The sequence below is a fragment of the Pseudomonas zhanjiangensis genome, from assembly GCF_041027545.1.
In the GTDB taxonomy this organism is placed as follows: domain Bacteria; phylum Pseudomonadota; class Gammaproteobacteria; order Pseudomonadales; family Pseudomonadaceae; genus Aquipseudomonas; species Aquipseudomonas zhanjiangensis.
On record NZ_JBFTEG010000010.1, the window covers coordinates 1 to 111785 of the forward strand.

Below are 111785 nucleotides of genomic sequence, written 5' to 3' on the forward strand. Positions count from 1 at the left end.
CAGCGCGCAGCCCTCCTGCTGCCATGGCTGCACCACTACAACTGGCACCGCCCACATGCCAGCCTCGGTTACAGCCCGCCCATTAGCCGCGCGCCACTTCCACTGAACAACGTACTGGGTTTACACAACTAGCCGGCCCTAGAGTTCGAGGGGAAACGGCCTTTGCAGGGCGCGCCCGTAACCGTCGACGAACTCTGCCGGCATGCGCCTGGGCTTACCCGTGGACAGCTCGATACAGACGAAGGTGGTCCTGGCCCGCAACAGGGTCGTGCCATCGGCGGGACGGATCAGCTGGAAGCGCCGATCCATCTTCAAGCGCTGGTCGGACTCGACGATCCAGGTGGCCATCTGCAGCTCCTGGTCCTCGTAGGCGCTGGCCAGGTAGTCGATCTCGTGACGCACCACCGCCATGGCCCGACCGAGCCGGCGGTATTCGGCCAGGTCCAGGCCCAGAAACTGCGAGTGGCGCCAGGCGCAGCGCTCCAGCCAGCTGACATAGACCGCATTGTTGGCGTGCCCCAGGCCGTCGATGTCATCGGCGCCGACGCGGATATCGATAACGAAAGGGTTGGCCAGGTCCCAGTTCATGGCCGACGCCTCGCATCCCGGCTGCGCCCATACATCGACACTGCCGGCGCGACCAGCAGCCATGGCGCATGGCCGCAGCCACCGCCTCCATTCATCTTCGGCCTCATCGCCTCACTCCTCATTTCCCAAATCCTGTGGCTACGCCCTGGCGCACCGGCACAGCGATCGCCGTCAGGCCCGATCGACACCCTTATGGCACCGCATCATCCTGGCGGCACCGTGCTATCACCCCTGCGTCAGACCGGGTAATAATGCGCCAATGTTGTTTCGCCGTGAAACCTACCAGACACGAGAGCTTGGCGCTTGATGGCAGTCATACGCATGTGGTCGCTGCTGTTGCTGGCGCTGTTCCCGGCCCTGGGCTCGACACATCCGCTGATCCTGCGCGCGACCCAGACGCCCATCCTGCCCGGCCCCCATATGCAGGTGTGGGAGGACGCCGAGGGCTCCGCGCGGATCAACGAGGTACGCGCCCTGCCGGAATCGGCCTGGCAACCGGTTGGGCGCCGTGATGCCAGCTTCGGCTACAGCGGCAGCGCCTACTGGCTGCGTTTAACCCTGCAAAACCCCGAAGCCTGGGCCATCGACTGGGTGCTGCTGGTCGGCAATCCGCTGCTGGACTACCTGGACGCCTACGGCCTGGACCGCGAACGCGTCTACCAGGCCGGCGACCAGCGGCCTTTCGCGGCACGCTGGGTCGATCATCGCCAGCTCGTGCTGCCGCTACACCTGGCCGCCGGTGAACGCCGCGAACTGCTGCTGCGCATGCAGACCGCCGGCTCGGCCAATCTCAGTGCCAGCCTGATGACCGCCGCAGATTTCGAGCATCGAGAACAGCGCATGCTGCTCCTGCAGGGACTGTTCTTCGGCGCACTGGCGGCGCTGTGCCTGTATAACCTGTCGATCCATCTCATCACCCGCGACCGCAACTATCTCTGGTACAGCCTGTTCGTCGCCAGCTTCGCCGGCTATCAGTTCATCCAGCTCGGCTTCGCCCTGCAATGGCTGTGGCCGCAGGCGCTCGCCTGGCATCAATTGAGCTTTCCGCTCAGCTCGGCGGTCGCCACCCTGTTCGGCATCCTGTTCACCTACGGCGTGCTCGATCTCAGACGCTGTCCGCCCTTCTATACCTGGATCACCCGCCTGCTGCTCGGCTGCACCCTGCTGGTCATGATCCTGGCCCTGATCGGGCCCTACCGCACGGCCCTGATCGGCAGCTTCGGCCTGGTCGTCGTCGGCGCCATTCTCGCCTGCCTGTTTACCCTGTTGCGCTGGCGGGCCGGCTTTCAAGCCGCGCGACTGTTCGCCGCCGGCTGGTTCGTGCTGATCGCCGCCAGCCTGTTCAGCATCCTCACCGGCACCGGGCTGCTGCCCTACTCGAGACTGACCCTGCACGCCCAGCAGATCGGCGCGTTGATCGAGCTGGCGGTGTTCTCCATCGCCCTGGCGGCCCGCATCCGCCAGGTGCAGCGCGAGCACCAACAGGCACAGATCCACCTGTTCGCCAAGGAGCGCCAGTTGCGCCTCGAGCAAGCCAAGGGCCTGGACCTGCAAAAACAGATCAACGAAGGCCTGGAAACACGGGTCAAGGACCGTACCGCGGCGCTCGAACAAGCCCTTGGCGATCTGTCCGAGGCCAACCGCCAACTGTCCGAACTGAATCGTCACGACGGCCTCACCGGGCTACTCAATCGGCAGTCGCTGAACGAAGAGCTGCAGCGCTGCCTGGCCCGTGCAGTCCGTGGTCAGCGCCCGCTGGCCCTGCTGATGATGGATCTGGACCATTTCAAACAGGTCAACGACCGCCATGGCCACCTGGCCGGCGACGCCTGCCTACGCCATGCCGCCCAGCGCATGCAACAAAGCCTGCGCGGCGGCGACCTGCTCGCCCGCTTCGGCGGCGAGGAATTCGTCGCCATCCTCTGCGACACCGACCTGGCTGGCGCCAATGAGCTGGCGGAGCGATTGCGCGACGACCTGGCCCAGCATCCCTGCCCGCATCAGCCCCAGAGCATCGCGCTGAGCCTGAGCATCGGCATCTGCTGCAGCCAAGCAGGCGCCGAGCTCGATGCCGAGGAGCTGCTGCAGAGGGCCGACCTGGCGCTCTACCGGGCCAAGGCGAGCGGTCGCAACCGCGTCGAATGCTACGAGGCCAGCGCCCTGGATGGGGCCTGAGCCGGCAACTCGGCGAGCAACTCCAGCACCGCTTGATGCAGCCGCGGATCGGCCAGAACCCGATGATGCCCGCCGGCCTCCAGGCGCAGCAAGCGGCTGTCGAACCAGGCCTCGTGCATCGCCTCGGCCTCGCTGTAGGGCACCTGCGGATCGTCGGCCGCGTGCACGATCAGGCCAGGCAAGTCCAACCGATAGCGCGCCACGTCCAGGCGCCCTGCCGGCATGCCGGCCTTCTCCTCGATCAGACGCACGAAATGCGCGCGGGCCTGCGCCGGCAAACCCATATGCCGCGCGAAGCCACGCAATACGGTGAGGATGCGACTCGGCGCGGCGATACTGACCAGCGCCTCGGCACGCAGGCCCAACTGGGTCGCCAACAGGGCACTGGCACCGCCCATGGAATGACCGATCACCGCCTTGAGTGGCGGTAATTCGCTAGCCGCCTCGAGCAGGGCGTGGGCAAACTGCACCACGTTCGCCTCCCGTCCGGGTGAGCGGCCGTGGGCCGGGCCATCGAGTGCGACCACCGCGTAGCCGGCGCCCACCAGGGCCTTGATCAGCACGGCGAACTGGGTCGGCCGACCTTCCCAGCCGTGCATCAGCAGCACCACCGGACCGCTGCCCCAGCGCAGCGCCGAAAGACCGAAGCGCAGGGTCACCCGCTCGGCCTGAGCCAGCAGCGGCAGCTCCCAGTCACGCGGCGCCGCTACCCGCGGCGTCATAAATTCAGCGCGCAGCCTGCTCGCCACCGCCTGCGGAGCCACCCAACCAACGGTGGCGTTGAATCCACGCACCCAGTTCATGCCGTTCATGGTCTCTCTCCTCAAACAATTGCCGCCTTGGCGGCACGCAGTACGCGGTCGGACAAATCCCCGGGGCCGAGCGCCCGCGCCAGCGCCAGCCCCCCCACCATCAAGGCGATATCGGCGAGCACCCCGGAGACCTCCTCCGGACTGGCCGCCAACTGCGCCACCATCAACTCCACATGCTCGGCCAGGGCCGCACGAAACCCCTCGGGCAGCCGCGCCAGCTCGCTCAGCGAGCTGGGCAATGGGCAGGCCTGCTCGGTGGCATCGCGGTGCTTGCGCGACAGGTAGAACGCCGCCATCAGCGCCCTGCGCTCGGCAGCGGGCAGATCGCTGTCCATCTGCTTGATCAACTCCCGGCGCTGGCCAAGCAGTTGCCTGAAGGCCTCCAGCATCAGCGCATCCTTGCTATCGAAGTGCGCATAGAAGCCGCCCACGGTCAGCCCCGCCGCTCCCATCACCTCACCGACGCTCGGCTCGGCCGGGCCGCGCTGGACCAGCGCAGCGCTCGCCGCCGCCAGAATGCGTTCACGGGTCTGTGCTTTCTTGTCGCTCATGCCAACCTCCAAATATTACAATTGAAATATTATGCTCGTAATAAATTTAAGCAAGCGCTCTTTGCGACCGCTGGTCGGCTGACGAATCGAAAGAGAAAAAGGACAGGCAGAAAAACAAAAGGGTCACTCCGCTAGGAATGACCCTCAAAAATCCCGCAAGGCGGGCAAAGAAACTGGCGTCCCCTAGGGGACTCGAACCCCTGTTACCGCCGTGAAAGGGCGGTGTCCTAGGCCACTAGACGAAGGGGACGAAACCTTCGAAGAACGAGGCCAGCACTAGGCTGGCCTGTCGTGGAATTGGTGGAGCTAGACGGGATCGAACCGTCGACCTCTTGCATGCCATGCAAGCGCTCTCCCAGCTGAGCTATAGCCCCGAAACCTTGCGGTCTGGCTGCAGCGCCTAAGCGCTGCGGCTGGAAATAGTGGCGTCCCCTAGGGGACTCGAACCCCTGTTACCGCCGTGAAAGGGCGGTGTCCTAGGCCACTAGACGAAGGGGACGCAAAACCCTTTTCGTGAATCGACCGAAGTCGATTCTGGCACTCCCGAAGGAGTCGAGATTGGTGGAGCTAGACGGGATCGAACCGTCGACCTCTTGCATGCCATGCAAGCGCTCTCCCAGCTGAGCTATAGCCCCATCTCGAGGACGGGGCGCATGTTAAGGGCGCCCCTGGGTACTGTCAACATAATTTTCATCCGGAACTGCTTTTTTTATGCTGACAGAACAAACACTTACCCTTCCCCGTCGACAACGGCCCGATCAGCCGATGGCGGCCAGGAGTTTTTCCCACTCCTTGTTTTCCTTCTTCGACACGCCACCGAGCAACTCGATGGCCTGGCGCAGACGGAAACGGGTCAGGTCCGGGCCGATGATTTCCATGGCATCGAGCACCGACACCGAACTGGCCTGGCCGGTGATGGCGGCGAACATCAGCGGCATGGCGTCACGCAGCTTCAGCTCCAGGTGCTCGACTACCGTCTGGATACAGCCGGTGATCCTGTCCTTCTCCCACTGGCGCAGCGCCTCCAGCTTCCACAGGATCAGCTGCATGACCTGGCGCACCTGATCGGGGGACAGCTTCTTGTGCTCGAACAGCTTGGCGTCCGGGTTCAGGCCACCGGCGAAGAAGAAGCCGGCCAGGGGCGCGATCTGGCTGAAGGTCTCCACCCGCCCCTGCACATGGGGAGCGATCTTCATCAGGTAGTCGGGGTTGAACGCCCACTTCTGCACGGCGGCGGCGAAATCCTCGACGGAAAGCTCGCGCAGCCACTGGCCATTGAGCCAGGACAGCTTCTCCAGGTCGAAGATCGGCCCGCCCAGCGACACACGCTGGATGTCGAAGTGCTCGATCATCTCGTCGAGACTGAATTTCTCACGCTCGTCGGGCATCGACCAGCCCATCCGACCGAGGTAGTTGAGCATCGCCTGAGGCAGGAAGCCCATGCGCTCGTAGAAGGTGATCGAAGTCGGGTTCTTGCGCTTGGACAGCTTGCTCTTGTCCGGATTGCGCAGCAGCGGCATGTAGCACAGCTGCGGCTTGTCCCAGCCGAAGTACTCGTAGAGCAGGATCAGCTTGGGCGCCGAGGGCAACCACTCCTCACCCCGCAGCACATGGGTGATCCCCATCAGGTGGTCATCCACCACGTTGGCCAGGAAGTAGGTCGGCAGGCCATCGGTCTTCATCAGCACCTGCATGTCCATGCGATCCCAGGGGATCTCGACCTCGCCACGGAGCATGTCCGGAACCACGCAGACGCCTTCGCTCGGCACCTTCATGCGCACCACGTTGGGCTCGCCCGCCGCCAGGCGTTGCTGCACTTCGGCGGCCGACAGGTGCATGCAATGACCGTCGTAACGCGGGGTCTGCTTGGCCTCCATCTGCTCGGCGCGCAGCCTGTCCAGCCGCTCGGCGCTGCAGAAACAGTGGAAGGCATGGCCCTTTTCCACCAGCTCGGCGCTGTACTTCTGGTAGATGTGCCCGCGCTCGCTCTGCCGGTACGGACCATGAGGACCGCCCACATCCGGACCTTCGCTCCACTCGATACCAAGCCAGCGCAGGGCGTCGTAGATCTGCTGCTCGGATTCGCGGGTCGAGCGCAACTGATCGGTATCTTCGATGCGCAGAATGAATTCGCCACCGTGCTGACGAGCGAAGCACAGATTGAACAGGGCGATATAGGCGGTGCCTACGTGGGGATCGCCGGTGGGCGATGGCGCAATGCGGGTGCGGACGGTGGTCATGAAGAGTCTCGAGGAGTTGAAGCGGGAATCGATTGTGGCGCCGATGGTAACAGGCCAGCCGCCGCCGGCTCCAGCCGCAGGCCGCGCTCGATCGGCAGGCAGGCCATCAGGAAGTCGAGGAAGGTTTTCACCTTCATCGCCTGAAACCGCCTGGAAGGGTAAACCGCATAGAGCTCGTTGACCGACAGGCGCGCGGCTGCCAGCAGCTGCACCAGTCGACCGCTTCGCAATGCCTCCTGGCAGATCATGCTGGGCAACGCGGCAATGCCGGCCCCGGCCAGCACAGCTTCGCGAGCGAAGGTGATGTTGTTGCTCGACAGCACACAACGACAGGCAATGCTTTCATCCAGCAGCGGCCAGTGGCGCGGCGAGTCGTGCGGCAGCAGCACGGCGCGGTGATCGGCCAGCTCGGCCACCGCACCTGGCGTACCCTGGGCGGCCAGATATTCCGGACTGGCGCAGAGTAAGCGCTCCGTTTCGAATAGTTTGCGCGCGACCAGGGTGGAGTCCTGCGGCTGGCCGACCAGGATGACGATGTCCACCCCTTCCTCCACCGGGTCAACCCGCCGCGAGGTGAGTTCCACTTCGGCGCTGATCTGCGGGTACTGGCGCATGAACTCCCCCAACACCCGGCCGAGGAACAACTGACCGAACTCGATCGGCGCGCTGATGCGCAGCAAGCCCGACGGCGCCTGCTGCAACTGCATCACCGCCTGCTCGGCTTCGGCGAAATCGAGCATGATCTGCCGGCAGCGTTCGTAGTACGCCTGGCCGACCTCGGTCAGGCGCAGCTTGCGCGTGGTACGGTTGAGCAGGCGCACCCCCAACCGCTCCTCCAGCAGCGCGATACGCCGGCTCACCGTGGATTTCTGCATCCCCAGCCCCTGGGCCGCCAGGGTGAAACTGTGGCATTCGACCACGCGGGTGAAGATCAGTGCATCATCCAGCCCCATTATTGTTCCCCATAAGCAACAAAGTTTCCGAAGTTTACCGGCTACTGCCTTGAAAGGAACACTGCTAGATTCGCGAAGACTATTTGTCCGAGCTTCGAGCGCCCGCCATGCCCGCCCAACTGCAACGCCGCCTGCTGGTCTTCCTGATTGTTCTCGGCCTGATCGCCGCCGCCCTCACCGGCCACTGGCTGCTGGTCGGACGCTACTTGGAAAGTACCGACAATGCCTACGTGCAGGGCGAAATCACCCGCGTCTCCAGCCAACTCGGTGCGCGCGTCGAGCAGGTGCTGGTGCAGGACAACCAGCATGTCGAGCAAGGCGAACTGCTAGTGGTACTGGAAAACGCCGATTTCCAACTGGCGCGGCAGCGCGCCCAGGCGGTGCTGGCCACCCGCGAGGCGGAGCTGGCCCAGGCCCGCAGTAGATTGCAGCAGCAGGCCAGCCTGATCGCCGCCAGCCAGGCCGACGTCGCGGCCAGCCAGGCCACCCTGGGCCGCACCCAGATCGACCTGAACCGCGCCCAGACCCTGCGCAAACCCGGCTACGTCTCCGAGGAGCGGGTCACCACCCTGGCGGCCGACAGCCGCGTGGCGCGCTCGCAGGTGAGCAAGGCCCAGGCAGACCTGCAGGCCCAGCGCCAGCAGATCGGTACGCTGGAGGCGGAAATCAAGCGCCTCGACGCCCAGATCCTCAGCGCCCGCGCCGACCTGGCCCAGACCGAACTGGAACTTGCGCGCACCCGCATTCACGCACCAATCAGCGGCTTTATCGGCCAGCGCGCCGCCCGCGCCGGCCAGTTCGTCCAAGCGGGCACTTACCTGCTGTCGCTGGTGCCGGATCAGGACATCTGGGTACAAGCCAACTTCAAGGAAACCCAGATCGGCCACATGCAACCCGGGCAGCGCGCCGAGCTGACCTTCGACAGCTTTCCGGATACGCCGATCGAGGCGCGGGTCGACAGCCTGTTCGCCGCCTCGGGCGCGCAGTTCAGCCTGCTGCCGCCGGACAACGCCACCGGCAACTTCACCAAGGTGGTACAACGCATTCCGGTCAAGCTGACCTTCGCCACCGACAACCCGCTCAAGGGCCTGATCCGCCCCGGCATGTCGGCCGAGGTCAAGGTCGAGATCAAGGCCGACCAGCACTATGGCGGCTGATGCACTGATCCGCCCGACCGCTGAACCCAGCCGACGCGACTGGATTGCGGTGATGAGCGCCCTGCTCGGGGCCTTCATGGCGGTACTGGACATCCAGATCACCAATGCCTCGCTGAAGGACATTCAGGGCGCGCTGTCGGCCACCCTCGAAGAGGGCTCGTGGATATCCACCGCCTACCTGGTCGCCGAGATCATCATGATCCCGATGACCGCCTGGCTGGTCCAGCTGCTCTCGGCGCGGCGCCTGGCGGTGTGGGTCTCGGTCGGTTTTCTCGCCTCCTCGCTGCTCTGTTCGATGGCCTGGAGCCTGGAGAGCATGATCGCCTTCCGTGCCCTGCAGGGCTTCACCGGCGGCGCCCTGATTCCCCTGGCGTTCACTCTGATCCTGATCAAGCTGCCGGAGCATCACCGCGCCAAGGGCATGGCGCTGTTCGCCATCACTGCCACCTTCGCCCCCTCGATCGGGCCAACGCTGGGCGGCTGGCTGACCGAGAGCTTCGGCTGGGAATACATCTTCTACATCAACGTGCCGCCCGGCCTGCTGATGATCGCCGGACTGCTCTACGGCCTGGAGAAGAAGCCCCCACACTGGGAACTGCTCAAGAGCAGCGACTATGCCGGCATCCTTACCCTGGGCCTGGGCCTGGGCTGCCTGCAGGTGTTTCTCGAGGAGGGCCATCGCAAGGACTGGCTGGAATCCAGCCTGATCAGCGGGCTCGGCAGCATCGCCGCCATCAGCCTGGTGCTGTTCGTCATCCTCCAGCTGTCGCGACCCAATCCGCTGATCAACCTGGGCGTGCTGCGCGAACGCAACTTCGGCCTGTCGAGCATTTCCAGCGTCGGCCTGGGCATGGGCCTGTACGGCTCGATCTATGTGCTGCCGCTGTACCTGGCGCAGATCCAGGGCTACAACGCCCTGCAGATCGGCGAGGTGATCATGTGGATGGGCATTCCGCAGCTGTTTCTGATCCCGCTGGTGCCGCTGCTGATGAAGGTGATTTCGCCTCGATTGCTGTGCGCCCTGGGGTTCGGCCTGTTCGGCCTGGCCAGCTTCGCCTCCGGGGTACTCAACCCGGACTTCGCAGGCCCGCAGTTCAACCATATCCAGCTGATCCGCGCCCTCGGCCAGCCACTGGTGATGGTGACTATTTCCCTGATCGCCACCGCCTACGTGCAGCCGCAGGATGCCGGCTCGGCCTCCAGCCTGTTCAACATCCTGCGCAACCTCGGCGGCGCCATCGGCATCGCCCTGCTGGCCACCCTGCTCGACAGCCGCGCCGCCGTCTACTTCGACTACCTGCGCGAGTCGCTGGTCCCCAGCAACCCGCAAGTCGCCGAGCGCCTGGCGCTGTTGACCGACACGCTCGGCAGCCAGCAGGCGGCACTGGCCAAGCTCAGCGCCATCACCCACCAACAGGCGATGATCATGGCCTACAACGATGCCTTCCACTGGATCGGCATCGCCCTCGGCATCAGCATGCTCGCCGTGCTGCTGACCCGCAAGCTGCCGGCCGGCGCCGGCGCTGGCGCGGCGCACTGAGTCCCATCACACCTGCAACAGGCGCTCGCGCAGCTTGTGGATCTCGTCGCGCAACTGCGCCGCGGCCTCGAACTCCAGGTCACGGGCAAGCGCGTACATCTTCTCTTCCAGCTGGCGAATGCGTTTAGTGATCTCGCTCGGCGAACGCAACTCGTTCTCGTAACGGGCGCTTTCCTCGGCGGCCTGGGCCATGCCCTTGCGTTTCTTGCTGCGCGAGCCGGGCACGGTGGCCCCTTCGAGTATGTCCTGGACGTCCTTCTTCACGCCCTTGGGCACGATACCGTGGGCTTCGTTGAAGGCGATCTGCTTGTTGCGCCGCCGCTCGGTCTCGCCGATCGCCCGCTCCATCGAGCCGGTCATGCGGTCGGCATAGAGGATCGCCCGGCCGTTGAGGTTGCGCGCGGCGCGGCCGATGGTCTGGATCAGCGAGCGCTCGCTGCGCAGGAAGCCTTCCTTGTCGGCATCGAGAATCGCCACCAGCGACACCTCCGGCATGTCCAGGCCTTCGCGCAGCAGGTTGATGCCGACCAGCACGTCGAAGGCGCCGATGCGCAGGTCGCGGATGATCTCCACCCGTTCCACGGTATCGATGTCCGAGTGCAGGTAGCGCACCTTGACCCCGTGGTCGGCCAGGTAATCGGTCAGGTCCTCGGCCATGCGCTTGGTCAGGGTGGTGACCAGCACACGCTCCTCCAATGCCACGCACTTGTGGATCTCCGACAGCAGGTCATCGACCTGGGTCAGCGCCGGGCGCACCTCGACCTGCGGGTCGACCAGTCCGGTGGGCCGCACCACCTGCTCGATCACCCGCCCGGCATGATCGGCTTCATAGGGCCCCGGGGTGGCCGAGACGAAGATGGTCTGCGGGCTGGCCGCCTCCCACTCCTCGAAGCGCATCGGCCGGTTGTCCAGTGCCGAGGGCAGGCGGAAGCCATATTCGACCAGGGTTTCCTTGCGCGAACGGTCGCCCTTGTACATGGCGCCGACCTGCGGTACCGACACATGGGACTCGTCGATCACCAGCAGGGCCTGGTCCGGCAGGTAGTCGTAGAGGGTCGGCGGCGGCTCACCCGGGCCGCGTCCGGACAGGTAGCGCGAGTAGTTCTCGATGCCGTTGCAGTAGCCCAGCTCGAGAATCATCTCCAGGTCGAAGCGGGTGCGCTGCTCGAGGCGCTGGGCCTCGACCAGCTTGCCCGCGCCACGCAGGTAGTCCAGGCGCTCCTTGAGCTCGACCTTGATCTGCTCCACCGCCTCCAGCAGGGTCTCGCGTGGGGTGACGTAGTGGCTCTTGGGATAGAAGGTGAAGCGTGGCAGCCTCTTGATCACCTCACCGGTCAGCGGATCGAAGGCGGCGATGCTTTCCACCTCGTCGTCGAACAGCTCGATGCGGATGGCTTCCAGATCGGATTCGGCCGGGAAGATGTCGATCACATCGCCGCGCACACGGAAGGTGGCGCGGGCGAAGTCCATGTCGTTGCGGGTGTACTGCAGGTCGGCCAGGCGGCGCAGCAGCGCGCGCTGGTCCAGCTTGTCGCCGCGGTCGACGTGCAACACCATCTTCAGGTAGCTCTCGGGGCTGCCCAGGCCGTAGATGCAGGAGACCGTGGTGACGATGATCGCGTCGGGACGCTCCAGCAACGCCTTGGTCGCCGACAGGCGCATCTGCTCGATATGGTCGTTGATCGAGGCGTCCTTCTCGATGAAGGTGTCGGACGAGGGCACATAGGCCTCGGGCTGGTAGTAGTCGTAGTAGGAGACGAAATACTCCACCGCGTTGTTCGGGAAGAAGCTCTTGAACTCACCGTACAATTGCGCCGCCAGGGTCTTGTTTGGCGCCAGCACCAAGGTCGGGCGCTGCACCTGGGCAATCACGTTGGCAATGCTGAAGGTCTTGCCCGAGCCAGTCACCCCGAGCAGGGTCTGGTGCGACAACCCCGCCTCCAGGCCCTCGACCATCTGCCGAATCGCCTCCGGCTGATCGCCTGCCGGCTGGAATCGGGTGACCAGTTGAAACTCGGACATGACTAACCTCGACAATCGGTTGTGACGCCGCCCGATAGCGTACGTCATACCCTTTGAAAAGCGCGTGCACGCTGTCGCGGCATGCGACCCGGCTGGTTATACTAACGGCCCAAGTACGCAACCCCTAGCGCCAGTCGTAGCGGGGTGTTGCAGACACCCACCCCCTGTCTCCGAGCTGCCGCATCCATGAGTCTGTTCTCTGCCGTCGAAATGGCTCCGCGTGATCCCATTTTGGGTCTCAACGAAGCATTCAACGCCGATACCCGCCCCACCAAGGTCAATCTGGGCGTTGGTGTGTACACCAACGAAGACGGGCGCATCCCGCTGCTGCGCGCAGTCGCGGAGGCCGAGAACGCGCTGACGGCAAGGCACGCGCCACGCGGATACCTGCCCATCGAGGGTATCGCCGCCTACGATCAGGCCGTACAGACCCTATTGTTCGGCGCCGACTCGCAGTTGGTCAACGAAGGCCGGGTAATTACCGCCCAGGCCCTGGGCGGTACCGGCGCGCTGAAGATCGGTGCGGACTTCCTCAAGCGCCTGCTGCCGGACGCCACCGTGGCCATCAGCGACCCGAGCTGGGAAAACCACCGCGCGCTGTTCGAAGCCGCCGGCTTCCCGGTGCGCAACTACCGCTACTACGATGCCTTCAGCAACGGTGTCAATCGTGGTGGCCTGCTCGAAGACCTGAAGAACCTGCCATCGCGCTCCATCGTCGTGCTGCACGCCTGCTGCCACAATCCGACCGGCGTCGACCTGACCATGGACGACTGGCAAGCGATCCTCGAGATTCTCCGTGAGCGTGAGCACGTGCCCTTCCTCGACATCGCCTACCAGGGTTTCGGCGACGGTATCGAGGAGGACGCCGCCGCTGTGCGCCTGTTCGCCCAATCCGACCTGACCTTCTTCGTCTCCAGCTCCTTCTCCAAATCGTTCTCCCTGTATGGCGAACGGGTCGGCGCTCTGTCCATCGTCACAGGCTCGCGGGAAGAAACCGGCCGCGTGCTGTCTCAGGTCAAGCGCGTCATTCGCACCAACTACTCCAACCCGCCAACCCACGGCGCCAGCGTCGTCGCCACCGTGCTCAACAGCCCGGAATTGCGCGCCATGTGGGAAGCCGAGCTGGGCGAGATGCGCGAGCGCATTCGCGGCATGCGCCTGGCGATGGTCGAGCAACTGGCCGCCCTCGGCGCCAAGCGCGATTTCAGCTTCGTCGCCCAGCAGCGCGGCATGTTCTCCTACTCGGGCCTGACCACCGAACAGGTTGAACGCCTGAAGAGCGAATTCGGCATCTACGCCGTGGGCACCGGACGCATCTGCGTCGCGGCCCTGAACCAGCGCAACCTGCCGGTCGTCACCCAGGCCATCGCCCAGGTGCTCTGAGGCGACAAGGGGAAGCTTGAGGCTCTTGACTTCCCCTTTTTAATCAGTAGGATACGCATCGTTGTTCCGCGATAGCTCAGTCGGTAGAGCAAATGACTGTTAATCATTGGGTCCCTGGTTCGAGTCCAGGTCGCGGAGCCAATTTCGAAAGCCTCGGTTAAGCCGGGGCTTTTTTCTGCCTGCCGGACTCTCACCAGGGACTGCGTCCCAGGTTATTCGCCAAGGCTCACCCCTTCGGGGCCGCGCTAAAGCGCGTTCAGCTGCGCTGTCGAGTCCAGGTCGCGGAGCCAATTTCGAAAGCCTCGGTTAAGCCGGGGCTTTTTTCTGCCTGCCGGACTCTCACCAGGGACTGCGTCCCAGGTTATTCGCCAGGGCACATCCCTTCAGGTCCGCGCTGAAGCGCGTTCAGCTTGTCTTCGAGCTCAGACACTCCACCGCCTGTTGAGGGTGCGCCCCAGAACGAAAAAGGCCGGTCATCGACCGGCCTCCATCCGCACCCTGGGTCAGTCGACGCGCAGCTTGTCGCGATTCTTCGACAGAATGGCCTGGCCGATCCCCTTGACCTCCAGCAGTTCGTCGACCGAGACGAAGGGTCCGTTGGCCTCCCGATAGGCGACTATGGCCCTGGCCTTCGACTCGCCGATACCACTGAGCTCTCGCTGCAGCGTGGCGGCATCTGCGCTGTTCAGGTCGATCTTGCCGAGCTCGGCCACCTGCACCGCCTCGGCCTTGGGCGGGGCGGTTTTCGAGGTGTCGGCGGCGGAAGTGGCGAGGGAGGTGGCCGCCAGGGCGGCGAACAGCAGGGACGCGAAGTAGTGCTTTGACATGGGTAGAACTCCTTGTAAGAAATGCTCGCGGCGCGGGACGTCCATGCACCGCTCAGCTGACGTTAGCCACCTTCGATCGCTTGTCAAATCGGCGCCCCCAAATGAAACCACTACCCATTGATGCGTCAGCACGGACGACTGGATATTCAACGTATCTATCGAGACGATGAGCAGGAAACATTTCTTCAATCATGGGCAGGACTCTAGGCTGACTCGCAACCAGGACGCATTTTCAGCCGAGGCATAGCATGCTCAAGACCCTGACCTTTACCCTGATGCACTTCTGTATCGCCTTCGGCGTGACCTATGGGCTGACCGGCAGTGTCTCCGCCAGCGGGCTGGTGGCCGCCATCGAACCCCTGTGCAACTCGGTCGGTTTCCATGTTCATGAGAAGCTGTGGCGACGGATCGAGACCCGCGCCCCTGCAGAGGCCGAGCGCCCCAGCCACGCCTGGCTGCACCACCAGGCCTGAGTCCGGGCTCATTCGCCTGAGCAGGTTGCCCGAGCGGGCGGGGCAAGGCATGCTCGCCTGCATCAATGGCCCAAGGAACGACCATGCCCAGCACCCAGATCCGCTTCGCCCGACCCGACGACGTCGAGGTGATCCTGTCCCTGATCCGTGAACTCGCCGAATACGAGAAACTTGCCGACCAGGTGGTGGCCGAGCCGGCGCAACTGGCCGAACACCTGTTCGGCTCGCGCCCCTTCGCCGAAGTGTTGATCGCCGAAATGAATGGCGAGGCGGCGGGCTTCGCCCTGTTCTTTCACAGCTATTCGACCTTCCTCGGCAAGCCGGGCATCTATCTGGAAGACCTCTATGTGCGTACCAGTGCGCGCGGCGCCGGTCTCGGCAAGGCCCTGCTCGGCCGCCTGGCCAGCCTGGCACTGGAGCGCGGCTGCGGCCGCCTGGAGTGGTCGGTGCTGGACTGGAACCAGCCGGCCATCGGCTTTTACCAGCGCCTGGGGGCCCGGCCGCTGGATGACTGGACTGTCTATCGCCTGACCGGGCCGGCACTGCGCGATCTGGCGCAACAAGGCCATTGATGGCACTTGGCGAGCCGTGCATGGTCATATCCCGAGCATTCACGCGCCTCTAGGGAGACCCGGCCATGTCACCCCTGCAACGCCTCGCCACCCTGCTCGGCGGCCTGCTGATCGGCACGCCGCTGTGGGCGGACCAGATCGACGCCGAGCACTATGGCTATCCACTGGCGAACCCCTTCGAGGCGACCATCGTCACCACGCCGCCGGAGCTGCGCCCGGCGCTGCCGGCTGACGCGGACATCGACCAGGCGGACTACCAACTCAACCTGCGCCCGGAACGCGAGTTCGAGGTTCCCGGCAACTTCTGGCCGGTGACCAAGCTGCGCTATCGCCTGGCCCGCCAGGACGGTCGCGCCCCGCTGATGTTCATCATCGCCGGCACCGGCGGGCACTACGCCGGCAGCACCATGGAGTACCTGAAGAAGCTGTACTACGGCGCCGGCTATCACGTGGTCCAGCTGTCCTCGCCGAGCAGCTACGACTTCATGACCGCCGCCTCGCGCTTCGCCACTCCCGGCTACACCCCCGACGACGCCGACGACCTGTACCGGGTCATGCAGGCGGTGCGAGCGCAGCATCCAGAACTGGCCATCAACGCATTCAACCTGACCGGCTTCAGCCTCGGCGCACTGCAGGCTGCCTTCGTCAGCCATCTCGACGAAACCCGGCGCAGCTTCAACTTCAAGCGGGTGTTGCTGCTCAATCCGCCGGTCAACCTCTACACCTCGATCAGCAACCTCGATCGCCTGGTGCAAACCCGGGTCAAGGGCATCGACAACAGCACCACCTTCTACGAGCTGATGCTCGGCAAACTGACCCGCTACTTCCAGGCCAAGGGCCATATCGACCTCGACGAGGCGGTGCTCTATGACTTCCAGCAATCCAAGGAGCAACTCTCCGACGAGCAGATGGCCATGCTGATCGGCACGGTGTTCCGCTTCGCCTCCGCCGATATCGTCTTCACCTCCGACCTGATCAACCGCCGCGGCCTCATCACCCCGGTGGGCGTGCCAATCGACGAGGGCACCAGCCTCACGCCCTTCTTCAAGCTCGCCCTGCAGTGCGACTTCGACTGCTACATCACCGAACACCTGATCCCGATGTGGCGGGCGCGCTACGACGGCAGCAGCCTGACCGAATTGGTCCGACAGGTCAGCCTCTATGCCCTCGAGGACTACCTCGCGCAGAGCGACAAGATTGCCGTGATGCACAACGCCGACGACCTGATCCTCGGCGCCGGCGACCTGGGCTTCCTGCGCCGCACCCTGGGCGATCGGCTGACGGTCTACCCGCGGGGGGGCCACGGCGGCAACCTCAACTACCGCGTCAACAGCGACGCCATTCTGGAGTTCTTTCGTGGCTAAGCCGTCAACCAGCGCCTTGCTCCTGGCCATCCTGCTGGCATACGGCCAGGCGGCGACGGCCGACCATGTGCCGGATGACGACGGCTTCAAGCATCCCCTGCAGCACCTGCAGTTCAACCCGGGCCTGGATCAGCAGGAGTTCGAGCGGGCAACGCTGAGCGCACTGAACGTCTATGACCCGCTGGAGTCGTGGAATCGACGGGTCTACCACTTCAACTACCGCTTCGACGAGTGGGTCTTTCTGCCCGTGGTGAACGGCTACCGCTATGTCACCCCCAGCCTGGTCCAGCGTGGGGTCAGCAACTTCTTCAGCAATCTGGGCGATGTGCCCAACCTGCTCAACAGCCTGCTGCAGTTCAAGGGCAAGCGCTCGATGCAGATAGGCGCGCGCCTGCTGTTCAATACCACCCTGGGCGTGGCCGGCCTCTGGGATCCGGCCAGCCGCATGGGCCTGGCGAAACAGCGCGAGGACTTCGGCCAGACCCTGGGCACCTACGGGCTACCCGCCGGCCCCTACCTGATGCTGCCGCTACTGGGCCCCTCCAACCTGCGCGACACCGGTGGCCTGCTGGTGGACTTCACCGCAGAGAACCGGGTCAACCTGCTCAACGTCGCCGCTGCCAGCGCCGAACACCCGGAAATCACCGGGCTGAAGCTGATCGATCAGCGCGCCAGCAACGAGTTCCGCTACGGCCAGCTCAACTCGCCCTTCGAATACGAGAAGCTGCGCTTTGCCTATGAAGAGGCGCGCAAGCTGCAAATCGCCGAGTGATCGAGCCGCCCGTGTGAGCGCCGGGGCAGCGACCTTACCCCAGCCGACAAATCCAAATATTCGATACGTAAGAGGTGAATTTCGCAACCATCGATCTGATTATCAGGAATAGGATGGACAGATTCCAACCCGAGGAGGTGTCCGATGAAGCAGCTGCGCAACGTCCTATCCATTCAGCCGGGGCAACCGGCGTCCGACGGCGCCGGCGTGCGCCTGAACCGGGTGATCGGTGGCGCCGGGATCGAGCGCTTCGACCCCTTCCTGATGCTCGACGAGTTCGCCTCGGACGACCCCGACGACTACATCGCCGGCTTTCCTGCGCACCCGCACCGGGGTTTCGAGACCATCACCTACATGCTCGCCGGAAGCATGCGCCACGAGGATCACCTGGGCAACGTCGGCCTGCTGCGCAGCGGCGGCGTGCAGTGGATGACCGCCGCCCGCGGCATCATCCACAGCGAGATGCCGGAACAGGAGCAGGGCACCCTGCGCGGCTTCCAGCTGTGGCTCAACCTGCCCGCCAGGGACAAGCTCGGCGAGCCCGGATATCGCGATATCCCTGCCAGCGAGATCCCACGCCTGACCACTGCAGGCGGTGTCGAGGCGGTGGTGATCGCCGGCCACTTCGACGATGGCCGGGTACGCCAGGCCGGCGCCGTTCAGCGACCGCAGACCGAGCCACAGCTGTTCGACCTGCACCTGCCCGCCGGCGGCGAAGTCGCGCCACGCCTGCCCGAGGGCCATCGCGTCCTGCTGTATGTCTACGAGGGGAGCCTGGAGCTCCCCGGCGAACCTGTGCAGCAGGCTCGGGCCGGGCACCTGGTGCGCCTGTCCGACCAGGGCGAACTGCAGCTGCGCAGCAGCGCCGGGGCCAGATTGCTGCTGATCGCCGGCAAGCCACTGGGCGAGCCTATCGTGCAATACGGGCCTTTCGTGATGAACAGCCGCGAGGAGATCGAGCAGGCGCTGCGCGACTTTCGCGACGGCGTGCTGGCCTGAGGTCAGGCGCGGCAGTCCACCTGCATCAAGATGGCTTGCGGCCTAGCGGCGCGGCGCCTCAGTGCGGGTAATGCCGGTACAGCCCTGGCGGCACGCCGCTGCTGTCGGTCGGCTGCCAGGGCCCCTGGACGCTGGTGGCCCAGCTCCAGCCGTTGTTCCAGCGGTAATAGGTGCGTTCGCGGTAGTACAGATCGCGCGCGCCAGTGAGCACGTAGACGCCCAGGCGGGCATCCCATTGGCTCTGCACGCCGGGCGGCGGAGCATAGCGCGGATGAGCCTGACTCAGCGGCCCCTGGCCGACCGGCTGCGGCCCCTGCAGGGCACAGCCGGCAAGGCCCAGCAGGCCGACGAGCAGGACCGTCGCCGGCAGCCGACTCATTGTGCCTGGCCGTCGGCGCTGTCGATGGTCAGCTGCTGGGGCTCGCGGGTGGCGCTGGCCAGTGGTTCGCTGCGGCCGATCCACTCGCCGGCGGTCGCCGTGCCGCTGCGCGAGACTCGCGCCACCAGTTGCACTCGCTCGAAACCGGACAGTTTCAGCTGCGGCATCATCGCGTCGCTGTCCGACAGACTGACTTCGGCTGGCAGATCGGCCACGGTCAGGCGCTTGACCGCCAGCGGCATCGGCGGCCCGGACAGCGCCCGCGCGAAGACGAACACGCTGTCGCCCGGCTGCACCTTGTCCTTGAGCGCCGCGGCAAGATCGACCCGAACGGTCAGCTGTCCAGCCGCCGCCGGTGCCGTCGGCTCACCGAGGCGCTCACGGGCGCGGGCTATACCGCTCTCGATGGCCTGGCGCGAGGGGTCCTGTTCGGGCAACACCGCGACCAGCCGCTGCCAGAAACCGATGGCATCCTGAAAACGCTGCTCCTCGTAGGCGGCGATACCGAGCAGGCCCAGGCTGGTGACTTCCGCCGGCTCGGCTTGCAAGGCCTCGTCGGTGAGCGCCTGGAGTTGCTCGCTCCACTGCTTGTCACCGGCGAAGTACAGGGCCTGCGCCCACTGGCCTAGCAGCTCCGGCTGACGCCCGGCGATACCCACGGCTCGCTCGAAGGCCTTGGCCGCCTCGCCCGCGCGGTCCTGGGCCATATAGGTGCGGCCGAGGAAGTACCAGCCTTCGGCCGACTCGGGGTCGCTCTGCACCCGTGCCTCCAGGCGGGCGGTCATCTCCTCGATGCTGCGCGGCTGCTCGGCGAAGGTGCGCGCCTGCTCGACTTGGTCGATCGCGCCCCAGTGCAGGTACAGGCCATAACCCAGCAAGGGCATCAGCAAGGCCGCGGCGATGGGCACGCGGCGCCCAAGCACAGTGCCCCGGGCCTTGCTCGCCTGTTCCGTGTCGGCCAGCAGCTCGCGCGCCGCCTCGTCGCAGCCGGCCCGCCACTGGGCATCGCTGAGGGTGCCGGCCTGGCGCTGGCCCTCGAGCTCCTGCAGGCGCTCCTGATAGAGCGAGACATTCAGCGCGGTACGATCTTCCTCGGCCTGGGCCTTGCGCCCCCGCAACAGCGGGACCAGGAGAAAACCCACGGCGGCCAGCAGCAACAGGCCGGCGGACAACCAGAAATCGATCATTGCTCTTTCTTATCCATGGAGGCTTGATTTAGCAGGTCGGCGAGCCGTTGCCGTTCATCGGCCGACAGGCCGTCCCGCGCCTTCGAGCCCTTGCTCCGGCGGCGCAACACAATCACCCCGAGCAACACGAAGCCACCGATCAGCAGCGCCGCCGGTCCGTACCAGAGCAGCAGGGTGCGGCCACTGACGGGCGGCTTGTAGAGGACGAAGTCGCCGTAGCGGTCGACCAGGAACTCGACGATCTGCTCGTTGCTCTGGCCTTCCTCGAGCATGCGATAGATCTCCGCGCGCAGGTCCATGGCGATGGGCGCGTTGGAGTCGGCGATATTCTGGTTCTGGCACTTGGGACAGCGCAGTTCTTCGGTCAGCTGGCGATAGCGCTGACGCTCCGCCTCGCTGCCGAACTCGTAGGTATCGATGGCGGCCTGGGCCGTGCCCAGCAGCGCCAGGCCGAGCGCGGCGGCACCGAGTAGACGCCTCATGGTTTGGCCTCATCCAGTAATTGCTGATACAGCGGCGCCAGCTTGGCGCGCCAGACCTGCTCGTCGATGGTGCCGACGAACTTGTGGCGGATGATGCCCTCGGCATCGATGAAGAAGGTCTCCGGGGCGCCATAGACGCCCAGGTCCAGCCCCAGGCTGCCCTTGGCATCCTCGATATTGAGCTGGTAGGGGTTGTGCAGCTCGCGCAGCCATTTCTGCGCCGGCGCGCGCTCGTCCTTGTAGTTGACGCCGTAGATGGTCACCCCGGCCTGCTTCAGCTTGTTCAGCACCGGGTGCTCGGCGCGGCAAGACGGACACCAGGTCGCCCAGACGTTGACCAGGGCCGGCTTGCCCTTGATATCGGCCTGGGTCAGGGTGCGCGCCGGATCGTCCAGCGAAGCCAGGGCGAACGCCGGAAACGGCTTGCCGATCAGGGCCGACGGCAGCTCGCTCGGGTCGAGGTACAGGCCGCGGTAGAGAAACACCGCCACGCCGAGGAAGATCACCAACGGCAACACCAGCAGTACCCGCCTCATGCTTGCGCCTCCTGCATGCCCAGGGCTTCGCGCACCCGGGTCTTGACCTTGATCCGGTAGCGCTTGTCGGCCGCCGCCAGCAGGCCACCCAGACTCATCAGCAAGGCGCCCAGCCAGATCCAGCGGACGAAGGGCTTGATATGCACCCGTACCGCCCAGGCGCCATCTTCCAAGGGCTCGCCCAGGGCGACGAACAGGTCACGGGTGAAGCCCGCATCGATGCCCGCCTCGGTCATGACCGACTGCTGCACGCTGTACAGGCGCTTCTCCGGGTGCAGCACGGCGATCTGCCGACCGCTCTCGATCACCCGGACAGTTCCCCGATCGGCACTGAAATTGGGCCCCTCGCGGTGCGCGGCACCCTCGAAGATGAACTGGTAGCCGCCCATCTCCACCGAATCGCCCGGTGCCATGCGCATATCGCGCTCGAAGCTGCCCAGACTGGTGAGGATCACCCCGAGGGCGCACACCGCCAGGCCGAGGTGGGCCAGTTGCATGCCCCAGTAGCTGCGCCCCAGTTCCGCCAGCCCTCTGCGCAACCCCTTGTGACGGGTCTTGTCGAGGATGTCGCGAATCCCGGCCAGCACCACCCAGGCCGCCAGCAGGCAGACGCCCAGCACCGCCCAGTTGAAGTCACCGACCAGCAGGGCCGCCAGCACGGCCAGGGCCACACTGCCGAGCAATACCGGAGTCAGCATGCCGAGCAGCCAGCGCAGCGGCGTGTCCTTCCAGCGCACCAGCACGCCGACCGCGAGCATCGCCAGCAGCAGGCCCATCAGCGGCACGAACAGCGCATTGAAATACGGCGGCCCCACCGACAACTTGGCCCCGGTCAGCGCATCCAGCACCAGCGGATAGAGGGTGCCGAGCAGGATCATCGAGGCGGCGACCACCAGGATGATGTTGTTGGTCAGCAGCAGGGTCTCGCGCGACCACAGCGCAAAGCCCACCTGGCTCTTGACCACCGGGGCGCGAATGGCGAACAGGGTCAGGGAGCCGCCCACCACCACCAGCAGGAATGCCAGGACGAACACGCCGCGCGCCGGATCGGTGGCGAAGGCATGCACCGAGGTGAGCACACCGGAGCGCACCAGGAAGGTGCCGAGCAGGCTCAGGGAGAAGGCGGCGATGGCCAGCAGCACGGTCCAGCTCTTGAAGACCCCGCGCTTCTCGGTCACCGCCAGCGAGTGGATCAGCGCGGTGCCCACCAGCCAGGGCATGAACGAGGCGTTCTCCACCGGGTCCCAGAACCACCAGCCACCCCAGCCGAGCTCGTAATAGGCCCACCAGGAGCCGAGGGCGATGCCGGTGCCGAGGAAGGCCCAGGCGATCAGGGTCCAGGGCCGCGACCAGCGGGCCCAGGCCGCATCCAGCTTGCCGCCGAGCAAGGCGGCGATGGCGAAGGCGAAGGCCACCGAGAAGCCGACATAGCCCATGTAGAGCATCGGCGGGTGGATGATCAGGCCGAAGTCCTGCAGCAGCGGATTGAGGTCGCGACCGTCCATCGGGCTGTTGGGCAACAGGCGTGCGAAGGGGTTGGAGGTGATGATCAGGAACAACAGGAAGCCGACACTGATCAGGCCCATCACCCCCAGCACGCGGGCCAGCATTTCCTCCGGCAACTGCCGCGAGCCGATCGAAACGGCGAAGGTCCAGCCGCCGAGAATCAACGCCCAGAGCAGCAGCGAGCCTTCATGGGCGCCCCATACGGCGCTGAACTTGTAGTACCAGGGCAGCGCGCTGTTGGAGTTGCTGGCCACGTAGGCGACGGAAAAGTCGTCGACCATGAAGGCGTAGGTCAGACAGACGAAGGCGAACAGCAGGAAGGCGAACTGGCCCCAGGCCGCCGGCACCGCCAGGCTCATCCACTGGCGGTCGCCACGCCAGGCGCCGATCAGTGGCAAGCTGGCCTGCACCAGGGTCAGGCACAGGGCCAGAATCAGCGCCAGGTGGCCGAGTTCGGGAATCATTGTGCGCCTCCCGTCTTGCCGTTCTCGTAGTGCTTGTTCATGCCGCTCTGTTCCAGGGCCTGCATGACCTCCGGCGGCATGTAGTTTTCGTCGTGCTTGGCCAGGACCTCATCGGCGATCAGCATGCCGTGGCCATCGAGCTTGCCCATGGCGACAATCCCCTGGCCCTCGCGAAACAGGTCCGGGAGGATGCCGCTGTAGCGAATGGTCACGCTCTTCACGCCATCGGTGACCACGAAGTCGGTTTGCAGTGAGTCGCCGGAGCGTTGCACCGAACCCTCCTCGACCAGGCCACCGGCACGAATCCGGGTGTCCTGAGGCGCCTCGCCATTGGCGATCTGGGTCGGCGTGTAGAACAGGTTGATGTTCTGCTGCAACGCGCTCAGGGCCAGGGCCAGGGCGATGCCGACGCCGGCGAGGATGGCCAGGATGATGAACAGGCGCTTCTTGCGGATAGGGTTCACTTCGATTCCTCTCGGCGCAAACGGCGCGCCTCGTCTTGCAGATAGCGGCGGCGTGCCAGGATCGGCAGCAGCGCGTTCAGCGCCAGGACCACCAGACTGATGGCGTAGGACGACCAGACATAGGCGCCGTGGTTGCCCATGGCGAGAAACTCGCCGAACGAATTGAAACTCATAGGCCCTTCTCCACCTGCGCCCTGATCTCGGTCTGCGCCCAACTGCTGCGCCCCTCGCGCTTGAGCACTTCCAGGCGCATGCGCAGGAGCAGGACGGTGCCGAAGAAGCAATAGAAACCGAGCACCATGATCAGCAGCGGCATCCACATCTCCAGCGGCATGGCCGGTCGTTCGACCACGCTGAAGCTGGCCGGCTGGTGCAGCGTGTTCCACCACTCCACCGAATACTTGATGATCGGGATGTTGACCACCCCGACGATGGCCAGCACCGCGCAGGCCTTGGCGGCGCTGTCACGGTTGCTGATGGCCTGGCCCAGGGCGATCACGCCGAAATACAGAAACAGCAGGATCAGCATCGAGGTCAGGCGCGCATCCCATACCCAGAAAGCCCCCCAGGTCGGCTTGCCCCAGATGGCCCCGGTGATCAGGGCGATGGCCGTCATCCAGGCACCGATAGGCGCGGCCTGCTGCACCGCGACATCGGCCAGTTTCATCTTCCAGACCAGGCCGACGATGCCCGCCACGGCCAGCATCACGTAGATCGACTGGGCGAGAAAGGCCGCCGGCACATGGATATAGATGATCCGGAAGCTATTGCCCTGCTGGTAGTCGGGCGGCGCGAACGCCAACCCCCAGACCAGCCCCACCGCCAGCAACAGGGCAGCGGCGATAGCCAGCCAAGGCAACCAACGGCCACTGATCTGGTAAAACCACTTGGGCGAACCCAGCTTGTGAAACCACGTCCAGTTCATCAGGTCACTCATCAATTTTCGAGAAGGCGGCGCGGCGCGATCCCTCGCCCGAGCTTGCCCAGTCACACCGCTCCAGATTACTCGCCAACGCTAATGGTAAGACCGGCGGCGATGGCAAAAGGTGTCAAGGTCACCGCCAAAGCGGCAAGGCTGGCCAGCCACAACAGGTGACCGAGGGCCGGCAGCCCCTGCAACGACGCCTGCAGCGCCCCGCTGCCAAGAATCAGCACCGGGATATACAGCGGCAGAATCAACAGCGCCAACAGCAGCCCGCCGCGCTTGAGCCCGACGGTCAGCGCCGCGCCGACCGCGCCCAGCAGGCTGAGCACCGGCGTGCCGAGCAACAGCGAAGTCAGCAATACCGGCAGGCAGCGGCCAGGCAAGCCCAGCATCAGCGCCAGCAGCGGCGCCAGCAAGACCAGCGCCAAGCCTGAAAACAGCCAGTGTGCCAGCACCTTGGCCAATACCAGAAGAGGCAGGGGGTGCGGCGAAAGGACCCACTGCTCCAGCGAGCCGTCCTCGAAATCGCTGCGGAACAGCCCATCCAGCGACAACAACACGGCCAGCAGCGCCGCGACCCAGATCAGCCCGGGAGAAAGGCTCTGCAGCAACTGGGTCTGCGGTCCGACTGCCAGCGGGAACAGGGCGATGACGATGGCGAAGAACACCAGCGGATTGGCCAGTTCGGCCGGGCGTCGAAACAACAGGCGCGATTCGCGGGCGACCAGCAGGCTGAAGACACTGCTCATGCGGCACGCTGTCCCAGGTCCAGTTCCCGGTAGCCGGCGGGTTTGATCGTCATGGCATGGTGGGTCGTGAAGAGCACCATGCCGCCGCGCCGGCAATGTTCGGCCAGGTGGTTTTCCAGCTGGGCCACGGCCTGTTTATCCAGTGCGGTGAAGGGCTCGTCGAGAATCCACAACGGCGGCGACTCGAGGTACAGCCGGGCCAGCCCCACCCGGCGCTGCTGGCCGGCCGACAGGGTGTGGCAGGGCACATCCTCGAAGCCGCGCAGGCCCACGGCTTCCAGCGCCTGCCAGATGGCCGCACGGCCAACTGGGCGATGCAGGGCGCACAGCCAGGTGAGGTTTTCCTCGGCGGTGAGCAGCCCCTTGATCCCGGCCGCATGGCCGATCCACAACAGGTTGCGGGCCAGTTCGCTGCGCTGGCGATGCAGGGCCTGGCCATTCAGGCGAATCTCGCCGGCGGTAGGCTGCATCAGCCCGGCGAGCAGGCGCAGCAGGCTGGTCTTGCCACTGCCGTTGGGGCCGGAGACCTGCAGCATGTCCCCCGCCGCCAGGCGCAGGTCCAGACGCTCGAACAACAGGCGCCAGTCCCGCTCACAGGCGAGCGCCACGGCTTCGAGAAAGGGGCTGGTCACGGCATGGATTCCTGGCAAGCTGTTCAAGTCGGTAGAGTACCGGCCGCTATACTGACGCATGGCCGACCCGCACGGGGCGGCATTATACATGCCGGCCCCGGCGCCTCGCAGTGCGCATTTTCAACAGGTTGTTACCCGCCCATGAGCGAAATCAGCAGCTCACGCCCTCTCCCAGCGACGCCGCCCAGCGCTCGCGCTGGCGTACAGGTCAATGATCTGGCGCTGAAGCTGCTGCAGCCGCTCCAGGGGCTGCTGGCCAGCGGTGAGACCGCCGCGGCCGAGGTGGTGTCACTCAAGCAGGAGGCGCAAAGCTTCCAGGTCATGCTCAAGCTGACCCTGGACAATGGCCGCCAGGCCACCCTGCAGGCCAGCAGCCTCAAGCCACTGGCCCAGGGCGCCAGCGTCGCCGTCACCGCCCTGTCGGAAACCCGCCTGGCGGTGGCCTTGCAAGCCGGAGGCGAGAAGCTGATGAGCAGCCTGGACCTGGACCAACTGCCAATCGGCAGCCTGCTGCAAGGCAAGGTCGTGAGCCGCGAGCAGCTGGCAACCGCCAAGGCGCAACAGACACTCTACCGGGTGGTGGTCAACCTGCTGAACACGCCGCTGGCGGGCAGCAAGCTGGCGCTCGAAACCCCCATGCCGCTGCCCGTCGGCAGCCTGCTCAGCGCCCAGGTGCAAGGCAGCCAGGCGCTGAACTTCCTACCCCTCAGCGGTCGCCTGGACCAACTGGCGCTGAGTCAGCAACTGGCCAACCAGCAGAATCGCCAGGGCTCGCTGGAAGGACTGTTCAAGGCCCTGCAGGGCCTGCAGGGGCAAGGCGAGCTGAGCGAAAGTCTGCGCGGCAGCATCGACAAGCTGTTCGCCGGCCTGCCCGACGCCGGGCAACTGAGCAGCGCCAAAGGACTGAGCCAGGCCCTGGAGAACAGCGGGTTGTTTCTCGAGAGCAAGCTGCTTGGCGGCCAAGCCGGTTCGCTGCCGACGGACCTCAAGGCCAACCTGCTGCGCCTGGTCAGCCAGCTGCTGCCCGGACTGCCGAGTGCCACGCCCCTGGCCTCGGCCAATGCCAGCGCGGCCCTGGGTCAGGCGATACCGGCGTTCGCCCGCGGCCTGCTGGGCTCGCTCGGGCAAGCCGATGCGCGCCAGCGCGCGCTGAGCTTTCCGCTGCCGTCCAGACTATTGCAGAACCAGGAGGGCGAAGCCGATCTCGAGGTCCTGCTGAAGCTGGCCGCCGCCGCCGTGGCGCGCCTGCAGACCCACCAGCTGTCCAGCCTGGCCCAGAGCCAGTTGGGGCCGGACGGCAGCCTGCTGACGACCTGGCAACTGGAGGTGCCGATGCGCAATCAGCAGGAACTGGTGCCCCTGCAGCTGAAGATACAGCGCGAAGAACCGCACAAGGCCGGCAAGCATGAACAGAAGGACATGCTCTGGCGGGTCGAACTGGCCTTCGACCTGGAGCCCCTCGGCCCGCTGCAGGTGCAGGCGCAACTGGCGCACGGCAGCCTGTCCGGTCAGCTGTGGGCCGAGCAGGCTCAGACCGCGAAGCTGATCGACGCCGAGCTGGGCACCTTGCGCGAGCGCCTCACCGCTGTCGGCCTGCAGGTTGGTGAATTGGCCTGCAGCCAGGGCGTGCCCCCGCAGGGCCCGAAAACCTCCCTGGAACAGCGCTGGATCGACGAAACCGCATGAACAAAGCAGCCCCCCGCCAGGCCATCGCCCTGACCTACGACGGTCACAACGCCCCCACGCTCAGCGCCAAGGGCGATGACGAGTTGGCCGAGGCGATCCTCGCGATCGCCCGCGACTACGAGGTGCCCATCTACGAAAATGCCGAACTGGTGCGCCTGCTGGCGCGCTTGGAGCTGGGCGATGCGATTCCCGAGCAACTGTACCGCTGCATCGCCGAGATCATCGCCTTCGCCTGGCACTTGAAGGGCAAATGCCCGCCCGGCTTCGGCCAGAACGACGCCCCCCCGGCGCAGCTGCTGCTCAGTGGTCCGCCTCGGTGATCAACGACACCGCGCCGGCCTGCCCCTTGCCCAGGGGAAAGTCGAAGAGCTGCCAGGCAAAGTAGCCACCGCGAAAATAGAACACCCTCATGTATCCCCAGCTGACCGCCAGCTCTGCCGCCAGCGCACTCTGCGGGCAAACCTCGCTGTCGCAGTAGATGACCAGCGGCATCTGCCGCGGCCAATGCGGCAGCGCCAGCGCACCGAACTGCTCGTCCAGATCCAGGTGTAAGGCCCCGCGCACATGGCCCCAGCCCCACTCCCTGGAGGGCCTGATGTCGACGAACACCGCACCGCGGTCATACAGGTACTTGGCCTGCAGCACATTGATCGTCATGGCGCCTTCTACCACCAGCGGAGCCTCTTGGGCCTGAACGGGCAACCACAGCCCCGAACAGAGCAGCAGAACAAGCAAAGCACGCATAACCAAATACCTGCGTCAGAACGCTTGTATTCAGTTTAGGTAGCCAAGAGGGGCCTGTTAGGAACGAATTAACCGCGGCAGGCTGGAGCTAAGAACCCCGCGCTATGGGGCTATCCACTCAGGATCGCTTCGATTTGGAGCCATGCAGCTTGCTGATCAGCTCGGCCTCGGCCTTGCTCAGGCCGCAGGACTGGGTCAGGTCATCGACGCTGGCCCCCAACCCCACCAGGCGCGCCGCCTGGGTAAAGGACAGGCTGCTGGGGTCGCGCTGCTCGATCTGGCTCAGCTTGTCCGGGAGCGGCGCGACGACGCGACGCAACTCCTGCAGCTCTTCGCCCATGCGCACGCTACCGGCCAGGTAGGTATCCAGGCGCCTGCCCAGCTCCTTGATCCGCTGGTCGCGCGCCGCGTCGCGCTCGGCCTGCAGCAGCTGCGCCTGGCGCTGCTGCATGGCCAGCCACACGCAGGTGCCGACCAGCCCCAGGCAGATCAGCGCGAGCAGGACCAGCGCGACCTCGAGCATGGCTTAGATGCTCTCCAGCTCGGACCACTCTTCTTCGCTCATCATCTTGTCCAACTCGACCAGAATCAGCAGCTCGCCATTCTTGTTGCACACGCCCTGGATAAACTTGGCCGACTCGTCGTTGCCGACGTTTGGCGCGGTCTCCACCTCGGACTGACGCAGATAGACGACCTCGGCCACGCTGTCGACCATGATCCCGACCACCTGCTTGTCGGCCTCGATGATCACGATGCGGGTGTTGTCCGTGACCGGCGCCGAATCCAGGCCGAAGCGCTGACGGGTATCGATGACCGTGACCACGTTGCCACGCAGGTTGATGATGCCCAGCACGTAGCTCGGCGCCCCCGGCACCGGCGCAATCTCGGAGTGACGCAACACTTCCTGCACCTGCATCACATTGATGCCATAGGTTTCGTTATCCAGGCGAAAGGTCACCCATTGCAGGATTGGGTCTTCAGCACCCTGTGCAGAACTCTTCTTCATGTCCTAGCCTCGTCTTGAGCCGCTCGCGGCGGCAGGCGCGGTTGACCCGCGGTCGTTACTGTAATCGTGCTGCGGGGCCACGCACAGCCCCGCCCCCATGTATTCAGCGCAGCTGACCATTGACCATGCGTTTGGCCGCGCCACTGGCAATCAGCTCGGCCAGCGCCGCCACATCGACCAGCGCGCACATGTGCTCGATCACCGTACCGGCCAACCAAGGCCGCTGGGCACGCTGGCTTCGCCACTTGATTTCGTCCGGCTGCAGGCGAATCGAACGGCTGACCTGATGCACCGCCAGCCCCCACTCATAGCCCTGCACGGAGATCACATACTGCAGGCCCTCGCGAAAGTCGTCGCGATAGCGATCGGGCATGACCCAGCGCGCGGTATCCAGAACTTTGAGGTTGCCGGCCTGGCTCGGCAGTATGCCGAGAAACCAGTCCGGCTGGCCAAACAAAGGGGTCAACTCCTGCCCGGCCAGCGGGTAGATCGAGCCCAGGCAAACCAGCGGCACCGCCAGGGTCAGGCCGGCGACATCGAACAGCAGGCACTCGAAGGATTCCTGGGCCCACTCCGGCCGGCCATCCAGCTGCAAAGCGGGCCGGGATTCGGCGGCGACCGGTTCGACCAGCGCAACCGTCTCGACGAGCGGCTCCTCGGCTACCGGCGCGACCACCACGGCCGGCCGCGGCGACTCGACGCTCGGTACCGCCAGCGGCACAACCTGGACGGCAGGCAGCAGCCGCCCCGAGTCGCGGGCCTGCTCTTCACGCACCGCGGCCTCGAACTCATCCGCGCTGACCGTCTCGGCCAGTTCGACGGCAGCCTCCTGCAGCAGACCGTCCAGATAAGACTGCAGGGCCAACTGGGGACGACTGGCGATGGCGGCGGGACGACTCATAGACACAACCCAAAAAAAGAATCTGTATAGCCTATCGGCCGCAGCGGCGACAGACTTGAGCAGCTAGACGCAAACAGATGGCTCACCTCAGGCCACCTGAGCCGCCGGCTGCAGTGAAATCAGGTGCTTGAGCAGGGCCCGGTAGGCGATCACCCCACGGCTGCCGGCATCGAACTGCGAGGGTGTCACGCCCGCCCGACTGGCATCGCGCAGGCGCGTATCGATTGGGATATAAGCCGGCCAGAGTTGCTCTGGATAAGCATTGCGCAACAGCCGCAGGGTGCTCAGCGAAGCCTGGGTGCGCCGATCGAACAGCGTCGGCACTATGGTGTAGGGCAACGCCTGCTTGCGTGAGCGATTGATCATCGCCAGGGTACTGACCATGCGCTCCAGGCCCTTGACCGCGAGAAACTCGGTCTGCACCGGGATCACCAGCTGCTGGCTGGCCGCCAGGGCATTGACCATGAGCACGCCCAGCAACGGCGGGCTGTCGATCAGGGCATAGTCGAAGTCTTGCCACAACTGCGCCAGGCTCTTGGCGATCACCAGGCCCAAGCCGCTCTGCCCCGGGGACTGCCGCTCAAGCGTCGCCAGCGCGGTACTCGAGGGCAGCAGGCTGATGCGCTCGTGACTGGTCGGCAGCAACAACTGCCCGGGCAGCCCCTGGGGTACCCCGCCCTGATGCAGAAACAAGTCGAACGAACTGTGCTCCAGCGCATCCGGGTCATGGCCGAAATAGCTGGTCATCGATCCGTGGGGATCGAGGTCGACCACTACCACTCGCTTGCCGGCATCGGCCAGCAGGCCGGCCAGGGAGATGGTGGTGGTGGTCTTGCCGACTCCACCTTTTTGATTGGCTACTGCCCAGACTCTCATGTTCTTCATCCTCCCGGCACGACACAGGTCCTACCGAGAACAGGCGCCGCCCTAGAGGGCCGGCGACGGGAGATTGACGGCACCCGCTTGCGGGGCCTGTGCAGCAGGCGCCGCTGCAGGTTGCGTGCCAGCGCGCCGCAGGGCGCTGTCGGGCGTGGCTTTGGCGCTGCCGACGCCGCTGACACTGCGGCGCACATCGAGGTTACGCGAGACCACCAGCACCACTCTTCGGTTGCGCGCCCGCCCCTCGGCGGTGGCGTTGTCCGCCACCGGCTGGAACTCACCATAGCCCACCGAGGCCATGCGTCCGGGATTGACGCCGTCCATGGCCAGCATACGCACGATGCTCGCCGCCCGCGCGGTGGACAGCTCCCAGTTGGTCGGAAACTGCGCCGTCTGAATGGGCTGGTTGTCGGTAAAGCCCTCTACATGGACCGGGTTGTCATAGGGCGCCAGGATCTTGGCGATTTTCTCGATCAGGTCGAAGGCGGCATTGTTTGGCAGGGCGTCGCCACTGGAAAACAGCAGGCTGGAACTGAGCTCGATTTCGATCCACAGCTCATTGCCGCGGACCTTGAGCTGATCCGCCTCGATCAGGTCGCCGAACGCCTCACGCACGGTATTGGCGATGCTCTGCAAGGAGTCGGCACTCGTCTGCAGACTCTGCTCATCGACCATCGAACGGTCCGGCTCGCTGGTCCGCGGCCGCTCTTCGCCGACGGGAATCGGCTTGATCGAGCGATCCGGCTGATTGAACACGCCGGTCAGGGTATCCGAGAGAATCTTGTACTTGCCCTCGTTGATCGAGGAAATCGAGTACATTACCACGAAAAAAGCGAACAGCAAGGTGATGAAATCCGCATAGGAAACCAGCCAGCGCTCATGGTTCTCATGCTCTTCATGGTTACGCCGCCGTGCCATTGCTCACCGCCCCTGGTCAGTCCATGAAGCCTTGCAGCTTCATTTCGATGGATCGCGGGTTCTCGCCCTCGGCGATGGACAGGATGCCCTCGAGGAGCATCTCGCGGTAGCGCGACTGGCGCACCGCAATCGCCTTGAGCTTGTTGCCCATCGGCAGCAACAGCAGGTTGGCAAAGCCCACACCGTAGATGGTGGCGACGAAGGCCACGGCGATGCCGCTGCCGAGCTTGCTCGGGTCGGCGAGGTTGCCCATCACATGGATCAAGCCCATCACCGCACCGATGATGCCGATGGTCGGCGCATAGCCGCCCATGCTCTCGAATACCTTGGCGGCCTGAATGTCACGGCCTTCCTGGGTGTAGAGGTCGACCTCGAGAATGCTGCGAATGGCCTCGGGCTCGGCACCGTCGACCAGTAGCTGCAGCCCCTTGCGCGCGAAGGGATCGGTCTCCGCATCCGCCACCGCCTCCAGGCCGAGCAGGCCCTCCTTGCGTGCGGTCAGGCTCCAGCCGACCACATGGTTGATACCACCCACCAGGTCGACGCGCGGCGGCAGCAGAATCCAGCGCAGGATCACCAGGGCACGCTTGAACACAGTGACCGGAGCCTGCAGGAAGGCGGCCCCCAGGGTACCGCCCACCACGATCAGCGCGGCCGGCCCATTGAGCAGGGCCGAGATATGCCCGCCCTCCAGGTAGTTGCCACCCAGAATGGCGACGAATGCCAGGATGACCCCGATTAGGCTCAGTACATCCATGCAGACCCACTCCCTGCAGGACGCATTACACGCAGGCCTCGGCCAGGTGCCGACCTATCTCGTCGAGGCTGTACACCGCGTCCACCAGATTGGCCTTGACCACGGCCATGGGCATGCCGTAGATCACGCAACTGGCCTCATCCTGGGCCCACACCTGGCTACCCCCCTCCTTGAGCAGGCGAGCGCCTTCGCGTCCATCGGCGCCCATGCCGGTCAGCACCACAGCCAGCACCTTGTCGCGATAGGACTTGGCCGCCGAACCGAAGGTGATGTCGACACAGGGCTTGTAATTGAGGCGCTCATCGCCCGGCAGGATGCGGATCGCACCACGGCCGTCGACCATCATCTGCTTGCCGCCCGGCGCCAGCAGCGCCAGCCCCGGGCGTAGCAGGTCGCCGTCCTCGGCCTCCTTGACGCTGATCCGGCACAACTTGTCCAGACGCTCGGCGAAGGCCTTGGTAAAGGCGGCAGGCATATGCTGGATCAACACGATAGGCGCGGGAAAGTTGGCGGGCAGCTGGGTCAGCACGCGCTGCAGCGCCACCGGGCCGCCGGTCGAGGTGCCGATGGCCACCAGCCGGTAGGCTTTGCGCTTGACCGCGGCGCCACCAGCCGGCGCAGAACTCGGCGCCGGCGCGGACACGCTGGCACTCGGGCGAGCGAGGCTAGGGACCGCCGCCGGCTTTCCCGGCGGGCTGGCGCTCGCCACAGGTGCGGCGGCCGCCAGCGAGCCCAGACCGCGCCTGTTGCTGCGGGCGATGCTGTGCACCTTCTCGCACAACAGCTGCTTGACCTTCTCCGGATTGCGCGAGATGTCCTCGAAATTCTTCGGCAGGAAGTCGACTGCCCCCGCGTCGAGGGCATCGAGAGTCACGCGCGCGCCCTCGTGGGTCAGCGACGAGAACATCAACACCGGGGTCGGGCAACGCTGCATGATGTTACGCACGGCCGTGATGCCATCCATCATCGGCATCTCGTAGTCCATGGTGATCACATCCGGCTTCAGCGCCAGCGCCTGATCGATTGCCTCGCGCCCATTGGTCGCGGTGCCGACCACCTGGATATTCGAGTCGGCAGACAGAATTTCCGACACGCGCCGGCGGAAAAAGCCGGAGTCGTCCACGACCAACACCTTAACAACCATACACACTCCCAAACGGCCCGGCCGCAGCCGGCACCGCAAACAATCAGATGCGCCGCGCGTAGCGCTTGAGCATGCTCGGCACATCGAGAATCAGGGCGATACGCCCATCGCCGGTGATGGTGGCGCCAGACATTCCCGGCGTGCCCTGCAGCATCTTGCCCAGCGGCTTGATAACCACCTCTTCCTGGCCGACCAACTGATCGACGACGAAGCCGATGCGCTGGTTGCCCACAGTCAGAATCACCACATGCCCCTCGCCCTGCTCTTCATGAACGGCGCTGCTGATCAGCCAGCGCTTGAGATAGAACAGCGGCAGGGCCTTGTCGCGCACTATCACCACCTCCTGCCCGTCGACCACGTTGGTGCGCGACAGGTCGAGGTGGAAGATCTCGTTGACGTTGACCAGCGGGAAGGCGAACGCCTGGTTGGCCAGCATCACCATCAGGGTCGGCATGATCGCCAGGGTCAGCGGCACCTTGATCACGATCTTCGAGCCCTGGCCCTTAACCGAAAACACGTTGACCGTGCCATTGAGCTGGGAAATCTTGGTCTTCACCACATCCATGCCAACTCCGCGGCCGGACACGTCGGAGATCTCGGTCTTGGTCGAGAAGCCGGGCGCGAAGATCAGGTTGTAGCACTCGAACTCGTTCAGGCGGTCGGCCGCGTCCTTGTCCAGCAGGCCCTTCTCCACCGCCTTGGCGCGCAATACATCGGCGTCCATGCCCTTGCCGTCGTCGGAGATCGACAGCAGGATGTGGTCGCCCTCCTGCTCGGCCGACAGCACCACCTTGCCGCCACGCGACTTGCCGCTGGCCTCGCGCTCCTCGGGGGTTTCGATGCCATGGTCGACGGCGTTGCGCACCAGGTGCACCAGGGGATCGGCCAGCGCCTCGACCAGGTTCTTGTCGAGATCGGTCTCCTCGCCCACCAGCTCCAGGTTGATCTCTTTCTTCAGGTTGCGCGCCAGGTCGCGAACCAGCCGCGGGAAACGCCCGAAGACCTTCTTGATCGGCTGCATGCGGGTCTTCATCACGGCCGTCTGCAGGTCGGCGGTGACCACATCGAGGTTGGACACGGCCTTGGCCATGGCCTCGTCGCCACTGTTCGAGCCCAGGCGCACCAAGCGGTTACGCACCAGCACCAGCTCGCCGACCATGTTCATGATCTCGTCCAGGCGCGCGGTGTCGACCCGCACCGTGGTCTCCGCTTCGCTGGCCGGCGGAGTTTTCTCCGCGGCGGGCGATGCCTTGGCCGGCTCGGCCTTGGCGGCCGGCGTGGCGGCGGCTTTCGCCGGAGCAGGCGCGGCCGCAGGCTTGGCTACCGGCGTGGCCGCCGCGACGGCGTTGGCCGGCGCTGCAGGCTCGCTGAACTTGCCCTTGCCATGCAGCTGGTCGAGCAACGCCTCGAATTCGTCGTCGCTGATCTCGTCGCCAGCAGCGCTCGCCGCGGCGGCTTGCTGGGCGGGCGCAGGCACCGGTGCGGAAACCTCGACAGGCGGGCTGAACTGCCCCTTGCCATGCAGCTGATCGAGCAAGGCCTCGAATTCGTCGTCGGTGATTTCATCGCCAGCGGCGGGCGCGGCAGCGCTCAGCTCGACCTGGGCGCTGACCACCTTGGGCGCCTGGCCCTTGCCATGCAGCTGATCGAGCAGCGACTCGAATTCATCGTCGGTAATGTCGTCGCTGGCGCCCGCGGCATCGGCCACGGTCGCCACCGGTGCGTCGAGCGCGTCGAGCAACTGCTCGAACTCACTGTCGGTGATGTCGCCGGACGCCGGCGCCTGGACCTCGACCGCGGCGACAGTCGGCGCCGCCTCGGTTGCCTGCCCGGCGGGCTCGGCCAGACGCGCCAGGGCCGCCAGCAGCTCGGGAGTGGCCGCCGTCGGCTCGACGCGCTCACGCACCTCGCCGAACATGCCATTGACCGCATCGAGCGCCTCGAGCACCACGTCCATCAACTCCGAGTCGACGCGCCGCTCACCCTTGCGCAGGATGTCGAAGACGTTCTCGGCAATATGACAGCACTCCACCAACTCATTGAGCTGAAGAAATCCCGCCCCGCCCTTGACGGTGTGAAAACCACGGAAAATCGCATTGAGCAGGTTCATATCGTCCGGCCGGCTTTCAAGCTCAACCAACTGCTCGGACAATTGCTCAAGAATTTCGCCGGCCTCTACCAGGAAATCCTGGAGGATCTCTTCATCGGCGCCGAAGCTCATAGACGTGCTCCTAAAATCCTAGGCTGGATAGCAGATCGTCGACATCATCCTGACTGGATGCGACGTCATCACGCTTATCGGCATGAATCTGCGGACCTTCACCGTGGGAAGGTTCTTTTTGTTGTTTTTGTTCGGCGCGCAATTGTTCGTGATCGTGCTCGATGCCGGCGAAACGGTCCACCTGGCTGGCCATCAGCACCAGCTTGAGCAGATTGCTCTCCACCTCGGTGACCAGTTGCGTGACCCGTTTGATCACCTGGCCGGTCAGGTCCTGGTAATCCTGGGCGAGCAGAATATCGTTGAGATGGCCGGACAGCTTGGCGCTGTCGCGCTCGCTCCGGGCGAGGAACAATTCGATCCGCTTGGCCAGCTCGCGAAAGCCATCTGCGCCTATCTCGCGACGCATGAAACGCGCCCACTCGGCGCTCAGGCTCTGCGCCTCGCTGGCCAGGTCGTTGACCAGCGGGGCACTCTCTTCGACCAGGTCCATGGTGCGATTGGCCGCATTCTCGGTCATCGTCACCACGTAGTTCAGACGCTCGGTCGCATCGGCGATCTGCGACACTTCCTTGGCGTGGGGTACCCGCGGGTCGAGCTGGAAGTTGACGATGGCGTTGTGCAACTCCCGCGTCAATTTGCCGACTTCGTGGTACAGGCCACGGTCGCGCAATTTATTGAGATCGTTGATCAGTTGGACCGCTTCACCGAACTTGCCGTTTTCCAGGCTGTCGACCAGTTGGCGAGCATTGAGTTTCAGGGTCGACTCAAGGTCGTCCCTTTGCGAATCATCGTGTTCCATAGCGCCCTCGCGGCAGACATCAGCCGTTGACCCGCTCAAAGATCTTCTCGATCTTTTCTTTCAGCACCTGGGCTGTGAACGGTTTGACTACATAACCATTCACCCCGGCCTGAGCGGCCTCGATGATCTGATCCCGCTTGGCTTCGGCAGTGACCATCAATACCGGTAGATGCTTGAGGCGCTCATCGGCACGTACGGCACGCAACAGGTCGATACCGGTCATACCGGGCATGTTCCAGTCGGTCACCAGAAAGTCGAAGCTGCCACTCTGCAGCATCGGCAACGCGGTGACACCATCGTCGGCTTCTGCGGTATTGGTGAAACCCAAGTCACGCAAGAGATTCTTGATGATCCGTCGCATCGTTGAAAAATCATCAACGATGAGGATTTTCATATTTTTGTCCAAGTCGACCTCCGTACAGTCCCAAACGCACCCAGTTCCTGGGTACGCCCTTAATCGTGAAACCGGCCTGCTAATCCAACTGTCTAGCGCGCGCGCCACTCGCTCAGCCGCGCCCGCAGACGCGCCGCGCACTGACTATGCAACTGGCTGACACGCGACTCACTCACACCCAGGACTTCGCCAATTTCCTTGAGATTCAGCTCTTCATCGTAATACAGCGATAACACCAGGCGCTCACGCTCGGGCAAGTTGGCGATGGCGTCGGCCAGCGCGCCTTGGAAGCGTTCGTCTTCCAGGTCTCGCGAGGGTTCTGAATGCGTGGAGCTGGCGTCTTCATGCAGGCCACCATGCTCGCCGTCCTGCAACAGGTCGTCGAAGCTGAACAGGCGGCTGCCCAAAGTGTCGCCAAGAATGCCGTAGTAATCCTCCAGACTCAATTGGAGTTCGGCCGCAACCTCGTGATCTTTAGCGTCACGCCCGGTTCTGGACTCAATTACCCGAATGGCGTCACTGACCATGCGGCTGTTTCGATGCACCGAACGCGGCGCCCAGTCACCTTTACGCACCTCATCGAGCATCGAACCGCGAATGCGAATACCGGCAAAGGTTTCGAAGCTTGCCCCCTTGCTCACGTCATACTTCTTCGCGGCTTCGAGCAGGCCGATCATCCCGGATTGAATCAGGTCATCGACCTGCACGCTGGCCGGCAAGCGCCCCAGCAGGTGATAGGCGATACGCTTGACCAGGGGCGCATAGCGCTCGATCAGCTGGTATTGGGAGTCTTGTGCCTGCGCCTTGCTGTACATACGGAGTCCAGGGGCTGCTGTCATACGGCGGCGTCCGCGGCTGGCTGATGAACCAGACGCTCGACGAAGAATTCCAGGTGGCCACGGGGGTTGGCCGGTAACGGCCAGGCGTCGACCTTCTGCGCGATCGCCTTGAATGCCAGGGCGCACTTGGACCGGGGAAACGCCTCATAGACCGCACGCTGCTTCTGCACGGCCTTGCGCACCGACTCGTCATAAGGCACCGCGCCTACGTACTGCAGCGCCACGTCGAGGAAACGGTCGGTCACCTTGGTCAGCTTAGCAAACAGATTGCGGCCTTCCTGCGGGCTATGGGCCATGTTCGCCAGGACGCGGAAGCGGTTCATGCCGAAGTCGCGATTGAGCAACTTGATCAGCGCGTAGGCATCGGTGATCGAGGTCGGTTCGTCGCACACCACCACCAGCACTTCCTGGGCGGCACGGACGAAACTGACCACCGAGTCGCCGATGCCGGCCGCGGTATCGACGATCAGCACATCGAGGTTATCGCTGATCTCGCTGAACGCCTGGATCAGGCCGGCGTGCTGCATCGGCGTCAGCTGGACCATGCTCTGGGTGCCCGAGGCGGCCGGCACGATACGCACGCCGCCCGGCCCCTGCAGCAGCACGTCACGCAGGTCGCATTCGCCGCTGATAACATCGGCCAGCGTGCGCTTGGCCGTCAGCCCCAGCAGCACATCGATGTTGGCCAGCCCGAGGTCGGCATCCATCAACATCACCCGCCGCCCGAGGTCGGCCAGCGCCAACGCCAGATTCACCGAGACATTGGTCTTGCCGACGCCGCCCTTGCCGCCGGTCACCGCAATCACCTGTACGGGATGCATACCCATGTTATCTACACACCTTGTCTGACGTTAGACTGGAACCCTGAGGCTGGTTGCGCCGGGCCGATATTCGCCCTGCCAAGCACTGCCCCACGTCGCAATACCACTGCCGCAGCAGCCATTAGCCGGCGCGTCGCGCCGGATGTTGATAGAGACCGGCGAACATCTCAACCATGGCCTCTTCACTCGGGTCCTCGGCGCTCTGCAAACCGACCGCACGACTGACCAACTGGTGGCTACGCGGCACCTGCAGGTCGTCGGGAATCCGCGGCCCATCGGTGAGATAGGCTACCGGCAGACGCTGGCCAATAGCCAGACCTAAAACCTCGCCGAGGCTGGTCGCCTCGTCCAACTTGCTGAGGATGCAGCCGGAGAGCCCACAGCGCTTGTAGCTATGATACGCCGCCTTGAGCACCTGGCTCTGGCTGGTAGCGGCCAATACCAGGTAGTTGCGAGCCTTGATGCCGCGACTGGCCAGCGCCTCGAGCTGCATGCGCAGCGCCGGATCACTGGCCGGCAGGCCGGCGGTGTCGATCAGCACCACCCGCTTGCGTGCCAGCGGCGCCAGGGCCTGGGTCAGCGACTCGCCCGGATCGACCGCAGTGACCGAGACATTGAGGATGCGGCCCAGGGTCTTCAGTTGTTCCTGGGCGCCGATGCGGTAGCTGTCCATGCTCACCAGGGCGATGTTCTGCGCGCCGTACTTGAGCACGTAGCGCGCCGCCAGCTTGGCCAGGGTGGTTGTCTTGCCCATGCCAGCCGGGCCGACCAGGGCGATCACCCCGCCCTCTTCCAGCGGTTCCTGCTTGGGCGTCTGAATAGCGTGGGCCAGATGGGCCAGGAGCATGCGCCAGGCCTGACGCGGTTCGGCGACATTGGCCACCCGCTCGAGCAGGACCCGCGACAGCTCGCCCGGCAGACCCATGCGCTGCAGGCGACGCCACAGATTGGCCTGCTTGGGACGGCGGTCCTGCATCTGCCCCCAGGCGATCGAGCCCAACTGCACTTCGATCAGTTCACGCAGGCCGTTCAGCTCGAAACGCATGGCCTCCAGTGCGCGCTGATCACCGGCCACGACCGGCTGTACCGGCGCCGCCAGCGGGGTGACACTCGGCTTATCGGCGGGCACCTCGGGCATCCCGCCAAAAAGCTGGCGATCCTTGCCGGCATCGGCCTGGCCGCGGGTGGCCAGCTCCGCCTGGGCCGAGGCGATCCGCGACTGGGTCTTGCGCAGCTCGGCCTCCAGCGCCGGGTTTGCCTGGCGAGCAGGTGCGGCAGGAATCTGGTAGTCCAGCGCCGCGGTCAGCTCGACACCGCCGGCAACCCGACGATTGCCGATGATCGAGGCATCCGCGCCCAGCTCATCGCGAACCAGCTTCATGGCTTGACGCATATCGGCGGCGAAAAAGCGTTTGACCTGCATGGCCTGTGACCTCGGTTAGTTCTGCCCCACCGTCGCGACGATGGTGACCTGCTTGTTATCCGGAATTTCCTGGTAAGCCAGCACGTGCATACTCGGCACCGCCAGCCGCGCGAACCGCGAGAGCATCGCCCGGACCGGACCGGCCACCAGCAGAATCACCGGCTTGCCGAGCATTTCCTGGCGCTGCGCCGCTTCCACCAGGGAACGCTGCAGCTTCTCGGCCATGCCCGGCTCCAGGAGGATGCCATCCTCGGAGCCCTGACCGGCCTTCTGTAGACTGTTTAGCAATATCTGTTCCAACCTTGGCTCCAAGGTGATCACAGGCAGCTCCGGCTCTAGTCCCACGATGCTTTGCACGATGGCGCGGGCCAAGGCGACCCGCACCGCCGCCACCATCGCGGCGGGATCTTGACTCTTGGCCGCGGCATTGGCCATGGCCTCGGCGATGGTACGAATGTCGCGTACCGGCACCTGCTCCTGCAGCAACGCCTGCAGCACCTTGAGCAGGGTCGACAGCGACACCAGCCCCGGTACCAATTCCTCGGCCAGCTTGGGCGAGCTCTTGGCCAGCAACTGCATCAGCTGCTGGACCTCCTCGTGGCCGAGCAGCTCATGGGCGTGCTTGTGCAGCACCTGATTGAGGTGGGTGGCAACCACGGTACTGGCATCGACCACCGTATAGCCCAGCGATTGCGCCTGGTCGCGCTGGCTCGGATCTATCCACACCGCCTCCAGGCCAAACGCCGGATCCTTGGCGGCCACGCCATTGAGGGTGCCGAACACCTGACCCGGGTTGATCGCCAGCTCGCGGTCAGGGAAGACCTCGGCTTCAGCCACGCTGACCCCCATCAGGGTCAGCCGGTAGGCGTTGGGCTGCAGGTCGAGGTTGTCGCGGATATGCACCGAGGGCATCAGGAAGCCCATTTCCTGGGACAGCTTCTTGCGCACCCCCTTGATCCGTGCCAGCAGCTGCCCACCCTGATTGCGGTCGACCAGCGGAATCAGCCGGTAGCCCACCTCCAGGCCGACCATGTCGACCGGGGTGACGTCATCCCAGCCGAGCTCCTTGACCTCCTGGGCCTTCTGCGCCGGCAACAGCTCCTGCTGGCGCTGGACCTCCCTGACCTCCTCGGCCTTGACCTGGCGCTGCTTGTTGGCGATCCAGTAGGCGGCGCCGGCGGCCACCAGGCCGAGGCTGATGAAGGAGAAGTGCGGCATGCCGGGCACCAGGCCCATGGCGATCATAATCGCCGCCGCGACCGCCAGGGCACGCGGCGAGGCGAACATCTGGCGGTTGACCTGGGCGCCCATGTCTTCGGAACTGGAGACCCGGGTTACCATGATCGCCGCGGCCGTGGACAGCAACAGCGAGGGAATCTGCGCGACCAGGCCGTCACCGATGGTCAGCAGGGTGTAGACCTTGCCGGCATCGACGACGCTCAGGCTGTGCTGGAACACGCCGATGGCGATGCCGCCGATCAGGTTGATGAACAGGATCAGCAGGCCGGCGATGGCGTCGCCACGGACGAACTTGCTGGCACCGTCCATCGAGCCATAGAAGTCGGCCTCCTGGGACACCTCGGAACGGCGCCGCTTGGCCTCGGCCTGGTCGATCAGGCCGGCGTTGAGGTCAGCATCGATGGCCATCTGCTTGCCCGGCATGGCATCCAGGGTGAAGCGCGCGCTGACCTCGGAGATCCGCCCGGCGCCCTTGGTCACCACCACGAAGTTGATGATCATGAGGATGGCGAACACCACGATACCGACCACATAGTTGCCGCCGATTACCACCTCGCCGAAGGCCTGGATCACCTTGCCCGCGGCATCGCCGCCATCGTGGCCATGCAGCAGCACCACCCGGGTCGAGGCGACGTTGAGCGCCAGGCGCAACAGGGTCGCCGCCAGCAGGATGGTCGGGAACACCGCGAAGTCCAGCGGGCGCAGGGCATAGATCGCCACCAGCAACACCACGATCGACAGGGCGATGCTGAAGGTGAACAGCACGTCGAGGAGAAAGGCCGGTATCGGCAGCATGACCATGCCGAGCATGACCAGCAGCAACAGGGGGATGCCCAGATTGCCATCGCGCAACCCGGACAGGTTGCTGCGCACATTACCGATCAATTGTGAGCGATCTACTGCCACGTCCCTACCCCAAGCCATTCAATCTTTTGACGCCAGCGCGCCCTTGGCGGGGGGTATCGCAAGAAGCATTCCAACTCTGGGCAAGCCGGCCTAACCATCCCTGGTCGTGGCCCTGTCCCTACTCGTCGCGACGCAGATCCGGCGGGATCGGCAGGTCCGGCAACGGCCCGGGGCGCTTGCCCTTGCCGGCCTGGTACTGACGGATCTGATAGACGTAAGCCAGGACCTGGGCCACGGCCAGGTACAGCCCGGCAGGGATTTCCTGGTCAAGGTCGGTGGAATAGAACACCGCCCGCGCCAATGCCGGCGACTCGAGCAGCATGACACTGTGCTCCTGGGCGATCTCGCGGATCTTCAGCGCGGTAAAGTCGCCACCCTTGGCCAACAGCACCGGCGCGCTACCCTTGGCCGGGTCGTACTTCAAGGCCACCGCAAAGTGGGTCGGGTTGGTGATCACCACATCGGCTTCGGGCACGGCCTGCATCATCCGGCGCTCGGCCATCTCGCGCTGCAACTGGCGGATACGCGACTTGACCTCGGGCTTGCCCTCGCTGTCCTTGTACTCGTCGCGCACCTCCTGCTTGGTCATCATCAGCTTCTGCTTGTTGTCCCAGAGCTGGAATGGCACATCCACTGCGGTAATCAGGATCAGCCCGCAGGCCATCCACAGGGTGCTCCAGCCGACCACCTGAGCGGCATGCAGAATGGCCGACTCCAGCGGCTCGTGGGCGATCGCCAGCAAGTCGTCGCGGTCGAACGAAAGCACCGCCAGCGCCACCAGCAGAATCACCACGAACTTGGCCAGCGCCTTGAGCAACTCGACCAGCGCCTTGGCCGAGAACATCCGCTTGAGGCCGGCCAGGGGGTTCATCCGGCTGAACTTGGGCGCCATTGCCTCGGCCGAGAACAACCACCCGCCCAGGCCGATGGGGCCGACGATGGAGGCGATCAGCAAGACCACGAACAGCGGCATGACCGCCTCCAGGGCGAGCTTGCCAGAGCCGATCAACCAGATGGCCATGGTGCCCTCGTGCATGATCGCCTCGCGCGACAGCTCGAAACTGCCGCGCATGATCTCCAGCAGGCTATTGCCCAGGCTGCCGCCCGAGGCGAGCAGGCCGCCAGCCCCCGCCAGCATCACTACCAGGGTATTGAGTTCGCGGGAACGGGCGATCTGGCCCTTTTCACGGGATTCGCGCAGGCGTTTCTCCGTGGGTTCCTCGCTTTTATCGGCACCACTCTCAGACTCGGCCATCGCCTACCTCAACCTGCCCGCGCCATTTCGCGCAACAGCATCAGGGCTTCGCTGGCCAGCACCTGATACTGCGTGAGGATATCCGCCATACCGACCCAGACGATCGCAAAGCCCAGCACCAGGGTCAGCGGAAAACCGATGGAGAAGATGTTCAGCTGCGGCGCCGCCCGGGTCATCACCCCGAATGCCACGTTGACCACCAGCAACGCGGTGATCGCCGGCAACACCAGGATCAGCGCGGCGCCGATCACCCAGCCCAGCTTGGTGGCCATCTCCCAGTAATGCTCGGTCAGCAGGCCGGCGCCGACCGGCAGGGTGACGAAGCTCTCGGCCAGCACCTCGAACACCACCAGGTGGCCGTTCATGGCGAGGAACAACAGGGTCACCAGCATCAGGAAGAACTGCCCGATCACCGGCACCGAGACCCCATTGGTCGGGTCGACCATGGAGGCGAAGCCCAGGCCCATCTGCATGGAGAGAATCTGCCCGGCGATCACGAAGGCGTGAAAGAACAGCTGCAAGGTGAACCCCAGCATCACTCCGACCAGCACCTCCTGGGCGATCAGCATGAAGGCCGGCAGACTCAGGGCATCCACCTGCGGCATCGGTGGCAGGGTCGGCGCCAGCACCAGGCAGATCGCCAATGCCAGGTACAGACGCACCCGCATCGGCACCAACTGGGTACCGACGATCGGCATCGCCATCAACAAGGCGGCGATGCGAAACAGCGGCAGCAGGAAGCTGCTGACCCAGCCGCCGATCTGCGCATCGCTCAGCTCCAGCATGTCAGCCGATCAGCATCGGGATGTTCATGATCAGCGTCTGCGTGTACTCCATCAATTGCTGCACCAGCCAGGGCCCGGCAATGATCAGGGTCAGCAGGATGACCATCAGGCGCGGCAGAAAGCTCAGGGTCTGCTCGTTGATCTGGGTGGCGGCCTGGAACATGGCCACCAGCAGACCGACCAGCAGACTGGGCACCACCAGGGTGGCGACGATCAAGGCCGTCAGCCAGAGCGCCTCGCGAAACAGGTCGACGGCGATTTCCGGGGTCATGCCTAGGTCCCTCCGAAGCTGGCCGCCAGGGTGCCCATGATCAGCGCCCAGCCGTCGATCAGCACGAACAGCATGATCTTGAACGGCAGCGAGATGATCAGCGGCGAGAGCATCATCATCCCCATGGCCATGAGGATGCTGGCCACCACCAGGTCGATGATCAGAAATGGGATGAAGATCATGAAGCCGATCTGGAACGCGGTCTTCAGTTCCGAGGTGACGAAGGCCGGAATCAGGATAGTCAGGGGCGCGGCATCCGGCGTGGCGATGTCGGTACGCTTGGACAGGCGCACGAACAGCTCCAGGTCGCTTTCACGGGTCTGCGCCAGCATGAAGTTCTTGATCGGGCCTTCGGCCTTGGCGATCGCCTCCTGGGCCGGCAGCTGCTCGCTGAGGTAGGGCTGCAGGGCATCGCGGTTAATCTGCTCGAACACCGGCGCCATGATGAACATCGTCAGAAACAACGACAGACCGATGAGGATCTGGTTGGACGGCGCCTGCTGCAGGCCCAGGGCCTGACGCAAGATGGAAAACACGATGATGATCCGGGTGAAGCTGGTCATCAGCATGAGGAAGGCCGGGATGAAGCTCAGCGCCGTCATGATCAGCAGGATCTGCAGGCTGACCGAGTACTCCTGCTGACCTGCGGTGTCGGTGCTGAGGGTAATCGCCGGGATCGACAGCGGGTTGTCGGCAGCGATCGCCAGCGGCGCGGCGAGCAGCAATAGCAGAGCCAACAGCGGGCGCAACAGGCTCATCAGGACTTGTCCTTCTGATCCTTGCCCAGCAGCTCCATCAGGCGCTGGGCAAACTCCGCCGAAGCCGGCTCGCCGTCGGGCAAATGTACCGGCTCGTTCATCACGTGCAACGCCGTGATGCGTCCGGGGCTGAGGCCGAGGAGGATCTGCTCGCCGCCCACCTGCACCAGCACCAGGCGATCGCGCGGCCCGAGTGCCTGGCTGGCCAGCACCTTGATCACCTGACCGCCGCGCGGACTTATCTGCTGGACCCGCCGCATCACCCAGGCCAACAGGAAGATCAGGCCGATCACCAGCAGCAGGCCCAGCAGCAGCTGCACCAGCTGACCACCGATACCGCCACCGGCCATAGGCGCAACCGCCTGCGCCTGCGGCTCGGCCGCCAGCGCCATTGCTGGCCCGGCCAGCAGAACACCCAGTCGTTTCATCTCAGCGCAGCTTCTTGATGCGTTCGCTCGGACTGATCACATCGGTCAGGCGAATACCGAACTTCTCGTTGACCACCACCACTTCGCCATGGGCGATCAGGGTGCCGTTGACCAGCACGTCCAGCGGCTCGCCGGCCAGCCGGTCGAGTTCGATGACCGAGCCCTGATTGAGCTGCAGCAGGTTGCGGATGGTGATATCGGTGTTACCGACTTCCATGGAAATCGACACCGGGATGTCGAGGATCACATCCAGGTTAGGCCCGTCCAGATTGACCGGCAGATTGTTCTTCGGCGCGCTGCCGAACTCCTCCATCGGCGCCCGCGGCGCACTCGGCGTGCTGACGCCGCCGGCGAGCATGGCATCGATATCATCCTGGCCGGCGCTGTCGCCGGCCTCGGACAAGGCGGCCGCCCATTCATCGGCCAGCGCCTGTTCCTCGGCGGAGGTGGTTGTGTTTTCGTCTGCCATAGTCTGTCCTCGGCTGGCTGGTACGGGTTGTGGGGTCTAGCGCTGGCGCTCTATCGGGTCGAGCACCTGCAACGCCAGGTTGCCTTTGTGCGCACCGAGTTTGACCTTGAAAGCGGGCACGCCATTGGCGCGCATGATCACGTTGTCGGGCATTTCCACCGGGATCACGTCGCCCGGCTGCATGTGCAGGATGTCGCGCAGCTTCAGCTGGCGTCGCGCCACGGTGGCACCGAGCGGCACCCTGACGTCGAGGATGTCCTCGCGCAGGGACTTGACCCAGCGCTCGTCCTGGTCGTCGACATCGGACTGGAAGCCGGCGTCGAGCATCTCGCGGATCGGCTCAATCATCGAATAGGGCATGGTGATATGCAGGTCGCCACCGCCACCATCGAGCTCAATATGGAAGGTCGAGACGACGATGACTTCGCTGGGGCTGACGATGTTGGCCAGGGCCGGATTGACCTCCGAGTTGACGTACTCGAAGTTGATATCCATCACCGCGTGCCAGGCCTCCTTGAGGTCGACGAAGGCCTGGTCGAGCACCATGCGCACCACGCGCAATTCGGTCGGGGTGAATTCGCGGCCCTCGATCTTGGCGTGGCGGCCATCGCCGCCGAAGAAGTTATCCACCAGCTTAAACACCAGCTTGGCGTCGAGGATGAACAGGCCGGTTCCGCGCAGCGGCTTCATCTTCACCAGGTTGAGGCTGGTCGGCACGTACAGCGAATGCACGTATTCACCGAACTTCATCACCTGCACCCCGCCCACTGCCACATCCGCCGAACGGCGCAACAGGTTGAACATGCTGATGCGGGTATAGCGGGCGAAGCGCTCGTTGATCATCTCCAGGGTCGGCATGCGCCCGCGGACGATGCGATCCTGGCTGGTCAGGTCGTATTGCTTGACGCTCCCCGGTTCCCCGGCGTCCTCGGTCTCGACCGCCCCATCGTCGACGCCATGCAACAGCGCATCGATCTCGTCCTGGGACAACAGGTCTTGCACGGCCATGAAGGACTCCTACTGCAACACGAGGTTGGTGAACAACACTTGCTCGACGGCCAGATTGCCCGTCTCCTTCTGCGCCAGCTCCTGCACGCTGGCCGTCGCCTGCTGACGCAGCATTTCCTTGCCCACCGGGGTCACCAGCGACTCGAAGTCCTGGCTGGAAAACAACATGACCAGGCGATTGCGCAACACCGGCATATGCACCTTGAGTGCGTCCAGGGCGGCCTGGTCGCGCGCCATCAGGGCAACGCTGACCTGCATATAACGCGCCCTGCCCTGATGGTTGAAGTTGACCACGAAGGCAGGCACCAACTCCTCATAGATCGCCGCCTGCTTGACCGGAGCAGCCGCCGCGGCAGGCGCGTGCTCGGCCTCGGCATCGCCACTGGTCTTGTGCAGGAAGAACCAGGTGCCTCCTACCGACAGGCCGACGGCCAGCAGCAGGGCCAGGACGATCACGATGATGAGCTTGAGCCTGCCGGCCGGTTTTGCCTCGGCGTCTGCCGCGTCTTTCGTAGCCATGCCAAAAATCCGTCACTGATCGGAGATATATCCGCTGTTGTAGGGGTGTGAGCAAGTGTTGTGCCAGCTTGCTCCAGACGCTCGCCGAGCGGCCCATACCGGAAGCCTCGAACGCCCCGGCAGTGCTCCCCCGCCGGGCGCCATCATAGGGGCAGCGGCGCCGCATATCGAGCCTCTCGCACGGCAACGGCCAGCGGACGTATCAGGAGCGCCCTGAAAACGACGCTGCCCGGCTCCCTCACGGGAACCGGGCAGCATGCCTGTATCACTGACCGGGGCGCATCCGCTCGCCGCAGCTTAACCCCGAATGGACGACAGCGGCTAGCGCCGGCCGCCCCTGGCCCAACGGCTAGGCGTAGTAGTCGACCATGCCGAGGCCACCGCCTGCAGGCGTCGCCTTCAACTCCGTGCTACCGACCACCAGCTCGTCGTCGGCAGTGCCGGACAACCCCTGGTCGGCGCCGCCCCGCCCCCGGCCATCGCCGTCCTGTCCCTGCCAGCCACGGCTGAGCGACTGGTCGGAAACGTTCACATCGAGCAGGTTCATCCCCTGCTGGGTGAACAGGTCGCGCAAGCGGTGCATCTGCCCTTCCAGCGCATCACGCACGCCGGCATTGGCGCTGGCGAAGGTGACCTGGGTCTGGTCCTGGTTCATGTTGATGCGCACTTCCAGACGTCCCAGCTCGGCCGGGTCGAGCTGAATATCGGCGGACTTGAGGTTCTGACTGGACATCCACATCACCCGATCGACCACCTGTTCGCTCCAACCGCCCTGCTGCATGGGCACCGGCTGGCCCGGAACCAGCGCGGCCGCGCGAGGCGCCGCCTGCGCTTGCTGAGCGATCGCCTGGCTCGCCGCGCCTAGCTTGCTGACGAAGTTCTCCGGACGGGTTTCGGCGACGCTTTCCTTGAGTGCCTCCAGCCCCTCCGCGGTCAGCTCGATCAGGGGTACATCACCGGCCTCGCCGAGCTCGCCCTGCGCCTGCTGAACGGCCTTGGCCAGCAGATCGCCGGCAAACACCTGGCCGCCACCGGCCGCCGATTGCACCGCCAGGACAGCCGGTGCGCCCGCTTGATTCGCCGCGGCCGCCTTGGCCCCCAGCTCCAGCGCCATGCGCACGGCCGGCAGCTGATTGAGCGCATCGAGTTCAGGGTCGAAGCTGGCCTCGGTCATGCTCGCCGGCCCCGAGCTACGCAACTGACCGACGGCCGCGCTCGACGCCTCGCCATCCAGCTGCGGACTCTCTTCGCTGGCTGGCGGCAAGCCCCCCATGCCCATTAGCAATAGTGGGTCGAAGGCTGGCGGCTCGGGCTGTGCGTCACTCGGCAAGGCGTTGCCGCCATCGGCAATGACAGGTTGTTCGACGGCAGCATCGGCCGCAACCTCCGGCTCATCGACTTCGGCCTTTCGCTCAGGTTTGGCAGCCGCCTCGCTGCGCTCCGCAGCCTTGCTCTGTCGCTCCTTGGCGTACACCTGGGCGAAGCTCGAGGCCTCGCTCTTGCGGGGCTCCGGCGCTTTGGCCGGTGCTTTGGCCACTGCAGCCTTGGGCTTTATTTCAGGCGCTGACCTGAGCAGCGGATCGGGGGCAACGGGCATGGATCATCTCCGTTAGAGAGGGTTCGTAGCGGAGAATCTGCAAGGGTTGGGCCAAGTTGAAGACCCTGGTGGCGGGAGCGCGACGAGACGGTTGGGCGGTATGAATCAGCCCCGGGAGAAAAGCATCGGCATCGGCCGCTCGTTCTCCCTCAGCTACGGTAACGCTGGCGCTCGGACTTGAACAGAATGCGCACGATGGCGAACTCACGCTCGATCTGTTCAATCAGTTCGGCGGCCTCTTCCAAGCGCTCGCGGCGGCCGACCTCCTCCAGTTGCTTGCACAGGCCGGCCAGCAGCGGCGCGCCCATATTGCTGCAACTGCCCTTGAAGCTGTGCGCCGCCAGGCGCAGCGCCTGCCCGTCACCACTCGCAGCGGCTTGATGGAGCAGACGCAGGCGCTCTTCTGAATCTGCCAGAAAAGTATCCAGCAACACCGGGTAGTCGTCTTCCATGACATCCTGCAAGGCCGCCAGTACCGCACTGTCGAGATGCACATCGGACATCGGGTCACTCCCTGATCAGATAGCGCCGGATTATGCCCCAGCCGACCAGGAAAACTCCACGCTGATGCCACGCCCATCGGCCGGCCAGGTGCAGCGCTCGCTCAGCTGACGAATCAGGGCCAGGCCCCGTCCACTGAGGCCATCGACCCGCAACTGCTGCTCCAGCAGCGCCTTGCCGTCGAACCCCGGGCCACTGTCCTCGACCCGGATCGTCAGCCGTCCACCGCCGGCCTCGGGCTGCAGCTCCAGCCGAAACCGCACATAGCCCTGGCTCAAGGCTGCCAGGCGCACACTGCGTTGGCGGTAGTACTCGGCAAAGCCCTCGGCATCGGACTTCAGGGCCGAATCTAGCCCCAGCACCCCATGCTCCAGGGCATTGGAGTACAGCTCGGCCAGCACGCTGTAGAGGGCGCCCCCTTGGGAGCGCAACCCCTGCACCTCGAGCAGCAGCTGCAGGAGGAATGGCAGCGGATTGAAGCTGCGCAAGGTCTCCCCACGAAACTCGAAGCTGGCCGACCAGTCCAGCGGACTGTTCTGCCCGCTGTCGGCAAAGGCCAAGGGCGGGCGGCTGAGGCTGGCGTCCTCGACCAGGCTGACCTCGATCAGGCTGATGTCATCCTGCGCCTCGCCACGAAAGCGTGCCAGCGCCTGCTGGATCTCGGCGAACAGCCGGGCCGGCTGGCGGTTGGCGTCCAGCACCTCCAGCAGCCGCCCCTCGCCAAACAGTTCGCCCTGCTTGTTGCAGGCCTCCAGCACCCCATCGGACAGCAGGAATATGCGGTCGCCCACCTCCATGGGATAGACCTCGCAGGCGTCATTGAACGCCGCCGGTTCCAATATCCCCAGGGGCAGGTGGCGCGAGATCAGCACCGTTCGCTGATTGCCGCCGGCACTCAGCAGGTAGCCATCGGGCAAGCCGCCATTCCAGACCTCGACCACCCTGCGCTGGAAGCTGATGTTGAGCAGCGTGGCGCAGCAGAACACCCCCACCGGCAAGATGTGTTTGAGCTTGGCGTTCATTTCCCGAAGAATCTCGGCCAGGGTGTACCCCTTGGCCGTCATGCCATAGAACACCTCGGCCAGCGGCATGGCACCGATTGCCGCCGGCAAGCCGTGACCGGTGAAGTCGCCGAGCAGCACATGCATGCCACCAGAAGGCTTGAAGGCCGCGAGCAGCAGATCGCCATTGAACAGGGCATAGGGCGATTGCAGGTAGCGAACGTTCGGCGCGCCCAGGCAGCCCGAATGTGCCACCTTGTCGAATACCGCCTTGGCCACCCGCTGCTCGTTGAGCAGATGCTCGTTGTGGCTGGCAATCAGGTCGCGCTGCTGCAGCACGGTATCCTGCAGGCGGCGCAGGCGATCCATGGCGTTGATCTTGGCTTCGAGGATGACCCGGTTGTACGGCTTGGCGAGAAAGTCGTCGCCGCCGGCCTCCAGGCAACGAACCAACGCCTCGCCTTCGGTCAGGGAGGTCAGGAAGATGATCGGCACCAGCTCCTCGCCGGCCATCTGCTTGATCCGGCGGGCGGCCTGGAATCCGTCCATGACCGGCATCAGGGCATCCATCAACACCAGCTGCGGACGCTCCTGCTCGAACAGGGCTACCGCCTCCAGGCCATTGCTGGCGGTCAGGCTGCGGTGCCCCTGGCGGGTGACGATGGTCGACAGCAACATGCGGTCGGCAGCGTTATCTTCTGCGATCAGGATCGATAAACGCTCGGACATGAGCCGAAATCTCGCCCTAGGCGATCTGGAACAACTGCTCGAAATTGGAGATGGCGAGGATCTTGCGTACGTCCGGGTTGCAGTTGAGCAGGCGAATCTGCGCATGATCACCGCCGGCATGGTCGCGCAGCAGCAGGAGCATGCCCAGCGCCGAGCTGTCCAGGTAGGTGGTGCCCTTGAGGTCCACCACATAGCGGGCCGGGGTCAGATTGATCCGCTCGTAGGCGTCGCGAAACTCCTGATGCGCGCCGAAATCGAAACGGCCCTGAATCCTGATGGTCAACTCCTGCCCATCGGAGGAAGGCTGCGAAGTGATTGCCATGAATAGCTCCTTATCCAGCAAAATTCGTCGATAGCGGAATGCGGCAGCTCGGCTTCGTCCCTGCCCTGCCGCGCAATTGGCCTGTTGAACATGTAGCACTCACTGGCGCCAACGGCAACCGCCAATCAGTCTGAATCGCCACTGTTCAGGCGCTGCGCCAGCTCATCGAGAAGCTTCTGCTCCCGCTTGTCCTCGGCCAGGCGGGCCTCCTCCCGATAGCGCTGCACCAGCTTGCGCAGGCCCTCCAGGCGCGCATAGCGCTGCTGCCAAAGCTCGCGGACCTTGTCCAGGTTGTTGCGATGCCAGTCCACAGTCTGTCGCTGCTGGCCGATGGCCGTCTCCAGCTGCGTGAGAAAGCGCTGATAGTTCATCAGCCACTGCCCGGAGACGCCGCGCTGGCCTTCGCTGATCCATTGCTGCTGGTAGTCTCCGCGAAAATGCTCCAGCTCACCGAGCTTGACCTGCGCCTGGCTCAACAGGCCCTGGCAACGCCCCAGTTGCACGGCCGCCTCGCGCTCGGCGCGCTCGGCCATGGTGATGACAGGCGCCAGTCGCGCGGCGCGGCCCTTCGACACTTAGCCTCCCGCGGCAGCGGCAGGGTTCAAGGTAGCCACCAGCTGTGCATTGCTGCGCTCCAGGCTTTCACTGTCGCCCAGGCCCTGGCGCAGGAAGCTGACCATGGCCGGCTGGCGGGCGATGGCCAGGTCGGTATCGGCATCCCCCCCCGCCACATAGGCACCGACACTGATCAGATCGCGGCTCTGCTGGTAGCGCGACCAGAGCTGCTTGAAACGCTGCGCGTAGCGCAGTTGTTCGGGCGAGACCACTTGCGGCATCACCCGGCTGATCGACGCCTCGATGTCGATGGCCGGATAGTGGCCCTCCTCGGCCAGGCGCCGCGACAGCACGAAGTGACCGTCGAGCACCCCACGCGCGGCGTCGGCGATCGGGTCCTGCTGGTCGTCGCCCTCACTCAACACGGTGTAGAAGGCGGTGATCGAACCGCCGCCCTGCTCGGCATTGCCGGCCCGCTCCACCAGCCTGGGCAACTTGGCGAACACCGAAGGCGGATAGCCCTTGGTCGCCGGCGGCTCGCCGATGGCCAGGGCGATTTCCCGCTGGGCCTGGGCGAATCGGGTCAGCGAGTCCATCAACAGCAGCACGTTCTTGCCCTTGTCGCGGAAATACTCGGCGATCCGCGTGCAGTACATCGCCGCGCGCAGGCGCATCAGCGGCGCGTCGTCGGCCGGCGAGGCGACCACTACAGAGCGCTTGAGACCCTCCTCGCCGAGGATCTCGTCGATGAATTCCTTGACCTCGCGGCCCCGCTCACCGATCAGCCCGACCACGATGATGTCCGCCTCGGTGAAGCGGGTCATCATGCCCAGCAGCACGCTCTTGCCGACCCCGGTACCGGCGAACAGGCCCAGGCGTTGGCCGCGCCCCACCGTGAGCAAGCCATTGATGCAGCGAATGCCGACATCCAGCGGCTGGTCGATCGGGTGACGCTTGAGCGGGTTGATCGTCGGCCCGTCCATGGGCACCCAGTCTTCGGCCTTCATCCCGCCCTTGCCATCCAGCGCCCGACCGGTGCCGTCGAGCACCCGGCCAAGCATCGAGCGGCCCATCGGCAGGCGCCCGGTATCGGGCAGCGGCACCACCCGGGCGCCGGGCGCGATACCGGCCAGGCCGCCGATCGGCATCAGGTAGATCTTGCCGCTGGAGAAACCCATCACCTCGGCCTCGACCTGCACCGGGTGGTAGCTGTCATCATTGATCACCAGGCAGCGGCTGCCGAGTGCGGCCCGCAGGCCTTCGGCCTCCAGGGTCAGGCCGACCATGCGCAGCAGGCGGCCTTCGACCACCGGCTGGCTGGGCAGTTGTACCGCCTCGCTGTAGCCGGCCAGGCGCCGGCTGAAACTGACCCGTTCAAGGCGCATCGGGCGTATCCAGGTCGAGCTGCAGGTCCGGTTCCAGCGGACTGGTCAGCTGTTCGCGCTGCTGCTCGAACAGCTGCTTGACCGCCTGGCTGAGACGGGTTTCGATACTGGCATCGATGCGGCTGTGCTCGCTCTCGACCCGGCAGCCACCGGGCAGCAGCGATTCGTCCTCGAGGATCTTCCAGCTTTCCTCGTGACGCTCGCGTAGGGCCTTGGCGATCTCGAAATCCTGCGGATTGAGGTAGATACGCACGTTGCCTGCGCCCATCGGCAGCAGCTTCAGGGCCTCGCGCAGAACCTGGCGGATCTGGCTGGAGTCAGTGCTCAGCTCGCGCTGGATGACCTGACGCGCCATGTGACTGACCAGATTGACCAGGGCCACTTCCAGCTGCTGATCCTGCTCGGCAATCGGCTCGAACAACTGGCCCATCAACTGCTCCAGCGCCCCCAGCTTGCCGGCGAGGATCACCTCCGCCTCCTGCTTGGCCTTGAGCTGGCCGGCATGGAAACCGTCTTTTTCGCCGGTAGCGAAGCCCTCGTTGTAGGCGTCCTGGCGAATCGCCTCCAGCTCATCGAGCGTCAACGGCTTGACGTCCTCCGGGGCGACCTCCTCGACTTCGGCGGCCTGGATGGCATCCGCATCGGCTTCGGCGCTGGGCGCCTCAGCCTCCTTGCCGGGGACTGCCGCATCGCCACCGCCGTCGAAGCTCGGCAGCGACCAACGGTCGAAGACACCCAGGTCCTTGGCGCGGATCAGCTCGCTCGGGGCCTCCTTGTTTGCCATGGCTTAGACCATTTCCTCGCCACCCTTGCCGCCGAGGACAATTTCCCCGGCTTCGGCCATGCGCCGGGCAATGGTGAGGATTTCCTTCTGCGCGGCTTCCACGTCGCTGACCCGCACCGGCCCCTTGGCCTCCAGGTCATCGCGCAACAATTCGGCGGCACGCTTGGACATGTTCTTGAACACCTTGTCCTTGATCGCCTCGTCCGCGCCCTTGAGCGCCAGCACCAGCACATCGGAGGACACCTCGCGCAGCAACGCCTGGATACCGCGATCGTCGACATCGGCCAGGTTGTCGAAGACGAACATCAGGTCTTCGATCTGCGAGGACAGGTCCTCGTCGACCTCGCGGATCGAATCCATCAGCTGGCCTTCGACCGAGCTGTCGAGGAAGTTCATGATATCGGCGGCGCGCTTGATCCCGCCCAGGCTGGCGCGGGTGGTATTGGAGCTGCCGGAGAACTGCTTCTCGAGGATCTGGTTGAGTTCCTTAAGCGCCGAGGGCTGCACGGTGTTCAGCGAAGACACGCGCAGGACGATATCCAGGCGCACCTTGTGATCGAAGTGGCCAAGCACTTCGCCGGCCTGATCCGGGTCGAGGTACGCCACCACGATCGCCTGGATCTGCGGGTGCTCGTAGCGAATCACGTCGGCCACCGCGCGCGGCTCCATCCACTTCAGGCTGTCCAGGCCGCTGGTGCTGCCACCGAGCAGGATGCGGTCGATCAGGTTGCCGGCCTTGTCCTCGCCCAGGGCCTGGGTCAGCATCTTGCGGATATAGCCGTCGGCGCCCACGCCGAGGCTGGTCTGATCGCCGACGATATCGACGAACTCGCCCATCACCTGCTCGACCTGTTCGCGGTGCACGTTGCGCATGCCGGCCATGGCCACACCGACCCGCTGGACCTCCTTGGGCCCGAGGTGGCGCAGCACCTGCGCGGCGTCGGTCTCACCGAGGGACAGGAGGAGAATGGCGGCCTTGTCGACCTTGCTCAGTTTGGCGGCAGTACGATTATCACTCATCGGCGTTGATCCACTCTTTCACCACCTGGGCAACCCGACCCGGGTCTTCGGCGACCAGGCTCTTGATTGCATTCAGTTGCGCATCATACCCCTCGCTCGGGCTGGGCAGGAGCAAGTTCTGCGGTCCACCGAGGCTGACCCGATCTGCGGCAAGGCCGCCGTCCAGGCCACCCATCTCGCCCAGTTCGACATCACCGCCGCGCCCGCCGACCGCCAGTTCGCGACCCTTGCTGCCGCCACTGGTGATGTTGTTCAACACCGGGCGCAACACGCCGAACACCAGCACCAGGATGAACAGCACGCCGAGCACCTGTTTGACGATGTCCCAGAACCAGGGCTGGGTGTAGAAGGCCGCCTCGACGATCTCCTCGCCCTGCTCAAGGGAGAACGGCGTGTTGATCACGCTGACGCTGTCGCCGCGGCTGGCATCGAACCCCACGGAGTCCTGTACCAGACGGGTGAAGCGCGCCAGGTCATCGCTGCTCCAGGGCACCCGGCTGGTTTCGCCGGTGGCCGCATCGATCTTCAGCTGGTCGTCGACCACCACCGCGACCGACAGGCGGCGCAGGCGCCCCTGCTGCTGCTTGGTGTAGCTCACCGAGCGGTCCAGCTCGAAATTGCGCGTCGACTGCTCGCGCTTGTCCGCCGGATAGGGCGCCAGCATGGCCTGGCCAGTCACCGGATCGATGACCTGCTGGCCGTTGGCATCCAGCAGCGGCTGGCCCGGGGCGATGGCCGCCGAGGCGGCGCCGGCGCCGGCTTTCTCCGGTGCCGAGGCGGCGCCAGGCGGCTGATTGCTCACCGCGCCGGGCACGCCCTGGGGACCCAGGCCGCTGGTGCGCTGCTCATTGACCTGCTGCTCGCTGCGTAGCGCCGGCTGGTCCGGGTTGAACATCTCCGAGGTCGACTCCACCGCGCTGAAATCCACATCGGCGGAGACCTCGGCCTTGTAGCGGCCGTTGCCCAGCACCGGCTGCAGGATGTTGTGCACGCGCTGGGTGAACAGGCCCTCCAGCCGACGGCTGTAGTCGAACTGCTTGCCGGCCATACTGAGCTCGGACATCTCCTGCTGATCGGACAGCAGGCGGCCCTTCTGATCGACCACTGTGACCTGGGCCTTGTCCATCTCCGGCACGCTGCTGGCCACCAGGTTGATGATCGCCATCACCTGGCTCGGCTCCAGGCTACGCCCGGAATACAGCTCCACCAGCACCGAAGCGCTGGGCTTGCGCTCGTCACGGACGAAGACCGAGCTTTTCGGAATCGCCAAGTGCACGCGCGCGCCCTTGACGTTGTTGAGGCTGGACACGGTACGCGCCAACTCGCCTTCCAGGCCACGCCGATAGCGGGTGGCCTCCATGAACTGACTGGTGCCGAGCCCCTGCTCCTTGTCGAGTATCTCGAAACCGACGTTGTTGTCGCTCGGCGCCACGCCGGCCGCGGCCAGGCGCATGCGTGCCCGCGCCAGGTCGTCAGCCTTGACCAGCAGGGCACCGGAGCTGGGCTCGACGGTATAGCCGATATCGGCGGCGGCCAGAGTCTGCATCACCTGGGACGCGTCCATGCCCTCCAGGCTGCCATACAGCGGACGGTAGTCGGGCTGCTGCGACCAGAGCACCACGGCGAAGCCGATGGCCACGCTGGCGGCCAGGCCGACCAGCAGGCCGAGCTGGCGGAGCATCGACATATCCGACAGGTTTTCCAGAAACGCCAAGCCGAACAGGGGCTTTTTCGGCTCATCGCCGGCGGTGGTGGCGGGTACGTTTGCGGCGAGTGCGTCGACCATGATTCAGAACCTTTCCTTATACCGGCATCTGCATGATGTCTTGATAGGCCTGAACCAGCTTGTTGCGCACCTGGGTCGCGGCCTGGAAAGACACACTGGCTTTTTGCGAGGCGATCATCACGTCGGTCAGGTCCACGCCGCTCTTGCCCATCTCGAAGGCCGTCGCCAGTTGGTTGGAGGCCTGCTGGGTTTCGTTGACCTTGCTCACCGCCTGCCCGAGCATGTCCGAGAAGCTCGGCGCGCCCGGCTCAGGCGCGCTCACGGCCGGCTTCTGCCGCGCCATTGCCTCGGCTTGCATGGAACGCATTTCCAACATCAGGCGATTGAATTCAACACCCTGGCTCATGACTTTCCTCCACTGGCCGCGGTTTTTTGACGCGTCGCGGCGCTCTGCAGGGGTCTTTGCAACAAGAGTGCCAGCTAGCCATTAGCCGGATGCGCCAAACAAAAAACCCGGCCCGAACGATTCGTTCGGGCCGGGCCTAGGCAGTGCCGAGCAGCCAGCGGTCCTAGCTGGCGTAGAGGTAGGCCTCCACGTCCATCCCGGCATCACGCATCTGCGCCAGCTTGTAGCGCAGCGTGCGCGGGCTGATGCCCAGACGCTCGGCGGCCTCCTTGCGCCGCCCCCGCTCGGAACGCAGGGTGTCGATGATTACCTGAAACTCGCGGCGACGCAGGTCGTCGCCCAGCGCCCCGCCTTCGGCCGAGACCGCCGCAGGTGGCGCCACGCTCGCCGGGGCAGTCGCCGACACCACGCTCAAGGGCGCAGGTGTGGCCGCGGCCAAGCCGATCGGCGCGTTCAGACACAGATCCCGCGGCTGGATCAGCCCACCCTGCTGGAGGATCAGCGCGCGCTGGATGGCGTTGTCCAGCTCGCGCACATTGCCTGGCCAGGCGTGCTCGAGCAGGCTCGCCTGGGCCTGCGGCGAAAGCCTGATGGGGGTATGATTCATTTTTTTGACGTGTTTGGCCAGCAGGCGCTCGGCCAGCGGCAGAATATCCGCCGGACGCTCACGCAAGGGCCGCCAGGCCAGCGGAAATACCGACAGGCGATAGAACAGGTCCTCGCGGAAACGCCCCGCCGCCACCTCGCCAGCCAGGTCACGGTTGCTGGTGGCCAGCACACGGATATCCAGGTTGATCGGCTTGCGCGCGCCCACCCGCTCCACCTCGCGCTCCTGCAACACGCGCAGCAACTTGGCCTGTAGCCCCAGGGGCATCTCGGAAATCTCATCGAGGAGGATGGTGCCGCCTTCGGCCAATTCGAACTTGCCCGGCGCACTGGCGATCGCCCCGGTGAAGGCCCCTTTCTCGTGACCGAACAGGGTCGCCTCGAGCATATTGTCAGGAATGGCCGCACAGTTGATGGCGATAAACGGCTTGGCCGCCCGCGGCGACTGACGATGAATGTAGCGCGCCAGCACTTCCTTGCCGGTTCCCGACTCGCCGCTGATCAGCACCGTGGAATCGCTTTGCGCCACCCGCGTCGCTAGCTCGAGCAGCTGCAAGCTGGCCGGTTCCAAGGCCACCGGGCCGTCTGCTTCACTCGCCGCCAGCCGACCGAGCGCATGGCGCTCGACCAGCGTCAACAGCGCCTTGGGTTCGAATGGCTTGACCAGGTAGTCCGCCGCCCCCTGGCGCATCGCATCGACCGCCCGCTCCACCGCGCCAAAGGCGGTCATCAACAGCACCGGCATTTGCGGCAGACGCTCTCGGATCTGCGCCAACAGCTGGTGGCCGTCCATGCCCGGCATATTCACGTCACTCACCACCATGGCGAATGGCTCCTGCGCCAGGGCCAGCAGCGCCGCCTCGGCGCTGTCCACCGCCCGGTAGTCATGGCCACCCAGTGACAGCGTATCGGCCAGGGCTTCACGCAGGGCGCGGTCGTCTTCGACCAGCAGGACTTTGGCAGCCATGGATGGTTACTCCTGAATCAAGGGTTGCGCCGCGGGAACCAGCGGCAGAGTCAAAATGGCGCAGGTGCCGCGACCAACCTGCGAACGTAGCTGCAGCTCGCCGCGATGGGCGCGGGCCACGGCGTGGACCACGGCCAGGCCGAGGCCGGTACCGGTGGTCTTGGTGGTGAAGAACGGCTCACCCAGGCGCGCCAGAATGGCACCGTCGATTCCCGGGCCGTCATCGCTGACGCACAGGCGCAGCGTGCTGCCGCGCGCATACAGATGAACCTTCAGGCGTACGTCGCGCCCCGCCGCCTGAACCGCGTTCTCCACCAGGTTGAGCACGCAGCCCACCAGGGTGTCGCGGTTGCACAGCACTTCGCCTTCGCGGCTGTCGCACTGCCAGCGCACCGCCATGCCCTGTACATGGGTCTGCGCCGCCTCGCGCAGCGCCGCGAACAGCGCCTGGGGAGCCAACCGGTCCGGCAATGGCAGGTCGCCGCGGGCGAACACCAGCATGTCGCGCACCTGGTGCTCGAGCTCATGCAGACGCTCCTTCAGGCGCCCGGCAAAACGCTGCTGCTGCTCAAGCGGCAACGCCTGCTCACTCAGGTGACTGGCGTAGAGCAAGGCGGCAGACAAGGGCGTGCGGATCTGGTGAGCCAGGGAGGCGACCATCCGCCCCAGGGCCGACAGGCGCTCATGGCGCGACAGCTGATCCTGCAGGCGACGGGTTTCCGTCAGGTCGTTGAGCAGCACCAGCTGCCCAGGCTCGCCATGCAGAGAGCGGGTGGCGATCGACAGGCGTCGACCATCCTTCAAGGAAACTTCGTGACCATCGTCCTCGCGCGGAGCGAAGCTGCGCACGATCACCTGCCGCCAGAGCATGCCGACCAGCGGCTGGCCAAGCAGGTTGCGCGCCACCGGATTGGCTTCGCGCACCACCCCCTGACCATCGATCACGATCACCCCGCCCGGCAGCAGATCGAGCAGGCTCTGCAGCCGATGGGCCAAGCGCTCCTTTTCCGCCAGCTCCTGCATGCGCTGGGCACTGACCAGCGCCAGCTGCCCTTTGAGCTCTGTGACCCGGGCCTCGAGCATGCTGTAGGAGTCGCTGAGCTGGCTCGACATCTGGCTGAACCGCGCAAATGCCTGCTCCATGCTGGCACGGCTGGCCGGCTCATGCGCAACGGCGGGTGTCGATTCGACTAGGTGGGTCGGTTGGGCTGTGGGCTTCATCATTCTCTCTCGCGTAGCGAGCCGTCATAAGACAGTCGGTCAGGAGAGAACTAGCAATACCCGTGCCTAAAAAAATAGGCTTATTTTTCAGCAACTTAAAAAACAAAGCCGGGGTTTATGTCAAACCTCCGGCTCTATCGGTGGCGGCTCGCGCCAAGCCGCTGACTCGGCGCCGACGGTTCAGGCATCGTCCTGGACTTCCTCGTCGCGCCGGCTCATGCCGTACTTGCGCATCTTCTCCACCAGGGTGGTGCGGCGAATGCGCAGGCGCTCCGCGGCACGAGCAACCACACCATTGGCGTCGTCCAGCGCCTGCTGGATCAGGCCCTGCTCGAGATTGCCCAGATAGTCCTTGAGGTCCAGGCCCTCGGAAGGCAACAGAGCCTGGGTGGTCACCCCCGGCAAACCGGAGACGATGGCCGCACGCTCTTCCAGCTCAGTACGCAGGTTGGCGGCGAGCTGCTCGTCCTCATCATCGACGTGGCGGAATTTCTTCGGCAGCTCACCCACGCCGATCACCCCGTAGGGGTGCATGATCGCCATGCGTTCGACCAGGTTGGCCAGCTCGCGCACATTGCCCGCCCAGTCATGCCGGCACAACGACATGATCGCTGCCGAATTGAAGCGAATCGACCCGCGCTTCTCGTGTTCCATCCGCGAGATCAGCTCGTTCATCAACAGCGGAATGTCTTCGATGCGCTCGCGCAGCGGCGCCATCTCGATGGGGAAGACATTCAGCCGGTAGTACAGATCCTCACGGAAGCTGCCTTCCTCGATCATCTTCTCGAGATTCTTGTGGGTCGCGGCGATGATCCGTACGTCGGCATTCTGCGTCTTGTTGCTGCCCACGCGTTCGAAGGTGCGCTCCTGCAACACCCGCAGCAGCTTGACCTGCATGGGCAGCGGCATGTCGCCGATCTCGTCGAGGAACAGGGTGCCACCGTTGGCCAGCTCGAAGCGTCCGGCGCGGCTGGTGATGGCCCCGGTAAAGGCGCCCTTCTCATGGCCGAACAGTTCGCTCTCGAGCAGCTCCGCAGGAATCGCCCCACAGTTGACCGGCACGAACGGCCCCTCGCGGCGCTTGGAGTGATAGTGCAGGTTGCGCGCCACCACTTCCTTGCCAGTACCGGACTCGCCGAGGATCAACACGCTGGCCTCGGTATCGGCCACCTGCTGCATCATCTGCCGCACCTGCTGGATCGCCCTGCTGGTGCCGACCAGGCTGCGGAACAGGTTCGGCTCGCGCTGACGGCCGCGCTCACGCGCCTGGTCATACATCTCGCGGTAGACCTGGGCACGATGCAGCGAGTCGAGCAGCTTGTTGTAGCTCGGCGGCATCTCCACGGTGGTCAGCACACGGCGCCGCAACTCGTCCGGCCAGTCGGCCGAATGATGCTCGTCCACCAGCAGAATCGGCAGGAACTCGTCCCAGGCCGCCAGCTGCTTGAGCACCTCCAGAGCGCCGCCCTTGGCCTGGACATCACCCAGCAGGACGCTCAGCACTGCGCGACTGGACTCCAGCTGCTGCACGGCCGCTGACCAGAGATCACTGCCGCAGGCAATATGCTCCTCGCCCAGGAAGTTGAGAATGACCGCCAGGTCCCGGCGACGCTCGCTATTATCGTCAATCAGCAGAATTTTGGTTTCACGCCACATGTTGTCTGGTTCTGATCCTGGGAGCGAAAGAAAGCGCACATCGTCGGAGACTCGGAAAGCGCTGGCAATTGGCCGCTAGTAAAGTCAATTTCAGGGCCGCAGTCAATTTTATGGCGTGCTTTTTTTGATTAGGGCGCAGCCAGACTAAACGACTGCGCAGGGGGAAGTGAAGCCAGATGGCGACAGGCGCGCAGCTAGCCGACCAACGACTCGGCGTCACGCTAGCGAAGACAAAACCACGTCGCTGTCGGAGCGAGCCTGCCGCCAGCCGGAACGCCTCGCGTGAGGCGACTTGGCCGGGACCCGCGGCTCGCGAGCAGGGCTCAGCCGAACAACTGATAGACCTTGGCGCCCTGCTGGGCCTGATTGAGCTGCACCAACTCACCGGCCAGGCGTTGCTGCTCGGCCTGACAGGCGCTGACCAGTTCACGGTACAGATCCAAGAGCTCCTGCATGCGTGCGCGCAGGGCGCCTTCGTCATGCACTGCGTCGACCATGGCCTCGTCGACGGCCTGACGGCACTGCTGATCCAGCTCACCGATCGCCGCCCAATCCTGGGTGGCCAACGCAGTACGCAGGGCGCTACCCGTCTCTTGCAGACGCTGGACAGTTGAATTCATGACTAAGCTCCTCAAGCATCGAACGCCATTACTGGCCGATGGCGTCCCAACCAGACTTCACAGTACGCAGCAGGCTGGCCACTTCATCCAGCGACGCGGCATCATTCTTGGCACTGGCCTCGAGCAGGCGACTGGTCATGTACTGGTAAAGACTATCCAGATTGGTCGCCAGTTCACCACCCTCTTGCAGGTTAAGGCCTGCACGCAGGCCGCCGATGATACCGAGGGCCTTGCCGATCAGCTCGCCTTTCTCTGCCGTCTGCCCGCGCTCCAGGGCGCCGCGCGCCTGGGCAATCCGGGTGAGGCCACCCTCGAACAACATCTGGATCAAGCGATGCGGACTGGCATCCACTGCCTGGGCCTGGGTGTTGACGTTCTGGTACTGCCGCATAGCTGCCATCGCGTTCATGCTGAATGTACTCCAGTGTACTGCGGGAATACTTCAGTTATCGGCCATGTCGACGGCAGCTTTAGAGCCTTGCGAAAAGAATCTAACCAGTTGATTCGAATGACTAAACAGAAGAAAGCGGAAGGACGCGGCGCGCCTACCGACACGCGCGCGATCAGGAAGCCGATGGCTCGACTTCTGGACCGATGGCCTGCCAGGCATCGCGGATCTGCTCCAGCAACCCTCGCACCTCTTCCAGGCTGCGCGGGGTCTTGTCCAGCGCGACACCGGCCAGGCGGCGGGTCATGTAGTCGTAGAGCGCGTCGAGGTTCTCCGCCAGCTCGCCGCCGAGCTGCTTGTCCAGGCTGGCCTGGAGAATACCGATAATCGACAGGGTGGTGCCCACCGCCTCACCACGGATGGCGGGGTTGGCTTGCTGCTGGGCCAGCAGCGCCAAGGCGATGCGTTCCAGTGCACCATCGAGCAATAACTGCACGGCCTGATAAGGGCTCACGTCCTGGCTGGTATTGACGTTTTTGTAGGTATCGATTGGGCTAGTCATCGATTAGCTGTCCTGTTTAACGACGCCCGGCAGGCCGCCGAGGGCCTGGGTCAGTCGCGCGCTGGTGTCGTTTAGACGGCCGACCAGTGCATCCATGGCGTTGAACTGAGCGAATAACCGCGCCTGCATTTGCTCGACGCGTCGGCTCAAGGTTTCCCGCTGCTTGTCGATGCCGGTGAGAGTGGTCTGCAGGCCCTTCATACGCTGCTCAAGCACCCCACCGGTCCGGATAAAGCCATCTACACGCTTATCCACCCGGCTCATCAGGCCGTTGTCGCCGGTGAAAAAGCTGCCAACCGCATCAAAATTATCGGTCAGCGCCTTACTCAGCTTGGCGTCGTCGATTTTCAGGGTGCCATCCTTCTGGGTGGTGATGCCCAGGTCGGCCAACACCCTGACGCCCTCCTGATCAGCCGGATTGACCAGTTCATTGCGCACACCTCCGAGCAGGGTTCGCACCGTAGCGTCGCCAACCAATCCACCCGTCAGCGGCGGCTTGCCCTCGCCCACCTGGACAACGCTAGTCAGCTGATTCGAGGTGGTTATCAGCTTGTTATAGGCTTCGACGAATTTCTTGATATTGGCGGTCACGCCAGAAGTGTCCTGACCAACCTTGAGGGTCAAAGGCTTGTCCACTTCGGTCTTACCGACCAGGGTGAAGGTCACATCGGGTATTGCCCCATCCACCGTATTGCTCGGGCTCTTCAACGCCAAGCCGTCGATGGTGAACTCGGCATCGGCGGCCTGCTGTAGATAGCCCGCAGCATCACCAACCGACTGGCTGCTGCCATCAAGCGCCAGGCTGGCCAATGCAGGGTCGGCCGTTTCGATGGAGATATCCTTGCCCGTGCCGGTCTCCTTGGCATTGAGCACCAGGCGCGACTTACCATCGGCCGGATTGTTGACGATATTCGCCGTAATCCCCTTGTCCTTCAGGGCGGCATTAAGCTTGTCGCGGATACTGACCAAGGTATCGCCCGAGGCAATATCGACCGCCACCCCCCCATCGGCGGCACCGAGTTTGACGGTCAGATTGCCATCCGCAGAGGCGGTGAAGTCGCCGGCTAGCGCCGCGGTGGCCACTTTGCTGCTGCTGGCCAAGCGCTCGACTGTCATTTGGTAACTGCCGGCCAATGCAGTCTTGGTTGCCGAAGCCGTCAGCGCACTGGTATTGGTGGAGCTGGCCGTGCGTTTCTCGAACAGCGTCAGGCTGTTGAGATCCTTCATGGCGGTCTGAAAAGCACTCAGTGCCCCTTTGAGCTCACCCAGCGCGGAAAACTTGGTGGTCGAGGCTTTTTCTAGACGCGCGAGCTGCGCCTCCTTCGGAGCCTTCTCCGCATTGACCATGGCACCAACGATGCTGTTGATGTCGATGCCGGAACCAATACCGGTTATGCCTGCCATGCTGACCACCTCGTCACGGGTTTGACGCTTACCACCGAAAAACCATGTTCTATCAAGAATCGCGCCATCAGGACGCGCGCCGCCTACGCCTGAGCCTTGAACAACAGGCTGCGCACCTCTTCGAGGCTTTCCGCCAGACGCAAAGCATCTTCCGAGGGAATCTGCCGGATGACATCACCGGACACCCCATCGGTGACCTTGACCACCACCCGCCCAGTCGAGTCGTCCAGAGCGAAGTTCAGGTTGCGCTGAATGCTCTGGGCAAACTGTTTGATGCTCGACACCGCCTCTTCCACCGGCTGGCGTGCCGGCTCCTCTAGGGGACTGGCCAGAGCTTGTTCAACCTGCGACAACACCGGCGTGCCTGCTCTTTCCACCTGCGCAGCAGCGTCTACACGCGGCGACTGGGCGACTGGGTTCGACTGCGAAAAACCGCCTATTGCGTTGATATCCATAAGCTCACCTCACATGGCAAGACGGGGAGTAGCGCTTGGCACTACCCCCCGTGGTTCAAACCAACCCGCTTGTCAACTTAACGCAGGAGGCTGAGCACCGCCTGCGGCAGCTGGTTGGCCTGGGACAGGATTGCAGTACCGGCCTGTTGCAAGATCTGGTTCTTGCTCAGGTTCGCGGTTTCCACGGCGAAATCGGTGTCCTGAATCCGGCCACGGGCAGCCGATACGTTCTCCGAGATGTTCTGCAAGTTGGAGATGGTGTTCTCGAAACGGTTCTGCGTAGCACCGAGGGCAGCACGGTTCTTATCGATACCGGCAATGGCGGCGTCGATCACCGAAATAGCGTTCTGCGCACCCGATGCGGTGCTGATGTCCACGCTGGAGACTTTATCCAGAGTAGAGATACTGACACCGGCGGTCGAGACCGTTGCATCGGCACTGTTCACTTGGAAGGCACCGGTACTATCCAGGCGGATATTGCCCGAGATACGTGCGCTGTCGGTCGCTGCCGCACCGCCAGTGACGGTTTGACTAGAGGCCGACGCCGTACCGTCGTATTTCAGCGCTGTTAGCGTGGCGGTCTTAGTGGCGCCAGAGTTATCGAAACTGGTGAAGACAATGTCATCACCCTTTTCACTGATGAACTCGATTTTGGAATTATTGCTGGTCAGTGTCGCAGTAATACCTGTCTTGGAGCTCTGGGCGTTGACCGCAGCTGCCAGGTCGCTCAGGTTGGTTGGATCGGAAATCACCGCGTTGATTGTGGCCGCGCCACCAGTGGTGTCTCCGGTCAGGCTAAAGGACACATTACCCGCAGAGCCCAGGTTGGACAGTTCAACGCCGGTGCGCGCATCGGCAGTGACGCCAGTCTTCCCGGATACCAGATTGATTGCCGAAGCAGCTGCTGCCGCGGAACCGGCTGCGATGTTTGCAGTAGCCGCAGAGCCCGCTGGCCCAGTAATAGTTAGGGCGGCGCCACTACCGACAGATGCGGCCGGCGGAGTCCCCGCCGCGGCAGATGGCGTTACCACGCCAACGCCACTACCAGCCAGATCTACCCGGTTTGCACCGATGTCACGAGCGCTGGACGAGTTGATCTGCACGGCGATGGTTTCGTTGGCGTTGGCGCCGACCTGGAACTGCTTGGTGCCGAACTCGCCGCTCAGCAGCTTCTGGCCACCGAAGGTGGTGGTGTCGGCAATACGGTTCAGCTCCTCTTTCAGCTGACCCACTTCCTGGTTCAGTGCCTGACGCTCAGTGGTGGAGTTACTGCCGTTAGCAGACTGCAGGGACAGATCACGCATGCGCTGCAGAATATTGGTCGACTGCTGCAGGGCACCTTCGGCAGTCTGCGCCAGGGAGATACCGTCGTTGGCGTTACGCACCGCCACGCCCAGGCCGTTGACCTGGCTGGTCAGGCGGTTGGAGATCTGCAGGCCGGCGGCATCGTCCTTGGCGCTGTTGATGCGCGAACCGGTGGAAAGACGCTGCAGCGAAGTGCTCAGCGCGTTGGAAGATGCGTTCAGGTTGCGCTGGGTATTGAGCGACGCAACGTTGGTATTGACGGTAAGAGCCATGATGGTGTCCTCCGAGGACTAGCGTGTTTGCCTGAGCTTGCGACCTTGGGTGGGCAGTGCCCAGGCACCCTTAAAGTTCGCATTCGTGATTTATATCGGCGCTTGCTGGGAGAGCTTTAGGGCTTTTTTGGTACACCTCCCCGATTTTTTTTATTCATCAAAAACAGGTGGTTACAAGGACAGATCGGCAAAATGCCATCAAGGCGGCGATTACCTGGCGCCATTTTTTGACTTGCTCGCTCGGCTATCGCGCCCCAGACACTTGCTTAGCGCAACTGGTTGAACAGATTCAGGCTGCTGATCTTCACGTAGCTCTGCTGCGCCGCTTCGAGGATGATCGACTGGAAGGACAGGCGTGACAGCGCCTCGGCGTAATCCAGTTCGCGCAGGTCGGCCTGCACCCCCTTGTTGACCAGGCTGACGTCCTCGTTGTCGGTCTGGGTCGACTCGACGATATTCAGGCGCGCGCCGATCTCGCCGCGCACGCCGTCCACCGTGGTCATACCGTGGTCCAGGTTGGTCAAGGCCACTGCCACGGCATCGCGAGTCTGGCGGTTGCCGGCCGGAGTATTGGGGGCGTTATCCAGAGAGGTGCGCAGGTTGGCGATAGTCGCGAGGATGCCCTGCTTCTGTCGCGTCGGGTCAGCCGTCACCTGGATGGTCTCACCGCCGACCGGTACACCATCGAACAACAGGCTGACGCCGCGAAACACCAGCTGATCGCTGGTGGCCGCATCGTTGTCCAGACTGCCACTGGCCAGCGCAACGGGCACACCGATTTCGAACACTTCGTAGCTGCTTGCCGTCGGATTACCAAAGACAATCTCCACTCCGGCCGCGGGAAATGGCGGCGTTCCAGAATAGGCCACCTCATCCTGCACCAGTGGCGTGGAAGCGCTCAGGGTGGAGCCAGCCGGGTTGACCGTAGACAAGGCATCGAGGCGACCGGCGTTGGTCACACTCTCGAAGATCTTCTTGCCGCTGTCGCTGATCGCCAGGTTCAACGAACTGGCGACCTGCAGCTTGCGCTGACCTTCGTCGCCGGCATAGCTGTAGCTGCCATCGGCCTGACGCACGAAGGGTTGGGTCTTGCCCTGAAAACCGGCGAACAGGTATTCGCCCCGGGCATTGCGGGTATTCATCAGGCCCAGCAGCTCGTTCTCGCGCTCACCCAGCTCGGCGGCGATGGATTGCCGATCGGTCTGACTGAGCGCACCGTTGCCGGCCTGCACCGCCAACTCGCGCACCCGCTGCAAGATGGTGTTGACCGAGTTGAGGGTGACCTCCTCCTGGGTCAGGCTGTTCCTGGCCGCGGTGAGGTTGTCCTTGTACTGGGTCAGTACGTTCTGCTGCTGCTCCAACTGCAGCAGGCGCACCGAGGCGACCGGATCGTCGGCCGGGGTGAGGATGCGGTTGCCGGTGCTGATCTGTTCCTGGGTGCGGGTGGCATTGGCGTAGTTGCGCTGCAGGCCCTGCACGCCGTTGTTGAAGGCTTGGATGGTGGAGATGCGCATGGAACCTACCTCTGAGCCAGCTGGGCACAGGTGCCCGTCAGCGGTTATCTGAACGAATTGATCAGGGTATCGAACAAGGAGCGGGCAACTTGAATGATTTGCGCCGAGGCGTTGTAGTACTGCTCGAACTTGATCAGGTTGGCCGCTTCCTCGTCGAGGTTGACCCCCGACAAGGCATCGCGGTTGTCGGTGGCCTGCTTGAGGATCGCCCCGGTGGCATCGCTGTCCTGACGGGCCTGCGCGGTCAGGGTGCCGACCCGCTCGACCAGATCGCCGTAGCCATCGGTGAAACTGGCCCCGGTGCTGATACCCGTGACGTTCGGATCGACGCCGACCGTCTGCTTGTTCTGCAGGTCCACCAGCTTGAGCGCGTTGCGGTTGTCGGAAACGCCGTTGGTATTGAAGCCCAGGCTGAAGCCGTCGCCGTTTTCCGGGCGGCCGCTGATGGTGAAGCTGACCCGATTGCCACTGCCGAGATCCAGCTCGTAGGTGTTCAGCTGGCCCGGTACGAAGGCGCCGGCCGGCACGCGGGCGAGCCCCGCAACCGGGGTGCCCGGCGGATTCTCGAAGGCACCGGCGCCGTTGTAGATCAGGTTGGCCGGTAGCGCGGCGGCGATGGCCGCGCTGTCGATGGGACTGGCCCCGGCGGCGATCAGATCCGGTTGGGAAATCGAGCCATTGCCGCTGTTCTGCAGGGCCGCTTCGGCCCGCACCGGCGCGGCGAACGCCAACTGGTCGGGCTGATCCAGCACCGCCGAGATGCTGCTGGCCCCGCGGCGGGTCGGCTGTAGAAGGAAGCGATCTCCGGCATTCGGCACTGCCCCTGGGGTCACGGTGAATCCCTGGTCCCGCCCAGCGCTGTCAGCGAAACTGAGCACGCCGGCCGTATTGGTAACGGTCATAGGCTGACCATCGCTCAAACGCCGCGCCGTGTAGTTGGCACCATCGAACTCCAGGCGATAGTCGCTGGTGGTCAGCACGCTGCTGTTAGTGATATTCAGCGCCGGCTGGACGTTGCTGGTGTTGGCCGAATACGCCAGCACCCGCAACGCCGCCGCCGCGGGGTCGTTGAAGTCGCCGAACAGTGCCGACCCCACCTGCCCCTTGAGGTCCAGACCCTGGCCAAGCTGGGTATTGACCTGGTCGCTCACCGCCAGCGCGAGTCGCCCCAGGGCGTTGAGGGTCGGGTCCAACGACTCGGCGCGGTAGCGAATCAACCCACCGAGCTCGCCGCCACTGATCAGGCTGGTGATACCCTGGCGCGAGCCACCGCTGACGAACTCGATTTCGAAGCGGGTCGGGTCGCCCTGCCCCGGCACCGCCTCCAGGCGACTGGCGGTGGCGCCCACCACCAGCGGCTGACCGGAACCGACGAACAGATTGACCGAGCTATCGCCCTGCGGCACCACCGTCACCCCGACGTAGGTGGACAGCTGGCGGATCGCCTCCTCGCGGGCATCGAGCAGGTCGTTGGGCTGCTGGCCGTTGGAGGCGGCGACGGCGATGGCGTTGTTGAGACTGGCAATCGAGGTGCTCAGCCGGTTGACCTGATCGGTCACGGCAGTCATCTGCTTGTTGATGAACTGGTTCTGCTCGCCGATCCGCTCGGACACCGTATTGAAGCGCCGCGCCAGCCCTTCAGCCTCGGACAGCACCAGCTGCCGGGCCGGAATATTGGCGGGATCCTCGGCGGCAGTCTGCAGGGAGGAGAAAAACTTCTGCAGCGAGGGCGTGATCCCGGTGGTGGAGCCGGCCAGCAAGGAATCGAGCTGCTCGATCTGGCTCTTGTAGGCCTGCACGTCACTGTTGAGTGCCGTAGTGCTGCGCAGCTGGGTACTGAGGAACTCGCTGTAGCTGCGGCGAATGTCCACCAGGGTGGTACCCGAGCCGATATAGCCGGCGCCGCTGAACTGCGGGGTGCGGGTGGCCTGCACGCTGTCCTGGCGGGAAAAGCCCGGGGTGTTGACGTTGGTGATGTTGTGGCCGGTGACGGACAGCGAGGTCTTGCTCGCCGAGAGGCCGGACAGGCCAATGTTCAGTAAGTCAGCCATGGCTCAATTCACCCGCGGGCCGGCGGCATGTCTACCGCTGCAATGGTTTGATAGGTCTGCATCTGGCGCGCGATCTGCGACACCTTGCGCGCGTACTGGGGGTCGGTGGCGTAGCCGGCCTGCTGCAACTCGCGGACGAAGCGCTCGGGATTGTCGGTGGACTTCAGCGCGCCCTGATAGCGGCCGTTGCTCTGCAGGAAGCTGACGTAATCCTCGAAACTCTGTGCATAGGAATCGTAGGCACGGAACGAGGCGGCCTCTTTTACCGCCTGGCCGCCCTTGTATTCGGTGGTCTGCACCCGCGCCGAGTCGCCCTGCCAGCTGTTATGGGTCTTGATCCCGAACAGGTTGTGGCTGCTGCTGCCATCTTTCTGACGGATGATCGACTTGCCCCAACCGGTTTCCAGCGCGGCCTGGGCCACCAGGTAGCGCGCCTCCACGCCGATCTTCTCGGCGGCCTTCTCGGCCATCGGCAACATGGCCGCGACGAATTCTTGCGGCGAGCTGAACACCGACTTGCCTGGGGTCGCCGCCTGTGCCAAGCGGTTGCCGCTGATTGAATCGCTGCCGTCCAGGGTCAGAGCCTTGTCACGCGGCGCGGCAAAGGCCTTGGCCGGGATCCAATCGGCGCCTGCCAGCGGCTTGCTGTCGCTGGCCTCGCCGGCCGGCGAGATGCCCGCCAGCAAGCGATCGCCGAGCTTGCTCGGCAGGGCCAGGCGGCGCTGATTGAGCAACGCGGTGTCGTCGCGGCGGCTATCGACCTTGGCCAATGGCTGGCTGGGGGCGCTCGGCACCGGCGCCTCGACCTGGGCAAAGGGATTGGGGCGGGAACTGACGCCCTTCATCTGCGTCATCTGCCGCTCCAGCACGTCGGCCAGGCCGATACCATTCTGGTTGTTGGACAGGGTCACCGAGAGCTGCTGGTCGTACATGTCCTGATAGGTCTTGCTCTCGTTGCTGTTCATGAAGTTGCCCTCGCCAAACACTTCGCCCGCCGAACGCATGGCCTTGAGCATCTGGTTGAGGAACAGCGATTCGAATTCCTGGGCCACCTTGCGAATGTTCTGCTCGCTGTCGCCGCCGACCTTGAACTGGTTGAGACGGTTCAGGTCGGTGAAGGCGCCACTGTCCAGCGGGCTCTTGCCGTTGCCGAGCAGGCCGGCTGACATTCGAGTGTCCATGGCTGACTCCTTAGATCACGATCAGGTCGGCCTGCAGGGCGCCGGCTTGCTTGAGCGCCTCGAGGATGGCCATGAGGTCCGAAGGCGCGGCGCCCACCTGATTCACCGCACGGACGATCTCGTCCAGCGTGGTGCCAGGGCCGAACTTGAACATCGGCTTGGCTTCCTGGTCGGCATTGACCCGCGAGCGCGGTACCACCGCGGTCTGGCCGCCGGACAGCGCCTCCGGCTGGCTGACGATGGGGTCCTCGGTGATGGTGACGGTGAGGCTGCCATGGGTCACCGCGGCCGGCTGCACCCGCACGTTCTGGCCGATGACGATGGTGCCGGTGCGCGAGTTGATGATCACCTTGGCCACCGCCTGACCGACCTCGACCTCGAGGTTCTCCAGAATCGACAGGTAGTCGACCCGCTGACCGGGATCGAGCGGCGCGCTGACGCGAATCGAGCCGCCGTCGACGGCCTGCGCCACGCCCGGGCCGAGCAGCTCGTTGATCTGGTCGACGATGTTCTTGGCCGTGGTGAAATCCGCGCGATTGAGATTCAGAGTCAGGCTATTGCCCTGGTCGAAGCCGCTGGGCACCGGCCGCTCGACCGTGGCGCCGCCGGGAATCCGGCCGGCCGAGGGCACGTTGACGGTGATCTTCGAGCCGTCACCGCCCTGGGCGTCGAATCCGCCGACCACCAGATTGCCCTGGGCGACGGCATAGACGTTGCCGTCGATCCCCTTCAGCGGCGCCATCAGCAGGCTGCCGCCGCGCAGGCTCTTGGCGTTGCCGATGGAGGAAATGGTCACATCGATGGTCTGCCCCGGCTTGGCGAACGCCGGCAGGTCGGCATGGATCGACACCGCGGCGACGTTCTTCAGCTGCACGTTGCCGCCGGCCGGCACCTTGATGCCGAACTGCGCCATCATGTTGTTGAAGGTCTGCACGGTGAATGGCGTCTGGGTGGTCTGGTCGCCCGTGCCATTGAGGCCGACCACCAGGCCATAGCCGATCAGCTGGTTGCTGCGCACGCCCTGGATGCTGGCCAGGTCCTTAAGCCGCTCGGCCTGGACCAGCGTGGCCATCAACAGCGCCGCCAGGCCGATCATCCACTTCGACAGGTTCATGGTATCCAGCCTCAAAACGGGAACAACGGGCTGAGAAAGAAACGGTCCAGCCAACCCGGCTGACTGGCATCGGCGAAGGCGCCGGTACCCGAGTAGGTGATGCGTGCATCGGCGATGCGGGTGGAGGCCACGGTGTTGTCGGTGGCGATGTCATCGGCACGAACCAGACCGGCGATGCGCACCAGCTCGTCGCCGGTGTTGAGGGTCATCCACTTCTCGCCGCGAATCGACAGGATGCCGTTGGGTAGCACCTCGGCCACGGTCACGGTGATCGAGCCACTCAGGCTGTTGCCCTGGGCGGCCTTGCTATCGCCCTTGGTATCGCGACTGGCGCCATACTCGGCGCCCAGTGACAGCTTGTTGTCGGAAAACGGACTGGCCGCCGACACCGCGCCGCCGAACAGCGAGGTCAGGCCGATCTCGGCGCTGCTGTCCTTCTGAATCTGCGAGCCGGCATTCTTGCTGGCCTGGGTCCGCTCGTTGAGGGTAATGGTGATGATGTCGCCGACGCGGTAGGCCTTGCGGTCATCGAACAGGTTGTTCTCGAAGCCGGCCTGATAGATAGCCCCGTTGTTCTGCGCCGCCGGCAGCGGCGTGCGCGGCAGTACCGGTGCGTAGTACGGGTCGTTCGGCTTGGGCGGCGGCGACACGCAGCCGCCGAGGGCAGCCAGGGCAAAAATAGAGAGCACTAGGATCAGCCGGTTCATTACCACTACCTCAGGGCGTTCTGTTTCAGATCGAGGCCGGGCTGACGCCCGCCTCAGGCATCAAAGGTTCTGCGAGACGAAGGCCAGCATCTGGTCGGCGGTGGAAATGACCTTGGAGTTCATCTCGTAGGCGCGCTGGGTGGTGATCATGTTCACCAGTTCTTCGACCACGCTGACGTTGGAGTTCTCCAGGGTGTTCTGCAGGGTGGTGCCCAGGCCGTTGAGCCCCGGGGTACCGACCTGCGGCGCACCACTGGAAGCGGTCTCCAGGAACAGGTTGTTGCCGATCGCTTCCAGCCCCGCCGGGTTGATGAAGTCGGCGAGCTGCAGGTTGCCGACGATCTGCGGCTGCGAGTCGCCGGCGGTGGTCACCGATACGGTGCCATCATCGCCGACGGTGAAGGTACGCACCTCGCCGGGCAGGACAATCGCCGGTTCCAGCGCGTAGCCATTGGAGGTGACGACCTGGCCGTCGGCATTCAGATGAAAACTGCCATCGCGGGTGTAGGACACCGTGCCGTCGGGCATCAGCACCTGAAAGAAGCCGCGGCCGTTGACCGCCATATCCAGCGGTTGCTCGGTGGTCTGCAGGCTGCCGGTGGTGAAGATCTTCTGGGTGCCGACCACCCGCACCCCGGTGCCGAGCTGCAGACCGGACGGCAACTGGCTGTCCTGGCTGGACTGGCCACCGGGCTGGCGACGGATCTGGTACAGCAGGTCCTCGAACTCGGCGCGATCGCGCTTGAAGCCGGTGGTGGACACGTTGGCCAGGTTGTTGGAAATGGTGGTCAGGTTCATGTCCTGGGCGGACAGACCGGTCTTGCTGACCCACAGTGCCGGAAGCATATCGATTCTCCTCGGACGTCGCTTTTTCGACGCCGCGTGCTGATGACTAGCTAATCTGCAAAACCCGCGCCATGGCCGCCGAATTGTCTTCGGCGGTGCGCATCATCTTCACCTGCAACTCGAACTGGCGGGACAGCGAGAGGATCGCCGTCATCTCTTCCACGGCGTTGACGTTGCTCGATTCGAGAAAGCCCGAGGTCACCTGGACCGCGGCGTCGGCCAGCACCGGCTGACCGCCCTTGACCCGCATCATGCCGTCGCTGCCCTTCTCCATCTGCTTGGGATCGGGATTGACCAGCTTCAGGCGATCGACTTCGGCCAGCACGTTGGGCGCCTCGCCGAGCGCACGAATACTGATGGTGCCATCCTGGCCGATCTCGATCTTCTGCTCCGGCGGCACTGCGATCGGCCCGGCATTACCCATTACCGGCAAACCGTTGCCGGTGCGCAATACGCCGAGGGCATCGACGTTCAGGCTGGCGGTACGCACGTAGGCCTCACTGCCATCGGCAGCCTGCACGGCCAACCAACCCTGACCACCGATGGCCACATCCAGGTCGCGACCGGTTTCCTGCATGGCGCCCGGAGAAAAATCGGTTCCCGGCCGCTCGGACATGGCGTATACCCGCGCCGGCAGACCATCACCGAACACCGGCATCGAACGTGCCTGCTCGAAATCGCGACGAAAACCATTGGTCGATATGTTCGCCAAATTGTTGGCGTGGGCACTCTGGGCCAGGCTGTTGTTATGGGCCCCAGTCATGGCGACATACAGCATCTTGTCCATGGTCAATCTCCGAGGCGGGCGTACCGCCAACTGCTCTTTGCAGAGAACCCAGCAAGCGCCGTGCCAGCCACCAGAATAAATCTGCAAGTGATTGAAAAATATGCTGTTATCCGAAATAAAAAAGGCTCCCGATGGGAGCCTTGAAAGCGCCTGTCGGCGGGAAATTGCCGCCGCCGGCAAGGGTCGCTGCAATCGCGCCGGGCCAAACAGGCCCTGAGCCGCTATCAGCGCAGATTGATGATGGTCTGCGTGATGGCGCTTTCCGTTTCGATCGCCTTGGCGCTGGCCTGGTAGTTGCGCTGGGCAACGATCATGTTGACCAGCTGCTCGGACACCTCGACGTTGGAGTCCTCCAGAGCCCCCGACTGCAGGGCGCCGAGGGTACCGGCGCGGGGCGTGCCGATCACCGGCTCACCGGACTGGAAGGATTGCGCCCAGGCGGACTTGCCCACCGGCGTCAGGCCCTGGGTATTGGCGAAGCTGGCCAGGATGATCTGGCCCTGCACATTCGACTGACCATTGGTGTAGCGGGCGAAAATCACCCCGGTGTCATCGATCTCCAGCCCCGCCAACTGCCCGGTGGTGTAGCCATCCTGACTGACGGCGTTAACCGCGAAGGAGCTGGCGAACTGGGTCGACGCACGCAGGTCTACCTGAATGCCGCCGGTGGCCGCAGTGGCGCCATTGGCCGACCAGACTGGTGGCACCGAACTATCGGCCGTGGCCGGCACCCAGCCGTTCAGGGTGAAGCGCCCGTTGACCGGGTCGACGGTGAAGTCGGTCGCCCCGGCGCCGTCATAGTCGCCGGAAACCAGGCTGGCGGTATTTAACTGACCGCTGGCGGTGAAGCCCATCGCCATCGAGTAGGGCGTGGTGACGGACGGGTCTGCCGGGTTGCGTCCATCGACCAGTACATTCATGGTCCAGGCATTGGGGCCGGTCTTGACGAAGTACTGGGTCAAGACATGGGCATTTCCCTGGGTGTCATAGATATTGGTCGAGGTGGACGAGTTGTAGGTGGTGGGATCGGTCGGATCGAACGGCGTGGTGGTCGGTATCGTATTGGTCGAGTTCAGGTTGAACGTCTGCGTCAACTGGGTAGTGGCCTGCGGCGCCTGGCTGGCCGACTGGATGCGCAGATCGGTGATCACGCCGTTCTGCAGATTGCCATTGCCATCGACCGCGTAGCCCTGCAAGCGATAGCCGAAGTTATTCACCATATAGCCGTCGCGATCGGTACCGAAATAGCCGGCGCGGGTGTAGCTGATCTCGCCGTTGTTGCTGGTCTGGAAGAAGCCATTGCCGTTGATGGCCAGGTCCAGGGCATTCTGCGTGTAGTTGATATTGCCCTGGTTGAACGACTGGGACACATTGGCCAGCTGCACACCGGCGCCCTGAGTGTTCTTGCCGGTACCCTGCACGGAAGCCGCGTACAGGTCGGCGAATTCGGCGCGCGACTGCTTGAAGCCGATGGTGCCGGCGTTGGCGATGTTGTTGCCGGTGATATTGAGGTCACTGGTCGCAGCGCGCAGGCCACTCAAACCGATATTGAACGACATGGAAGTCTCCTTTGCCGGACGCACCGGCTATTGAATCTGCTGATTACTGACCGATGACCTGCACCTGGGAAAGCGGCACGCTGCCAAGCCCCGCCAGGTTGAGCGTCAGCTCGCTACCACCAAGGGTGACGCTGTCGACGTTGGCCGGGAGCAGGGTATAGAGACCCTTGGTCTCGCCGTCGTAAGTCGCCTGCGCTTCGAACCTGTAGTTGCCGGGCGGCAACAGATTGCCGCTGGCATCCTTGCCGTCCCAGATAAAGCTGACGTTGCCAGCGCTCTGCTCGCCCAGGTTGACGCGACTGACGGCGGCGCCCGACTTGTCGTAGACGTTGACATACACGTTGCTGCTGCTGCTCGGCAGAACCAGGCTGGCCTTGAAGCTTTCGCTGGTGTCGACCACCGCCTTGTCGGTCGGCACTATGACCTTGCGCCCGACCAGGGAAGAGGCCTGCAGCGCCTGGGACGACTGATAGCCGGACAACAGGGAGCTCATGCTGGTATTGAGCTTCTCGATCCCCTCGACCTGGCTGAACTGGGCCAGCTGGGCGATGAACTCGCCATTGCCCTGAGGCTCCAGCGGGTTCTGGTTGTTCAACTGGGCCACCAGCAGGTTGAGAAACTCGTTCTTGCCGAGTTCCTTGCTCTGGCCGGCTTCCTGCTTGATCTGGTACTGATCCAGTGCGGAACTGACACCACTGACGCTGCTCATCCTTCAATCCTCTCTGGCGGCCTACTGACCCAGGGTCAGCACACGCTGCATCATCTGCTTGGCGGTGTTCATCATTTCGACGTTGGTCTGGAACGCCCGACTGGCCGAGATCATGTCGGCCATTTCCTCGACCACATTGACGTTGGGGTAATACACGTAGCCATCGGCATCGGCGGCCGGATGGTCGGGCTCGTAGCGCGGCACCAGATTGCTCTGGTCCTCGACGATGCCCAGTACCTGGACGCCCTGACCGGCCTGGTCCTGCTCGGCGAACAGGGAACCTCGGTCGCCCTCCTGGGCCTGCTGGAATACCGTGGCAAACACCGGATGGCGCGCGCGATAGGTCTGATCGATGCTCGAGGACACCGTTTCGGCGTTGGCGATGTTGCTGGAAATGGTGTTCAGGCGAGTGCTCTGGGCGCTCATGCCGGTTCCGGCAATATTGAAGACACTGGCGAGTGACATGGCATCAGACTCCTTTAATCGCCGCGCAGGGCGCTGACCAGCCCTTTGAATTTGCTGTTGAGAAAGGTGAAGCTGGCCTGGAAGCTCACGGCATTTTCCGCGTAGTTGGCCTGCTCGATCTGCTCATCGACGGTGTTCTGGTCAATCGAAGCATGCAAGGGAACCCGATAGACCAGGCTGGCATCGCTGAGACTCACGCCCTCGGCGGCGATATGCCGACTGTCGGTGCGATTCAGCCCACCCGGACCGCGCTGCGCCTTGCCACTCTGCTCGGCCAGAACCGAAGCGAAATCCAGGTCGCGAGCCTTGTAGTTGGGGGTATCGGCGTTGGCCATGTTGTTGGCCAGCACCTCGGCGCGCTGGGCGCGAAAGCCCAACGCTTTTTCATGGATGCCGAGTGCACTTTCGAAGCTGATGCTCATGGTCAGGAACCTTTGCCGTTTGGCTTGCCTGTTGTCCGTGCCAGACATACAGCAAAGTGCGTGCCATCATTTTTTTATATTATTTTTCAACCACTTAATAGATAAGCAGAGGAAAAACGCAGGCACAACGGCAAGGCTTTTCCGCCTGGTGGCAAGCGCAGCGGCAAGCCTGCAACCCCATTGCCGGCCCACAGAATGCAAAACGGGAGGCCAGTGGCCTCCCGTGTTGTGGTTCCCGATGAGTCATTTGACCTTGTAGATGATTCCAGGACTGCACTGCACCATCTGGTAACGGTCTGGCAGGCCGTTAAGCGCTTCCGACGCGCCGAGGAACAGGTAACCGCCCGGCTTCAGCATGGCATGAATGCGCGTAAGGATATCCTTCTTCACTTCGGCCGAAAAATAGATCAAGACGTTGCGACAGAACACGATGTCGAATTTGCCCAGGCTGGCATAACTGTCCAACAGGTTCAGCGGCCGGAATTCGATTCGACTCTTGATTGCCGGCTTGATCACCCAGCGTCCCGGCCCCTTGGGTTCGAAATAGCGCTGCAGACGGTCCTGCGACAAGCCCCGACCGATGGCCAGGCTGTCGTACTCGCCGGACTTGCAGTTGGCCAGCATCGAGGGCGACAGGTCGGTCGCCACTATCTGCACGCCTGCCTTGAGCTGGCCGATGTTGGTTTTTTCGAACTCGTCGATACTCATCGACAGCGAATAGGGCTCCTGCCCCGAGGAGCAAGCCGCCGACCAGATACGCAAGCGCTGTCCTGGGCTGGCCTTGATCAGCTCGGGTAACACACGATTCTTCAGCACTTCGAAGGGGTAGGTATCGCGGAACCACAGGGTTTCATTGGTGGTCATGGCATCGACCACCTGCTCGCGCAGGCCGCTGCGTGGCTGGCTTTGCATACGCTGCACCAGTTCCCCGAGGGACTTGATGCCATGTTGATCCAGCAACTTGTTCAAACGACTGGAAACCAGGTACTGCTTGTTGCTCCCCAGCAAGATGCCGCAGGCCTTTTCCAGAAAAGTCCGGAACTGCTCGAAATCCAAATTCCCTGAAGACACTAGCCAGGCCTCACCAATCAAATTATTGCGCTGAGAGACGCCCCCTCAACCCCATCGCAAAGCGGATTACATCGCGCAGCTCAAACAGCCGGCAGGCGCGCTAAGGGCCTGCATGGAACACCAAAGCAGGCCCGCCGTCCAGGGCCGCGGCGGCGCCCCACGCCTCCGCCAACCGGCAACCGGCAACCGGCAACCCCGGCACGCCCTGGACAGGTTTTCAAACAGACTGGTCTACCGCATTGATGCGCTCGGCCACCCGCGAAGCCAAGTCGTCGGGGCGAAACTTGGGCAAGAAATCATCCGCACCGACCTTCTTGACCATCGCCTCGTTGAACACGCCGGACAGCGAAGTATGCAGGAGAATATGCAGCTTCTGCATGCGCGCATCCCCGCGAATTTCCGCCGTCAGGGTATAACCGTCCATTTCGGGCATCTCGATGTCGGAAATCAACATCAGGAACTCCTCCCCGGGATGCCGCCCCTCGTCCGCCATCTTGCGCAAGTAGTCCAGCGCCTGGCGACCGTCGTTCAACGCGGTCACCTCCACGCCCACGGTCTGCAGGCAGCGCATCACCTGCTTACGCGCCACCGACGAGTCATCGACAATCAGTACATGCTTGCTAACGGCCTTGTCCTGGGTCTGGACATCGATCACCCCCGCGGAAATCACTTCAGAGGTCGGCGCGACCTCGGCGAGGATCTTCTCGACGTCGATGATTTCGACCAGCTGCTGATCCAGCCTAGTCACCGCCGTAAGGTAATGATCGCGTCCTGCCCCCTTGGGTGGCGGATGGATCTCCTCCCAGTTCATGTTGACGATGCGCTCGACCGAATGCACCAGGAACCCCTGAACCTTGGTGTTGTACTCGGTAATGATCACGAAACTGTTCTTCAGATCCTTTAGCGGCATCTTCCCGGTCGCCATCGACAGGTCGAGAATCGGAATGGTGCCGCCCCGGATATTGGCCACCCCGCGCACAACCGGGCTGGATTTGGGCATGATGGTGAGCTTGGGGCATTGCAGCACCTCCTTCACCTTGAATACGTTGATCCCGTAAAGCTGCCCGCCATCGAGACGGAACAGCAGCAACTCTAGGCGATTCTGTCCAACCAGCTGAGTTCGCTGGTTAACCGAATCCAATACACCGGCCATGCCCAAACTCCTCTGTTTGAGTAGCGCGCATTTTGCTCAGCGTAGCAGGCGGCACGGGCCTTGCTTTTTACTCAGCATGAACGCAAAAACGACAACATATCGACGCATGCCAGCAAGACGCCGCCACTGGCTGGCAGTTTTACCTGCTTTGTGCGCGCTCGGCTACTTCCCCTTGGCAAATGCCGCGGTGACGCTGCCTGAAGAGCTTATCGGCGCCACCCGCGACTTTCTTGAGCGCCGGGTGAACGACTACCTGCAACGCAGTGAAATCGAAGGCCGTCACGAGATCGAGGTCAATCGACTCGATCCTCGGCTGCGCCTGCCCCTGTGCGACAAGGAATTGACAACCTCGCTGGAGAGCCCGGCCGAACCCATTGGCCGCACCACCGTGCGCGTGCGCTGCGAAGGCGCCTCACCCTGGACCGTATTCGTCCCCGCCCAGGTCAGGCTGTACCGTGAAGTGGTAACGGCCATCCGGCCGCTGAAACGGGAGAAGGTACTGACGGTGGACGATATCTCTCTGGCGGAGCGCGACCTCGGCCTGCTCAACCAGGGTTACCTGACCACGCTCCAGCAGGCGCTCGGCAGAAAACTGACGCGTCCGCTGCAACCAGACCAGATAGTGGCCCCGTCATTTATCGAGCAGGCCGAGGTTATCCGCCGCGGCGATCAGGTGGTGATCAGCGCGCGCAGCGCCAGCATCAACGTGCGCATGCAGGGCGAAGCCCTGTCAGACGGAGCTCTCGGCAAACAGATCAGGGTGCGCAACCTGCGCTCACAACGGGTCATCCGGGCCCGCGTGACCGCGCCGGGACAGGTTGAGGTCGATATGTAGGCACGCTTCTTGTTAGGTATTAAACTGCCAGTTTTCTATGCTGTGTTAAGACTGCTGCCTGAAGCATGAAATAATGCCCTAAAGTTTTTCCCGACATGGCCGCTAACTAGGCAAGCGTCCAAACACTGCTCGAGGTTTCACATCATGGTCATCGACTTCAACCGGCCGAACAATGCCGCCACGCCTGGCAGTACGGGCCGGACTGGGAGCACCCAGTCGGGTAACGTCAATGAATCCAACGCCCAGAAGCAAGCTGCCGCCACGCCCGCCCCTGCCGCACAAGCGAGCAAGAGCGGCGAATCGGTAGAGCTCAGCCGCGAGGCGCAACAGTTGCAGAAACTGGGCGAAAAGCTTGGCGACCTGCCCAGCGTCAACAAAGAGCGCGTCGCCCAGCTCAAACAGGCGATTGCCGATGGCAGCTACCAGGTCGACAGCCAGCGCGTTGCCAGCAAACTGCTCGAATTCGAATCCCAGCGCTAACCTCAGGGCAGCGCTGGGGGTGTTGGACGCCTGACAGGCCGCCAAGAGCGCAGTAGCGTTGACCGGCCTGCTACCCCCAAGAGCCCGCGATGCACGACACGACCCTGCTAGAGCTTTTCACCGACGATATCGGCAACGCCGAGCAATTGCTTGAGCTGATCGAGCATGAATTTCAGGCACTCGGTGAGCGCGACCTGGCCCGACTGCAGGCCATTCTTGCCGACAAGCAGCCCCTTCTCGCCAAACTGGACGAACATGGCAAGGTACGCAGCCAACTGCTCGCCAGCCTGCAACTGACCGCCGACAACAGTGGCTTGCGCACCCTGGCCGCACGCTCCAGTCGCGGTGACGAACTGCTCGCCTGTAGCGAGGCGCTGTCTGCACTGCTCGAACAATGCCAGGCCGGCAACCTGCGCAATGGCCGCCTCATCCGCGCCAGTCAGACCTCGACTCGCAGCATGCTCGGCATTCTAAGAGGCGGCGACGCCCCGAACCTCTATGACAGCCGCGGCGCTACCGCTAGAATCGGCCAACAGCGCCCGCTCAGCCAGGCCTGATACCTATAAAAGGCACAGGGGCAGTACCGGCAAAATGCCGGTATTCTAGTGCCACAGTAATTGCTCGGAGAGTTCTGGACCGTGTCCAATCCCTTTATCGAGGACGATGGCCCACAACCACCCAAGGTGTTGAAAGCACCCGTGGAAATTGTCGCCAACCTGCGTCAGCTGCAACAGAACCACGACCCCCTGATCATTACATTCGAAGGCCGCAATCAGCGCTTTCAGAGCTACGTGATCGAGGCCGACCGGGACAAGAACCAGCTGGTTCTGGATGAAATGATCCCCAACGACGCCGAACGCTTCCTCAACAATGGTGAGCTATTCAACATCGAGGCGTTCCACGAAGGTGTACGCGTTGCATGGCAATGCCGGCAACCCGTGGCGATTTCCGAATATCAGGGCGCACGCTGCTACATCTGCCCCATGCCCGAGGAAGTCCATTACCATCAGCGGCGCAATGCCTTCCGGGCACCACTCAAGCAATCGGACCAGGTCAAGGTCGAGCTGGCCGGCGACAAATTGAGCAGCCCACTGCCGGGCCAATTGCTGGACATCTCGGCGACCGGCTGCAAACTGCGCCTGAGTGGTGATGCCACGCGCGGCCTGAAAACCGGCCAGGTATACGAAAGCTTTACCGCACAACTGCCTTTCGGCGCGATGACCACCGCGGTCGAGTTGCGCTACCTGCAGTATGAGGAAAAGCTCGACGTCACCGTCGCAGGTGTGCGCTTCTACCGCATGAGCGGCCTGGTACAGCGACAGGTTGAGCGCTTTGTCTACCAGCTGCAGCGTGAAGCACGCCGCTTCGAGAGTGATGGTCTTTTCTAGGCGCAATCAGGGCCCGCTGCCGATAACCAAATGCAGCGGCAGGCGCTTGGACGGGCCAGCCAGCAAGCCGGGCAAGGATGAAAACAGCGAGGCCGGCGCACTACACCATGACCTGGATACCCAACGCCTCCAGACGCGGTAGATCTTCCGGGCGGTCGACATCCCAGAGTGTCGGCAATAGCCGATGATCCCAGTCCAGCTGCTGCAGTCGATCCCGGGTCATCGCCAGCACCCTGTCGGTGCCCCAGGGCATGGCATGGAACAGCAGCGGGTCGACTCGGCGCAGACCGAGCAAGACGTAGCCCCCATCTTCGGCCGGCCCCAGCACCACTGGCTGATCATGCAGCGCCGCGCAAGCACTGCCGAGATACTCCGAGTCCAGCGCCGGACAATCATTGCCGATCAGCACCACGGCATCGCTTTCCGCCAATCCCAATACCGCGATTCGCCGCATGCGCTCGCCCAGGTCGCCGGCCGGCTGCTCGACCAGTGTCCAACCCAAGTCGCCGGCCAATGCTTGCAGGCCCGCGTCGGGGCTGTCGTCGAGCCAAAGGAAACGCTGACTGAAGCCCGAGTCGGGCAGCTGCAGGGCTCTTTCCAGCAGGGCACGCTGCAGGTCGCAGGCCCCCTCCTCGCCCAGGACTGGAATCAGGCGGGTTTTTACGCGGCCCGGCACGGGAGAACGTGCCAGCAGGTGCAAGGAAATCGACAGACTCATGGTCGTGATCCTCGATGGTACTCGCGCGCCAAGCGACTCGGGCTGGCGCCACAGTAGTAGGCCAACCGCAGGCGCCACATCAGTACTACGGTACGCCAAACACCGCGTTCTTCCCAGCGCCGACTCGAGGTTTCCAGCGGCGGCCGCAGGCAGACCGGTCGCACCAGCTGCTTCAGGCGGCGACTGAGTTCCAGATCCTCCATCAAGTCTATATCCGCGTAGCCGTTCAGCGCCCTGAACGCCTCACGGGCGACAAAGATCCCCTGATCCCCAGAAGCCACGCCCGTCAGTCGGGAGCGCAGGCTGATCATCGTACCGATCAGGCGCAAGGCCAGGCCACGACCGGATAAACGGACATCGAAACGCCCCCACAGGGGCCGCGCCTGCAACGCATCGAGCAAGCGCTGGACGGCCCCGGCGCTGATCCGGGTGTCGGCATGCACGAACCAGAGGTAGTCGCCTCGGGCGACTGCCGCTCCGGCATTCATCTGCCGTGCGCGCCCTGCCGGGCTTTCAAGCACAAGGTCGGCTCGCGCCGACGCCAACGCACAACTGGCGTCATCACTGCCGCCGTCGACCACGATCAGCTCGGCGCCGGCCAGGCGCAGCGCCGCCAGATCGTCCAGCAGCGCCGGCAGCACATGGGCTTCGTTACGCACCGGCACGATGACGCTGAGCAGTGGACTCAAGATCGGGGAGCCTGGTCGACAGAGGGCGCGTCTGCCCCGCCAGCCATCTGCATATCCGCCTCCACCACCGGATCATGCATCTGATCATGCACGACCTGCTCATCGACCCGCGGATCGAGCGCCGCGGCCAGCGGCGAACTGGTAGTGCTGTCGGGCATGGGGATGTGATGCAGGGGCGCATCCTCGACCTGGTGCAGGTGGGTGACCTTCTTCGGACTCACTCGCCACACCAGGAGCAAGCCGCAGGCACAAACGAAGGCGTAGAGCATGTTAGGGCCCCAAAAGCGCATCAGCACACCGGCCAACAGCGGGCCTACGCTGGCACCGACGCCATAGGTGACCAGCAGCATGGCTGTCAGCGACACGCGCCGCTCGCCTTCGACATGGTCATTGGCCAATGCCACCGCCAGCGGATACAGGCTGAACTGCAGCAGACTGACGACGAAGCCGACACCGAAGAGCATGATCAACGGTGCCTCGGGCATCAGCGCCAAGGGTAGCGCCGTCAGCGCCATGAGCGCGGCGCAGCCACGAATCAGCAACACCCGGTCGCGCCGGTCAGACAGCCAGCCGAGCGGCCACTGCACCACCAGCCCGGCGAGAATGCAGCAGCCCATAAACAGACCCACCTGCTCGGTAGGCATGCCCAAGCGCGTCGCGTACAGCGGCGCCAAACCATAGAAGGCGCCGATAACCAGGCCGGCCGCGGCAATGGTGGTCAACGACAAGGGGACTCGCTTGATAAAAAAGCGTATCTCCAGCGGCGCCGGGTGCAAGGGCGCCGGGTGCAGCTTACGGGTAAGCGCAACGGGCACCAGACACAGGGCGAAGCACAACGCCACCAGCATCAGCAACTCCGGCCCCAACGCCGGATGCACCACCAGCACCAACTGGCCGAGAATCAGCCCCAGATACGCCGCTGCCATGTAGCCGCCGAATACCAGGCCGCGCTGGCTGGTATCTGCCTGCTCATTGAGCCAGCTCTCGATCACCATGTACTGGCACATCATGCCCAGGCCGACCACAAAGCGCAGAAACAGCCAGGCAGGCAGCCAGTCGGTCAAGCCATGCACAAGCACCGCCGCGGTAATCACGCCGGCGCAGGCGACATAGGCGCGAATATGCCCGACCCGGGCGATCAGCCGGTGGCCCTTTTTACCTCCCAGGACCAGGCCCAGGTAGTTGGCCGCCATCAAGGCGCCGACCCACAGCCCATCCACCCGATCGGCCAGGCGCAACGCCAGGTAGGTGCTGAGCAGGCCCGAACCGAGCAGCATCAGCAAGGTGGCGAAGTAAAGTGAACGAAATGACTTCCAGATAACGCGCATCGGTCTCCTGCGACTCCATGATCGATTGCGTCGAGTCAGTCTGCTGACCCGGTCGCGAAGGCTTTAGGCCTGGGTTGCCAGATTTCGCCGCTCCCAGGGGGTGATCTCGTCGAAGAAATTGGCCAGTTCCATGGTCTTGGTCGCAATGTAGCCTTCGATGAACTCGTCGCCGAACAACTGCGCCGCCAACGAGCTGTGCTTGAGACGCTGCAAGGCGGCATGCATGGTACATGGCAAGGCCAATTCTTTTGGCACCTCGAACTCGCCCTGCAAGGGCGCGCTCGGTTGCCGCTGACTCTCGATACCATACAGCCCCGCCGCCAGGCTAGCAGCCAGCACCAGATAGGGATTGGCGTCGGCCCCGGGCAGACGATTCTCGACCCGCCGCGCCACCGGCGAACTGGCCGGAATACGCAGGCCTGCGGCGCGATTGTCGGCCGACCAGCAGACATTGTTCGGCGAGGCGAAGGGGTGGAACAGACGCTGGTAGGAGTTGACGTGCGGCGCGAACAGTAGCGTCAGATCCGCCAGCAGCGCCTGCTGGCCGCCAATGAAATGATAGAAGGCCGGGCTCGCCTGACCATCCGCCAGGGTGAAGATATTCTGTCCACTGCCCTGCTCGACCACACTCTGATGCAGATGCATGGAGCTGCCAGGGGCATGGGCCAGGGGCTTGGCCATGCAAACCGCGATCAATCCGTGCTTGAGCGCCACCTCCTTGAGCAGGTGTTTGAACAGGAACGTCTGATCGGCCAGCAGAACAGGATCGCCATGCAGCAGGTTGATCTCGAACTGACTGACGCCCATCTCGTGCATAAAGGTGTCGCGCGGCAAGTCGAGGGCCGCCATGCAGCGATAGACCTCGTTGAAAAACGGTCGCAGACCGTTGTTGGAACTGACGCTGAAGGCACTGCCACCCGCCTCCCGGCGACCGTCCAGCCCCGGGGCCGGCTGGAACGGCTGCTGCGGGTCGGGGTTCGGCGCGAACACGAAGAACTCCAACTCGGTCGCCACCACCGGCTGCAGACCCTGTTCGGCATAGCGCGCCACCACCCGCTTGAGCAATGTCCGGGTGGACAGGCCGGAGCCGCGCCCATCCAGTTCGTCGGCATCACAGATGGCCAACACCCGCGGGCTGTCGCTCCAGGGCAGCCGGTGAATCTGGCTCGGCTCGGCATTCAACGCCAGGTCGCCGTCGTCGCTGCCATAGAAGCGGGGCGGAGGGTAGCCGCCCATGATGCATTGCAGCAGCACACCACGGGCGAGTTGCAAACGGCGCCCCTCGACGAAGCCCGCGGCGCTCATCACCTTGCCCCGCGGCACGCCGTTGAGATCCGGCGTCACGCATTCGACTTCATCGACCCCACGCAACAGCGCCTGCAGGGCAATTGAGTTAGCAATCCCCATCGATTCATTTCCTTGAATAATGCAAATGCCGTATCCACACGGCGGAAGCGGACAACATATGCATCCCCTGTCGATGCGCTCAAGCAATCGACGGGGGCCTGCTCAGTATCTTCTGGTTCACTCGATGCGTTAGCGCAATGCTTATTCCAGCCTTGCCAGGCGCGCCTCAAGCTCGGTGACGCGCGCCTCCAGGGCCTCCAGGCGGTTCTGGTAGTCGCCACCGGCCGGCACCCGCTCACTCTCGCCCGCGCGCGCTTCGAGCAGGGCCTGAAGATCGGCCGGCTCACCCAACAGATGCATGTAACGGTCTTCACGCTGGCCGGCCTGGCGCGGCAACAGGCAGGCCAGGCCGCGAGTGATCAGGCGCTCCAGGTGGTGCTGCACCTGGTCGGCATCCTCGAACTCGTGCATGCGGCTGCTGCGGGTGAACAGCTCATTGACCGTCTGCGGCCCACGCAATAGCAGCAAGCCGAGCAATACCACCTGCGCCGCCACCAGTTCCAGCGCCTTGTCCGCGCGCTGCTCCCAGCGATCGGCCCGGCTGCCCATCACCAGTCTCGCCAGACCACGACCCTCCAGGCTCCGCGATGCCTGGCCGACCTGGCCGGGGTTGAGGTTCATCAGAGGCTCCCGGCTGGTCTTCTGATTACAGGCCAATACCAGGGCGTTCAAGGTCAGGGGGTAAGCCTCGGGCGTGGTCGCCTGCTTCTCGATCAGGCAGCCAAGAATACGGGCCTCGACAGCAGACAGGGGCGCGTCGCTGAAGGCACTCGGGATCTCGTTGGACATGGCATTCATCTCTACGACCCGGATAGGTCGCTAGCCTAGCCTGACTGAGGGCGACATGACACGCTTGCCAGCCATAGCGACCACTCAGTGGCTGCCTGCCGCCCAACGGGGTGGCCAGTCGGTTTCCTCATCGGCGGCATCCAGGCGGCGCCATACCTACTTGCAACCTCTTCCGACGACCTGTTCACCGCGGCGGCCTGCAGGCCCAGGGCAAGGACCTCGAACTGCCTGCCCAAGCTGACCCCGTGGGATGCCCGGCATCGTCCGCGACAAGCTGCGGCGCACCACCGTCATGTGCCACCTGGGCGAGTCACCCCTGCTCTATGCCCTCCACTGGCGGGTCGCCGAACAGCCGCTCTGGGGATTCGCAGCAGCCGGCAATTGCCAGAAGCGCCGCTGGTTTCTGCCAATAGCGAGAAACAGACCTGGCGACGAAGGCCATATGAAGCGCTATGGACGCCAGGTCTGCGACTACTCCATGGTGAACAGCGAGGCGTTGCCACCCGAAGCGGTGGTATCGATGCTCACCGCACGCTCCAGCACGAAGCGATGCAGATAGGTCGGGCTACCCGCGAGCGGGCATCCCGGCGCGCCGCCTGCGTGTCCATCCAGCGCGTAGGGGATCAGTGGTCGGATCGCCCCGTCGCATTCGGCGAGCACGCGATTGAGCGCCTTCACCAATGCAGGCGGCCCGGCGAGGGCGACTGCATCGACGCGGGCGTCCTCGACCAGCTCCTTGAGCGTCGCATCGTCGCCGCTGGTCAGCACACCCAGTGCGCCCTTCGGCAACCCGGCGCCCAGCAGCAGGCTCTGCAGCTCGGCCGCGACTGTATCGACCTCGTACCACAGCACCACGCAATTACCGGCAGCCAGCGCCGCCGCGCATTCGGCGGCGAGCGCGGCAAAGCCGTCGCCGGCAGTCGCCAGACAGGCAACCAGACCGCGCGGCGGCAACCTCAGCTCGTTGCGCTCGCCGGTAGGCCCGGGTAGCGCGGTGGGATCGGCCAACTCCGCCTCCGCCTGGGCGGCGTAGAAACGCAGTGCCTCGGCGGCGCGACCGACGCCCTGCTCGCCGTCCGGATCGTGAATGCGCAGCCGCTGCAGCGAAGCCTCGATCGCCGCCGCCGCCTTCTCCAACAGCTCGGCGCGCTCGGCGACCGCCAGCGCCGACCAGGCCGGCGCCGCCGCTCTTGCCTCCTCGAGCGCACGCCCGAGACACTCGCGCGACACGCCGGCCATGGTCGCCGCCTCGCTGCCGGAAGCAGCGGTAGCCGGCGCCGCGGCGCCCACCATCACCTCGCTGGCGAAGCGCTGCAAGTAATGCGGGCCGCCCGCCTTCGGACCGGTGCCGGACAGGCCTTCGCCGCCGAAGGGCTGGACGCCGACGACCGCGCCGATCTGGTTGCGGTTGACATAGGCATTGCCCGCGCGCACCCGGTCGAGGATGAAGTCGCGGGTTTCGTCGACGCGGGTGTGGATACCGTGGGTCAGCCCGTAGCCGGTCGCGTTGATGCTCTCGACCACCTTGCCGATCTGCTCACCGGGGAAGCGGATAACGTGCAACACCGGACCGAACACCTCGCGCTTCAAGCGCGACAGGCCGTCGAGCTCGAAGGCCACGGGGCCGACGAAACTGCCCCTGCCGCTGCTTGGCCCCGGCTTGACCTGCTTGAGCAGCTTGGCCTCGCCGCGCATGCGCTTGATGTGCTTGTCGAGCAGGCCCTTGGCCTCCTCGTCGATGACCGGACCGACATCCGTCGACAGCTGCGCCGGGTCGCCGACGTTGAGCTCCTCCATGGCGCCGCAGATCATCTTCAGCATCTTGTCGGCGACGTCCTCCTGCACGAACAGCACGCGCAACGCCGAGCAACGCTGGCCGGCGCTCTGGAACGCCGACATGACCACATCGCGCGCGACCTGTTCGGGCAGCGCGCTGGAGTCGACGATCATCGCATTGAGCCCGCCGGTCTCGGCGATCAGCGGACAGAGCGCGCCGTCACGCCGCGCCAGGGTGCGATTGATCAGCTGGGCCACCTCGGTCGAACCGGTGAAGCACACGCCAGTCACTCGCCCATCGGCGACCAGTGCGCCACCGACCCGGGCCCCGTCGCCGGGCAACAGGTGCAGCACGCCAGCGGGAATGCCGGCGCGGTGCATCAGGCGCACCCCGGCGGCGGCGATCAGCGGCGTCTGCTCGGCGGGCTTGGCCACCACCGCGTTGCCGGCGGCCAAGGCGGCGGTGATCTGGCCCGTGAAGATCGCCAGCGGGAAGTTCCACGGACTGATGCAACAGAACACCCCGCCGCCATGCCGGCGGGCCTCCTGGCCAGCTCCGGCCGGCAGGCGCAGGCGCAGCGGCTGGCCGAAGTCGTGCTCGGCGCGCTGCGCATAGTAGCGGCAGAAATCCACCGCCTCGCGCACTTCGGCGAGGGCATCGGCGAGCGTCTTGCCGGCCTCGCGCACGGCGATGGCCATCAATTGCGGCGTCTCCTCCTCCATCAGGTCGGCGAGACGGCGCAGGGCCGCCGCCCGTTCGGCGACCGGCGTGGCGGCCCAGTCGCCAGCATGGCGCTGGGCACTGGCCAGCGCCTGTTCGATATCCTCGGCCGTGGCCTCTGCCGCCTGGCCGACGACACGGCTGCGATCGGCCGGGCTCGGTACATCCCGGGTGTCGCCCGCGCGCTCCTGGCCATCGACTATGGGGCCGGCGCGCCAACCGTCCTTTTCCGCCGCGGCCATGGCGGCGGACAGCTCGCTCAGGGTCGCGCGATCGAACAGATCGCGCCCGGCGAAGTTCGTCCGCCCCGGGCCATAGAGGTCGCGCGGCTGCGGAATCTGCGGATGGGGAATGTAGGACAGCGCCTGCACCTGGGCGACCGGATCGGCGATGATCGCCTCGACCGGCAGCGACTCGTCCTGGATACGATTGACGAAGGAACTGTTGGCGCCATTCTCCAGCAACCGGCGCACTAGATAGGCCAGCAGGTCTTCGTGCCCGCCGACCGGCGCGTAGATACGGCACGGCATGCCGATGCGCTTGTCCTCGACCACCCCCTCGTAGAGCTCCTCGCCCATGCCGTGCAGGCGCTGGAACTCGAAGCCGCCCCTGTCCCCGGCGTACTCGAGTACCGAGGCGATGGAGTGGGCATTGTGGGTGGCGAACTGCGGGTAGAAGACGTCGCGGTTGGCCAGCAGCTTGCGCGCGCAGGCCAGGTAGGCGACGTCGGTGTTCATCTTGCGCGTGTAGACCGGATAGCCGGGCAGCGCCAGCTCCTGCGACAGCTTGATCTCGGCGTCCCAGTAGGCGCCCTTGACCAGGCGCACCATCAGCCGGCGACCGTGGCGACGCGCCATGTCGGCGAGCCAGTCGATGACGAAGGGCGCGCGCTTCTGGTAGGCCTGCACCACAACGCCGAAGCCGTCCCAGCCCTTGAGATCCTCGGAAGCGGAGATCGCCTCGATGACGTCGAGGGAGATGTCCAGCCGCGCAGCCTCCTCGGCATCGATATTGAGGCCGATGTCGAGCCGGGCGGCCTCGAGCGCCAGGGCGTGCATGCGCGGCACCAGCTCGTCCATCACCCGCTGTTCCTGCCACAGTTCGTAGCGCGGGTGCAGCGCCGACAGCTTGACCGAGATGCCCGGCCCGGCATAAATGCCCTTGCCCCCGGAGACGCGACCGATGGCGGCAATCGCACTGCGATAGGACTCGAAGAAGCGATCGGCGTCGGCCATGGTCCGCGCGGCTTCGCCCAGCATGTCATAGGAATAGCTGTAGCCCTTGCGCTCGAACGGCTTGGCACGCTCCAGCGCCTCGTCGATGGTGCGGCCCATGACGAACTGCTTGCCCATGATGCGCATCGCCTGATTCACCGCCTCGCGAATCATCGGCTCGCCGACCCGGGCGACCAACCGGCGCAGCACCGCCCCCGGCGTCTGCCCCTTGACCCCGCGCAAGCCGACCACACGACCGGTCAGCATCAGGGCCCAGGTCGAGGCATTGACGAACACCGAGTCGCTGCGCCCCAGGTGAGCGTCCCAGTTGGCGGCCGACATCTTGTCGCGGATCAGCGCTTCCTGGGTGGCGTCGTCGGGGATGCGCAGCAGCGCCTCGGCGATGCACATCAGCATCACCCCTTCCTGGGTCGACAGACCGTACTGGTGGAGAAAGGCATCGATGCCGCCCTTGGATTTGGCACGTACCCCCTCGACCAGACGGGTGGCCGTGGCCTGGATACGCGACTGGGCCTCGGACGACAGATCGAGCTGGGCCAGTAGCGCCGTAACGCAGCGGGTTTCGTCAGCACGATAGTGGGCGTCGATCTCGCGGCGCAGTGCATCGGTTAGCTGGGGGGGAGTCTCGGAGCTCATTGTCTCGTCCTCGCCGGAAGTCTGGGGCGGACACCTGCCCCCGGCCTTAGTGTCGGCCGGTGCTCAGGGCAGGTGCGCGCAGTGGTGACAGCGCTATTACTGGTGAAGGGTCTTCTCGAAGGCGTCGAACTCGTCCTGGACCGCCGCGGTTGGCGGCGTGCTCATAAGGCTGACCCCGACCACCGTGAGCGCGCAGAGGATGAAGCCGGGCAGGATCTCGTACATGTCGAACATGCCGCCTTCGACCTGCTTCCACAGGATCACCGTCAGGGCGCCGACGATCATGCCGGCGATGGCGCCATTACGGGTCATGCGTTTCCAGAACAGTGACAGGATGATGACCGGCCCGAACGCGGCGCCGAATCCGCCCCAGGCGTAGGACACCAGGCCGAGTACCGTGCTGTCGGGGTCACGTGCCATCAGCACGGCGATCAGCGCTATCAGGATGACCGTGCCACGGCCGATCCACACCAGTTCCTTCTGGCTGGCATTGGGCCGGATCATGGCCTTGTAGAAGTCCTCGGTCAGCGCACTGGACGACACCAGCAGCTGCGAGTCGATGGTGCTCATGATCGCCGACAGGATCGCCGCCAACAGCACGCCCGCCACCCAGGGGTTGAACAGCAGCTGCGACAGGCTGATGAACACCGTCTCGGCGTTGGCCAGCGGCTGTTCGGCGAAGTAGGCGATGCCGGCGAAGCCGGTGAAGATCGCGCCGTACAGCGCCAGCACCATCCAGGTCATGCCGATCAGCTTGGCCGTGGGCATGTCGCTCGAGCGGCGCAAACCCATGAAGCGCACGACGATATGGGGCTGGCCGAAATAGCCCAGGCCCCAGGCCATCAGCGAGACGATGCCGAACAAGGTCATCTCGTGGAAGATGTCGAGACGGGCGGGATCGACCGCCGCCACCTCCGCCACGGTATTGCTCCAGCCGCCATCGGCCGCGATCACCGCGATCGGCACCATGAGCAGGGCGAGAAACATCAGCAGGCCCTGGACGAAGTCGGTCCAGCACACCGCCAGAAAGCCGCCGAGGAAGGTGTAGGAAATGATGACGATGGCGCCGACCCAGAGCGCGGTGCCGTACTCCATGCCGAAACTCTTCTCGAACAGGGTCGCGCCGGCCACCATGCCGGACGAGGTGTAGAAGGTGAAGAACAGCAGAATCACCACCGCCGAGAGCATCCGCAGCACCTTGCTGCTGTCATGGAAGCGGTTCTCGAGGTAGTCGGGCACGGTGATCGCGTCGCGGGCCACCTCGGTGTAGACGCGCAGTCGGCGGGCGACGAACTGCCAGTTCAGGTAGGCGCCGATCGTCAGGCCCACGGCGATCCAGACCTGGTTCATGCCCGAGGCATACATGGCGCCGGGCAGGCCCAGCAGCAGCCAGCCGCTCATGTCCGAGGCACCGGCGCTGAGCGCCGCCACGCCGGGGCCGAGGCGGCGTCCGCCAAGCACGTAGTCGGACAGGTCGTCGGTAAGCCGATAGGCCGCGAAACCGATGATCAGCATGCCGATCAGATAGACGACGAAGGTCACTAGGGTAGGCGTACTCATGTTCATGGCTGTCGCTCCTTACTTGCCCATCAGGTAGGTAACCAGCGACAGCAGAACGATGCCGCCCATTGGCACGATCAGCCAGAACCAGGTTGCAAAACTCAGTGCATGTTCCATGGGAATCCTCACGTTGTTGATGCGCACGGCAATCATCTGGATGAGTCCGATGAATTGCAGAAACGCCCCGCAGCCCCGCGATCGAGCTGCGACTGCAACGCGCTTCCGGCGTCTGTACAGGGCCCGATGGCGATTCATCGGCGTGCACGAACACTGCGCCTTGGCGGCGGGCGGGTCTTAGTAACTATAGGAGAGTTCTACGAGCTTACCGCTCGTCGTACCTGGCAGACGCCGGCAGACGGTTGACGCCCGACGCCAGGGCACCCGCAGCGCAGCGCCCGGAGGCAGGCAGGAAAGAGGAAGACCCGCCAGCGAGCGGCGGGCAACAGACAGGCCTTCAGAGCAATCAGTGGCACCGCCGCTGAACCGAATAAAGGCGCCAGAATCGAAAAACCCCGCTCAAGGCGGGGTTGGTCGTGGATGTCCAAGCGACTGCGCGGCACTTGGCAGCAGAATGATGGCGTCCCCTACTGGAGTCGAACCAGTATCTAGCCCTTAGGAGGGGCTTATTCTATCCATTGAACTAAGGGGACCGAATCGAACCGTCCGAGCGATTGCGACGGCCGGGCGGCATGTTACCCAGCACGAGCGGATTTGTCATGCCGCTGCCATCAGATCATCGCCATACTGCCAGCCAATTCGCGAGGAGATCCGCATGACGCCATCAGCCACCGACGCCCTGCCCGATTCGCCGTTCACCCGCTTCAGCGTCCGCGCCGCCAGTCCCGGCGATGCCAAGGCCCTAGCCGGCCTGCTGCAGCAACTGGGCGAGGACGAGCCACGCGCCGACCCGGCCTTGCTGGCCCTGCGTCTGAACGAACTGCCCAACACCCGCGTGGTGCTGGTGGCCGAGCGCGACGGTCAGTTGCTGGGCACCTGCACCCTGCACCTGATCGAGCACCTGGCGCACAACTTCGCCCGCTCGGCCCTTCTCGAGGATGTGGTGGTGGACGCCGACGCCCGTAGCCTGGGCATCGGCCGGGCGCTGACCCTCAGGGCCGCCGAACGCGCCCGTGCCTGGGGCTGCTACAAGCTGGCGTTGTCGAGCAACCGCAGTCGCGAGGCGGCCCACCGCTTCTACGAACAGTTGGGCTTCAAGCCCCACGGCGTCAGCCTGGCTATGACCCTGGAGTGAGACGCAGCGCCCGGCCACCGATGGTGGACAGGCTGCGCGCTGTTCCCCCTACGCCAGACCGGCGCGGGGGGACACCTTATCCATCCGGCTGTCAGAACAGGCCCATGCTGTGCAGGAAGACCACCAGGATGCCCAGCGGGGTGACCCAACGCAGCACCTGCCACCACAGCTGGAACAACTGTGGCTGGCCGATACCCAGGGCCTCCTGCACGCTGGCACGACTCAACACCCAGCCGGTGAACAGCACCGTGCCCAGGCCGCCGAGCGGCATCAGCAGATTGGTGGTCAGGTAGTCCAGGCTGTCGAAGAAGGTCTTGCCGAACAGGGTGTATTCGCTCCAGGCGTTGAACGACAGCACAGTGCCCAGGCTCAGCAGCCATAGCGCCAGCCCGGTCAGCAGCACCGCCTTGAGCCGACCGATGGCGAAGCGCTCGCCGAGCCAGGCCACGGTCGGTTCCAGCAGGGAGATCGCCGAGGTCAGCGCGGCAATGGCCAGCATGACGAAGAACAGCACGCCGATCAGCTGGCCGAACGGCATCTGGCCGAAGGCGATCGGCAGGGTGACGAAGATCAGCCCGGGGCCGGCGCCCGGCTCGAGGCCGTTGGCGAACACCAGCGGGAAGATCGCCAGGCCGGCCAGCAGCGCCACGCCGGTGTCGGCCACCGCGACCATGATTGCGGTCTTGGCGATCGAGGTGCCGGCCGGCAGGTAGGAGCCGTAGGCCATCATCGCGCCGCTGGCCAGGCTGAGGGTGAAGAAGGCATGTCCCAGGGCCACCAGCACGCTCTGACCGCTGAGCTTGCTGAAGTCGGCGTCGAACAGAAAGTGCAGCGCCTCGCCGAAATGGCCGGTGGTGGCCGCGTAGCCGACCAGCACCAGCAGCAACACGAACAGCCCCGGCATCAGCAAGCTCAGCGAGCGCTCCAGGCCCTCGCGCACGCCCAGGGCGACGATGCCCAGGGTCAGCAGCAGCACCAGGGTACCGAAGCCGGCCAGCTTCACCGGGTCACCGAGCATGGCGCCGAACAGCGCGCCGCTGCTCTCGCCGGTCAGCCCGGCGAACTCGCCCAGGGCCGCGGCCGGCGCGTAGGCCAGCGCCCAGCCGGCGATCACCGCGTAGAAGCTGAGGATCAGGAAACCGGTGAAGATCGCCACGCTGCCGAGCAGCCGCCAGTGGCGGCTGGCGCCGGCAGCCTTGGCCATGGCCGCCATGGCGCCCTCCGGGTTGGCCCGGCCACGCCGGCCGATCATCACCTCGGTCATCAGCAGCGGAATGCCGATCACCAGGATGCACGCCAGATAGACCAGCACGAAGGCGCCGCCGCCGTTCTCGCCGGTGATGTAGGGAAACTTCCAGATGTTGCCCAGGCCAACGGCCGAGCCGGTGGCGGCGAGGAAGAACGCCCAGCGCGACGACCACAGGCCACGGGCGGTACTGCTGCTGGGCGCGCCGGCGATGCTGCCGACGGCGATGCTGTCTTGACTCATTGGGTCTTGCCCTCTTGTTGTTGTGAAAAAGTCAGTCGGGATCCGCACCTAGGGTGGATGGGTGCAGCGCCATCCACCCTACGAATCAGCGCGCGCCGCGCAGACGCTCCTCGGCCAGGCGGTCGGCGATGGCCGTGGTGGTGGCCCCCTCGCGCTCGGCACGCTGGAAGATCTGCGTCAGGGTCTCGCCTATGCCCTCGATATGCGCCTTGAGCTGGGCGGTGCTGCCGCCGGTGCGTTCGTAGCAGACATCGATGATGCCGCCGGCGTTGATCGCGTAGTCCGGGGCGTACAGGCAGCCGCGACGGCGCAGTTCCTCGGCCAGCTCGGCATCGGCCAGCTGGTTGTTAGCGGCGCCGGCGATCACCGGCGCACGCAGCGCCTCCAGGGTGTGCGGGTTGATGATCGCGCCCATGGCGCAGGGGGCGAACACGTCCACGTCCAGGCCGTAGATCTCGTTCTGGCCCACCGCGGTGGCGCCCAGTTGCTCCACCGCGCGGCGCACGTTGGCCTCGACGATGTCGGTGACCCACAGCTCGGCGCCGGCCTCCTTGAGCTGGCGGGCCAGGCCGAAGCCGACCTGGCCGACGCCCTGGATCGCTACCTTCAGGCCCTTCAGGTCGTCGCGACCGAGGCGGTGCTTGACCGCCGCCTGCAGGCCGATGAACACCCCGTAGGCGGTCGAGGGCGAGGGGTCGCCGTTGCGCATGCCACCGCCGAAGGCCTCGCGCTGACCGGCGCCGGCCACGTGGCGGGTACGTTCGGCCATGATCTGCATCTCGGCCACGCCGGTGCCGGAGTCGGCGGCGGTGATGTAGCGCCCGCCGAGACTGTCGACGAAATCGCCCATGGCCTGGAACAACGCCTCGCTCTTGCCGGTGTGCGGGTTGCCGATGATCACCGCCTTGCCGCCGCCGAGCGGCAGGTTGGCCAGGGCCGACTTGTAGCTCATGCCGCGGGACAGGCGCAGCACGTCGCGCAGCGCTTCGTCGTCGTTGCCGTAGGCCCACATGCGGCAGCCACCCAGGGCCGGACCGAGGCTGGTGTCGTGAATGGCGATGATGGCCTTCAGGCCGGATGCCTGGTCGTGGCCATAGACGACGTGCTCGTGGTGATCGAAATCGACGTGGGAAAACACGGACATGGGGGTTCCTCGGGTTTCTTGTTGTAGGGGATCGCCCCTCTCCCGGATGAGAGAGGGTTTCGGCTAAGGGTTGGAGGACTCAGGCGGCCGGTTCGAACAGCTGCACGGCCTGGATTTCGCTGACCAGCAGGCGGGCCTTGAGCTGGCGCTGCTGCTCGCGCACCTTGGCCAGCGCCTGCTCCTTGACGTGGCCGTAGCCGCGGATCTGCTCCGGCAGCTCGGCCAGGGCCACCGCGCTGCGGTAGTTGCCGGCGTTGAGCTCGTTGAGCAGGCAGGCGACGTCGGCCTCGTAGTCCTCGATCAGCTCGCGCTCCAGCCGGCGCTCGGCGCTGTAGCCGAACGGGTCCAGCGGCGTGCCACGGAGGATCTTGAACTTGGCCAGCAGGCCAAAGGCCTTGAGCATCCAGGGGCCGAAGACGCGCTTGCGCGGCGCCCCGGTGAGCGGATCAGGCTTGCTCAGCCAGCTCGGCGCCAGGTGGAACTGCAACTGATAGTCGCCCTGGAACTGCGCCTCGAGCTGCTTGATGAAACTGCCATCGCTGTACAGCCGGGCCACCTCGTACTCGTCCTTGTAGGCCAGCAGCTTGAAGTAGTAGCGCGCCACTGCCTTGCTCAGGGCCTGGTCGGCGTTCTGGTCGGCGCGGGCCACGCGCTGCACCAGTTCGCGGTAGCGCTCGGCATAGCCGGCGCTCTGGTACGCGGTCAGGCGCGCCACGCGATCCTTGACGATCTCCTCCAGGCTCTCGCAACGCGGCGCCTCGACCACCGCCGGCTGGGCCAGCTTCTCCACGGCCGCCAGGTCATGGGCGGCGCGGCGCCCCCAGAGGAAGGCCTGCTGGTTGAGCGCCACGGCCACGCCGTTGAGTTCGATGGCCTTGTCGATGGCCTCGGCCGAGATCGGCACCAGGCCCTTCTGATAGGCGAAACCGAGCATGAACAGGTTGCTGGCGATGCTGTCGCCGAGCAGGCGGGTGGCCAGGCGGGTGGCGTCGACGAAGTGGGTCTTGGCTGCGCCCACCGCCTCGATCAGCGCCTCGCGCATGGCCGCGCCGGGCACCTGGGCGTCCGGGTTGCGGGTGAACTCGGCGGTGGCCGCCTCGTGGCTGTTGATCACCGCATGGGCGATCTTGTCATTGAGCTTGGCCAGGGCGTCCTCGCTGGCCGAGACCACCAGGTCGCAGCCGAGCAGCAGGTCGGTCTCGCCGGCGGCGATGCGCACCGCGTAGATGTCGTCCTGCTTGGCGGCGACGCGGATGTGGGTCACCACCGGGCCGAACTTCTGCGCCAGGCCGGCCTGGTCGAGCACGCTGCAGCCCTTGCCTTCCAGGTGCGCGGCCATGCCCAGCAACGCGCCGACGGTGGTCACGCCGCTGCCGCCAACCCCCGGCAGGAGGATGTTCCACGGCCGCGCCAGATCCGGCTGCTTGGGCTCGGGCAGCGCCTCGAACAGGGCGTTCTTGCCCACCGCCTCGGGCTTGCGCAGGCTGCCGCCGTGCACGGTGACGAAGCTCGGGCAGAAGCCCTCGACGCAGGAGAAGTCCTTGTTGCAGGCATTCTGGTCGATCTCGCGCTTGCGCCCCAGTTCGGTTTCCAGCGGCAGCACCGACAGGCAGTTGGACTTGACACTGCAATCGCCGCAGCCCTCGCACACCGCCGGGTTGATGAAGGCACGCTTCTGCGGGTCGACCAGCTTGCCGCGCTTGCGCCGGCGGCGCTTCTCGGTGGCGCAGGTCTGGTCGTAGATGATCACCGAGCAGCCCTTGAACTCGCGCAACTCGCGCTGCACCGCGTCCAGCTCGCTGCGGTGGTGGAAGCTGACGATGGGCGCGAAGGTCTCGCGGGTCGGGTATTTCTCCGGCTCGTCGCTGACCAAGGCGATGCGCTTGACCCCCTCGGCGAACACCTGCTGGCTGAGCTGGTCGACGCGCAGTTCGCCGTCGATCGGCTGGCCGCCGGTCATGGCCACGGCGTCGTTGTAGAGGATCTTGTAGGTGATGTTGACCCCGGCGGCCACGGCCGCGCGCAGGGCCAGCTGGCCGGAGTGGAAGTAGGTGCCGTCGCCGAGGTTCTGGAAGATGTGCGGGGTGTCGGTGAACGGCGCCTGGCCGATCCAGGTGGCGCCCTCGCCGCCCATCTGGGTGAAGGTGTCGGTGTTGCGGTCCATCCACTGGGTCATGTAGTGGCAGCCGATGCCGCCCTGGGCGCGGCTGCCTTCGGGCAGCTTGGTCGAGGTATTGTGCGGGCAGCCGGAGCAGAAATGCGGGGTGCGCACGGTGCTGTGCTTGGGCGCGGCCAGGGCCGCCTCCTTGGCCGCGAGGAAGGCCAGGCGCTCCTCGATGCTGGCGCTGGAGTAGATCGGCGCCAGGCGCTTGGCGATCACCCGGGCGATCATCGCCGGGGTCAGCTCGGACAGGTTCGGCAGCAGCGAGTTGCCCTCCTCGTCGAACTCGCCGACCACCCGTGGGCGCTTGCCCACCGGCCAGTTGTACAGCTGGCCGGTCAGCTGGTCCTCGATGATGCTGCGTTTTTCCTCGACCACCAGGATCTCGTCCAGGCCCTCGGCGAACTCGTGCACCGAGACCGGCTCCAGCGGCCAGCTCATACCGATCTTCAACACGCGCAGGCCGACCTGGGCGCACAGTGCCTCGTCCAGGCCGAGGTCGTCCAGGGCCTGGCGCACGTCCAGGTAGGACTTGCCGGTGGTGATGATGCCCAGGCGCGGGTTGGGCGAATCGAGCATCACCGGGTTGAGGTTGTTGGCGCGGGCGAAGGCGCGGGCCGCGTAGATCTTGTAGGTGTTGAGGCGCTTCTCCTGGACCAAGGGTGGGTCCGGCCAGCGGATGTACACGCCATCTTCGGGCAGTTCGAAGTCCTTGGGAATCTTGACCTCGACCCGCAGCGGGTCGACGTCGACCACGGCGGAGGAGTCGACGTTCTCGGCGATGGTCTTCAGCGCCACCCAGCAACCGCTGTAGCGCGACAGCTCCCAGCCGATGATGCCGTAATCGAGGATTTCCTGAACGTTGGCCGGGTTGAGCACCGGAATCGAGGCGGCAATAAAGGCGTGTTCGCTCTGGTTGGCGATGCTCGAGGACTTGCAGCCATGGTCGTCGCCGGCCAGCAGCAGCACGCCGCCGTGCTCGGAGACGCCGGCCGAGTTGCCGTGCTTGAACACGTCGCCACAGCGATCGACGCCCGGGCCCTTGCCATACCACATGGAGAACACGCCGTCGTAGCGCGCGCCGGGGAACAGGCTGGTCTGCTGGCTGCCCCACACCGCGGTAGCGGCCAACTCCTCGTTGACCCCGGGCTGGAAGTGGATGTGATTCTCCTGGAGGAAGGACTTGGCCTCCCACAGGCTCTTGTCCAGGTTGCCCAGCGGCGAGCCGCGGTAGCCGGAGATGAAGCAGGCGGTATTCAGGCCGTGGGCCGTGTCGCGCTGCTTCTGCAGCATCGGCAGGCGGGTCAGCGCCTGGGTGCCGGTGAGGTACAGGTGACCTGTAGCAAGGCGGTACTTGTCATCCAGGCGGATCTCGGCCAGAGACATGCGGGCGCTCCTTTTATTTTTATGGCGAGCTGCGCGGGCACCGGTTAATGCCTGCGCGGTTCTGTTGCCGGCGGGATCACCGCGGGCAACGACTGAGCAAGAATATGACTGAGCGGTATCGCTTTTTTCTTTCTTTTTTCGACCTGCAACAGCAATATTTCGCATGACTAATTCAATAAAAACAAAATTCAGGAATCATTCATGCAAAACTCGCTGAGCCCCATCGATCGCAAGATTTTGCGCCTGCTGCAACACAACGCCGAACTGTCCGCGGCGGAGGTGGCGGAGAAGGTCGAGTTGTCACAATCGCCCTGCTGGCGGCGGATTCACCGCATGCAGGAAGACGGCCTGATCGAACGCAGGGTCGCCCTGCTCAACCACAAGCGGCTCGGCTTCAGCATCACGGTGTTCGTCGACATCAAGCTGTCGGCCCACGGCCGCAGCAACCTGGAGGAATTCGAGCAGGCGGTGGTCGGCTATCCCGAGGTGCTGGAGTGCTACACCATGGCCGGCGGCTCGGACTACCTGCTCAAGGTGGTGGCCAAGGACATCGCCGGCTACGAGCGCTTCCTGCGCGACCACCTGCTGCAGCGCCCGCATGTGCAGGAGGCGCATTCGAACATCGCCATGAGCGAGGTCAAGCGCACCACCGAGCTGCCGTTGGACTGACCGGCAGCGTCTCGCCGCCCTTACAGCACCCGTCCATCGAAGGCCAGACTGACCCCGGCCGGCAGTGCATCCGGGTGATCGAGCAGCCAGGCGTCGAAGCTGTGCCCGATATGGGTGAGCACCGCCTCGGCCGGGGCCAGCTGCTCGATCACCTGCAGCGCCCGGGTCAGGTCGTTGTGGTTGCGCGGCGCCTGTGGCTGCGGCGCGGTCGAGCAGTCCAGCACCAGCAGGTCCAGCGGCCCGCCCGCTTGCAGGTGGGCGGCGGTGTCGGGCGGCACGCCGAGCGTGTCGGTCAGGTAGGCCAGGCGCCTGCCCTGGCCTTCGAACAAATAACCGAAGGTCGGCTTGGAGTGGGTGAGCGGCAAGGCGGTCACCGCCAGCTCGCCGAAAGTACGGCGCTCGAAGGCGGCGAAAGGCCGGGAGAAATCGAGGATCCCCGGATGCTTGTACAGGTCGGCCAGGCCCTCGGGGTCGGCCGGCCCATGCACCGGGATGACCAGACCCTGGCCCCAGCGCAGCTGCAGCAGGCCCTGAGCGTGGTCGGCGTGGTAGTGAGTCTGCAGGATGCCGGACAGGCTGTGGGGCGCGAAGCGCTCGGCCAGGTCGGTCAGGCCGCTGTCGATCAGCCAGCGCTGGGCGCCACACTCGATCAGCGCACAACAGGGACCGCGGCGGCGCTGCGGCTGGAGCCGGGCGCAGGCGCAGGCCACGCAGTCGCAGTTGTACACCGGCACCTGGCGGGCATCGCCAGTGCCGAGCAGGGTCAGGCGCATGGATCATGGCCCCCGATCAGGCCCAGCAGGTTGTCGACGGTGCGCTGCAGTTCGCCGGAGTTGTCCAGCAGGTGTAGCCGTTCGTCCTGCACCGCGGCGCCACCGGCAAACTGGGCATTGCGCGCCAGGCGCGCCTCGACCTCGGCGAGGGTCTCGCGGCCCCGGGCCAGCAGACGCTGGCGCAGCACCGCCAGCTCGACCGTCAGCAGCACCGGCAGCAGCGTCGGGTAGCGCTGGCGTGCCTGCGCCAGGTAGCCGCGCGAGCCGTTGACCAGCACATGCTCGCCGGCCGCCAGCCAGGCGTCGATCTGTCCGGGAATGCCGTAGGCCAGGCCGTTGGCGCGCCAGCTCATGGCGAAGGCGCCGGCGCGCTCCTCGGCCTCGAACTGCGCCGGCGACAGCGCCAGGGCGTCCTCGCCGACCGCCTCGGCCGAGCGGGTGATCACCCGCCGGGCGATGCGGCAGCCGCGCGCGGCCAATGGCTCGCGCGCGGCATCGAGCAGACTGTCCTTGCCCGAGCCGGAGGGTCCCATCAGGTAGATCAAGCTGCCACTCATCAGAACACCCTGTTTGCCTGTCGCCAGACCTGGCGAATCAGCGCCTGGCCCTGGTGCACCCGCGCCTGGACCAGGTCGGCACGCAGGCCGACGCGAATCTCGCCGCGGTCTTCCAGCCCCGCCGCCCGCGCCGGCACCCGGCTGACCGTGGCGATGGCGCGCGGCAGGTCGTAGTCGTTGTCCTGGCCGGCCACGAGTAACGCCGCCTGCAGCAGGCTGGCCGGATAATAGTCGCTGGAAAGGATATCCAGCACGCCGTGGCGCGCCAGTTCGGCGGCGGCGATATTACCCGAGTGGGAGCCGCCGCGAACGATGTTCGGCGCCCCCATCAGCACCTTGAGCCCTCGCTCGTGGCTGGCCCGGGCCGCTTCCAGGGTGGTGGGGAATTCGGCGATGGCCATGCCGAAGCCTGCCGACTCCTCGACGTGGGCCATGGTCGCGTCGTCGTGACTGGCCAGGGCCAGGCCGCGGGCCTGGCAGTCGGCGACTATGGCGCGGCGGTGGCGATCGCTGTACTGGCGGGAGTTGTCCAGCTGCTCGGCGATGAAGGCGTCCATCTCCACCACGCTCAGGTGGTACTTGCCCATGTAGTACTCGCGGTATTTCGCCTCCTGGGCGAACTGGCGCTGACCCGGCGAGTGGTCCATCACCGACACCAGCTGTACCAGCGGGTGCTCGACCAGGTCGCGGTACACCGCCAGCACATCCGGGTGGCACAGCTCGCAGCGCAGGTGCAGGCGGTGCTCGGCGCGGGTGTGGCCGGCGGCCTCGGCGGCGGCGATGGCCTCGAGCATCGCCGGCAACTGTTGCATGCGCTTGCCGCGCGGGTTGATGTCGCCGATGGCCAGGGCGTCGAACACTGTGGTGATGCCGGCGGCGACGATCTGCGCGTCATGGGTCTGCACCGCCGAGGCCGACGGCCAGTCGACCCCCGGCCGCGGGCTCATGTGCTTCTCCAGGTTGTCGGTGTGCAGCTCGATCAGCCCCGGCAGCAGGTAGTCGCCGCCCAGGTCCTCGGCCTGCGGCAGCTGGCTGCTGCCCTCCTCCACGGCGGCGATCAGACCGTCGCGCAGCACCAGGGTGCCGAGGAACTCGCGCTCGGCGGTGACCACCCGGGCGTTGCTGAGAATGCGTTCAACCGGCATAGACGAACTCCTTGTCGAGCTGAGTTTGCGGACTCATGTCCAGGTAACGGTCGGCCACCGCCTCGCGGGCGGCGCGATCGTGGAAGATGCCGATCAGGGCGGCGCCGGCGGCCTTGGCCTCGCCGATCAGCTCCAGCACTACCTGGCGGTTGGCCTCGTCCAGCGAGGCGGTCGGCTCGTCCAGCAGCAGCAGCGGCCACTCGACCATGAAGCCGCGGGCGATATTGACCCGCTGCTGCTCGCCGCCGGAGAAGGTCCCCGGCGCCAGCTGCCAGAGCGCCTCGGGGATGTTCAGCCGGCTCAGCAGGCGCATGGCCCGCGCCTCGGCATCGGCCCGGCACCAGCCACGGGCCAGGGCCGGCCCCATCACCACATCCAGGGTGCTGACCCGCGGAATCACCCGCAGGAACTGGCTGACGTAGCCCAGCGTCTGCCGGCGCACCTCGAGCACCTGGCGCGGCTCGGCCCCGACCAGCTCGACCCAGGCATCACGGTGGCGCACGCGGATGCTGCCGCCGGCCGCCAGGTAGTTGCCGTAGAGGGTGCGCAGCAGGGTCGACTTGCCCGCCCCGGACTGGCCGTGGAGCACCAGGCACTCGCCGCCACGCACGCTGAAGTTCAGCCCGCTCAGCACGTTCAGCACCACGCCGTGCTGCTGATGCAGGGTAAAGGTCTTGCTGAGGCCGGAGACCTCGATCAGGGTATCCATCCGTTGCGTCCTCATGGCTGCAGCACCGACGACACCAGCAGCTGCGAATAGGGGTGCTGCGGGTCGTCGAGGATCTGGTCGGTCAGGCCGGCCTCGACCACATGGGAGCGGCGCATCACCATCAGCCGGTCGGCGAGCAGTCGGGCCACCGCCAGGTCGTGGGTAACGATCACCACCGCCAGGTCGAGCTCGCGCACCAGCCCGCGCAGCAGGTCGAGCAGGCGTGCCTGCACCGATACATCCAGCCCGCCGGTCGGCTCGTCCATGAACACCAGGCGCGGGCTGGAGACCAGGTTGCGGGCGATCTGCAGGCGCTGCTGCATGCCGCCGGAGAAGGTGCGCGGCAGGTCGTCGATGCGTGCCGGGTCGATCTCCACCTGGCGCAGCCAGTCGAGCCCGGCCTGGCGCAGCTCGCCGTAGTGGCGCACGCCCTGGGCCATCAGCCGCTCGCCGATATTGGCCCCGGCCGACACGCCCATGCGCAGGCCGTCACGCGGGTTCTGCTCGACGAAGCCCCACTCGGTACGCAACAGGGTGCGCCGCTGCGCCTCGCTGGTGGCGTAGAGGTCGAGCCAGCGCCCCTGCTGGTCGCGGTAACCGACCGCGCCGCGGTCCGGCGGGCAGCGCCCGGACAACAGGCCAAGCAGGGTCGACTTGCCCGAGCCCGATTCGCCGACGATGCCCAGCACCTCGCCCGGGTAGAGGTCGAAGGACACGCCCTGGCAGCCCTTTTCAGGGCCGTACAGGCGCGTCAGGTCGCGCACCGAGAACAGCGGCTGGGCCGGTTCGCTGCGCGGCAGCAGGTTTATGGCGGCGCTCATGGGCGGGCCTCCGGTTGGCTGGCGGTGGGTTCGCGACGCTGCAGGCAGTAGTCGGTGTCGGAGCAGACGAAGCGCTTGCTGCCGGCGTCGTCGACGATCAGCTCGTCCAGGTAGGAATCGCGGCTGCCACAGAAGGCGCAGCACTCCTGCCACTGCTGCACGGCGAAGGGATGGTCGACGAAGTCCAGGCTGACCACCCGGGTATAGGGCGGCACGGCGTACAGGCGCTTCTCGCGGCCGGCGCCGAACAGCATCAGCGCCGGACTCATGTGCAGCTTGGGGTTGTCGAACTTGGGGATCGGCGAGGGATCCATCAGGTAGCGCTCATCCACCGTCACCGGGTAGGCGTAGCTGGTGGCGATATGGCCGAAGGTGGCGATGTCCTCGTACAGCTTGACGTGCATCACCCCGTAGTCGCCAAGGGCGTGCATGGTGCGGGTCTCGGTCTCAGACGGCTCGATGAAGCGCAGCGGCTCGGGGATCGGCACCTGGTAGACCATGATCTGGGTGCTGGACAGCGGCGTCTCCGGGATCCGGTGGCGGGTCTGGATCACAGTCGCTTGCGTTGTTTGCGTGGTGGTGGCGACCCCGGCGGTGCGGGCGAAGAAGCGGCGGATCGACACCGCGTTGGTGGTGTCGTCGGCGCCCTGGTCGATCACCTTGAGCAGGTCATCCGGCCCGAGGATGGCGGCGGTCAGCTGCATGCCGCCGGTGCCCCAGCCATAGGGCAGCGGCATCTCGCGACCGCCGAAAGGCACCTGGTAGCCGGGGATGGCCACGGCCTTGAGCAGGCCGCGGCGGATCATGCGCTTGCTCTGTTCGTCCAGGTAGGCGAAGTTGTAGTCGGCCTCGCGGCGTGCCGCGGGCCCTTGTGCATAAGCGGTCATGGGCATTGCTCCTCGCTGGCGTCCTGCGCGCGCAGCTTGCGAATCAGCTCCAGCTCGGACTGGAAGTCGACGTAGTGCGGCAGCTTCAGGTGCGAGACGAAGCCTCCCGCCTCGACGTTGTCGCAGTGCATCAGCACGAATTCCTCCTGCTGCGCCGGGCCTTCCACCTCCTCGGCGTACTCGCCGGCCCTCAGCGCGCGGTCGACCAGGGCCATGCCCATGGCCTTGCGCTCGGCGTAGCCGAAGGCCAGGCCGTAGCCACGGGTGAACTGCGCCTCGAGGCCCTTGCCGCCGACGAATTGGTTGACCATCTCGCACTCGCTGACCTCGATGTCGCCGAGTGGCACGGCGAAGCCGAGCTCCTCGGGTTCGATCCACACCGCCAGCTCACCGATACGGATCTCGCCGGCGAAGGGGTGGTTGCGCCCGTAGCCGCGCTGGGTCGAATAGCCCAGCGCCAGCAGGAAGCCTTCGTCGCCACGGGCCAGGGCCTGCAGGCGCTGGGCGCGGCTGGCCGGAAAATCCAGCGGCTCGCGAGTGATGTCGGCCACCGCCGCCGCGCTCTCGGGCTCGCGGGCCAGCAGCCCCTCATCGGCGAGCAGGTCGAGCACGCGCGGACAGGGCGCGAGCTTGGCCGCTTCATCGACCTCTGGCCCCGGCTGCCGGCCTTCGGCGAGCAGGGCGAAATCCAGCAGGCGATGGCTGTAGTCGAAGGTCGGGCCGAGCAGCTGACCGCCGGGCAGGTCCTTGAAGGTCGCAGAGATGCGCCGGCTCAGCTGCATCTGCGCGGTCTCCAGCGGCAGGCTGGCGGCGAAGCGCGGCAGCGTGGTGCGGTAGGCACGCAGCAGGAAGATCGCCTCCATCAGATCACCAGCGGCCTGTTTGATGGCCAGGGCGGCCAGTTGTTCGTCGTACAGCGAGCCCTCTGCCATCACCCGGGCTACGGCCAGGGGCATCTGCTGGCGCACCTGCTCGACGCTCAGCTCGGGAATCGCGGTATCGCCGCGGCGCTTCTTGGCCAGCAGCAGATGGGCATTGTCGATGGCGCGTTCGCCACCCTTGACGGCGACATACATCAGGCAGCCTCCTCTGCATCGATCAGCACTCGGGTGCTGCGCGGCAGGCCGATCACCTGGACACCGGCGGCGAAGAAGGCATCCAGCCCGCGGGGAAAGGCACTGCGCGCACTGCGCTGCTGCCAGAAGCGGTTCGCCAGTGGCAGGCTGACGCTGCGCACGTCCTTGATCCCCGGCCCGCGCCAACGCAGCGGCGCGCCGCCGTCCAGGGCCGCAAGCTGGACCAGCAGGGTGCAGGACTGGTCCGGGTAGCGCTCGCTGCCGTTGTCGAAGTCGCTCAGGTCGTGCAGCTCACCCTCGTCGAGCAGGGCAAACAACGCCAGCTCGCGCTCGGCGACGATCGGACAGCCGCAGTGAAAGGTCAGGTTGGCGCGGATTGCCGGGGTGTCGAAACGCGGCGCCAGCCACAGCGGCGTATCCGCATCGAGAAACGCCAGGCACAGGGCATAGGTCGCCGGCTGCAGGGTCTGCAGCGCCAGGGCGCGGTCCAGCGGCTGGGCCAGACCGGGTTCGGCGAGGGCCTTGAGGGCGGCGCGGAAGCTGACCTGGGCGTCGAGCACCGGGTCGTTGAACGCTGGCTGGAGCCAGGCGGAGCTGTGCAACAGGTCCATCAGTCCTCTCCTCTGACCAGGGTGAAGAATTCCACCTGGGTGGTGGCGGTTTCAGCCGCCTTGGCCGCACGGCGCGCACGCTGGGCGGCGGCCAGCGGCTCGATCAGCCGCTCGAGCCAGTCACGCTGCTGGCGGCCCTGCAGGTGCGCGTCGGCCAGCGCGGCCAGTTCGGCATGGCGCTTGTCGCGGCCGGCCACGTAGCTGTAACCGGTCCGGCCGTCGACCAGGCGCACCACGCAGCGGGTGACCGTCATCTCGCCAAGGTTGAAGGCGGCGCCGCTGCCACCCATGCGCCCGCGCACCAGGCTCATGCCGACCTCGGGGGCACGGATCAACTGGTAGTCGGTCTCTTTCAGGGCGCTCTCGTAGCGCGCCAGCTCGGCGCCGGCGCGGGCGAGCACTCCCATCCAGCGCTGGCGCGTGGCAATTTGCGGGTTGTCGTGCATGCAGGGGTTCTCCATCAGGATCAGGGGGCGACCTGGTACTGGAAACGGTCGGCGCGGCTGAGCGACAGCGACAGCTCCACCGGGCGCCCAGCCGGGTCGCGGGAAAGGGTCAGCACAGTCAGCAGTGGCGCGTGCCGGGGCATCAGCAGGCGGCCCGCCTCGTCGCGACTGGGCAGGCGTGCGCCGATCAGGCTGTGGCTGCGGGTCAGCGGCAGGCCCTGGCCGGCCAGGTACTGGCGCAGCGAGCCGCCGCGGTAGTCGTTGAGCCGCGCCGCCTGGGTGACGCAGAAGCGATGGCGGATCAGGCTCACCGGCTGGCCGTCGAGCAGGCGCAGGGTGTCCAGCTCGATCACGTCGTCCCCCTCCGCCAGCTTCAGCTGCTGGCGCTCCTCCTGGCTGGCCGGGCGCCGGCGGCGCTCGAGCAACTGCGCCTCGACCCGCACGCCCAGCGCCGACAGCGACTCGCTGTAGGCGCTGCCCGCGGCCACCGGATAGATCAGCGGCGCAGCCAGCACCCGGGTCCCCTTGCCCTGCTGGCGCAGCAGGCGCCCTTCGAGCACCAGTTCGTCCACCGCGCGGCGCAGGGTGTGGCGATTGACCGAGAAGCGCGCCGCCAGCTGCAGTTCGCCCGGCAGGTAGTCGCCCGGACGTAACTGGCGCAGCTCGTCGCGCAGCACTGCGGCCAGCTCGCGGTACAGGGGTTCGCTTTGTCTAGACAAGTTCATGGCTTAAAAGAGGTGCCCACGGGCACCTCGCTCCGGTCAGATGAAGAGTTTGCGCAGGCGCTGCGAGAGAATGTCGATCAGGCTCACCACCAGGATGATCACGATCAGCAGGGCGCAGGTCTGGGCGAACTGGAAGCCGCGGATCGCCTCCCAGAGAATCACCCCGATGCCGCCGGCGCCGACCATGCCGACCACGGTGGCCGAGCGCACATTGGATTCGAAGCGATACAGCGCGTAGGAGATCCACAGCGGCAGCACCTGGGGCACCACGCCGTAGACGACTTCCTGCAAGGCACTGGCCCCGGTGGCGCGCACCCCTTCGACCGGTCCCGGGTCGATGGCCTCCACCGCCTCGGCGAACAGCTTGGCGAGCACCCCGGTGGTACCGACGAACAGCGCCAGCACCCCGGCGAAGGGGCCCAGGCCCACGGCCACCACGAAGAGCATGGCGAACACCATCTCGTTGATCGACCGGCAGGCATCCATCACCCGTCGCACCGGCTGGTAGACCCACCAGGGCACGATGTTCTCCGCACAGAGCATGCCCAGCGGAATGGCGCAGAGGATCGCCAGCACCGTGCCCCACAGGGCGATCTGCACGGTGACGATCATCTCCTTGAGGTACAGCTCCCAGTGGCTGAAGTCCGGCGGAAAGAAGTCGGCGGCGAAGGTCGCCATGTTGCCCGAGTCGCGAATCAGCGCCAGCGGGTTCATCTCGGCGCCCTGCCAGGACCAGGCGAGCACGGCGAACAGCAGCCCCCAGCCGATCAGCTGCGACCAGGGACGCTTGGCGGATTCGGGCGGGGCGGCAGAAGTCAAAGTAGTCATAAGGTCTCGGCAGCGGCAGCGGGTTTAACGCAGAGGAGAACCCCTCCCCCGGCACGGGGAGGGGCATGGCGACTCAGCTGGCGCTGGCGGCGTCCTGCTGGTCGAGTTCGGCCATGCGCTTCTCCAGCTTGGCCAGCTGCTCATCCAGGGCCTTGAGCTTGGCCTGCTTGTCGGCATCGGAGAGCTTGGCGTTGTTGATCACCTCGGTACGCTGCTTGAACAGCTCGAGCTGGCGAATCGGCAGCAGCTGGTCGTCATCCGAGGCGCGGAACTGGCCCCACTGCAAGTCGGCCAGAACCTTCTTCTCCTGCGGCTTGGCGCCGTAGGTCATGAAGAAGGTGCGCAGCTTTGCCTTGGTGCCCTCGTCGAGGTTCTTGCGCCAGACCATCGGGTCGGACGGAATCAGCGGCGACTGCCAGATCACCTTGAGCTGCGCCGCCTTGTCCGGCGCGGTGACCTGCAGGCGCTCCATGCCTTCGCTGTTGAAGGTGCCGACGTCGATCTGCTTGTTGGCCACCGACAGCGCGTTGACTTCGTGGCTGCCATTGAGCGCACGCTTGA

Annotated in this window: 112 protein-coding genes and 6 tRNA genes (1 of these 118 running past the window's edge); 19 read left to right on the forward strand and 99 right to left on the reverse strand. The window is 64.9% G+C overall.

Annotated elements, in window-relative coordinates; translation table 11 throughout:
- Positions 1-132 (forward strand): integrase core domain-containing protein (locus tag AB5S05_RS13120; RefSeq protein WP_369288149.1); only part of this gene is annotated, 132 nt, incomplete at its 5' end.
- A gap of 6 nt (positions 133-138) precedes the next feature.
- On the opposite strand, the gene AB5S05_RS13125 is transcribed toward AB5S05_RS13120, so the two are convergent.
- On the reverse strand, positions 139-588 hold the full coding sequence (locus AB5S05_RS13125; protein WP_369287980.1) for an acyl-CoA thioesterase: 450 nt from the start codon (positions 586-588) through the stop codon (positions 139-141).
- A 306-nt stretch (positions 589-894) separates the two neighbouring features.
- Here AB5S05_RS13125 and AB5S05_RS13130 point away from each other — a divergent pair, with 306 nt between their 5' ends.
- Entirely contained in the window at positions 895-2763 is a 1869-nt protein-coding gene (locus AB5S05_RS13130; protein WP_369287981.1) for a sensor domain-containing diguanylate cyclase, read from the forward strand.
- Here AB5S05_RS13130 and AB5S05_RS13135 read toward each other — a convergent pair.
- The 8 genes from AB5S05_RS13135 to AB5S05_RS13170 all read right to left on the reverse strand — a co-directional run bounded on the left by AB5S05_RS13135 (position 2733) and on the right by AB5S05_RS13170 (position 7319).
- Entirely contained in the window at positions 2733-3575 is an 843-nt protein-coding gene (locus tag AB5S05_RS13135; protein WP_369287982.1) for an alpha/beta fold hydrolase, read from the reverse strand. The two genes, AB5S05_RS13130 and AB5S05_RS13135, sit on opposite strands and share 31 nt — an antisense overlap.
- Positions 3576-3586: 11 nt before the next feature.
- Positions 3587-4126 (reverse strand): TetR/AcrR family transcriptional regulator, encoded by a 540-nt coding sequence (locus tag AB5S05_RS13140; protein WP_369287983.1) that lies wholly within the window; start codon positions 4124-4126, stop codon positions 3587-3589.
- Between the two features lie 174 nt (positions 4127-4300).
- Positions 4301-4376: transfer RNA gene (locus tag AB5S05_RS13145), tRNA-Glu, on the reverse strand.
- 48 nt (positions 4377-4424) lie between these two features.
- A tRNA-Ala gene (locus AB5S05_RS13150) sits at positions 4425-4500 on the reverse strand.
- A 49-nt stretch (positions 4501-4549) separates the two neighbouring features.
- Positions 4550-4625, reverse strand: a tRNA-Glu gene (locus AB5S05_RS13155).
- Positions 4626-4685: 60 nt separating this feature from the next.
- Positions 4686-4761: transfer RNA gene (locus AB5S05_RS13160), tRNA-Ala, on the reverse strand.
- Between the two features lie 123 nt (positions 4762-4884).
- The gene (gltX, locus tag AB5S05_RS13165; RefSeq protein ID WP_369287984.1) at positions 4885-6366 is read right to left on the reverse strand and encodes a glutamate--tRNA ligase; all 1482 of its coding nucleotides are present in this window, start codon (positions 6364-6366) and stop codon (positions 4885-4887) included.
- On the reverse strand, positions 6363-7319 hold the full coding sequence (locus AB5S05_RS13170; protein WP_369287985.1) for a LysR family transcriptional regulator: 957 nt from the start codon (positions 7317-7319) through the stop codon (positions 6363-6365). The genes gltX and AB5S05_RS13170 overlap by 4 nt, the downstream gene beginning before the upstream one ends.
- Before the next feature lie 107 nt (positions 7320-7426).
- On the opposite strand from AB5S05_RS13170, the gene AB5S05_RS13175 reads away from it, so the two are divergent.
- A complete protein-coding gene (locus AB5S05_RS13175; protein WP_369287986.1) occupies positions 7427-8476 on the forward strand; it encodes an HlyD family secretion protein in 1050 nt (349 codons plus the stop codon).
- A complete protein-coding gene (locus AB5S05_RS13180; RefSeq protein ID WP_500180663.1) occupies positions 8466-10016 on the forward strand; it encodes an MDR family MFS transporter in 1551 nt (516 codons plus the stop codon). Before AB5S05_RS13175 ends, AB5S05_RS13180 begins: the two co-directional genes overlap by 11 nt.
- 6 nt (positions 10017-10022) lie before the next feature.
- On the opposite strand, the gene uvrB is transcribed toward AB5S05_RS13180, so the two are convergent.
- The gene (gene uvrB / locus AB5S05_RS13185) at positions 10023-12038 is read right to left on the reverse strand and encodes an excinuclease ABC subunit UvrB (protein WP_369287987.1); all 2016 of its coding nucleotides are present in this window, start codon (positions 12036-12038) and stop codon (positions 10023-10025) included.
- A gap of 186 nt (positions 12039-12224) precedes the next feature.
- Between uvrB and AB5S05_RS13190 the strand changes: the two genes are divergently transcribed.
- Entirely contained in the window at positions 12225-13421 is a 1197-nt protein-coding gene (locus tag AB5S05_RS13190) for an amino acid aminotransferase (RefSeq protein ID WP_369287988.1), read from the forward strand.
- Positions 13422-13486: 65 nt separating this feature from the next.
- A tRNA-Asn gene (locus AB5S05_RS13195) sits at positions 13487-13562 on the forward strand.
- Between the two features lie 362 nt (positions 13563-13924).
- Here the strand turns inward: AB5S05_RS13195 and AB5S05_RS13200 are convergent.
- Positions 13925-14248 carry a ComEA family DNA-binding protein gene (locus AB5S05_RS13200; RefSeq protein ID WP_369287989.1) on the reverse strand — a complete coding sequence of 108 codons (324 nt, stop codon included), beginning with the start codon at positions 14246-14248 and terminating at the stop codon, positions 13925-13927.
- Positions 14249-14496: 248 nt separating this feature from the next.
- Here AB5S05_RS13200 and AB5S05_RS13205 point away from each other — a divergent pair, with 248 nt between their 5' ends.
- From AB5S05_RS13205 to AB5S05_RS13225, 5 genes are all read left to right on the forward strand, one after another.
- Positions 14497-14721: a DUF2061 domain-containing protein gene (locus AB5S05_RS13205; protein ID WP_369287990.1), complete on the forward strand. Its 225-nt coding sequence runs from the start codon at positions 14497-14499 to the stop codon at positions 14719-14721.
- A gap of 83 nt (positions 14722-14804) precedes the next feature.
- The gene (locus AB5S05_RS13210) at positions 14805-15293 is read left to right on the forward strand and encodes a GNAT family N-acetyltransferase (protein ID WP_369287991.1); all 489 of its coding nucleotides are present in this window, start codon (positions 14805-14807) and stop codon (positions 15291-15293) included.
- Positions 15294-15358: 65 nt separating this feature from the next.
- Complete coding sequence (locus AB5S05_RS13215) at positions 15359-16657, forward strand: serine/threonine protein kinase (RefSeq protein WP_369287992.1); 1299 nt, start codon at positions 15359-15361, stop codon at positions 16655-16657.
- Between the two features lie 16 nt (positions 16658-16673).
- Positions 16674-17429 (forward strand): MlaA family lipoprotein, encoded by a 756-nt coding sequence (locus tag AB5S05_RS13220; RefSeq protein WP_438943579.1) that lies wholly within the window; start codon positions 16674-16676, stop codon positions 17427-17429.
- A gap of 144 nt (positions 17430-17573) precedes the next feature.
- The gene (locus AB5S05_RS13225; RefSeq protein WP_369287993.1) at positions 17574-18428 is read left to right on the forward strand and encodes a pirin family protein; all 855 of its coding nucleotides are present in this window, start codon (positions 17574-17576) and stop codon (positions 18426-18428) included.
- 58 nt (positions 18429-18486) lie between these two features.
- On the opposite strand, the gene AB5S05_RS13230 is transcribed toward AB5S05_RS13225, so the two are convergent.
- From AB5S05_RS13230 to ccmA, 10 genes are all read right to left on the reverse strand, one after another.
- Positions 18487-18807 (reverse strand): hypothetical protein, encoded by a 321-nt coding sequence (locus AB5S05_RS13230; RefSeq protein WP_369287994.1) that lies wholly within the window; start codon positions 18805-18807, stop codon positions 18487-18489.
- Entirely contained in the window at positions 18804-19994 is a 1191-nt protein-coding gene (ccmI, locus tag AB5S05_RS13235) for a c-type cytochrome biogenesis protein CcmI (RefSeq protein WP_369287995.1), read from the reverse strand. Before ccmI ends, AB5S05_RS13230 begins: the two co-directional genes overlap by 4 nt.
- The gene (locus tag AB5S05_RS13240) at positions 19991-20476 is read right to left on the reverse strand and encodes a cytochrome c-type biogenesis protein (RefSeq protein ID WP_369287996.1); all 486 of its coding nucleotides are present in this window, start codon (positions 20474-20476) and stop codon (positions 19991-19993) included. The genes ccmI and AB5S05_RS13240 overlap by 4 nt, the downstream gene beginning before the upstream one ends.
- Positions 20473-21012 carry a DsbE family thiol:disulfide interchange protein gene (locus tag AB5S05_RS13245; protein ID WP_369287997.1) on the reverse strand — a complete coding sequence of 180 codons (540 nt, stop codon included), beginning with the start codon at positions 21010-21012 and terminating at the stop codon, positions 20473-20475. Before AB5S05_RS13245 ends, AB5S05_RS13240 begins: the two co-directional genes overlap by 4 nt.
- The gene (locus tag AB5S05_RS13250) at positions 21009-22982 is read right to left on the reverse strand and encodes a heme lyase CcmF/NrfE family subunit (RefSeq protein WP_369287998.1); all 1974 of its coding nucleotides are present in this window, start codon (positions 22980-22982) and stop codon (positions 21009-21011) included. The genes AB5S05_RS13245 and AB5S05_RS13250 overlap by 4 nt, the downstream gene beginning before the upstream one ends.
- Positions 22979-23446, reverse strand: coding sequence for a cytochrome c maturation protein CcmE (gene ccmE, locus AB5S05_RS13255; RefSeq protein ID WP_369287999.1), 468 nt, complete (start codon positions 23444-23446; stop codon positions 22979-22981). Before ccmE ends, AB5S05_RS13250 begins: the two co-directional genes overlap by 4 nt.
- Positions 23443-23619 (reverse strand): heme exporter protein CcmD, encoded by a 177-nt coding sequence (gene ccmD, locus AB5S05_RS13260; RefSeq protein WP_369288000.1) that lies wholly within the window; start codon positions 23617-23619, stop codon positions 23443-23445. Before ccmD ends, ccmE begins: the two co-directional genes overlap by 4 nt.
- Positions 23616-24374 (reverse strand): heme ABC transporter permease, encoded by a 759-nt coding sequence (locus AB5S05_RS13265; RefSeq protein ID WP_369288152.1) that lies wholly within the window; start codon positions 24372-24374, stop codon positions 23616-23618. The genes ccmD and AB5S05_RS13265 overlap by 4 nt, the downstream gene beginning before the upstream one ends.
- Positions 24375-24448: 74 nt before the next feature.
- Positions 24449-25120, reverse strand: a complete 672-nt coding sequence (ccmB, locus tag AB5S05_RS13270) for a heme exporter protein CcmB (protein ID WP_369288001.1) — start codon at positions 25118-25120, stop codon at positions 24449-24451.
- Positions 25117-25752, reverse strand: coding sequence for a cytochrome c biogenesis heme-transporting ATPase CcmA (gene ccmA, locus AB5S05_RS13275; RefSeq protein ID WP_369288002.1), 636 nt, complete (start codon positions 25750-25752; stop codon positions 25117-25119). Before ccmA ends, ccmB begins: the two co-directional genes overlap by 4 nt.
- A gap of 141 nt (positions 25753-25893) precedes the next feature.
- On the opposite strand from ccmA, the gene fliK reads away from it, so the two are divergent.
- Complete coding sequence (gene fliK, locus AB5S05_RS13280; RefSeq protein ID WP_369288003.1) at positions 25894-27438, forward strand: flagellar hook-length control protein FliK; 1545 nt, start codon at positions 25894-25896, stop codon at positions 27436-27438.
- Positions 27435-27758: an EscU/YscU/HrcU family type III secretion system export apparatus switch protein gene (locus AB5S05_RS13285; RefSeq protein WP_369288004.1), complete on the forward strand. Its 324-nt coding sequence runs from the start codon at positions 27435-27437 to the stop codon at positions 27756-27758. The genes fliK and AB5S05_RS13285 overlap by 4 nt, the downstream gene beginning before the upstream one ends.
- Here the strand turns inward: AB5S05_RS13285 and AB5S05_RS13290 are convergent.
- The 55 genes from AB5S05_RS13290 to AB5S05_RS13560 form a co-directional block, all read right to left on the reverse strand.
- Positions 27739-28182 carry a rhodanese-like domain-containing protein gene (locus tag AB5S05_RS13290; RefSeq protein ID WP_369288005.1) on the reverse strand — a complete coding sequence of 148 codons (444 nt, stop codon included), beginning with the start codon at positions 28180-28182 and terminating at the stop codon, positions 27739-27741. The genes AB5S05_RS13285 and AB5S05_RS13290 overlap by 20 nt on opposite strands.
- 118 nt (positions 28183-28300) lie before the next feature.
- Positions 28301-28705, reverse strand: coding sequence for a DUF2802 domain-containing protein (locus AB5S05_RS13295; RefSeq protein ID WP_369288006.1), 405 nt, complete (start codon positions 28703-28705; stop codon positions 28301-28303).
- 3 nt (positions 28706-28708) lie between these two features.
- On the reverse strand, positions 28709-29188 hold the full coding sequence (locus AB5S05_RS13300) for a chemotaxis protein CheW (RefSeq protein ID WP_369288007.1): 480 nt from the start codon (positions 29186-29188) through the stop codon (positions 28709-28711).
- A 103-nt stretch (positions 29189-29291) separates the two neighbouring features.
- Entirely contained in the window at positions 29292-30089 is a 798-nt protein-coding gene (locus tag AB5S05_RS13305; RefSeq protein WP_369288008.1) for a CheW domain-containing protein, read from the reverse strand.
- Between the two features lie 87 nt (positions 30090-30176).
- On the reverse strand, positions 30177-30965 hold the full coding sequence (locus AB5S05_RS13310) for a ParA family protein (RefSeq protein WP_369288009.1): 789 nt from the start codon (positions 30963-30965) through the stop codon (positions 30177-30179).
- A gap of 51 nt (positions 30966-31016) precedes the next feature.
- Complete coding sequence (motD, locus tag AB5S05_RS13315; RefSeq protein ID WP_369288010.1) at positions 31017-31886, reverse strand: flagellar motor protein MotD; 870 nt, start codon at positions 31884-31886, stop codon at positions 31017-31019.
- 16 nt (positions 31887-31902) lie between these two features.
- On the reverse strand, positions 31903-32643 hold the full coding sequence (locus AB5S05_RS13320; RefSeq protein WP_369288011.1) for a flagellar motor protein: 741 nt from the start codon (positions 32641-32643) through the stop codon (positions 31903-31905).
- A 25-nt stretch (positions 32644-32668) separates the two neighbouring features.
- Positions 32669-33787 carry a protein-glutamate methylesterase/protein-glutamine glutaminase gene (locus AB5S05_RS13325; RefSeq protein ID WP_369288012.1) on the reverse strand — a complete coding sequence of 373 codons (1119 nt, stop codon included), beginning with the start codon at positions 33785-33787 and terminating at the stop codon, positions 32669-32671.
- Positions 33788-33830: 43 nt separating this feature from the next.
- Positions 33831-36008, reverse strand: coding sequence for a chemotaxis protein CheA (locus tag AB5S05_RS13330; protein ID WP_369288013.1), 2178 nt, complete (start codon positions 36006-36008; stop codon positions 33831-33833).
- A gap of 10 nt (positions 36009-36018) precedes the next feature.
- Positions 36019-36807, reverse strand: coding sequence for a protein phosphatase CheZ (locus tag AB5S05_RS13335; RefSeq protein WP_369288014.1), 789 nt, complete (start codon positions 36805-36807; stop codon positions 36019-36021).
- 19 nt (positions 36808-36826) lie between these two features.
- Positions 36827-37201: a chemotaxis response regulator CheY gene (locus AB5S05_RS13340; protein WP_369288015.1), complete on the reverse strand. Its 375-nt coding sequence runs from the start codon at positions 37199-37201 to the stop codon at positions 36827-36829.
- Between the two features lie 92 nt (positions 37202-37293).
- On the reverse strand, positions 37294-38040 hold the full coding sequence (gene fliA / locus AB5S05_RS13345; protein WP_369288016.1) for an RNA polymerase sigma factor FliA: 747 nt from the start codon (positions 38038-38040) through the stop codon (positions 37294-37296).
- Positions 38037-38867: a flagellar synthesis regulator FleN gene (gene fleN / locus AB5S05_RS13350; RefSeq protein ID WP_369288017.1), complete on the reverse strand. Its 831-nt coding sequence runs from the start codon at positions 38865-38867 to the stop codon at positions 38037-38039. The genes fliA and fleN overlap by 4 nt, the downstream gene beginning before the upstream one ends.
- 115 nt (positions 38868-38982) lie before the next feature.
- Positions 38983-40284 carry a flagellar biosynthesis GTPase FlhF gene (gene flhF / locus AB5S05_RS13355; protein WP_369288018.1) on the reverse strand — a complete coding sequence of 434 codons (1302 nt, stop codon included), beginning with the start codon at positions 40282-40284 and terminating at the stop codon, positions 38983-38985.
- A gap of 15 nt (positions 40285-40299) precedes the next feature.
- On the reverse strand, positions 40300-42447 hold the full coding sequence (flhA, locus tag AB5S05_RS13360) for a flagellar biosynthesis protein FlhA (RefSeq protein ID WP_369288019.1): 2148 nt from the start codon (positions 42445-42447) through the stop codon (positions 40300-40302).
- Between the two features lie 100 nt (positions 42448-42547).
- Entirely contained in the window at positions 42548-43684 is a 1137-nt protein-coding gene (flhB, locus tag AB5S05_RS13365; protein ID WP_369288020.1) for a flagellar biosynthesis protein FlhB, read from the reverse strand.
- An 8-nt stretch (positions 43685-43692) separates the two neighbouring features.
- Positions 43693-44469: a flagellar biosynthetic protein FliR gene (fliR, locus tag AB5S05_RS13370; RefSeq protein ID WP_369288021.1), complete on the reverse strand. Its 777-nt coding sequence runs from the start codon at positions 44467-44469 to the stop codon at positions 43693-43695.
- A gap of 1 nt (position 44470) precedes the next feature.
- Positions 44471-44740, reverse strand: coding sequence for a flagellar biosynthesis protein FliQ (gene fliQ / locus AB5S05_RS13375; RefSeq protein ID WP_369288022.1), 270 nt, complete (start codon positions 44738-44740; stop codon positions 44471-44473).
- A gap of 2 nt (positions 44741-44742) precedes the next feature.
- Positions 44743-45498 (reverse strand): flagellar type III secretion system pore protein FliP, encoded by a 756-nt coding sequence (gene fliP / locus AB5S05_RS13380; RefSeq protein WP_369288023.1) that lies wholly within the window; start codon positions 45496-45498, stop codon positions 44743-44745.
- Entirely contained in the window at positions 45498-45926 is a 429-nt protein-coding gene (fliO, locus tag AB5S05_RS13385; protein ID WP_369288024.1) for a flagellar biosynthetic protein FliO, read from the reverse strand. The genes fliP and fliO overlap by 1 nt, the downstream gene beginning before the upstream one ends.
- 1 nt (position 45927) lies before the next feature.
- A complete protein-coding gene (gene fliN, locus AB5S05_RS13390) occupies positions 45928-46395 on the reverse strand; it encodes a flagellar motor switch protein FliN (protein ID WP_369288025.1) in 468 nt (155 codons plus the stop codon).
- A gap of 36 nt (positions 46396-46431) precedes the next feature.
- Positions 46432-47403 carry a flagellar motor switch protein FliM gene (gene fliM / locus AB5S05_RS13395; protein WP_369288026.1) on the reverse strand — a complete coding sequence of 324 codons (972 nt, stop codon included), beginning with the start codon at positions 47401-47403 and terminating at the stop codon, positions 46432-46434.
- Positions 47404-47412: 9 nt separating this feature from the next.
- Positions 47413-47922, reverse strand: a complete 510-nt coding sequence (fliL, locus tag AB5S05_RS13400) for a flagellar basal body-associated protein FliL (RefSeq protein WP_369288027.1) — start codon at positions 47920-47922, stop codon at positions 47413-47415.
- A 349-nt stretch (positions 47923-48271) separates the two neighbouring features.
- Positions 48272-49519, reverse strand: a complete 1248-nt coding sequence (locus AB5S05_RS13405; protein ID WP_369288028.1) for a flagellar hook-length control protein FliK — start codon at positions 49517-49519, stop codon at positions 48272-48274.
- A gap of 149 nt (positions 49520-49668) precedes the next feature.
- Complete coding sequence (locus tag AB5S05_RS13410) at positions 49669-50022, reverse strand: Hpt domain-containing protein (RefSeq protein ID WP_369288029.1); 354 nt, start codon at positions 50020-50022, stop codon at positions 49669-49671.
- A gap of 30 nt (positions 50023-50052) precedes the next feature.
- Positions 50053-51750 carry a fused response regulator/phosphatase gene (locus AB5S05_RS13415; protein WP_369288030.1) on the reverse strand — a complete coding sequence of 566 codons (1698 nt, stop codon included), beginning with the start codon at positions 51748-51750 and terminating at the stop codon, positions 50053-50055.
- A gap of 16 nt (positions 51751-51766) precedes the next feature.
- Positions 51767-52072, reverse strand: a complete 306-nt coding sequence (locus AB5S05_RS13420) for an STAS domain-containing protein (RefSeq protein WP_369288031.1) — start codon at positions 52070-52072, stop codon at positions 51767-51769.
- A gap of 125 nt (positions 52073-52197) precedes the next feature.
- On the reverse strand, positions 52198-52647 hold the full coding sequence (fliJ, locus tag AB5S05_RS13425) for a flagellar export protein FliJ (protein ID WP_369288032.1): 450 nt from the start codon (positions 52645-52647) through the stop codon (positions 52198-52200).
- Positions 52648-54012, reverse strand: a complete 1365-nt coding sequence (gene fliI, locus AB5S05_RS13430) for a flagellar protein export ATPase FliI (RefSeq protein WP_369288033.1) — start codon at positions 54010-54012, stop codon at positions 52648-52650. It abuts the gene before it with no gap.
- Positions 54002-54796 carry a flagellar assembly protein FliH gene (gene fliH / locus AB5S05_RS13435; protein ID WP_369288034.1) on the reverse strand — a complete coding sequence of 265 codons (795 nt, stop codon included), beginning with the start codon at positions 54794-54796 and terminating at the stop codon, positions 54002-54004. Before fliH ends, fliI begins: the two co-directional genes overlap by 11 nt.
- Before the next feature lie 3 nt (positions 54797-54799).
- Positions 54800-55816, reverse strand: a complete 1017-nt coding sequence (fliG, locus tag AB5S05_RS13440) for a flagellar motor switch protein FliG (RefSeq protein ID WP_369288035.1) — start codon at positions 55814-55816, stop codon at positions 54800-54802.
- Positions 55809-57602, reverse strand: a complete 1794-nt coding sequence (fliF, locus tag AB5S05_RS13445) for a flagellar basal-body MS-ring/collar protein FliF (RefSeq protein WP_369288036.1) — start codon at positions 57600-57602, stop codon at positions 55809-55811. The genes fliG and fliF overlap by 8 nt, the downstream gene beginning before the upstream one ends.
- A gap of 16 nt (positions 57603-57618) precedes the next feature.
- On the reverse strand, positions 57619-57948 hold the full coding sequence (gene fliE / locus AB5S05_RS13450; protein ID WP_369288037.1) for a flagellar hook-basal body complex protein FliE: 330 nt from the start codon (positions 57946-57948) through the stop codon (positions 57619-57621).
- Between the two features lie 163 nt (positions 57949-58111).
- Positions 58112-59521: a sigma-54-dependent response regulator transcription factor FleR gene (fleR, locus tag AB5S05_RS13455; RefSeq protein WP_369288038.1), complete on the reverse strand. Its 1410-nt coding sequence runs from the start codon at positions 59519-59521 to the stop codon at positions 58112-58114.
- Between the two features lie 6 nt (positions 59522-59527).
- Positions 59528-60742 (reverse strand): sensor histidine kinase, encoded by a 1215-nt coding sequence (locus AB5S05_RS13460; protein ID WP_369288039.1) that lies wholly within the window; start codon positions 60740-60742, stop codon positions 59528-59530.
- Positions 60743-60922: 180 nt separating this feature from the next.
- Complete coding sequence (locus AB5S05_RS13465; protein ID WP_369288040.1) at positions 60923-62398, reverse strand: sigma-54-dependent transcriptional regulator; 1476 nt, start codon at positions 62396-62398, stop codon at positions 60923-60925.
- A gap of 323 nt (positions 62399-62721) precedes the next feature.
- The gene (locus AB5S05_RS13470) at positions 62722-63018 is read right to left on the reverse strand and encodes a flagellar protein FliT (RefSeq protein WP_369288041.1); all 297 of its coding nucleotides are present in this window, start codon (positions 63016-63018) and stop codon (positions 62722-62724) included.
- A 28-nt stretch (positions 63019-63046) separates the two neighbouring features.
- Positions 63047-63427, reverse strand: coding sequence for a flagellar export chaperone FliS (fliS, locus tag AB5S05_RS13475; RefSeq protein ID WP_369288042.1), 381 nt, complete (start codon positions 63425-63427; stop codon positions 63047-63049).
- Positions 63428-63581: 154 nt separating this feature from the next.
- Positions 63582-63968, reverse strand: a complete 387-nt coding sequence (fliS, locus tag AB5S05_RS13480) for a flagellar export chaperone FliS (protein WP_369288043.1) — start codon at positions 63966-63968, stop codon at positions 63582-63584.
- A 3-nt stretch (positions 63969-63971) separates the two neighbouring features.
- On the reverse strand, positions 63972-65372 hold the full coding sequence (gene fliD / locus AB5S05_RS13485) for a flagellar filament capping protein FliD (protein ID WP_369288044.1): 1401 nt from the start codon (positions 65370-65372) through the stop codon (positions 63972-63974).
- 83 nt (positions 65373-65455) lie between these two features.
- Positions 65456-65827: a flagellar protein FlaG gene (locus AB5S05_RS13490; RefSeq protein WP_369288045.1), complete on the reverse strand. Its 372-nt coding sequence runs from the start codon at positions 65825-65827 to the stop codon at positions 65456-65458.
- A 77-nt stretch (positions 65828-65904) separates the two neighbouring features.
- The gene (locus AB5S05_RS13495) at positions 65905-67404 is read right to left on the reverse strand and encodes a flagellin (RefSeq protein WP_369288046.1); all 1500 of its coding nucleotides are present in this window, start codon (positions 67402-67404) and stop codon (positions 65905-65907) included.
- A gap of 266 nt (positions 67405-67670) precedes the next feature.
- Positions 67671-68918: a flagellar hook-associated protein FlgL gene (gene flgL, locus AB5S05_RS13500; RefSeq protein WP_369288047.1), complete on the reverse strand. Its 1248-nt coding sequence runs from the start codon at positions 68916-68918 to the stop codon at positions 67671-67673.
- Between the two features lie 44 nt (positions 68919-68962).
- Positions 68963-70969 carry a flagellar hook-associated protein FlgK gene (gene flgK, locus AB5S05_RS13505; protein WP_369288048.1) on the reverse strand — a complete coding sequence of 669 codons (2007 nt, stop codon included), beginning with the start codon at positions 70967-70969 and terminating at the stop codon, positions 68963-68965.
- 8 nt (positions 70970-70977) lie between these two features.
- On the reverse strand, positions 70978-72150 hold the full coding sequence (flgJ, locus tag AB5S05_RS13510) for a flagellar assembly peptidoglycan hydrolase FlgJ (protein WP_369288049.1): 1173 nt from the start codon (positions 72148-72150) through the stop codon (positions 70978-70980).
- 10 nt (positions 72151-72160) lie between these two features.
- Positions 72161-73264, reverse strand: a complete 1104-nt coding sequence (locus AB5S05_RS13515; RefSeq protein WP_369288050.1) for a flagellar basal body P-ring protein FlgI — start codon at positions 73262-73264, stop codon at positions 72161-72163.
- An 11-nt stretch (positions 73265-73275) separates the two neighbouring features.
- Positions 73276-73971 (reverse strand): flagellar basal body L-ring protein FlgH, encoded by a 696-nt coding sequence (gene flgH / locus AB5S05_RS13520; protein ID WP_369288051.1) that lies wholly within the window; start codon positions 73969-73971, stop codon positions 73276-73278.
- Positions 73972-74031: 60 nt separating this feature from the next.
- Positions 74032-74817 (reverse strand): flagellar basal-body rod protein FlgG, encoded by a 786-nt coding sequence (gene flgG / locus AB5S05_RS13525; protein ID WP_369288052.1) that lies wholly within the window; start codon positions 74815-74817, stop codon positions 74032-74034.
- A gap of 46 nt (positions 74818-74863) precedes the next feature.
- On the reverse strand, positions 74864-75604 hold the full coding sequence (locus AB5S05_RS13530) for a flagellar basal body rod protein FlgF (protein WP_369288053.1): 741 nt from the start codon (positions 75602-75604) through the stop codon (positions 74864-74866).
- Between the two features lie 224 nt (positions 75605-75828).
- Positions 75829-77163 (reverse strand): flagellar hook protein FlgE, encoded by a 1335-nt coding sequence (flgE, locus tag AB5S05_RS13535; RefSeq protein ID WP_369288054.1) that lies wholly within the window; start codon positions 77161-77163, stop codon positions 75829-75831.
- Between the two features lie 43 nt (positions 77164-77206).
- The gene (flgD, locus tag AB5S05_RS13540; RefSeq protein ID WP_369288055.1) at positions 77207-77872 is read right to left on the reverse strand and encodes a flagellar hook assembly protein FlgD; all 666 of its coding nucleotides are present in this window, start codon (positions 77870-77872) and stop codon (positions 77207-77209) included.
- Between the two features lie 21 nt (positions 77873-77893).
- Entirely contained in the window at positions 77894-78337 is a 444-nt protein-coding gene (gene flgC, locus AB5S05_RS13545) for a flagellar basal body rod protein FlgC (RefSeq protein WP_369288056.1), read from the reverse strand.
- 14 nt (positions 78338-78351) lie between these two features.
- Positions 78352-78759, reverse strand: a complete 408-nt coding sequence (flgB, locus tag AB5S05_RS13550) for a flagellar basal body rod protein FlgB (RefSeq protein ID WP_369288057.1) — start codon at positions 78757-78759, stop codon at positions 78352-78354.
- Between the two features lie 243 nt (positions 78760-79002).
- Positions 79003-79830, reverse strand: coding sequence for a protein-glutamate O-methyltransferase CheR (gene cheR, locus AB5S05_RS13555; RefSeq protein WP_369288058.1), 828 nt, complete (start codon positions 79828-79830; stop codon positions 79003-79005).
- Between the two features lie 217 nt (positions 79831-80047).
- Positions 80048-80983, reverse strand: a complete 936-nt coding sequence (locus AB5S05_RS13560; RefSeq protein WP_369288059.1) for a chemotaxis protein CheV — start codon at positions 80981-80983, stop codon at positions 80048-80050.
- A 76-nt stretch (positions 80984-81059) separates the two neighbouring features.
- On the opposite strand from AB5S05_RS13560, the gene flgA reads away from it, so the two are divergent.
- The 4 genes from flgA to AB5S05_RS13580 all read left to right on the forward strand — a co-directional run bounded on the left by flgA (position 81060) and on the right by AB5S05_RS13580 (position 83686).
- Positions 81060-81818, forward strand: a complete 759-nt coding sequence (gene flgA, locus AB5S05_RS13565) for a flagellar basal body P-ring formation chaperone FlgA (RefSeq protein WP_369288060.1) — start codon at positions 81060-81062, stop codon at positions 81816-81818.
- 144 nt (positions 81819-81962) lie between these two features.
- Positions 81963-82298, forward strand: coding sequence for a flagellar biosynthesis anti-sigma factor FlgM (flgM, locus tag AB5S05_RS13570; RefSeq protein WP_369288061.1), 336 nt, complete (start codon positions 81963-81965; stop codon positions 82296-82298).
- A gap of 89 nt (positions 82299-82387) precedes the next feature.
- Positions 82388-82855 carry a flagella synthesis protein FlgN gene (locus tag AB5S05_RS13575; protein WP_369288062.1) on the forward strand — a complete coding sequence of 156 codons (468 nt, stop codon included), beginning with the start codon at positions 82388-82390 and terminating at the stop codon, positions 82853-82855.
- Between the two features lie 81 nt (positions 82856-82936).
- Positions 82937-83686, forward strand: coding sequence for a flagellar brake protein (locus tag AB5S05_RS13580; RefSeq protein WP_369288063.1), 750 nt, complete (start codon positions 82937-82939; stop codon positions 83684-83686).
- 100 nt (positions 83687-83786) lie between these two features.
- Here AB5S05_RS13580 and AB5S05_RS13585 read toward each other — a convergent pair whose 3' ends face one another.
- The 8 genes from AB5S05_RS13585 to AB5S05_RS13620 form a co-directional block, all read right to left on the reverse strand.
- Positions 83787-84404 carry a TIGR04282 family arsenosugar biosynthesis glycosyltransferase gene (locus AB5S05_RS13585; RefSeq protein WP_369288064.1) on the reverse strand — a complete coding sequence of 206 codons (618 nt, stop codon included), beginning with the start codon at positions 84402-84404 and terminating at the stop codon, positions 83787-83789.
- The gene (locus tag AB5S05_RS13590) at positions 84401-85093 is read right to left on the reverse strand and encodes a TIGR04283 family arsenosugar biosynthesis glycosyltransferase (RefSeq protein ID WP_369288065.1); all 693 of its coding nucleotides are present in this window, start codon (positions 85091-85093) and stop codon (positions 84401-84403) included. The genes AB5S05_RS13585 and AB5S05_RS13590 overlap by 4 nt, the downstream gene beginning before the upstream one ends.
- Positions 85090-86421: an MFS transporter gene (locus AB5S05_RS13595; protein ID WP_369288066.1), complete on the reverse strand. Its 1332-nt coding sequence runs from the start codon at positions 86419-86421 to the stop codon at positions 85090-85092. The genes AB5S05_RS13590 and AB5S05_RS13595 overlap by 4 nt, the downstream gene beginning before the upstream one ends.
- Before the next feature lie 63 nt (positions 86422-86484).
- Positions 86485-87726 carry a glutamine synthetase family protein gene (locus AB5S05_RS13600; protein ID WP_369288153.1) on the reverse strand — a complete coding sequence of 414 codons (1242 nt, stop codon included), beginning with the start codon at positions 87724-87726 and terminating at the stop codon, positions 86485-86487.
- Positions 87727-87969: 243 nt separating this feature from the next.
- On the reverse strand, positions 87970-88617 hold the full coding sequence (locus AB5S05_RS13605; protein ID WP_369288067.1) for a YceH family protein: 648 nt from the start codon (positions 88615-88617) through the stop codon (positions 87970-87972).
- A gap of 471 nt (positions 88618-89088) precedes the next feature.
- Positions 89089-92985, reverse strand: coding sequence for a bifunctional proline dehydrogenase/L-glutamate gamma-semialdehyde dehydrogenase PutA (gene putA / locus AB5S05_RS13610; RefSeq protein WP_369288068.1), 3897 nt, complete (start codon positions 92983-92985; stop codon positions 89089-89091).
- 96 nt (positions 92986-93081) lie between these two features.
- Positions 93082-94551, reverse strand: a complete 1470-nt coding sequence (putP, locus tag AB5S05_RS13615; RefSeq protein ID WP_369288069.1) for a sodium/proline symporter PutP — start codon at positions 94549-94551, stop codon at positions 93082-93084.
- A 569-nt stretch (positions 94552-95120) separates the two neighbouring features.
- Positions 95121-95195: transfer RNA gene (locus tag AB5S05_RS13620), tRNA-Arg, on the reverse strand.
- 122 nt (positions 95196-95317) lie between these two features.
- On the opposite strand from AB5S05_RS13620, the gene AB5S05_RS13625 reads away from it, so the two are divergent.
- Positions 95318-95797, forward strand: a complete 480-nt coding sequence (locus AB5S05_RS13625; protein ID WP_369288070.1) for a GNAT family N-acetyltransferase — start codon at positions 95318-95320, stop codon at positions 95795-95797.
- A gap of 91 nt (positions 95798-95888) precedes the next feature.
- Here the strand turns inward: AB5S05_RS13625 and AB5S05_RS13630 are convergent, their stop codons facing one another.
- The 3 genes from AB5S05_RS13630 to AB5S05_RS13640 form a co-directional block, all read right to left on the reverse strand.
- Positions 95889-97286, reverse strand: coding sequence for a sodium-dependent transporter (locus AB5S05_RS13630; protein WP_369288071.1), 1398 nt, complete (start codon positions 97284-97286; stop codon positions 95889-95891).
- An 85-nt stretch (positions 97287-97371) separates the two neighbouring features.
- A complete protein-coding gene (locus AB5S05_RS13635; RefSeq protein ID WP_369288072.1) occupies positions 97372-98430 on the reverse strand; it encodes a Leu/Phe/Val dehydrogenase in 1059 nt (352 codons plus the stop codon).
- 79 nt (positions 98431-98509) lie between these two features.
- Positions 98510-101977 (reverse strand): indolepyruvate ferredoxin oxidoreductase family protein, encoded by a 3468-nt coding sequence (locus AB5S05_RS13640; protein WP_369288073.1) that lies wholly within the window; start codon positions 101975-101977, stop codon positions 98510-98512.
- 201 nt (positions 101978-102178) lie between these two features.
- Here AB5S05_RS13640 and AB5S05_RS13645 point away from each other — a divergent pair, with 201 nt between their 5' ends.
- Entirely contained in the window at positions 102179-102646 is a 468-nt protein-coding gene (locus AB5S05_RS13645; RefSeq protein WP_369288074.1) for an Lrp/AsnC family transcriptional regulator, read from the forward strand.
- Positions 102647-102666: 20 nt separating this feature from the next.
- On the opposite strand, the gene phnP is transcribed toward AB5S05_RS13645, so the two are convergent.
- The 12 genes from phnP to phnD form a co-directional block, all read right to left on the reverse strand.
- Positions 102667-103419, reverse strand: a complete 753-nt coding sequence (phnP, locus tag AB5S05_RS13650; RefSeq protein ID WP_369288075.1) for a phosphonate metabolism protein PhnP — start codon at positions 103417-103419, stop codon at positions 102667-102669.
- Positions 103410-103976: a phosphonate metabolism protein/1,5-bisphosphokinase (PRPP-forming) PhnN gene (phnN, locus tag AB5S05_RS13655; RefSeq protein WP_369288076.1), complete on the reverse strand. Its 567-nt coding sequence runs from the start codon at positions 103974-103976 to the stop codon at positions 103410-103412. The genes phnP and phnN overlap by 10 nt, the downstream gene beginning before the upstream one ends.
- Positions 103976-105121, reverse strand: coding sequence for an alpha-D-ribose 1-methylphosphonate 5-triphosphate diphosphatase (locus AB5S05_RS13660; protein WP_369288077.1), 1146 nt, complete (start codon positions 105119-105121; stop codon positions 103976-103978). Before AB5S05_RS13660 ends, phnN begins: the two co-directional genes overlap by 1 nt.
- Complete coding sequence (gene phnL, locus AB5S05_RS13665; RefSeq protein ID WP_369288078.1) at positions 105111-105830, reverse strand: phosphonate C-P lyase system protein PhnL; 720 nt, start codon at positions 105828-105830, stop codon at positions 105111-105113. Before phnL ends, AB5S05_RS13660 begins: the two co-directional genes overlap by 11 nt.
- 11 nt (positions 105831-105841) lie before the next feature.
- Positions 105842-106651, reverse strand: a complete 810-nt coding sequence (gene phnK / locus AB5S05_RS13670) for a phosphonate C-P lyase system protein PhnK (RefSeq protein WP_369288079.1) — start codon at positions 106649-106651, stop codon at positions 105842-105844.
- Positions 106648-107538 (reverse strand): alpha-D-ribose 1-methylphosphonate 5-phosphate C-P-lyase PhnJ, encoded by an 891-nt coding sequence (locus AB5S05_RS13675; protein ID WP_369288080.1) that lies wholly within the window; start codon positions 107536-107538, stop codon positions 106648-106650. Before AB5S05_RS13675 ends, phnK begins: the two co-directional genes overlap by 4 nt.
- Positions 107535-108614, reverse strand: coding sequence for a carbon-phosphorus lyase complex subunit (locus AB5S05_RS13680; protein ID WP_369288081.1), 1080 nt, complete (start codon positions 108612-108614; stop codon positions 107535-107537). The genes AB5S05_RS13675 and AB5S05_RS13680 overlap by 4 nt, the downstream gene beginning before the upstream one ends.
- Complete coding sequence (phnH, locus tag AB5S05_RS13685) at positions 108614-109225, reverse strand: phosphonate C-P lyase system protein PhnH (RefSeq protein ID WP_369288082.1); 612 nt, start codon at positions 109223-109225, stop codon at positions 108614-108616. The genes AB5S05_RS13680 and phnH overlap by 1 nt, the downstream gene beginning before the upstream one ends.
- A complete protein-coding gene (phnG, locus tag AB5S05_RS13690) occupies positions 109225-109671 on the reverse strand; it encodes a phosphonate C-P lyase system protein PhnG (protein ID WP_369288083.1) in 447 nt (148 codons plus the stop codon). Before phnG ends, phnH begins: the two co-directional genes overlap by 1 nt.
- A gap of 20 nt (positions 109672-109691) precedes the next feature.
- Positions 109692-110396, reverse strand: coding sequence for a phosphonate metabolism transcriptional regulator PhnF (gene phnF / locus AB5S05_RS13695; protein ID WP_369288084.1), 705 nt, complete (start codon positions 110394-110396; stop codon positions 109692-109694).
- A gap of 36 nt (positions 110397-110432) precedes the next feature.
- Positions 110433-111224 (reverse strand): phosphonate ABC transporter, permease protein PhnE, encoded by a 792-nt coding sequence (gene phnE, locus AB5S05_RS13700; protein WP_369288085.1) that lies wholly within the window; start codon positions 111222-111224, stop codon positions 110433-110435.
- Positions 111225-111297: 73 nt separating this feature from the next.
- Positions 111298-111785, reverse strand: partial view of a phosphonate ABC transporter substrate-binding protein gene (phnD, locus tag AB5S05_RS13705; RefSeq protein ID WP_369288086.1) — the end only. It continues 517 nt past the right edge of the window; the window shows 488 of its 1005 coding nt (coding positions 518-1005); its start codon lies beyond the right edge, outside the window; the stop codon is at positions 111298-111300.

What these genes read in the sequence shown, in the direction of transcription:
- AB5S05_RS13125 (WP_369287980.1), bottom strand. Translation starts at nt 588, where the DNA reads ATGAACTGGGACCTGGCCAACCCTTTCGTTATCGATATCCGCGTCGGC.
- AB5S05_RS13130 (WP_369287981.1), top strand. Translation starts at nt 895, where the DNA reads ATGGCAGTCATACGCATGTGGTCGCTGCTGTTGCTGGCGCTGTTCCCG.
- AB5S05_RS13135 (WP_369287982.1), bottom strand. Translation starts at nt 3,575, where the DNA reads ATGAACGGCATGAACTGGGTGCGTGGATTCAACGCCACCGTTGGTTGG.
- AB5S05_RS13140 (WP_369287983.1), bottom strand. Translation starts at nt 4,126, where the DNA reads ATGAGCGACAAGAAAGCACAGACCCGTGAACGCATTCTGGCGGCGGCG.
- gltX (WP_369287984.1), bottom strand. Translation starts at nt 6,366, where the DNA reads ATGACCACCGTCCGCACCCGCATTGCGCCATCGCCCACCGGCGATCCC.
- AB5S05_RS13170 (WP_369287985.1), bottom strand. Translation starts at nt 7,319, where the DNA reads ATGGGGCTGGATGATGCACTGATCTTCACCCGCGTGGTCGAATGCCAC.
- AB5S05_RS13175 (WP_369287986.1), top strand. Translation starts at nt 7,427, where the DNA reads ATGCCCGCCCAACTGCAACGCCGCCTGCTGGTCTTCCTGATTGTTCTC.
- AB5S05_RS13180 (WP_500180663.1), top strand. Translation starts at nt 8,466, where the DNA reads ATGGCGGCTGATGCACTGATCCGCCCGACCGCTGAACCCAGCCGACGC.
- uvrB (WP_369287987.1), bottom strand. Translation starts at nt 12,038, where the DNA reads ATGTCCGAGTTTCAACTGGTCACCCGATTCCAGCCGGCAGGCGATCAG.
- AB5S05_RS13190 (WP_369287988.1), top strand. Translation starts at nt 12,225, where the DNA reads ATGAGTCTGTTCTCTGCCGTCGAAATGGCTCCGCGTGATCCCATTTTG.
- AB5S05_RS13200 (WP_369287989.1), bottom strand. Translation starts at nt 14,248, where the DNA reads ATGTCAAAGCACTACTTCGCGTCCCTGCTGTTCGCCGCCCTGGCGGCC.
- AB5S05_RS13205 (WP_369287990.1), top strand. Translation starts at nt 14,497, where the DNA reads ATGCTCAAGACCCTGACCTTTACCCTGATGCACTTCTGTATCGCCTTC.
- AB5S05_RS13210 (WP_369287991.1), top strand. Translation starts at nt 14,805, where the DNA reads ATGCCCAGCACCCAGATCCGCTTCGCCCGACCCGACGACGTCGAGGTG.
- AB5S05_RS13215 (WP_369287992.1), top strand. Translation starts at nt 15,359, where the DNA reads ATGTCACCCCTGCAACGCCTCGCCACCCTGCTCGGCGGCCTGCTGATC.
- AB5S05_RS13225 (WP_369287993.1), top strand. Translation starts at nt 17,574, where the DNA reads ATGAAGCAGCTGCGCAACGTCCTATCCATTCAGCCGGGGCAACCGGCG.
- AB5S05_RS13230 (WP_369287994.1), bottom strand. Translation starts at nt 18,807, where the DNA reads ATGAGTCGGCTGCCGGCGACGGTCCTGCTCGTCGGCCTGCTGGGCCTT.
- ccmI (WP_369287995.1), bottom strand. Translation starts at nt 19,994, where the DNA reads ATGATCGATTTCTGGTTGTCCGCCGGCCTGTTGCTGCTGGCCGCCGTG.
- AB5S05_RS13240 (WP_369287996.1), bottom strand. Translation starts at nt 20,476, where the DNA reads ATGAGGCGTCTACTCGGTGCCGCCGCGCTCGGCCTGGCGCTGCTGGGC.
- AB5S05_RS13245 (WP_369287997.1), bottom strand. Translation starts at nt 21,012, where the DNA reads ATGAGGCGGGTACTGCTGGTGTTGCCGTTGGTGATCTTCCTCGGCGTG.
- AB5S05_RS13250 (WP_369287998.1), bottom strand. Translation starts at nt 22,982, where the DNA reads ATGATTCCCGAACTCGGCCACCTGGCGCTGATTCTGGCCCTGTGCCTG.
- ccmD (WP_369288000.1), bottom strand. Translation starts at nt 23,619, where the DNA reads ATGAGTTTCAATTCGTTCGGCGAGTTTCTCGCCATGGGCAACCACGGC.
- ccmB (WP_369288001.1), bottom strand. Translation starts at nt 25,120, where the DNA reads ATGAGCAGTGTCTTCAGCCTGCTGGTCGCCCGCGAATCGCGCCTGTTG.
- fliK (WP_369288003.1), top strand. Translation starts at nt 25,894, where the DNA reads ATGAGCGAAATCAGCAGCTCACGCCCTCTCCCAGCGACGCCGCCCAGC.
- AB5S05_RS13285 (WP_369288004.1), top strand. Translation starts at nt 27,435, where the DNA reads ATGAACAAAGCAGCCCCCCGCCAGGCCATCGCCCTGACCTACGACGGT.
- AB5S05_RS13290 (WP_369288005.1), bottom strand. Translation starts at nt 28,182, where the DNA reads ATGCGTGCTTTGCTTGTTCTGCTGCTCTGTTCGGGGCTGTGGTTGCCC.
- AB5S05_RS13295 (WP_369288006.1), bottom strand. Translation starts at nt 28,705, where the DNA reads ATGCTCGAGGTCGCGCTGGTCCTGCTCGCGCTGATCTGCCTGGGGCTG.
- AB5S05_RS13300 (WP_369288007.1), bottom strand. Translation starts at nt 29,188, where the DNA reads ATGAAGAAGAGTTCTGCACAGGGTGCTGAAGACCCAATCCTGCAATGG.
- AB5S05_RS13305 (WP_369288008.1), bottom strand. Translation starts at nt 30,089, where the DNA reads ATGAGTCGTCCCGCCGCCATCGCCAGTCGTCCCCAGTTGGCCCTGCAG.
- AB5S05_RS13310 (WP_369288009.1), bottom strand. Translation starts at nt 30,965, where the DNA reads ATGAGAGTCTGGGCAGTAGCCAATCAAAAAGGTGGAGTCGGCAAGACC.
- motD (WP_369288010.1), bottom strand. Translation starts at nt 31,886, where the DNA reads ATGGCACGGCGGCGTAACCATGAAGAGCATGAGAACCATGAGCGCTGG.
- AB5S05_RS13320 (WP_369288011.1), bottom strand. Translation starts at nt 32,643, where the DNA reads ATGGATGTACTGAGCCTAATCGGGGTCATCCTGGCATTCGTCGCCATT.
- AB5S05_RS13325 (WP_369288012.1), bottom strand. Translation starts at nt 33,787, where the DNA reads ATGGTTGTTAAGGTGTTGGTCGTGGACGACTCCGGCTTTTTCCGCCGG.
- AB5S05_RS13330 (WP_369288013.1), bottom strand. Translation starts at nt 36,008, where the DNA reads ATGAGCTTCGGCGCCGATGAAGAGATCCTCCAGGATTTCCTGGTAGAG.
- AB5S05_RS13335 (WP_369288014.1), bottom strand. Translation starts at nt 36,807, where the DNA reads ATGGAACACGATGATTCGCAAAGGGACGACCTTGAGTCGACCCTGAAA.
- AB5S05_RS13340 (WP_369288015.1), bottom strand. Translation starts at nt 37,201, where the DNA reads ATGAAAATCCTCATCGTTGATGATTTTTCAACGATGCGACGGATCATC.
- fliA (WP_369288016.1), bottom strand. Translation starts at nt 38,040, where the DNA reads ATGACAGCAGCCCCTGGACTCCGTATGTACAGCAAGGCGCAGGCACAA.
- fleN (WP_369288017.1), bottom strand. Translation starts at nt 38,867, where the DNA reads ATGGGTATGCATCCCGTACAGGTGATTGCGGTGACCGGCGGCAAGGGC.
- flhF (WP_369288018.1), bottom strand. Translation starts at nt 40,284, where the DNA reads ATGCAGGTCAAACGCTTTTTCGCCGCCGATATGCGTCAAGCCATGAAG.
- flhA (WP_369288019.1), bottom strand. Translation starts at nt 42,447, where the DNA reads ATGGCTTGGGGTAGGGACGTGGCAGTAGATCGCTCACAATTGATCGGT.
- flhB (WP_369288020.1), bottom strand. Translation starts at nt 43,684, where the DNA reads ATGGCCGAGTCTGAGAGTGGTGCCGATAAAAGCGAGGAACCCACGGAG.
- fliR (WP_369288021.1), bottom strand. Translation starts at nt 44,469, where the DNA reads ATGCTGGAGCTGAGCGATGCGCAGATCGGCGGCTGGGTCAGCAGCTTC.
- fliQ (WP_369288022.1), bottom strand. Translation starts at nt 44,740, where the DNA reads ATGACCCCGGAAATCGCCGTCGACCTGTTTCGCGAGGCGCTCTGGCTG.
- fliP (WP_369288023.1), bottom strand. Translation starts at nt 45,498, where the DNA reads ATGAGCCTGTTGCGCCCGCTGTTGGCTCTGCTATTGCTGCTCGCCGCG.
- fliO (WP_369288024.1), bottom strand. Translation starts at nt 45,926, where the DNA reads ATGAAACGACTGGGTGTTCTGCTGGCCGGGCCAGCAATGGCGCTGGCG.
- fliN (WP_369288025.1), bottom strand. Translation starts at nt 46,395, where the DNA reads ATGGCAGACGAAAACACAACCACCTCCGCCGAGGAACAGGCGCTGGCC.
- fliM (WP_369288026.1), bottom strand. Translation starts at nt 47,403, where the DNA reads ATGGCCGTGCAAGACCTGTTGTCCCAGGACGAGATCGATGCGCTGTTG.
- fliL (WP_369288027.1), bottom strand. Translation starts at nt 47,922, where the DNA reads ATGGCTACGAAAGACGCGGCAGACGCCGAGGCAAAACCGGCCGGCAGG.
- AB5S05_RS13405 (WP_369288028.1), bottom strand. Translation starts at nt 49,519, where the DNA reads ATGCCCGTTGCCCCCGATCCGCTGCTCAGGTCAGCGCCTGAAATAAAG.
- AB5S05_RS13410 (WP_369288029.1), bottom strand. Translation starts at nt 50,022, where the DNA reads ATGTCCGATGTGCATCTCGACAGTGCGGTACTGGCGGCCTTGCAGGAT.
- AB5S05_RS13415 (WP_369288030.1), bottom strand. Translation starts at nt 51,750, where the DNA reads ATGTCCGAGCGTTTATCGATCCTGATCGCAGAAGATAACGCTGCCGAC.
- AB5S05_RS13420 (WP_369288031.1), bottom strand. Translation starts at nt 52,072, where the DNA reads ATGGCAATCACTTCGCAGCCTTCCTCCGATGGGCAGGAGTTGACCATC.
- fliI (WP_369288033.1), bottom strand. Translation starts at nt 54,012, where the DNA reads ATGCGCCTTGAACGGGTCAGTTTCAGCCGGCGCCTGGCCGGCTACAGC.
- fliH (WP_369288034.1), bottom strand. Translation starts at nt 54,796, where the DNA reads ATGGCAAACAAGGAGGCCCCGAGCGAGCTGATCCGCGCCAAGGACCTG.
- fliG (WP_369288035.1), bottom strand. Translation starts at nt 55,816, where the DNA reads ATGAGTGATAATCGTACTGCCGCCAAACTGAGCAAGGTCGACAAGGCC.
- fliF (WP_369288036.1), bottom strand. Translation starts at nt 57,602, where the DNA reads ATGGTCGACGCACTCGCCGCAAACGTACCCGCCACCACCGCCGGCGAT.
- fliE (WP_369288037.1), bottom strand. Translation starts at nt 57,948, where the DNA reads ATGAGCCAGGGTGTTGAATTCAATCGCCTGATGTTGGAAATGCGTTCC.
- fleR (WP_369288038.1), bottom strand. Translation starts at nt 59,521, where the DNA reads ATGGCTGCCAAAGTCCTGCTGGTCGAAGACGACCGCGCCCTGCGTGAA.
- AB5S05_RS13460 (WP_369288039.1), bottom strand. Translation starts at nt 60,742, where the DNA reads ATGAAGCCCACAGCCCAACCGACCCACCTAGTCGAATCGACACCCGCC.
- AB5S05_RS13465 (WP_369288040.1), bottom strand. Translation starts at nt 62,398, where the DNA reads ATGTGGCGTGAAACCAAAATTCTGCTGATTGACGATAATAGCGAGCGT.
- AB5S05_RS13470 (WP_369288041.1), bottom strand. Translation starts at nt 63,018, where the DNA reads ATGAATTCAACTGTCCAGCGTCTGCAAGAGACGGGTAGCGCCCTGCGT.
- fliS (WP_369288042.1), bottom strand. Translation starts at nt 63,427, where the DNA reads ATGAACGCGATGGCAGCTATGCGGCAGTACCAGAACGTCAACACCCAG.
- fliS (WP_369288043.1), bottom strand. Translation starts at nt 63,968, where the DNA reads ATGACTAGCCCAATCGATACCTACAAAAACGTCAATACCAGCCAGGAC.
- fliD (WP_369288044.1), bottom strand. Translation starts at nt 65,372, where the DNA reads ATGGCAGGCATAACCGGTATTGGTTCCGGCATCGACATCAACAGCATC.
- AB5S05_RS13490 (WP_369288045.1), bottom strand. Translation starts at nt 65,827, where the DNA reads ATGGATATCAACGCAATAGGCGGTTTTTCGCAGTCGAACCCAGTCGCC.
- AB5S05_RS13495 (WP_369288046.1), bottom strand. Translation starts at nt 67,404, where the DNA reads ATGGCTCTTACCGTCAATACCAACGTTGCGTCGCTCAATACCCAGCGC.
- flgL (WP_369288047.1), bottom strand. Translation starts at nt 68,918, where the DNA reads ATGCGCATCTCCACCATCCAAGCCTTCAACAACGGCGTGCAGGGCCTG.
- flgK (WP_369288048.1), bottom strand. Translation starts at nt 70,969, where the DNA reads ATGGCTGACTTACTGAACATTGGCCTGTCCGGCCTCTCGGCGAGCAAG.
- flgJ (WP_369288049.1), bottom strand. Translation starts at nt 72,150, where the DNA reads ATGGACACTCGAATGTCAGCCGGCCTGCTCGGCAACGGCAAGAGCCCG.
- AB5S05_RS13515 (WP_369288050.1), bottom strand. Translation starts at nt 73,264, where the DNA reads ATGAACCTGTCGAAGTGGATGATCGGCCTGGCGGCGCTGTTGATGGCC.
- flgH (WP_369288051.1), bottom strand. Translation starts at nt 73,971, where the DNA reads ATGAACCGGCTGATCCTAGTGCTCTCTATTTTTGCCCTGGCTGCCCTC.
- flgG (WP_369288052.1), bottom strand. Translation starts at nt 74,817, where the DNA reads ATGCTTCCGGCACTGTGGGTCAGCAAGACCGGTCTGTCCGCCCAGGAC.
- AB5S05_RS13530 (WP_369288053.1), bottom strand. Translation starts at nt 75,604, where the DNA reads ATGGACAAGATGCTGTATGTCGCCATGACTGGGGCCCATAACAACAGC.
- flgE (WP_369288054.1), bottom strand. Translation starts at nt 77,163, where the DNA reads ATGTCGTTCAATATCGGTTTGAGTGGCCTGCGCGCTGCGACCAGTGAC.
- flgD (WP_369288055.1), bottom strand. Translation starts at nt 77,872, where the DNA reads ATGAGCAGCGTCAGTGGTGTCAGTTCCGCACTGGATCAGTACCAGATC.
- flgC (WP_369288056.1), bottom strand. Translation starts at nt 78,337, where the DNA reads ATGTCACTCGCCAGTGTCTTCAATATTGCCGGAACCGGCATGAGCGCC.
- flgB (WP_369288057.1), bottom strand. Translation starts at nt 78,759, where the DNA reads ATGAGCATCAGCTTCGAAAGTGCACTCGGCATCCATGAAAAAGCGTTG.
- AB5S05_RS13560 (WP_369288059.1), bottom strand. Translation starts at nt 80,983, where the DNA reads ATGGCCGGTGTATTGGATTCGGTTAACCAGCGAACTCAGCTGGTTGGA.
- flgA (WP_369288060.1), top strand. Translation starts at nt 81,060, where the DNA reads ATGAACGCAAAAACGACAACATATCGACGCATGCCAGCAAGACGCCGC.
- flgM (WP_369288061.1), top strand. Translation starts at nt 81,963, where the DNA reads ATGGTCATCGACTTCAACCGGCCGAACAATGCCGCCACGCCTGGCAGT.
- AB5S05_RS13575 (WP_369288062.1), top strand. Translation starts at nt 82,388, where the DNA reads ATGCACGACACGACCCTGCTAGAGCTTTTCACCGACGATATCGGCAAC.
- AB5S05_RS13585 (WP_369288064.1), bottom strand. Translation starts at nt 84,404, where the DNA reads ATGAGTCTGTCGATTTCCTTGCACCTGCTGGCACGTTCTCCCGTGCCG.
- AB5S05_RS13595 (WP_369288066.1), bottom strand. Translation starts at nt 86,421, where the DNA reads ATGCGCGTTATCTGGAAGTCATTTCGTTCACTTTACTTCGCCACCTTG.
- AB5S05_RS13600 (WP_369288153.1), bottom strand. Translation starts at nt 87,726, where the DNA reads ATGAGCGCCGCGGGCTTCGTCGAGGGGCGCCGTTTGCAACTCGCCCGT.
- AB5S05_RS13605 (WP_369288067.1), bottom strand. Translation starts at nt 88,617, where the DNA reads ATGTCCAACGAGATCCCGAGTGCCTTCAGCGACGCGCCCCTGTCTGCT.
- putA (WP_369288068.1), bottom strand. Translation starts at nt 92,985, where the DNA reads ATGAGCTCCGAGACTCCCCCCCAGCTAACCGATGCACTGCGCCGCGAG.
- putP (WP_369288069.1), bottom strand. Translation starts at nt 94,551, where the DNA reads ATGAACATGAGTACGCCTACCCTAGTGACCTTCGTCGTCTATCTGATC.
- AB5S05_RS13625 (WP_369288070.1), top strand. Translation starts at nt 95,318, where the DNA reads ATGACGCCATCAGCCACCGACGCCCTGCCCGATTCGCCGTTCACCCGC.
- AB5S05_RS13630 (WP_369288071.1), bottom strand. Translation starts at nt 97,286, where the DNA reads ATGAGTCAAGACAGCATCGCCGTCGGCAGCATCGCCGGCGCGCCCAGC.
- AB5S05_RS13635 (WP_369288072.1), bottom strand. Translation starts at nt 98,430, where the DNA reads ATGTCCGTGTTTTCCCACGTCGATTTCGATCACCACGAGCACGTCGTC.
- AB5S05_RS13640 (WP_369288073.1), bottom strand. Translation starts at nt 101,977, where the DNA reads ATGTCTCTGGCCGAGATCCGCCTGGATGACAAGTACCGCCTTGCTACA.
- AB5S05_RS13645 (WP_369288074.1), top strand. Translation starts at nt 102,179, where the DNA reads ATGCAAAACTCGCTGAGCCCCATCGATCGCAAGATTTTGCGCCTGCTG.
- phnP (WP_369288075.1), bottom strand. Translation starts at nt 103,419, where the DNA reads ATGCGCCTGACCCTGCTCGGCACTGGCGATGCCCGCCAGGTGCCGGTG.
- phnN (WP_369288076.1), bottom strand. Translation starts at nt 103,976, where the DNA reads ATGAGTGGCAGCTTGATCTACCTGATGGGACCCTCCGGCTCGGGCAAG.
- AB5S05_RS13660 (WP_369288077.1), bottom strand. Translation starts at nt 105,121, where the DNA reads ATGCCGGTTGAACGCATTCTCAGCAACGCCCGGGTGGTCACCGCCGAG.
- phnL (WP_369288078.1), bottom strand. Translation starts at nt 105,830, where the DNA reads ATGGATACCCTGATCGAGGTCTCCGGCCTCAGCAAGACCTTTACCCTG.
- phnK (WP_369288079.1), bottom strand. Translation starts at nt 106,651, where the DNA reads ATGAGCGCCGCCATAAACCTGCTGCCGCGCAGCGAACCGGCCCAGCCG.
- AB5S05_RS13675 (WP_369288080.1), bottom strand. Translation starts at nt 107,538, where the DNA reads ATGACCGCTTATGCACAAGGGCCCGCGGCACGCCGCGAGGCCGACTAC.
- AB5S05_RS13680 (WP_369288081.1), bottom strand. Translation starts at nt 108,614, where the DNA reads ATGTATGTCGCCGTCAAGGGTGGCGAACGCGCCATCGACAATGCCCAT.
- phnH (WP_369288082.1), bottom strand. Translation starts at nt 109,225, where the DNA reads ATGGACCTGTTGCACAGCTCCGCCTGGCTCCAGCCAGCGTTCAACGAC.
- phnG (WP_369288083.1), bottom strand. Translation starts at nt 109,671, where the DNA reads ATGCACGACAACCCGCAAATTGCCACGCGCCAGCGCTGGATGGGAGTG.
- phnF (WP_369288084.1), bottom strand. Translation starts at nt 110,396, where the DNA reads ATGAACTTGTCTAGACAAAGCGAACCCCTGTACCGCGAGCTGGCCGCA.
- phnE (WP_369288085.1), bottom strand. Translation starts at nt 111,224, where the DNA reads ATGACTACTTTGACTTCTGCCGCCCCGCCCGAATCCGCCAAGCGTCCC.